This window comes from Streptomyces goshikiensis (assembly GCF_014650555.1).
Lineage (GTDB): Bacteria > Actinomycetota > Actinomycetes > Streptomycetales > Streptomycetaceae > Streptomyces > Streptomyces goshikiensis.
Genome location: NZ_BMVE01000015.1, coordinates 1 through 113791, shown reverse-complemented (window position 1 = coordinate 113791; position 113791 = coordinate 1). Strand labels below are relative to the sequence as shown.

108 protein-coding genes, 2 tRNA genes and 3 pseudogenes (1 of these 113 cut by a window edge) are annotated in these 113791 nt (G+C 70.6%); 66 read left to right on the top strand and 47 right to left on the bottom strand.

The window, feature by feature from the left end; all coding sequences use genetic code 11:
* Both IE248_RS31745 and IE248_RS31740 read right to left on the bottom strand, forming a co-directional pair.
* Positions 1-361, bottom strand: partial view of an SDR family NAD(P)-dependent oxidoreductase gene (locus IE248_RS31745; RefSeq protein WP_008735025.1) — the beginning only. The gene continues 635 nt to the left of window position 1, outside the view; 361 of the gene's 996 nt are visible here — the first part of the coding sequence; its start codon is at positions 359-361; its stop codon lies beyond the left edge, outside the window.
* Positions 358-1548 (bottom strand): UDP-N-acetylglucosamine--N-acetylmuramyl-(pentapeptide) pyrophosphoryl-undecaprenol N-acetylglucosamine transferase, encoded by a 1191-nt coding sequence (locus IE248_RS31740; protein ID WP_190032463.1) that lies wholly within the window; start codon positions 1546-1548, stop codon positions 358-360. Before IE248_RS31740 ends, IE248_RS31745 begins: the two co-directional genes overlap by 4 nt.
* A 73-nt stretch (positions 1549-1621) precedes the next feature.
* Between IE248_RS31740 and IE248_RS31735 the strand changes: the two genes are divergently transcribed.
* Together IE248_RS31735 and IE248_RS31730 are read left to right on the top strand one after the other, a co-directional pair.
* Positions 1622-2344, top strand: a complete 723-nt coding sequence (locus tag IE248_RS31735; RefSeq protein WP_190032462.1) for a response regulator transcription factor — start codon at positions 1622-1624, stop codon at positions 2342-2344.
* Between the two features lie 65 nt (positions 2345-2409).
* Complete coding sequence (locus IE248_RS31730) at positions 2410-3726, top strand: sensor histidine kinase (RefSeq protein ID WP_229895679.1); 1317 nt, start codon at positions 2410-2412, stop codon at positions 3724-3726.
* Between the two features lie 36 nt (positions 3727-3762).
* Here IE248_RS31730 and IE248_RS31725 read toward each other — a convergent pair whose 3' ends face one another.
* Entirely contained in the window at positions 3763-5334 is a 1572-nt protein-coding gene (locus IE248_RS31725; RefSeq protein ID WP_190032460.1) for an alpha/beta hydrolase, read from the bottom strand.
* Positions 5335-5607: 273 nt separating this feature from the next.
* Between IE248_RS31725 and IE248_RS31720 the strand changes: the two genes are divergently transcribed.
* Entirely contained in the window at positions 5608-6063 is a 456-nt protein-coding gene (locus IE248_RS31720) for a DUF3592 domain-containing protein (RefSeq protein ID WP_037789720.1), read from the top strand.
* A gap of 476 nt (positions 6064-6539) precedes the next feature.
* The gene (locus tag IE248_RS31715) at positions 6540-7529 is read left to right on the top strand and encodes an aldo/keto reductase (RefSeq protein WP_190032459.1); all 990 of its coding nucleotides are present in this window, start codon (positions 6540-6542) and stop codon (positions 7527-7529) included.
* Positions 7530-7706: 177 nt separating this feature from the next.
* Here the strand turns inward: IE248_RS31715 and IE248_RS31710 are convergent, their stop codons facing one another.
* From IE248_RS31710 to IE248_RS31700, 3 genes are read right to left on the bottom strand one after another with little or no spacing between them, the layout of a single operon-like run.
* On the bottom strand, positions 7707-8000 hold the full coding sequence (locus IE248_RS31710; protein WP_008735038.1) for a DUF1330 domain-containing protein: 294 nt from the start codon (positions 7998-8000) through the stop codon (positions 7707-7709).
* 33 nt (positions 8001-8033) lie between these two features.
* Positions 8034-9467 carry an MFS transporter gene (locus IE248_RS31705; protein ID WP_190032458.1) on the bottom strand — a complete coding sequence of 478 codons (1434 nt, stop codon included), beginning with the start codon at positions 9465-9467 and terminating at the stop codon, positions 8034-8036.
* Positions 9464-9922: a MarR family winged helix-turn-helix transcriptional regulator gene (locus IE248_RS31700; RefSeq protein WP_229895670.1), complete on the bottom strand. Its 459-nt coding sequence runs from the start codon at positions 9920-9922 to the stop codon at positions 9464-9466. The genes IE248_RS31705 and IE248_RS31700 overlap by 4 nt, the downstream gene beginning before the upstream one ends.
* Before the next feature lie 158 nt (positions 9923-10080).
* Between IE248_RS31700 and IE248_RS31695 the strand changes: the two genes are divergently transcribed.
* The 5 genes from IE248_RS31695 (at position 10081) to IE248_RS31675 (ending at position 14075) form a co-directional block, all read left to right on the top strand.
* Positions 10081-10599 carry a MarR family winged helix-turn-helix transcriptional regulator gene (locus tag IE248_RS31695; protein WP_073795690.1) on the top strand — a complete coding sequence of 173 codons (519 nt, stop codon included), beginning with the start codon at positions 10081-10083 and terminating at the stop codon, positions 10597-10599.
* A 146-nt stretch (positions 10600-10745) separates the two neighbouring features.
* Complete coding sequence (locus tag IE248_RS31690) at positions 10746-11210, top strand: hypothetical protein (protein WP_190032457.1); 465 nt, start codon at positions 10746-10748, stop codon at positions 11208-11210.
* Positions 11211-11311: 101 nt separating this feature from the next.
* Positions 11312-12178 carry an NmrA family NAD(P)-binding protein gene (locus tag IE248_RS31685; protein WP_190032456.1) on the top strand — a complete coding sequence of 289 codons (867 nt, stop codon included), beginning with the start codon at positions 11312-11314 and terminating at the stop codon, positions 12176-12178.
* Positions 12179-12278: 100 nt separating this feature from the next.
* Positions 12279-13046, top strand: a complete 768-nt coding sequence (locus tag IE248_RS31680) for a dienelactone hydrolase family protein (protein ID WP_190032455.1) — start codon at positions 12279-12281, stop codon at positions 13044-13046.
* Positions 13047-13403: 357 nt separating this feature from the next.
* Positions 13404-14075, top strand: coding sequence for a DUF4232 domain-containing protein (locus tag IE248_RS31675; RefSeq protein WP_190032454.1), 672 nt, complete (start codon positions 13404-13406; stop codon positions 14073-14075).
* On the opposite strand, the gene IE248_RS31670 is transcribed toward IE248_RS31675, so the two are convergent.
* The 3 genes from IE248_RS31670 to IE248_RS31660 all read right to left on the bottom strand — a co-directional run bounded on the left by IE248_RS31670 (position 14068) and on the right by IE248_RS31660 (position 16418).
* Positions 14068-14409 (bottom strand): hypothetical protein, encoded by a 342-nt coding sequence (locus IE248_RS31670; RefSeq protein ID WP_190032453.1) that lies wholly within the window; start codon positions 14407-14409, stop codon positions 14068-14070. The genes IE248_RS31675 and IE248_RS31670 overlap by 8 nt on opposite strands.
* A 25-nt stretch (positions 14410-14434) precedes the next feature.
* A complete protein-coding gene (locus tag IE248_RS31665; RefSeq protein WP_190032452.1) occupies positions 14435-15400 on the bottom strand; it encodes an SMP-30/gluconolactonase/LRE family protein in 966 nt (321 codons plus the stop codon).
* Positions 15401-15533: 133 nt separating this feature from the next.
* Positions 15534-16418 (bottom strand): helix-turn-helix domain-containing protein, encoded by an 885-nt coding sequence (locus IE248_RS31660; protein ID WP_190032451.1) that lies wholly within the window; start codon positions 16416-16418, stop codon positions 15534-15536.
* A gap of 135 nt (positions 16419-16553) precedes the next feature.
* Between IE248_RS31660 and IE248_RS31655 the strand changes: the two genes are divergently transcribed.
* Positions 16554-17096: an SRPBCC family protein gene (locus IE248_RS31655; RefSeq protein ID WP_190032450.1), complete on the top strand. Its 543-nt coding sequence runs from the start codon at positions 16554-16556 to the stop codon at positions 17094-17096.
* A 593-nt stretch (positions 17097-17689) separates the two neighbouring features.
* Here the strand turns inward: IE248_RS31655 and IE248_RS31650 are convergent.
* Complete coding sequence (locus tag IE248_RS31650; RefSeq protein ID WP_229895669.1) at positions 17690-17959, bottom strand: YozE family protein; 270 nt, start codon at positions 17957-17959, stop codon at positions 17690-17692.
* A gap of 207 nt (positions 17960-18166) precedes the next feature.
* On the opposite strand from IE248_RS31650, the gene IE248_RS31645 reads away from it, so the two are divergent.
* Positions 18167-18385 carry a three-helix bundle dimerization domain-containing protein gene (locus tag IE248_RS31645; RefSeq protein ID WP_190032449.1) on the top strand — a complete coding sequence of 73 codons (219 nt, stop codon included), beginning with the start codon at positions 18167-18169 and terminating at the stop codon, positions 18383-18385.
* Here the strand turns inward: IE248_RS31645 and IE248_RS31640 are convergent.
* Positions 18378-18623: a hypothetical protein gene (locus IE248_RS31640; protein WP_190032448.1), complete on the bottom strand. Its 246-nt coding sequence runs from the start codon at positions 18621-18623 to the stop codon at positions 18378-18380. The genes IE248_RS31645 and IE248_RS31640 overlap by 8 nt on opposite strands.
* Positions 18624-19006: 383 nt before the next feature.
* Here IE248_RS31640 and IE248_RS31635 point away from each other — a divergent pair, with 383 nt between their 5' ends.
* From IE248_RS31635 to zapE, 5 genes are all read left to right on the top strand, one after another.
* Complete coding sequence (locus tag IE248_RS31635) at positions 19007-19240, top strand: hypothetical protein (protein ID WP_190032447.1); 234 nt, start codon at positions 19007-19009, stop codon at positions 19238-19240.
* A gap of 301 nt (positions 19241-19541) precedes the next feature.
* Positions 19542-20081, top strand: a complete 540-nt coding sequence (locus IE248_RS31630; protein WP_190032446.1) for a hypothetical protein — start codon at positions 19542-19544, stop codon at positions 20079-20081.
* On the top strand, positions 20078-20623 hold the full coding sequence (locus IE248_RS31625) for a DUF3995 domain-containing protein (RefSeq protein WP_190032445.1): 546 nt from the start codon (positions 20078-20080) through the stop codon (positions 20621-20623). The genes IE248_RS31630 and IE248_RS31625 overlap by 4 nt, the downstream gene beginning before the upstream one ends.
* A gap of 274 nt (positions 20624-20897) precedes the next feature.
* Positions 20898-21371, top strand: coding sequence for a nuclear transport factor 2 family protein (locus IE248_RS31620; RefSeq protein ID WP_229895668.1), 474 nt, complete (start codon positions 20898-20900; stop codon positions 21369-21371).
* 189 nt (positions 21372-21560) lie between these two features.
* Positions 21561-22622: a cell division protein ZapE gene (gene zapE, locus IE248_RS31615; RefSeq protein WP_229895667.1), complete on the top strand. Its 1062-nt coding sequence runs from the start codon at positions 21561-21563 to the stop codon at positions 22620-22622.
* A 115-nt stretch (positions 22623-22737) separates the two neighbouring features.
* Here zapE and IE248_RS31610 read toward each other — a convergent pair whose 3' ends face one another.
* The 3 genes from IE248_RS31610 to IE248_RS38305 form a co-directional block, all read right to left on the bottom strand.
* Positions 22738-23025, bottom strand: coding sequence for a hypothetical protein (locus tag IE248_RS31610; protein WP_190032443.1), 288 nt, complete (start codon positions 23023-23025; stop codon positions 22738-22740).
* Positions 23026-23067: 42 nt separating this feature from the next.
* The gene (locus tag IE248_RS31605; RefSeq protein WP_190032442.1) at positions 23068-23226 is read right to left on the bottom strand and encodes a DUF7196 family protein; all 159 of its coding nucleotides are present in this window, start codon (positions 23224-23226) and stop codon (positions 23068-23070) included.
* Positions 23227-23455: 229 nt separating this feature from the next.
* Complete coding sequence (locus IE248_RS38305) at positions 23456-25174, bottom strand: Ig-like domain repeat protein (protein WP_190032441.1); 1719 nt, start codon at positions 25172-25174, stop codon at positions 23456-23458.
* A gap of 644 nt (positions 25175-25818) precedes the next feature.
* Here IE248_RS38305 and guaD point away from each other — a divergent pair.
* Together guaD and IE248_RS31590 are read left to right on the top strand one after the other, a co-directional pair.
* Complete coding sequence (gene guaD, locus IE248_RS31595; RefSeq protein WP_229895663.1) at positions 25819-27132, top strand: guanine deaminase; 1314 nt, start codon at positions 25819-25821, stop codon at positions 27130-27132.
* 14 nt (positions 27133-27146) lie between these two features.
* A complete protein-coding gene (locus IE248_RS31590; RefSeq protein WP_190032439.1) occupies positions 27147-28469 on the top strand; it encodes an MFS transporter in 1323 nt (440 codons plus the stop codon).
* 166 nt (positions 28470-28635) lie between these two features.
* Here IE248_RS31590 and IE248_RS31585 read toward each other — a convergent pair whose 3' ends face one another.
* Entirely contained in the window at positions 28636-31176 is a 2541-nt protein-coding gene (locus tag IE248_RS31585; RefSeq protein ID WP_190032438.1) for a tetratricopeptide repeat protein, read from the bottom strand.
* A 133-nt stretch (positions 31177-31309) separates the two neighbouring features.
* A complete protein-coding gene (locus IE248_RS31580) occupies positions 31310-31501 on the bottom strand; it encodes a hypothetical protein (RefSeq protein WP_073795665.1) in 192 nt (63 codons plus the stop codon).
* A gap of 948 nt (positions 31502-32449) precedes the next feature.
* Here IE248_RS31580 and IE248_RS31575 point away from each other — a divergent pair.
* A complete protein-coding gene (locus tag IE248_RS31575; protein WP_008735111.1) occupies positions 32450-32665 on the top strand; it encodes a hypothetical protein in 216 nt (71 codons plus the stop codon).
* 274 nt (positions 32666-32939) lie between these two features.
* Positions 32940-33203 (top strand): hypothetical protein, encoded by a 264-nt coding sequence (locus IE248_RS31570; RefSeq protein WP_190032437.1) that lies wholly within the window; start codon positions 32940-32942, stop codon positions 33201-33203.
* Positions 33204-33483: 280 nt separating this feature from the next.
* Here the strand turns inward: IE248_RS31570 and IE248_RS31565 are convergent, their stop codons facing one another.
* On the bottom strand, positions 33484-34356 hold the full coding sequence (locus IE248_RS31565) for an SDR family oxidoreductase (RefSeq protein ID WP_190032436.1): 873 nt from the start codon (positions 34354-34356) through the stop codon (positions 33484-33486).
* Positions 34357-34755: 399 nt separating this feature from the next.
* On the opposite strand from IE248_RS31565, the gene IE248_RS31560 reads away from it, so the two are divergent.
* The 6 genes from IE248_RS31560 to IE248_RS31535 all read left to right on the top strand — a co-directional run bounded on the left by IE248_RS31560 (position 34756) and on the right by IE248_RS31535 (position 48245).
* Positions 34756-35307 carry an EF-hand domain-containing protein gene (locus tag IE248_RS31560; RefSeq protein WP_008735124.1) on the top strand — a complete coding sequence of 184 codons (552 nt, stop codon included), beginning with the start codon at positions 34756-34758 and terminating at the stop codon, positions 35305-35307.
* Between the two features lie 132 nt (positions 35308-35439).
* On the top strand, positions 35440-36264 hold the full coding sequence (locus IE248_RS31555; protein WP_190032435.1) for an SAM-dependent methyltransferase: 825 nt from the start codon (positions 35440-35442) through the stop codon (positions 36262-36264).
* A 32-nt stretch (positions 36265-36296) separates the two neighbouring features.
* The gene (locus IE248_RS31550; protein WP_073795657.1) at positions 36297-37559 is read left to right on the top strand and encodes a cytochrome P450 family protein; all 1263 of its coding nucleotides are present in this window, start codon (positions 36297-36299) and stop codon (positions 37557-37559) included.
* A gap of 14 nt (positions 37560-37573) precedes the next feature.
* Complete coding sequence (locus IE248_RS31545; protein WP_190032434.1) at positions 37574-44758, top strand: non-ribosomal peptide synthetase; 7185 nt, start codon at positions 37574-37576, stop codon at positions 44756-44758.
* A 22-nt stretch (positions 44759-44780) separates the two neighbouring features.
* Positions 44781-47303: an FAD-dependent monooxygenase gene (locus IE248_RS31540; protein WP_190032433.1), complete on the top strand. Its 2523-nt coding sequence runs from the start codon at positions 44781-44783 to the stop codon at positions 47301-47303.
* A 108-nt stretch (positions 47304-47411) separates the two neighbouring features.
* Complete coding sequence (locus IE248_RS31535; RefSeq protein ID WP_073795652.1) at positions 47412-48245, top strand: methyltransferase; 834 nt, start codon at positions 47412-47414, stop codon at positions 48243-48245.
* A gap of 45 nt (positions 48246-48290) precedes the next feature.
* Here IE248_RS31535 and IE248_RS31530 read toward each other — a convergent pair whose 3' ends face one another.
* Together IE248_RS31530 and IE248_RS31525 are read right to left on the bottom strand one after the other, a co-directional pair.
* Positions 48291-48524: an acyl carrier protein gene (locus IE248_RS31530; protein ID WP_037789690.1), complete on the bottom strand. Its 234-nt coding sequence runs from the start codon at positions 48522-48524 to the stop codon at positions 48291-48293.
* The gene (locus tag IE248_RS31525; RefSeq protein WP_229895678.1) at positions 48497-49501 is read right to left on the bottom strand and encodes a beta-ketoacyl-ACP synthase 3; all 1005 of its coding nucleotides are present in this window, start codon (positions 49499-49501) and stop codon (positions 48497-48499) included. The genes IE248_RS31530 and IE248_RS31525 overlap by 28 nt, the downstream gene beginning before the upstream one ends.
* Positions 49502-49741: 240 nt before the next feature.
* On the opposite strand from IE248_RS31525, the gene IE248_RS31520 reads away from it, so the two are divergent.
* Positions 49742-49815, top strand: a tRNA-Met gene (locus IE248_RS31520).
* A 109-nt stretch (positions 49816-49924) separates the two neighbouring features.
* Here the strand turns inward: IE248_RS31520 and IE248_RS31515 are convergent.
* From IE248_RS31515 to IE248_RS31500, 4 genes are all read right to left on the bottom strand, one after another.
* Positions 49925-50578, bottom strand: a complete 654-nt coding sequence (locus IE248_RS31515; RefSeq protein ID WP_190032432.1) for a CE1759 family FMN reductase — start codon at positions 50576-50578, stop codon at positions 49925-49927.
* Positions 50575-51675 carry an LLM class flavin-dependent oxidoreductase gene (locus tag IE248_RS31510; RefSeq protein WP_008735155.1) on the bottom strand — a complete coding sequence of 367 codons (1101 nt, stop codon included), beginning with the start codon at positions 51673-51675 and terminating at the stop codon, positions 50575-50577. The genes IE248_RS31515 and IE248_RS31510 overlap by 4 nt, the downstream gene beginning before the upstream one ends.
* A 434-nt stretch (positions 51676-52109) precedes the next feature.
* Positions 52110-52553, bottom strand: a complete 444-nt coding sequence (locus IE248_RS31505; protein ID WP_073795648.1) for a hypothetical protein — start codon at positions 52551-52553, stop codon at positions 52110-52112.
* Between the two features lie 101 nt (positions 52554-52654).
* Complete coding sequence (locus IE248_RS31500; protein WP_229895662.1) at positions 52655-53620, bottom strand: helix-turn-helix domain-containing protein; 966 nt, start codon at positions 53618-53620, stop codon at positions 52655-52657.
* A 150-nt stretch (positions 53621-53770) separates the two neighbouring features.
* On the opposite strand from IE248_RS31500, the gene IE248_RS31495 reads away from it, so the two are divergent.
* From IE248_RS31495 to IE248_RS31490, 3 genes and pseudogenes are all read left to right on the top strand, one after another.
* A complete protein-coding gene (locus IE248_RS31495) occupies positions 53771-54571 on the top strand; it encodes an alpha/beta fold hydrolase (protein WP_373301676.1) in 801 nt (266 codons plus the stop codon).
* Between the two features lie 149 nt (positions 54572-54720).
* Positions 54721-54872: pseudogene (locus IE248_RS37815) on the top strand (IS5/IS1182 family transposase); the annotation flags it as partial.
* Between the two features lie 124 nt (positions 54873-54996).
* Positions 54997-55947, top strand: a complete 951-nt coding sequence (locus IE248_RS31490; protein ID WP_190032431.1) for an SGNH/GDSL hydrolase family protein — start codon at positions 54997-54999, stop codon at positions 55945-55947.
* Here the strand turns inward: IE248_RS31490 and IE248_RS37810 are convergent.
* Entirely contained in the window at positions 55940-56452 is a 513-nt protein-coding gene (locus tag IE248_RS37810; RefSeq protein ID WP_229895661.1) for a transposase family protein, read from the bottom strand. The genes IE248_RS31490 and IE248_RS37810 overlap by 8 nt on opposite strands.
* 156 nt (positions 56453-56608) lie before the next feature.
* On the opposite strand from IE248_RS37810, the gene IE248_RS31480 reads away from it, so the two are divergent.
* Positions 56609-57262, top strand: coding sequence for a DUF7691 family protein (locus IE248_RS31480; protein ID WP_190032430.1), 654 nt, complete (start codon positions 56609-56611; stop codon positions 57260-57262).
* Between the two features lie 224 nt (positions 57263-57486).
* Here the strand turns inward: IE248_RS31480 and IE248_RS31475 are convergent, their stop codons facing one another.
* Both IE248_RS31475 and IE248_RS31470 read right to left on the bottom strand, forming a co-directional pair.
* Complete coding sequence (locus IE248_RS31475) at positions 57487-57705, bottom strand: hypothetical protein (protein ID WP_158677310.1); 219 nt, start codon at positions 57703-57705, stop codon at positions 57487-57489.
* Between the two features lie 197 nt (positions 57706-57902).
* Entirely contained in the window at positions 57903-58433 is a 531-nt protein-coding gene (locus IE248_RS31470) for a GNAT family N-acetyltransferase (protein WP_073795639.1), read from the bottom strand.
* 1270 nt (positions 58434-59703) lie between these two features.
* Between IE248_RS31470 and IE248_RS31465 the strand changes: the two genes are divergently transcribed.
* The 4 genes from IE248_RS31465 (at position 59704) to IE248_RS31450 (ending at position 68801) form a co-directional block, all read left to right on the top strand.
* Positions 59704-61713: a DUF6603 domain-containing protein gene (locus tag IE248_RS31465; protein WP_190032429.1), complete on the top strand. Its 2010-nt coding sequence runs from the start codon at positions 59704-59706 to the stop codon at positions 61711-61713.
* Between the two features lie 129 nt (positions 61714-61842).
* Positions 61843-64089, top strand: a complete 2247-nt coding sequence (locus IE248_RS31460; RefSeq protein ID WP_190032428.1) for a hypothetical protein — start codon at positions 61843-61845, stop codon at positions 64087-64089.
* Between the two features lie 56 nt (positions 64090-64145).
* Entirely contained in the window at positions 64146-67601 is a 3456-nt protein-coding gene (locus IE248_RS37805) for a hypothetical protein (protein WP_229895660.1), read from the top strand.
* 69 nt (positions 67602-67670) lie between these two features.
* Complete coding sequence (locus IE248_RS31450; protein ID WP_190032427.1) at positions 67671-68801, top strand: hypothetical protein; 1131 nt, start codon at positions 67671-67673, stop codon at positions 68799-68801.
* A gap of 168 nt (positions 68802-68969) precedes the next feature.
* Here IE248_RS31450 and IE248_RS31445 read toward each other — a convergent pair whose 3' ends face one another.
* Positions 68970-69920 carry an alpha/beta fold hydrolase gene (locus IE248_RS31445; RefSeq protein ID WP_073795635.1) on the bottom strand — a complete coding sequence of 317 codons (951 nt, stop codon included), beginning with the start codon at positions 69918-69920 and terminating at the stop codon, positions 68970-68972.
* 125 nt (positions 69921-70045) lie between these two features.
* On the opposite strand from IE248_RS31445, the gene IE248_RS31440 reads away from it, so the two are divergent.
* Complete coding sequence (locus tag IE248_RS31440; protein ID WP_190032426.1) at positions 70046-70669, top strand: TetR/AcrR family transcriptional regulator; 624 nt, start codon at positions 70046-70048, stop codon at positions 70667-70669.
* A 51-nt stretch (positions 70670-70720) separates the two neighbouring features.
* On the opposite strand, the gene IE248_RS31435 is transcribed toward IE248_RS31440, so the two are convergent.
* Positions 70721-71608: a helix-turn-helix transcriptional regulator gene (locus IE248_RS31435; protein ID WP_190032425.1), complete on the bottom strand. Its 888-nt coding sequence runs from the start codon at positions 71606-71608 to the stop codon at positions 70721-70723.
* 167 nt (positions 71609-71775) lie between these two features.
* On the opposite strand from IE248_RS31435, the gene IE248_RS31430 reads away from it, so the two are divergent.
* On the top strand, positions 71776-72000 hold the full coding sequence (locus tag IE248_RS31430; protein ID WP_190032424.1) for a tautomerase family protein: 225 nt from the start codon (positions 71776-71778) through the stop codon (positions 71998-72000).
* A gap of 132 nt (positions 72001-72132) precedes the next feature.
* On the opposite strand, the gene IE248_RS31425 is transcribed toward IE248_RS31430, so the two are convergent.
* A complete protein-coding gene (locus IE248_RS31425) occupies positions 72133-72363 on the bottom strand; it encodes a chaplin (RefSeq protein WP_073795629.1) in 231 nt (76 codons plus the stop codon).
* Between the two features lie 807 nt (positions 72364-73170).
* Between IE248_RS31425 and IE248_RS31420 the strand changes: the two genes are divergently transcribed.
* Together IE248_RS31420 and IE248_RS31415 are read left to right on the top strand one after the other, a co-directional pair.
* Complete coding sequence (locus IE248_RS31420) at positions 73171-73740, top strand: hypothetical protein (RefSeq protein ID WP_190032423.1); 570 nt, start codon at positions 73171-73173, stop codon at positions 73738-73740.
* 56 nt (positions 73741-73796) lie between these two features.
* Positions 73797-74000, top strand: coding sequence for a hypothetical protein (locus IE248_RS31415; RefSeq protein ID WP_008735183.1), 204 nt, complete (start codon positions 73797-73799; stop codon positions 73998-74000).
* A gap of 29 nt (positions 74001-74029) precedes the next feature.
* Here the strand turns inward: IE248_RS31415 and IE248_RS31410 are convergent, their stop codons facing one another.
* Complete coding sequence (locus IE248_RS31410) at positions 74030-74560, bottom strand: MarR family winged helix-turn-helix transcriptional regulator (protein ID WP_190032422.1); 531 nt, start codon at positions 74558-74560, stop codon at positions 74030-74032.
* Between the two features lie 198 nt (positions 74561-74758).
* Between IE248_RS31410 and IE248_RS31405 the strand changes: the two genes are divergently transcribed.
* Complete coding sequence (locus IE248_RS31405; RefSeq protein ID WP_229895677.1) at positions 74759-76183, top strand: MFS transporter; 1425 nt, start codon at positions 74759-74761, stop codon at positions 76181-76183.
* A gap of 53 nt (positions 76184-76236) precedes the next feature.
* On the opposite strand, the gene IE248_RS31400 is transcribed toward IE248_RS31405, so the two are convergent.
* Positions 76237-77232, bottom strand: a complete 996-nt coding sequence (locus IE248_RS31400) for an ArsR/SmtB family transcription factor (protein WP_229895676.1) — start codon at positions 77230-77232, stop codon at positions 76237-76239.
* Between the two features lie 70 nt (positions 77233-77302).
* Between IE248_RS31400 and IE248_RS31395 the strand changes: the two genes are divergently transcribed.
* Complete coding sequence (locus IE248_RS31395; protein ID WP_190032421.1) at positions 77303-78211, top strand: aldo/keto reductase; 909 nt, start codon at positions 77303-77305, stop codon at positions 78209-78211.
* 80 nt (positions 78212-78291) lie between these two features.
* Here IE248_RS31395 and IE248_RS31390 read toward each other — a convergent pair whose 3' ends face one another.
* From IE248_RS31390 to IE248_RS31380, 3 genes are all read right to left on the bottom strand, one after another.
* On the bottom strand, positions 78292-79299 hold the full coding sequence (locus IE248_RS31390) for a terpene synthase family protein (RefSeq protein ID WP_190032420.1): 1008 nt from the start codon (positions 79297-79299) through the stop codon (positions 78292-78294).
* A 176-nt stretch (positions 79300-79475) separates the two neighbouring features.
* Entirely contained in the window at positions 79476-79913 is a 438-nt protein-coding gene (locus IE248_RS31385; RefSeq protein ID WP_190032419.1) for a phage tail protein, read from the bottom strand.
* A gap of 371 nt (positions 79914-80284) precedes the next feature.
* Complete coding sequence (locus tag IE248_RS31380) at positions 80285-80734, bottom strand: YidB family protein (protein WP_190032524.1); 450 nt, start codon at positions 80732-80734, stop codon at positions 80285-80287.
* A 449-nt stretch (positions 80735-81183) separates the two neighbouring features.
* Here IE248_RS31380 and IE248_RS31375 point away from each other — a divergent pair, with 449 nt between their 5' ends.
* Positions 81184-81537: a VOC family protein gene (locus IE248_RS31375; RefSeq protein ID WP_229895659.1), complete on the top strand. Its 354-nt coding sequence runs from the start codon at positions 81184-81186 to the stop codon at positions 81535-81537.
* Between the two features lie 205 nt (positions 81538-81742).
* Here the strand turns inward: IE248_RS31375 and IE248_RS31370 are convergent, their stop codons facing one another.
* A complete protein-coding gene (locus IE248_RS31370) occupies positions 81743-82816 on the bottom strand; it encodes an alkene reductase (protein WP_073795612.1) in 1074 nt (357 codons plus the stop codon).
* Positions 82817-82933: 117 nt separating this feature from the next.
* Here IE248_RS31370 and IE248_RS31365 point away from each other — a divergent pair.
* A pseudogene (locus IE248_RS31365) lies at positions 82934-83299 on the top strand (MerR family transcriptional regulator); the annotation flags it as partial.
* A gap of 274 nt (positions 83300-83573) precedes the next feature.
* Complete coding sequence (locus IE248_RS31360; protein ID WP_190032417.1) at positions 83574-84116, top strand: GNAT family N-acetyltransferase; 543 nt, start codon at positions 83574-83576, stop codon at positions 84114-84116.
* A gap of 52 nt (positions 84117-84168) precedes the next feature.
* Here IE248_RS31360 and IE248_RS31355 read toward each other — a convergent pair whose 3' ends face one another.
* Positions 84169-84729 (bottom strand): ArsR/SmtB family transcription factor, encoded by a 561-nt coding sequence (locus IE248_RS31355; protein ID WP_190032416.1) that lies wholly within the window; start codon positions 84727-84729, stop codon positions 84169-84171.
* A 57-nt stretch (positions 84730-84786) separates the two neighbouring features.
* Here IE248_RS31355 and IE248_RS31350 point away from each other — a divergent pair, with 57 nt between their 5' ends.
* The 6 genes and pseudogenes from IE248_RS31350 to IE248_RS31325 all read left to right on the top strand — a co-directional run bounded on the left by IE248_RS31350 (position 84787) and on the right by IE248_RS31325 (position 90596).
* Positions 84787-85692 (top strand): S41 family peptidase, encoded by a 906-nt coding sequence (locus IE248_RS31350; RefSeq protein WP_190032415.1) that lies wholly within the window; start codon positions 84787-84789, stop codon positions 85690-85692.
* A 677-nt stretch (positions 85693-86369) separates the two neighbouring features.
* Positions 86370-87157 (top strand): annotated as a pseudogene (locus IE248_RS31345) (MerR family transcriptional regulator).
* Positions 87158-87166: 9 nt separating this feature from the next.
* Positions 87167-88378, top strand: coding sequence for a glycosyltransferase (locus IE248_RS31340; protein ID WP_190032414.1), 1212 nt, complete (start codon positions 87167-87169; stop codon positions 88376-88378).
* 113 nt (positions 88379-88491) lie between these two features.
* Entirely contained in the window at positions 88492-89454 is a 963-nt protein-coding gene (locus IE248_RS31335; RefSeq protein ID WP_190032413.1) for an SDR family oxidoreductase, read from the top strand.
* Positions 89451-90443, top strand: coding sequence for a 3-oxoacyl-ACP synthase III family protein (locus IE248_RS31330; RefSeq protein WP_190032412.1), 993 nt, complete (start codon positions 89451-89453; stop codon positions 90441-90443). Before IE248_RS31335 ends, IE248_RS31330 begins: the two co-directional genes overlap by 4 nt.
* 79 nt (positions 90444-90522) lie before the next feature.
* Positions 90523-90596, top strand: a tRNA-Met gene (locus IE248_RS31325).
* 120 nt (positions 90597-90716) lie between these two features.
* Here IE248_RS31325 and IE248_RS31320 read toward each other — a convergent pair.
* On the bottom strand, positions 90717-91073 hold the full coding sequence (locus tag IE248_RS31320) for an amphi-Trp domain-containing protein (RefSeq protein WP_073795595.1): 357 nt from the start codon (positions 91071-91073) through the stop codon (positions 90717-90719).
* Positions 91074-91505: 432 nt separating this feature from the next.
* Here IE248_RS31320 and IE248_RS31315 point away from each other — a divergent pair, with 432 nt between their 5' ends.
* From IE248_RS31315 to IE248_RS31250, 14 genes are all read left to right on the top strand, one after another.
* A complete protein-coding gene (locus IE248_RS31315) occupies positions 91506-92567 on the top strand; it encodes a zinc-dependent alcohol dehydrogenase (protein WP_190032411.1) in 1062 nt (353 codons plus the stop codon).
* Positions 92564-93508, top strand: a complete 945-nt coding sequence (locus IE248_RS31310) for an ROK family protein (protein WP_073795592.1) — start codon at positions 92564-92566, stop codon at positions 93506-93508. The genes IE248_RS31315 and IE248_RS31310 overlap by 4 nt, the downstream gene beginning before the upstream one ends.
* A gap of 31 nt (positions 93509-93539) precedes the next feature.
* Positions 93540-94541 carry a phosphotransferase family protein gene (locus IE248_RS31305; protein ID WP_190032410.1) on the top strand — a complete coding sequence of 334 codons (1002 nt, stop codon included), beginning with the start codon at positions 93540-93542 and terminating at the stop codon, positions 94539-94541.
* A gap of 235 nt (positions 94542-94776) precedes the next feature.
* Positions 94777-95304 carry a dioxygenase family protein gene (locus IE248_RS31300; RefSeq protein ID WP_073795589.1) on the top strand — a complete coding sequence of 176 codons (528 nt, stop codon included), beginning with the start codon at positions 94777-94779 and terminating at the stop codon, positions 95302-95304.
* Positions 95305-95407: 103 nt separating this feature from the next.
* Positions 95408-96730, top strand: a complete 1323-nt coding sequence (locus IE248_RS31295) for an aspartate aminotransferase family protein (RefSeq protein ID WP_229895658.1) — start codon at positions 95408-95410, stop codon at positions 96728-96730.
* A complete protein-coding gene (locus tag IE248_RS31290; protein ID WP_190032409.1) occupies positions 96727-97683 on the top strand; it encodes an inositol monophosphatase family protein in 957 nt (318 codons plus the stop codon). The genes IE248_RS31295 and IE248_RS31290 overlap by 4 nt, the downstream gene beginning before the upstream one ends.
* A 5-nt stretch (positions 97684-97688) precedes the next feature.
* Positions 97689-98600, top strand: coding sequence for a diiron oxygenase (locus IE248_RS31285; RefSeq protein ID WP_190032408.1), 912 nt, complete (start codon positions 97689-97691; stop codon positions 98598-98600).
* Complete coding sequence (locus tag IE248_RS31280; protein ID WP_190032407.1) at positions 98587-99462, top strand: class-II aminoacyl-tRNA synthetase family protein; 876 nt, start codon at positions 98587-98589, stop codon at positions 99460-99462. The genes IE248_RS31285 and IE248_RS31280 overlap by 14 nt, the downstream gene beginning before the upstream one ends.
* Complete coding sequence (locus IE248_RS31275) at positions 99459-100433, top strand: NAD(P)H-dependent flavin oxidoreductase (RefSeq protein ID WP_190032406.1); 975 nt, start codon at positions 99459-99461, stop codon at positions 100431-100433. The genes IE248_RS31280 and IE248_RS31275 overlap by 4 nt, the downstream gene beginning before the upstream one ends.
* A 2-nt stretch (positions 100434-100435) precedes the next feature.
* Complete coding sequence (locus IE248_RS31270; RefSeq protein WP_190032405.1) at positions 100436-100669, top strand: acyl carrier protein; 234 nt, start codon at positions 100436-100438, stop codon at positions 100667-100669.
* Positions 100670-100676: 7 nt separating this feature from the next.
* On the top strand, positions 100677-101342 hold the full coding sequence (locus IE248_RS31265) for an MOSC domain-containing protein (RefSeq protein WP_190032404.1): 666 nt from the start codon (positions 100677-100679) through the stop codon (positions 101340-101342).
* A 120-nt stretch (positions 101343-101462) separates the two neighbouring features.
* Entirely contained in the window at positions 101463-102836 is a 1374-nt protein-coding gene (locus IE248_RS31260) for a sialidase/neuraminidase family protein (RefSeq protein ID WP_190032403.1), read from the top strand.
* A gap of 609 nt (positions 102837-103445) precedes the next feature.
* Positions 103446-104405, top strand: a complete 960-nt coding sequence (gene hemC / locus IE248_RS31255) for a hydroxymethylbilane synthase (protein ID WP_190032402.1) — start codon at positions 103446-103448, stop codon at positions 104403-104405.
* Positions 104402-104842 carry a P-loop nucleotide/nucleoside kinase family protein gene (locus IE248_RS31250; RefSeq protein WP_190032401.1) on the top strand — a complete coding sequence of 147 codons (441 nt, stop codon included), beginning with the start codon at positions 104402-104404 and terminating at the stop codon, positions 104840-104842. Before hemC ends, IE248_RS31250 begins: the two co-directional genes overlap by 4 nt.
* A gap of 220 nt (positions 104843-105062) precedes the next feature.
* Here IE248_RS31250 and IE248_RS31245 read toward each other — a convergent pair whose 3' ends face one another.
* The 10 genes from IE248_RS31245 to IE248_RS31200 all read right to left on the bottom strand — a co-directional run bounded on the left by IE248_RS31245 (position 105063) and on the right by IE248_RS31200 (position 112476).
* A complete protein-coding gene (locus IE248_RS31245) occupies positions 105063-106346 on the bottom strand; it encodes a hypothetical protein (protein WP_190032400.1) in 1284 nt (427 codons plus the stop codon).
* 206 nt (positions 106347-106552) lie between these two features.
* Complete coding sequence (locus IE248_RS31240; protein ID WP_190032399.1) at positions 106553-107809, bottom strand: hypothetical protein; 1257 nt, start codon at positions 107807-107809, stop codon at positions 106553-106555.
* A 146-nt stretch (positions 107810-107955) separates the two neighbouring features.
* Positions 107956-108300, bottom strand: a complete 345-nt coding sequence (locus tag IE248_RS31235) for a transposase (protein ID WP_190032398.1) — start codon at positions 108298-108300, stop codon at positions 107956-107958.
* A gap of 324 nt (positions 108301-108624) precedes the next feature.
* Positions 108625-109260, bottom strand: coding sequence for a transposase (locus IE248_RS38630; protein WP_190032397.1), 636 nt, complete (start codon positions 109258-109260; stop codon positions 108625-108627).
* 99 nt (positions 109261-109359) lie between these two features.
* A complete protein-coding gene (locus tag IE248_RS31225; RefSeq protein WP_190032396.1) occupies positions 109360-109575 on the bottom strand; it encodes a hypothetical protein in 216 nt (71 codons plus the stop codon).
* 402 nt (positions 109576-109977) lie between these two features.
* Positions 109978-110586 (bottom strand): alkaline shock response membrane anchor protein AmaP, encoded by a 609-nt coding sequence (locus tag IE248_RS31220; protein ID WP_190032395.1) that lies wholly within the window; start codon positions 110584-110586, stop codon positions 109978-109980.
* A gap of 30 nt (positions 110587-110616) precedes the next feature.
* A complete protein-coding gene (locus IE248_RS31215; RefSeq protein ID WP_229895657.1) occupies positions 110617-111276 on the bottom strand; it encodes a DUF6286 domain-containing protein in 660 nt (219 codons plus the stop codon).
* A gap of 52 nt (positions 111277-111328) precedes the next feature.
* Entirely contained in the window at positions 111329-111742 is a 414-nt protein-coding gene (locus tag IE248_RS31210) for an Asp23/Gls24 family envelope stress response protein (protein ID WP_229895656.1), read from the bottom strand.
* Positions 111739-111906, bottom strand: a complete 168-nt coding sequence (locus tag IE248_RS31205) for a hypothetical protein (RefSeq protein ID WP_190032394.1) — start codon at positions 111904-111906, stop codon at positions 111739-111741. Before IE248_RS31205 ends, IE248_RS31210 begins: the two co-directional genes overlap by 4 nt.
* A gap of 81 nt (positions 111907-111987) precedes the next feature.
* On the bottom strand, positions 111988-112476 hold the full coding sequence (locus IE248_RS31200) for an Asp23/Gls24 family envelope stress response protein (RefSeq protein ID WP_190032510.1): 489 nt from the start codon (positions 112474-112476) through the stop codon (positions 111988-111990).
* 168 nt (positions 112477-112644) lie between these two features.
* Here IE248_RS31200 and IE248_RS31195 point away from each other — a divergent pair, with 168 nt between their 5' ends.
* Both IE248_RS31195 and IE248_RS31190 read left to right on the top strand, forming a co-directional pair.
* On the top strand, positions 112645-113220 hold the full coding sequence (locus tag IE248_RS31195) for an RNA polymerase sigma factor (RefSeq protein WP_190032393.1): 576 nt from the start codon (positions 112645-112647) through the stop codon (positions 113218-113220).
* A partial coding sequence (locus IE248_RS31190; protein WP_190032392.1) for a hypothetical protein occupies positions 113211-113791 on the top strand: 581 nt, incomplete at its 3' end. The genes IE248_RS31195 and IE248_RS31190, both read left to right, overlap by 10 nt.

The window sequence follows — 113791 nt, the reverse complement described above, 5'->3', positions numbered from 1 at the left end:
CGCCGTGCCGCCGGCAGGCCTCCGCCACGTTCTGCGTGCCCGTGACGTTCGTCTGCACGTACGCGCCGGGCGAGGCGTAGCTGTAAGGAATCCCGATGAGAGCCGCCAGGTGGAAGACGGTGTCGCAGCCGGCCACCGCGTCGCTGACCCGGCCCGCGTCACGGACGTCGCCCGTCCACATCTCCACCGGGCCGTCCGGGTCGGCCAGGTAGCGCGCCAGGTGGCCCTTCTCGGCGTACGGCTTGTAGTGGACGAAGGCACGCACCCGCGCGCCCCGTGACACCAGCAGGTCCACCAGCGTCGAGCCGATGAAGCCCTCCGCGCCGGTGACGAGGACGGTGCGGTCGGTCCAGCTGTTCATATGCGCTCCAGGTGAGGGGTGGGGACGAAACCGGCGACGCGGAGTACTTCGGCGGCCAGCAGTTCGGCGGCTCGCGCGTGCGGGCCGGGGTCGGCGGCGCCGGCCATCGCCGACAGCCGGGCCGGGTCGGCCAGCAGCGGCCCGATGAGGTGGGCGAGGCGCTCGGCGGTGGTCTCCGCGTCGGGCAGCAGTACTCCGGCGCCCGCGTCGGACAGGACCCGCGCGTTGTGCGTCTGGTGGTCGCCGGGGGCGTACGGGTAGGGCACCAGTACCGCCGGGACGCCGGTCGCCGCCAGTTCGGCGATGGTCGCGGAGCCCGCGCGGCACACCACCAGGTCGGCGGCCGCGTAGACGAGGTCCATGCGGTCCAGGTACGGCACGGCCCGCGCGATGCGCTGGCCGCCGGACGTGGCGAGTTCGGTCACCGTGTCCGGCAGTTCGGCCGGTCCGGTCTTGATCAGGAGCTGTACGTCGTCCCGGTACTGCCACAGGCCGGCCAGCGCGGCGGCCGCCCGGGTGAGGCGGACGGCGCCCAGGCTGCCGCCGTTGAACACGATCAGCCGGCGCCCCGGGGGAACCCCGAGCGCGTACCGGGCCTCGGCGCGCAGCGCCACCCGGTCCGCTCCGGGCAGCTCCGCGAGGCCGGACAGGGCGGCGGAGATCGGCATCCCGGTGGTCAGCGCCCGCTCACCGCCGGAGAGGTGGGCGCGGCTGCGGTCGAAGGCGACGGCGACGTGCGGGGTGAGCCGGGCCGCGAACTGGTTGGCACGGCCGGGCACGGCATTGGACTCGTGGATCACGGCCGGCAGGCCCGCGAGCCGGGCGCCGAGGACGGCGGGGGCGCTCGGGTATCCGCCCATGCCCACGACGGCGTGGGCACCCTGCGCCCGGATCACCGAGCGCGCCTGGTGCGCCGAGCGCAGCAGCGCCGCGGGCAGCAGGTACCGCTTCGCACCCAGGGAGGGATCGAAGGGGATCATGTCAACGGTGTGCAGGCGGTAGCCTGCGCCGGGGATCAGCTCGGTCTCCAGGCCCCGCTCGGTCCCGATGAACGAGACCACGGCTCCGGGCACGGCGGCACGCAGCGCCTCGGCGAGGGCGAGGCCGGGGTAGATGTGCCCGCCGGTGCCGCCCGCACCGATCACGACGGACAGTGTCGTAGGTGTGTGTGGTGTGGTGGTGGTCATGTGCGCACACTCCCGGTGCGCCCTAAGAACGTTCTAAGAGGTTTTCTCAGATGCCTTTGGCAGTCTTTGCCCCATGAGTTCCCAGGACACCACGGGCAGTACAGGCAGTGCGGGCGGGCAGCGCATCCTCGTCGTCGACGACGAGCCGGAGGTGCGGGCAGCCGTCGAGGACGGACTCGCGGTCGAGGGGTACGAGGTGCGGGGCGCGGCGGACGGACTCGCGGGCCTCTCCCAGGTGGCGGCCTGGGAGCCGGACGCGGTCGTCCTCGACGTCATGATGCCCGTCCTCGACGGCCTCGGCGTCTGCCGGCAGCTGCGCGCGATGGGCGACCGTACGCCCATCCTCGTCCTGACCGCGCTCGACTCCGTCAGCGAGCGCGTCGACGGCCTGGAGGCGGGCGCCGACGACTACCTCGTCAAGCCGTTCGCCCTGGACGAGCTGGTCGCGCGGGTACGCGCGCTGCTGCGGCGGGCGTCGCCCGCACCCGGCGGCGCCGCCGCGCTCGGCGTCGCCGACCTCGTGCTCGACCCGGCGACCCGGACCGGGCGCCGCGGGAGCCGCCCGCTGGAGTTCAGCCGTACCGAAGCGGCCCTGCTCGAACTCCTCGTGCGTCACGCCGGCCAGGTACTCCCCCGCGAGCTGATCCTCGAACTGGTGTGGGGACAGGACTTCGGGCCGGACTCCAACTCCCTCGCCGTCTACATCGGCTACCTGCGCCGGAAGCTGGAGGCCGGCGGCGAGCCCCGGCTGGTGCACACCGTGCACGGAGTCGGCTACCGGCTGGACGCGGCGTGAGCGGCGGCCGCCGGCGGCTCGGCCGGGTCTGGCGCCGGCGCGGCCCCCTGCGGGTCCGGCTGGCGATGTCGGTCACGGCCGCCGTGGCCCTGGTGGCGCTCGGGGTGTGCGCGGCGGCGTTCCTGGTGGTCAGGGCCGCGCTCTACGAGCAGCTCGACCTCACCCTCACGCAGTCCGCGCGGCTCGCCGCCCAGCGCGAACCGGGGGCCGGGCCGGGTGTCCTGGCAGGGGAATGCCGGTTCCTGGCCGCACCCGCGTGTGCGGAGGTCGTGTCCGCCGACCCCGCCAAGAAACCCACGGAGCCGGGGCGGCTGCCCGTGGCCCCGGCCGCGCGGGAGGTCGCCGAGGGGAAGCGGGCCCCCTACTACACCAACATCACGGTGGCCGGGTATCCCGCCCGGATGCTCACCACCGACTACGCCAAGGGGCGCGCGCTGCAGGTGGCCCTGCGGGCCGACACGGTCGAAGACGGCATCGAGGAGGCCGCCCGCTGGCTGGTGCTGACGGCGGTGGTCGGCGTACTGCTGGCCGCCCTTCTCGGCCACTGGGTTTCACGGACCGGCCTGGCCCCGGTCGCCCGCCTCACCGCGACGGCCGAGCGGATCGCCGCCACTCGTGACGCACGGCACCGCATCGAACTGCCGCCACCGGGGCGGGAGGACGAGATCACCCGGCTGGCCACGAGCTTCAACACCATGCTGGGCGAGCTGGAGCAGTCGGTGGCCGCACAACGCCAACTGGTCGCGGACGCCTCCCATGAACTGCGCACCCCCCTGACCGCACTGCGGACCAACGCCGAACTGCTGGCCCGGGCCGACCGGCTCACGCCCGAACAGCGCGAGCGCGCCTCGGCCGCGCTGGGCCGGCAGCTGCGGGAGGTGACGGGGCTCGTCAACGATCTGATCGAGCTGGCACGCGACGAGGAGCCGCAGCCGCTGGTGGAAGAGGTCTCGCTGGGCGCGCTGGTGGAGCACTGCGTGCAGAGCGCTCGGGCGCATTGGCCGGCCGTGCCCTTCCACCTACGGGCACCGGCCGAGCCCGTCGTGGTGCCCGGGGTGCCCGCGCGCCTCAGCCGCCTGCTGGGGAACCTGCTCGACAACGCGGCCAAGTTCAGCAGGGACGGACTGCCCGTCGAGGTCGACCTGGTAGCGGGCGGCCAGGGCCGGGGACCGGAGCTGTCGGTCCGTGACCACGGGCCGGGAATCGCGCCGGAGGACCTGCCGCACGTCTTCGACCGGTTCTACCGGGCCGGGGCGGCCCGCGCCCTGCCGGGATCCGGGCTCGGCCTGGCCATGGCCCGGCAGATCGCGCGGGCGCACTCCGCGGAGCTCACGGCGGAGGCCGCCCCGGGCGGGGGCGCACTGTTCCGGCTGACGTTCTGACTACGCCCCGGCCCAGGCGCCGGCCTCCGCGGGCCGCTACCCCGCCTGCTTGACGCAAGTCCGGTCCCTCACCGGCAGCTTGCCGGTGGCCAGGTACCGGTTGACCTGGTCGTCCACGCACGCGTTGCCGTAGCGCCCGAAAAGGGCGTGCCGGTTGGCGCCCTCAAGGGTGACCAGCCTGGAGCTCGGCAGCTGCTCGTGCAGCTCGACGCTTCCCTTGTACGTCGTACGCGGGTCACCGGTGGCGGCGACGATCAGTGCAGGGGCATCGCGCCGCACCCGGGTGGGCTCTTCGCGCGGCGAGTCCCAGAAGGCGCACGGGTTGATGTTGTTGGTCAGAGCACCGAACAGCGGGTGCGCGGTGCGGTTGCGCTCGATGTCCCGCCAGTAGAGCTCGGGATCGCGCGCGGCGGCCACGTCCCCGCAGATGACGGCGGACTGCGCGCCGGTGGGCTCGCCCTCACCGCGCAGCACGTACCGCAGCTCCGGGACCAGCATCGGCGGCACCGTCGTCGGCCGGCCCTCCGCGGCTTTGGCCAGTACGGAAAGCAGCTCGCCGAACGACGCCCGCGCCGGGGCGGTGTCGTCCGCGATGCCCGAGAAGAGGAGGAGCGGCACCTGGCTGTCGTCTATCCGGAAGGCATCGGCGCCGGCGCCGATGGTCAGCGGAGCGCGCGCGGCCGCCGCGACGATGCGGTCGACGGCGGCGAGCACTCCGGCGCGGCTGCGGCCGAGGCCGTAGGTGTCGTGGTGCTCCGCGGCCCAGGCGGCCCAGTCGGACAGCGCCTTCTCGTTCTCGCGCTCGGTGCCCTTCAGCAGCCGGGGGCGGTAGTCGCTCGGGTTGATCGCCCCGTCCAGCACCATCCGGTCGTGGCGGCCGGGGAACATCTGCGTGTAGACCGTGCCCAGGTAGGTGCCGTACGAGTAGCCCAGGAAGGAGATCTTCCGCTCGCCGAGCGAGGCGCGGATGACGTCCATGTCGCGGGCCGTGTTGCGGGTGGTGATGTGCGGGAGCACCGCGGCATCGGTGGCCCGGCACTTGTCGGCCAGGCTCTTCTGCAGGGCGACCTGGCGGTCGAAGCCCGCCCGGCCGGCGCCGGCGGACAGCCAGGTCATGCCGACGGGCAAGCCGCAGTCCAGCGCGGTGCTGCGCCCGATGAAACGCGGGTCGAAGCCGACGATGTCGTAGCGCGAGCCGACCTCCTTCATCGACGCGCGGGCCTGCGGCGGGGACTGGAGCGCGGGACCTCCCGGACCGCCGTTGTTGAGGAGGATCGCGCCGATGCGGTGGCGGGTGTCGGTGGCTTTGAGCCGGGAGATCGCCACGGTGATCGTGCGCCCCCGGGGGTCGGCGTAGTCCAGGGGCACGGTCACCTCCGCGCACTGCACGCCCGCCTGGTCCAGATCGCGGCCCGTGGTGTCGTCGGGGCCCTTGATGCAGCTGCCCCAGCCGAGGTGCTGGCGGTAGTACCGGTCCAGTCCGGCCCCGGCGCTGTCCTGGGCGGGGGCCTCGGCGGCCGTGGCCAGGACGGGGGAAGACGTGAGGCAGGCGGCGAGGGCGAGGCCCACGGCCAAGGCGCGGCGTGCGGCGGGGCTGACCGTGGTCACGGGGTCTCCTTGAGCATCGTCCGCTTCGTGTGATCGCATGCCCCGAGGCTAGGAACCCGCCCTGGTACGGCACATCGCCCAAGGGCACGAGGACCCCGGTCCCGTCCGCCCCCGGGCCCGGGACCTGCGGCCCGGTCCGGCCTCCTCCTCCGGGAGGAGACCGTCGGCGGGGCTGCGTTGAGGCCCGCCCCGGCCATGCCCCTGCCGTATGGGGAGATCGCCGCACTGGCATGCTGTCAGGAGTTCTTCGGCTCCAGAATCGAGACGACCCCTGTGTCTGCTTCCCAGATCCTCCTGCTCCTCGCATCGGTGTTCACCACCGCGGGGTCGGTCATCGGCGTCGTCGCCTCCCTCAAGATCCGACGCGTCCGGTTCCTGCTGAGGGAGGGCAGTACCGCGCGGGGTGTGGTGACCCGTCTTGAGGAGACCCGGATCGCGCCGGCCTCGGATTCCGGCAGCACCAGCCGGAGCGTCGGAACCACCGTGTACTACCCGGTCATCGCTTGGAGCACGGGCGACGGCCGCGCAATGGAAACCAGGACGAGCATCGCTCGGCCCAAGGACAGGACCCTTCCCGTCGGTACCCGCGTCGAGGTCCGGTACGACCAGGCAGACCCGTCACGCTGGACCCTCCCGGCCGAAGGCACCGCCTTCTGGTGGCTGTTCAGCGCAATGGGCGCGTTGTTCGTGGCGATAGGGCTGGGGTTCGCCCTGGGGGTCCTGTTGTAAGGGGCCTTGACGTGCGAAACGGAAAGGTGCGGGTCGGCCCGGCGGTCACTCTGGCTGGTCGGCACCGCGGGTGGTGTCGCTCAGGTGCTCACGTCGGCTGTGGTGGCGAGCGAGTACCCGCCGGTTCCTGACGTGTGCGATGCCGTACTCGACGCGGGTGCGGACGCGGATCTTCCACGACTGCGGGGCGATCAGTCCACCGGTGGGGCCAGGACGCCGGGGTGGGTGCGGTGACGTCGGTGCCGGGACCGCACCCGACCAGCGACCCACTACGAGAGCCGTGATACCCGGCGACTCGACCCGACGCAATCGGGTCTGCGGGCCAGCCGCTACAGCTACGTCGAGGGTTCCCCGCTCAACGGCACCGTCCGAGGCGGAGTGGGCCCTTCTCCAGGGCAGCAGGAGCCAGTTGACATGGAGTGCGCTCCAACACCTAGCGTCCTGGACAGATGATCTCGGCACAAGGAGGCAACGGCATGACCACCAACGTCCCCACCCGGCACCTCGGCAGCCTGGCGGTTTCCGCTCAGGGCCTGGGGTGCATGGGCATGAGCCACGGCTACGGCGCCAGCGACGACGCGCAGTCGATCGCGACCCTGCACCACGCCCTCGACCGCGGGGTGACCCTCCTCGACACCGCCGACTTCTACGGCGCCGGGCACAACGAGGAGCTGATCGGGCGGGCTGTCGCCGGGCGCCGCGACGAGGTGGTGCTGGCCACCAAGTTCGGCTTCGCCAACCGCCTCGGCGAGCCCACCCTGGTCCGCGGCGACGCCGCCTACGTACGGCAGGCCTGCGAGGCGTCGTTGCGCCGGCTCGGCGTCGACCACATCGACCTCTACTACCAGCACCGCGTCGATCCGCAGGTCCCCATCGAGGAGACCGTCGGCGCCATGGCCGAACTGGTACAGGCCGGGAAGGTCCGCCACCTCGGGCTCTCCGAGGCCGGCGCGAGCACCATCCGGCGGGCACACGCGGTGCACCCGATCACAGCGCTGCAGAGCGAGTGGTCGCTGTGGACCCGCGATCTGGAGGCCGAGATCGCCCCGGTCTGCCGCGAGCTCGGCATCGGCCTGGTCCCGTTCTCCCCGCTCGGACGCGGCTTCCTCACCGGCCGGTACAGCTCGGTCGACGGGCTGGCCGAGACCGACGTACGGCGCAGCCAGCCGCGCTTCGCCGACGGCAACCTCGAACGGAACCTGGCGATCGTCGCGCGGATCGACGAGCTGGCCGCGGCCAAGGGCGTCACCACCGGCCAGCTCGCCCTGGCCTGGGTGCAGCACCGGGGCGACGACGTGGTGCCGATCCCCGGCACCCGGCGCCGGCAGTACCTGGAGGAGAACCTCGCGGCCCTGGCCGTCGAGCTGTCCCCCGGGGACTTGGCCGCCATCGAGGCCGCCGCGCCGTCCGAGCAGATCGCGGGCACCCGCTACGACGCGACCAGCCTCACGTTCGTCAACAACTGAACCGCCCGCTGTGCAGGTGAAGGGCCGGCGTACGTACAAGGGGGCGGGCCCGGAGAGACCTCCGGGCCCGCCCCCTTGTGTGAGCCGTGAGGGAACCAGCTGGTGACGCCCTTCACGGAAGCGGGCCGGTGTGCCCCGGAATCCTGCTGCTTCGGTGAAGATCCGGCTGAGCCTCGGTCAGTCGGTGCCTTCGATGATGCGGAAGTCGCGCTCGACGCCGTCGGAGAGGGCGGCCAGCGCCTCCTGGTAGGCCGCGCTCTCGTGCGCCGCGACGGCCTGTTCGAAGCTGTCGAACTCGATCAGGATGGTGCGCTCGGCGATTCCGGCTTCATGCGCCACGATCCGACCGTCACGGGCGAGGACCCGGCCGCCCCCGGCCTTGACGGCCGCAGGGGCCAGCTTGTTGTAGGCAGCCAGCTTCTCAGGGTCTGAAATGGTGCGGTAGGCGCTGACCCAGTAGCCCTTGGGCATGGAACCTCCAGTGTGGGGATGAGTGCATCTGACTTACGGGTTGGTCTCGGACGAGCGTCGGCGGGCGAGAGCGAGGCTTGTCAGCGTCGTGATCGCCATGGCGCCGATGCCGACCAGCGCCGCGGTGGTGTAGGCGCTGTCGTCGGGGAAGAGGTGGCCGGGGCCGGTACCCGCGGTGAGGATCAGGCCGCCGATGGCGCTGCCCAGGGAGTACCCGACGCTGCGGACGACGTAGTTGAAGCTCATGGCGCTCGACGTCTCGCTCTTGGGGGTGACGGCCAGGATGACGCCGGGCATGGCGGCCGAGAAGCCTCCGACGCCGAAGCCGAGTACGCCCATCGCCGCGAACAGTTCGGCCAGGTCCGACCGGGCCGCCGCGAACAGGGCGAACCCGCCGCCGACCACGACGGCGCTGCCGGCCAGGAGCAGGGGGTCGGCGATCCGCGTCCGGATCCGCGGTGTGAGCTTGCCGGCGACGAACCCCAGCACCGAGAACGGGATGAGGACCAGCCCGGCGACGAAGGTCGTCAGCCCGAAGCCGTAGCCGGCGCCGTGCGGCGTCTGCGCGTAGCGGGTGATGAGCGTGAGCAGGAGGTACATGCCGATCCCGCCGACGAACATGGCGAGGTTCGCCCCGGCGACCGCCGGGTGCCGCACCGCCCGCACATCGACCAGGGGCGTCGTGCTGCGCAGCTCGATGACGGCCCAGACGCAGAGCAGCACCAGCGCGACGACGGCGAGGCCCGCCGCCACGGCGAGGTGCCGGCTCCACAGGTTCCGTTCGCCGGCGAGGAACAGCACCAGGAGCAGCGCGGCGGCCAGGACGACCGCGCCTGCCACGTCCACGTGGGTGGAGCGGCCTTCGGGGGCTTCGGGCATGAAGCGCCACGCGGTCAGGAGGGCGGCGGCGGTGACGACGAGGCCGAGGCCGTAGGCGGCCCGTACCCCGCCGAGCTCGGCCAGCAGTGCGGCCAGCGGGTAGCCGACGCCGGCCCCTATGATCGAGACCACCGAGATCAGGGCGATCACGGCCGCGCCGCGCTCCTCGGGGAGGTGGTCCCGGGCCACGCCCATCATCAGCGCCGTCAGCCCGAGCCCGACGCCTTGGGCCGCCCTGCCGGCCAGCAGCCACGCGAACGGCAGCGGGAGCACGGTGAGGGCGCTGCCGGCGACGACGACCGCGAGGGTGGCGAGGATCGTGGCCCGCCGGTGCGGGCCTGCTCCGAGCCGGCCCAGGAGCGGCGTGGCGACGGCGCCGCTGAGCAGTGCGATGGTCAGCGTCCACTGCGCGCTGCCGAGCGAGACGTGGAACGAGGTCGCCGCGCTGGTGATGAGCGGCGTCCCGAGGCTGGCGACCGCCGCCACGACCAGCGCGATGAACGTCAGGGCGGGGACCAGCAGCCTCGCCTCGGAGCGCGCCGCCGGGAACGCGTCCACCGCGACCCCGCCGACCGGCCGCCCGGTCACCGCTTCGGCTCCTCGCGGTCCTGGCTTTCGAGCTCGGCCAGATGCTTCAGCGCGGGAAGGGCCGACACCAGCGCGTCGACCTCGTCGCCGGTGAGCTCGCCGATCAACCGCTCGAACGCGTGGACGCCCGCCTGGCGCCGCGTCCGGACATAGGAGGCGCCGGCCTCGGTCAGGCACACCAGCGTGACCCGCTTGTCGGACGCGTCGCCCTGCCGCTCGACCAGGCCGGACTCCTCCAACACCCGGACCAGGGCGGTCATCGCGGGCTGGGTGACGCCCTCGACCGCGGCCAGATCGGTGATGCGCCGCGGGCCGGTCCGGTCCAGGGTGGCCAGGGTGGCGGCGGACGTCAGGCTCATGTCCCGGGGCAGGCGTCTCGCGGCCCTGGTGGCCAGGCCGTAGAGGGCTGCCCCGATGGCAGCGGACGCGCCAGTGGCGGTGTCTTGACGACTCATGCCAGAACCATAGCATTTTTATATTCACAGTCTATGTAAATGGTTCGACCGGCGCGGGCGGCGCACCCCTTGAGCAGGCCGGCCCGCCGGATCCGGGTCGGCGCCACGGCCGAGGAGGCGCCTTGACAGCCAAAGTGATTAGCCGCCATATTATGTGCATGACGAGGGATGACACCGACGGCGAGGCACCCACGCTGGACCAGGCCAGACGGCAGGTCGAGCACTACGGCCTGGAGGTCGACCCGCAGGCGGTGCTGGTCGCGGTGCGGCTGATCTCGGCGGGCGCGAGGGTCGGCCGGGCGGCCGAGGCGCACTTCGCCAAGTTCGGCTTGTCGACGGGGCGCTACCGCCTGCTCGCCGACCTCGAAGACCACGGCGGGGAGAAATCCCCCTCACGCCTCGCGCTCGACCTCGGCGTCTCCAGGGCCACGGTCACCGGCCTGCTGGACGGCCTTGAGCGAGCGGGCCTGATCGCCCGCCGCCCGTCCACGGAGGACGGCCGGGGCACCGTGGCCATCCTGACCGCGCGCGGTGCGCAGCTCCTGCGCGACATGGCGTCCGAGCATTTCGGGCGGCTGGAGGCGATGGTGAGCGGGCTCTCCGTCGAGGAGCGCGCGGTGTTCCTGGATCTGCTCGCCCGCGTGGTGCGCGGCAGCGCGGCTCTGACCGCCGACTGACCCGGCTCTCAGCCTGCTTGGCCCCGCCCTCCGGGCAGGGCCCTTTTTACGAGGTAATAGTTAGCTGCCTAATCACATTGGCGGAGTAAGCCTGCCGCCCCCACCGCAACCTTCGCTTCCCTCACACGAACGAGAAAGAGGCCAACATGCCCGCAACGAAGGACAGAACCAGCCGAAACCGGGCATCCTCCCGGCCGTTCATCCTCTGGCGCGAGGTACTGACCGCCTACGCCGCCCCCGCGCTGATGGCCGGTACCGCCGGAGTCGTCACCGGGCAGCGGGACTTGGCCGTGGCCGCCTGCACCTCCATCGCCGGCACCTCCGCCGTGGTGGCGTTCCTGGTCGGCACCTGGCTGCGGCACGGCGGCCGGCCCCGACGGTGGACCACCACCACGCCTCGCGTCGTCCTGACCGCGGCACTCGTCATCGCCACCGTCGGCGCGGCAGCCCTGCTGGGATGGCTCACCTCCCAATGGCTGCCCGCCCACACCCCGATCCCCGCCACCCCGTGGCTGGAGCGCCTGCGCATCGACCTGCCCGTCTCCGCGGCCCTCGCCACCACCATCGTCACCCTGCGCTGGCGCAGCACCGCCGCAGCATCCCCGGCATAGCCCACCCGGCACCGGGCCTACCCACCCCACGAGCCCAAGCCCGACCGAGCCCATCTCCGGTAGCACCCGCCGCCGGGAAGTCACCAAGGAATGAGCACACGATGATCGTTGTCATGGGAGCGACCGGAGCAACCGGGAACGCCCTGCTCCGCAGCCTCCTCGCACTCGGTACACCCGTCCGCGCACTGACCCGCACCCCGCACAGGCCGATCCCCGGCACAACCGGCGCACACCAACCGCCCGTCGAGGTCCAGTACGCCGACGCCGCCGACCCCCACTCGCTGCGCACCGCCTTCAAGGGCGCCGGCCAGCTCTTCCTCGCCATGGCCAACAGCCCCGCACAGGTCGAACTCGAAACCCGCGTCATCGACATCGCCGCCCACACGGGCATCGGACACATCGTCAAGATCTCCGCACCCGCCGCCGAACCCGACTCCCCGGTCGCCATCTCCCGCGGACACCACGCCGTCGAGGAACACCTGCGCGCCAGCGGCCTCACCCACACCGTCTTGCGCCCCTACGCGTTCATGCAGAACCTCCTGCGTCTGGCCCCCACCGTCGCCCAGGGCGTCATCGTCGGCACGATGGGCGACGCGCCCTGCAACTACATCGACTGCCGCGACATCGGCGACGTCGCCGCCGCTGCCCTCACCAGGCCCGACATCGCCGGCGGCACCTACGCCCTGACCGGGCCCGAAGCCGTCGCCTACCCCGAACTCGCTTCACGTCTGTCCACCCTGACCGGCAACCAGATCCGCTACGTCAACCTCACCCCGGACGAGCTGCGCGCCAACCTCATCCACCACGCCCGTATGCCCACCTGGCTCGCCCAGCACGTGACGGAGATCCAGCAACTCGCCATCGCCCGACCCGAAACTCCCACCACGACCGTCACCGACATCCTCGGCCGCCGGCCCCGCACCCTCGACGCCTTCCTGCACGAACAGCACGCCCACTTCCGCCGATGAGACGCCGCTCACGTAGGTGATCCGACAGCGCTGCCGCGCTGTTCTGCCAGCGGCAGAACAGCGGCCGTACCGGGCTCGACGATCACTACAGTCAAGTCTCATGACGACGATTACGACGCGTACGGTCGAGTACCCGGCCGACGGTTTGACGATGATCGGGCACCTCGCGCTCCCGGCCGGCGTCGACCGTCGGCCCGCGGTGCTCCTCGGACCCGAGGGCATGGGGCTCAGCGACGTCGAGCGCCAACGGGCCGATGCTCTCGCCGAACTGGGATACGTGGCGCTGGCCTTCGACCTTCACGGCGGGCGCTATCTGGGCGACCCCGAGGAGATGCTGGCCCGTTGCCTGCCGCTGCTCGCCGATCCGGACCGGATGCGGGGCATCGGCCATGCGGCGCTCGACGTGTTGCGCACCGAACCGCGGACCGACCCCGACCGGATCGCCGCCGTCGGCTACGGCACCGGGGGCGCCGTCGGGCTGGAACTCGGGCGCGGCGGCGTCAGCCTGCGCGCGATCGGGACGGTCAACGCAACTACCACGGGCCGACCGGGCGAGTCGGCGCGCATTGGCTGCCCGGTGTGGGCCGGGGTCGGGTCGGAAGACCCCATCATGCCGCCCGCGCAACGGAACGCGTTCACCGCTGAGATGCAGGCCGCGGGCGTCGACTGGCGCCTCACGGTCTACGGCGGCGCCTTGCACGCCTTCCACCACCCGCCGGTCGACCACCCCGTGGTCCCCGGCGTCGGCTACCACCCACGGCACGCGCAGCGGGCCTGGCGCGACGTCGTCGACCTGCTCGCCGAGTGCCTGCCCGTGACGGAGGACCTGGGGCATGACCCAGGCGAGCATGCCGACCCCGGGCACTGACAGCCCCCTCCCCTCAAGTCCGCACAGCAGAAGCCCATTCGGGCGGTTACTCGATCGCGGAGACGTAAATGGAAAGCGGGGCGACCGAGCGGCTCCACTGGCAGTCCGGCACCGCCCAGCTCCTGCCCCGCCTCAGGCTGACGGACCCCAGCCCCGGCTGCCCCGCACTTCGTGGACGGCCTGCTCTGCCGTCGCCGGCCGCCGATGTTTCGTGATCATGTCACCAGTCTGTGACAGCAGTGTCGTGGAGCGAGAACACTGGGGTCCTCTCGGTCTCGGCTCCCTCATAGTGATCAAGCAAGCGCCGAGGAACCGAACCAGTTCGGCCTCACCCACTGACCACCAAGGGGATCCTTCATGTCCGGCAACCGTCGCAAGGCCTTTCTCGTCTCGGCAGCCCTCATCGGTGGCGCCATGCTGATGACGGCGTGCCAGGACTCGGACGCGACCACGGACACCGGCGCCGCCCCGGGCTCTTCCGCCTCAGCTCCGGCCGGCAAGGCGGGCGCCCCGTCCGGCTCACCGGCCCCGGCGAGCAAGCAGGGCAACGCCAAGGGCGCCGACGCGACGGGCAAGGGAACCGCGGCCGGCTCCGGCGCCGCCACCGGCAACAGCGGGCAGAAGCCGGTCGGGCAGGTCTGCGGCGCCGGCGACATCGCGTGGAGCACCAAGTCCGAGAGCCAGGCCGGCGGATACATCCTGATCACCGCGAAGGCGAAGCCCGGAATCACCTGCTACCTGCCCGCCGCGCTGCCGACCGTCGCGTTCGGCTCCGACGGCACCGAGGCGGGCCCCGCGGAGCAGTCCGTCGGCAAGCAGATCAAGCTGAGCGGGAGCACCGCCGCCTACGCCGGGGTGAACCCGAAGACCACCAAGGAGAACGGCGGCAAGGAGCTGGACAGCATCATCGTCGCCGTCGGCAACAACGACCCCGACCCGGTTTCCCTGCCGGTCGGCACCATCACGGTCGACCGCCCGGTCGTCACCAACTGGCACACCTCCCCGAAGGACGCCGTCCCCGTCAGGTGAGCCCGTGATCCGCGCCGCCACCGGCGGTGTGCGCGGCTGGGTCAGGGGAGGGTGGGGCCGGTGGTGCAGTTGAGGGCGGTGATGTTGCCGGTGACGGTCCCGTTGTTGCCCAGGCCGGCGACTCCGCCAGGGCGTCCGGGGCCGCCGTTGCCTCCCCGAAGATGGTGTCGTTCCCGGCCCCGGCCTCGATGGAAACGCCGCGGGCGACGCCTTCGTAGCAGCGGATCGTGTCGTCACCGCTGGTGCCGCTGATCGTCGACCCCGACACCGCGACGGAGTTGACGATGCAGCTGATCTCGGCGGCCGACGCCTGGCCGGGTAACGCGATGACCATGCCGCATGCGGCAGCCAGGGCAGACTCAGCCGCCCAGGTGGGCGAGGATCAGGTTGGGGTCCTTGGCGGTGAGGTAGGCCGCGCTCATGACGTGGACGGTGTCGCCGCGTAGCGCGATGGAGGTCGGGCCCTGGAGGCCGTCGGCCGCGGTCAGGACGGTGGTGTGGAGGCCGTCGGGCTGGATCAGGGCGACCTGGTTGACGGTGTTGAGGGCGGCGATGATCTGGTCGCCGTGGCCGGTGAATGCGAAGTCGTCGATCCCGGGTAGGCCGGTGGCGGTGACTCGGGCGGTGCCGGCGCGCCCGTCGGCGAGGATCGGGATGCGCAGGACGGTGCCCTTGTCGAGGTTGGTTGCCCAAAGCGCTCCGTTGTGGATTTTCAGGCCGTTGGCCCCGAGGAACCCGGTGGGTGCCAGCGCCGGGTCGGTGGACCAGGTGGTGGCGGTGCCACCGGAGGCGGGCACGCGCCAGACGGTGCCGAGGACGGAATCGGTGATGTACAGGGTGTGGGTGCGGGCTTCCAGGGCCAGGCCGTTGGGCAGGCCGGTGGCGGGCAGTGCGGCGATGCGCTGCGGGCGGCCGCCCGGGCGCAGGCGCCATACGCCGGTCAGGTCCGCGGTGCCGGTGGCGTAGAGGAAGTACAGGGTGCCGTCGTGGGCACGGACGATGCCGGTGGTCAGGGGGAAGCCCAGGGCCGGGGTGTGGACGCCGCCGTCGGCGGGTTCGGGGAGGGTGGCCAGGATCCGTACGCTGCCACCGCGGGAGACCGCGGCGATCTGGCGGGCCTTGGCGAGGGTGACGTACGCGGTGCCGTCGGGAGCCAGGGTGACGTTCTCCGGTGTCTGGCCCTTGGCCAGGTCGAAGTGCACTGCGGTACGCGCGCACTTGAGCGGGGCGGAGACGGCTGACGCCGGGGCCGCGGTGGCCATCGCGACTGCGGCGGAGGCCAGGACGGCGGCTGACACAGCGGCCTTGGAGAACTTGGTGAACACGGGGATCCTTTACTGCTTTCGGGCATGCGGCAGCGACACGCCGACGCATGAGGGTGGAGGGTGGAGGGACGCCCGGCCGGGTACCTGCACACGCGGGTACGGGCCGACCGGAGGAAGGGGTGGTGTGGGGAAGTCAGCCGGTGCTGAGCCGACTGTCCGGACGGGCAGGGGCGGTACGGGCGACGGCCTGGGCGAGGAGATCCAGGGCGGCTCGCGAGGGTGAGCCAGCCGCAGTGGTGGCGACCACGATGCCGGGGCCCGGCCCCTGGCTCAGGGTCTGCTGCATGACGGTCAGTGAGCCGACCAGCGGGTGCCTCATCTCGTAGTCGGCGACCGCGCAGGCCTTGACCCGGTGGTCGGCCCACATGGACGCGAAGTCCTCGCTCTTCGCGCTCAGCTCACCCAGCAGCGTGTGCAGTGCACTGTCCTGCGGGTACTGGCCCGCCACCAGGCGCAGATTCCCCACCACCGCCTTGGCCTTGCCCGGCCAGTCCGCGTACAGGTCGCGGGTGTGGGCGTCGAGGAACACCAGCCTGGCCATGTTGGGGCGCTCCGCCGGTACCTCCGGGGCACCGGGGTCGAGGTGTCCGGCGAACAGCGCGTGGCCCATTCGGTTCCACGCCAGGACGTCACTACGCCGGCCGATCACGATCGCGGGGATGTCCCCGAGCGCGTCCAACAGTTGGGCGGTGGGCTCTGTCACCAGCTCTGGCGCGGGGCGCCGCCGGCTGCGGGGCTTGGCCGATCGGGCCAGGTCGTGCAGGTGCCGGCGCTCGGACTCGTCCAGCCGAAGGGCCTGGGCGATCGCCTCCAGTACCTCCGGCGAGGCGCCCAGCGAGTGCCCCTGCTCCAGGCGGGCGTAGTAGGAGGCGCTCACTCCCGCCAGCATCGCCAGCTCCTCACGGCGAAGGCCTGGCACGCGCCGGCGCTCCCCGTAGGTGGGTACCCCGGCCTCGTCGGGCCGCAGCTGGGAGCGCCGCGACCGCAGGAAGTCCCCGAGTTGTGATGTCCCGTTCATGGCTCCGAGTATGGGGAGAGCCGCGGCGCACAGCCTCACCCTGCCGGGGATAGGCATCCGCGGGTCTGGCTCTCTGACCCGCGCGGCGATGAGGTGGGCCTCACCCCCCATCCCGCACTGGTCCAGGAGGACGCTTTGAGTACCGCAACCCGCGAACACGACCCCTTCGAGACCCTGGACGCGGCGGATTTCGCCTTCACCAGGCGCGCCTGGGTCGACGCCGCCTCCACTCGGGTATACGACCTGGTCAGCGACGTGTCCGCGATCCGCCGGTGGAGCCCGAACGCCACTGACGTCGCCTTCGACCAGGGCGATGGACCCCGAGTCGGCGCCTGGTTCAGCGGCCGCAACCACAGGGACGGCAAGCAGTGGACCACGCGCTCCCAGATCACGCAGGCCGACCCCGGCACCGCGTTCACCTTCGTCGTCGGCGGTGCCGAGGACGGCATCGTGCGATGGAGCTGGACTTTCCAGCCTCAGGGACGAGGCACCCTCGTCCGGCAGCGCTGGCAGCTCCTGCGCCTGGACCCGGTGCTGGGCACCAGCCGAGGCGACCTCGGCGCACTGCGCGACTACATGGCGGACAGCGCCGAAACCACCCTGGTAGCCCTCGCCCGATGGATCGCGGAAGAACGCCACCCGGACACCACCCGCAGCCCGTGCCGGATCTCCAGCTGATCGGCTGGTGGGGCTGGCCGACGTTCCACGTCGGAAGACGAGCATCCCTGTCCCCGGAACCCAAGGCGCTCAACGCGCTCGCGCCGGCGCCGCCGATACCGGGACCGGCCCCGATCGATCCGCTGCGCTGACCCTGCGGGCGAGTCCACCTCGCCCGGGGCGGTAGTCCTCGACGAAATGCTTTAGAGTTCAACCGCCACCCCGTGCGGCCTGTTTTCGAACGGCCGAGCCGTCCCCGGGCCCCACACACCACGGCCGCCGACGCACCGCCCCGTCCGGCGGCCCTCCATCGGGGGCTGGCGCGACCACCCCCCGTGCGCGCCAGCCCCCGCACCACTCCAACGAGACCCTGACCGCAAGCCCGTCAGCACGGTTCCTAGGTCCGGACGGACCAAGCCAGGGCGCGCGCGTTCGGCCGATAACGGCGACAGCTTCGACCTCGACCAGATGTTCGAGTACGTCATGCGTCGCGACGCCCAGCAGCGAGGTCTCCCGCCACCGCTTCGACACCAGAAGCGTGACGCACTCGCACGAGAAGCCCCGGGCCGCCCTCACTCAGGCGAGCCGACGAGGGCCGTCATCGGCCAAGGCCTTCAGCGGGAGGCGTAGCGGATCCAGGCGTCCGTGAGGTCCTGCAGTGCCGTTCGAGTGGCGCCGCCGCGCTCCAGGTGATCCGTGAAGGTCTGCAACCGGTCCGGGCCTTCGGGCCAACCCGGATCAGCGGCAGCCTTCCTGGCAAGCTCACCGGTCGAGCCCTGATCCGTCGCATGTTGGAGTAGCCACGCCGTGAACCCGTCCATCGGGCCATCCCTGTCTCCGAAGTCACCGGCCTCGGCGCAGGCTACCCGGTCTCCCAGATCCACGGGGCCCGCGATCACCTTCCACCCGGCCTTCGGTCGCGGCGATGGTCGCTTCAGGCTGTCGGGCCCCACGGTTCACCGGTCCGGTGCGGGTGGTTCCAGCCGTGGGCCCTGCTGATGGCCGCGTAGAGCGGCGGAAGATCGACTTCCGGGGGTACAGCCACTCCGGGAGACTGAGGAGTGTCGGTCCCCGAGGGAAGACTGAGGTGCGTGGTGGCGGAGTCGGAGGATGTCCTGACCATCAGCCATGTCACGGAGCGGCTGATGAAGGCCCACCCCGAGCTGGACGCCGGACTGGTGGAACGCTCAGTACGGACGGCCTATGACGAGCTCAGGTACGCGCGAGTGCGTACCTACCTGCCGGTCCTGATGGAACGCAGGGCCAAGGACCTGCTGCCCTCCGACGGGCAGACCGATCGCCCTACCTGACGGTCGGCGGCGTGAACGACTTCCCCAGAGCGCCGGTGTGCTGCGCCGGCCTGAGGCGCGGCACGGAGGGGCTCCGGCGGGCGGTGCACGCGATCTTCGCCGCCATCTCGGTGGCGGCCTTCTGCTCCTGGCAGGCGGCGCGCGGCGTGTCGTCGTCGCCCCAGTCGCGGCGGCGGTCGGTCTGCTCTAAGCGCTTGTCGGCGAACTTCCCGCCACAGCCGTGGACGACCTGGCCCACAGGCTCCGGCGCTGCACGTCCTTCTTCGAGCGCCTCGCGCTGGGCGTGGAAGCGGAGGCGATCAGGCCGGTCCCGGACCACAGGGCCGGCCCCCCCCACACACGGCAGAGGGGGGTTATCCCTCGGCCATGGCGTACGGGCTCGGAAGACAGCAGGATGGCCGTGTGACGACTGATCCGACCGAGTCCCGCTGGCGGCGCCTGCGCCGGAGTCTGAGTGCCCCCGCCGTGCCCGCTACCGACAGGACGGGTGCCTTCCCCGCTTGGCCCCCGCAGGCCGTCTTTCATCGTACGGGCACAAGCGTCTTCCCCTATGCGGCCCTGGTCGATGGGCGCTGGTGGATTCTTCGGCTCAACGACTTCCCCGAACATCCCCTCTACACCTTGTTCGTCGACTCCCGAAGCGTCACCGACCTGAGGGACGATCCGGCCGACTGGCGACGCATGTCGGAGGCCTGGGCGACAGCCCCCGTTCTCGACGCGGCCGCACGCGCCGAGGTCCTCCGGCTCATGACAGGCCTCGGCCCCTACGGTGCCGAGTACGGCACTCCGTGCACCGACAACGACTACTGCACCTGCACGGTCCTCACCGACGCCTACGCGGCCAGGGAAGAGTGAAGGCCCTGGGCCAGGAACGAACGCGTTCCGCCCACTACCGAGATGCATGACGGCTCCACGTCACGATCCGTCGGCGTGCCCGCGGGGCAACCGCGGTGGGGACTGGTCAAGACCGGATTGTTCTTGCCGAGTCTGGGGGGCTCCAGGTCACGTGGCGGTCGTCAGCCCCGCCAGGGCTTCTGCCCGGGCCTCCCCCGCGCGGGGGAGGCGGATCACTCTCCAGTGCGAAGACCTGACGTGCGTGGAGGCGTGATCGTGGGCGCATGACGAGCTGTCCTGATCTGAGCCAGGTGCCGGGCGCATGAATCCGATAGCAGCGGTACACGCCGCCACCCGGCGATGGCGGCCGGCGCGCCGCCCAGAGGCGGTGCCCCTGAAGTGGGCCTGGCCCGCGTACCTGTCCGCCGTCGACCAACTGATCTACGCGGCGGGGAAGGGCTACTACGCGACCCAAGGGCGCCTGGGCGTTCCCGGCGGCCCAGCGGTCACCGCCTCGCAGTACAGCGACACTCCCAACGTCGCGCTCGCGCAGTGGGTGCTGGCCTCATTGGGCGTGTTCTCCGTCGCCATGGCGCTCGCCGCCGTACGTCCATGGGGCGGCCTGATACCGCGCCCGCTACTGCTCCTCGGGTTGTGGGGAACGGCCGCCCTGGCAGCCGTCAGCCAGATCCACGTGGCGCGGGAAGCCCTTCTCGACTCCGGGACCCCTGGCTGGTCGGGACGGGCCGCGGTGCAGGGCCTCGTGGGCCTGTGCCTGTGGCTGGCCATGGCCTGGCTCTTCACTCGCCGACGAGGACAGAACGCCACAGCCGCGGTGAAGACGGCGCGAGGCGCGGAATGAAAGAGGTGACGGACGGCCGGCGCCCCACGCGCCGCGCCCGGCCAGTACGCCGATGGGCCGCCTACGCGACGTGTGCCTGGACCCTCGCCGGCTACGGAACGCTGAAACTCTACTGGGCGCTGGGTGGCACGGCGCTCACCTCCAGCGCTCCTCTGCCCCGGTCGGGCCGTGAGGAGCTTGTCGCGCAGACCCCCGGCACGATGGCCGGGCACTGGATATCGGTCGGCCTGGTCCTCTTGGGCGCCTTGGCGGCGCTCGCCACGGTCCGGCCCTGGGGGCAAGTGCTGCCGCGCCGGCTTCTGACCGTGCCGATGTGGATCACCGGCGCCCTCATGGTGTTGCGAGCCTGCGGCGCGCTGGGCTTCGGCTTCGTCGGCGACGCCATGGTGCTGACGGGCGTCCTTCACGTGGACCCGCCCGACGCCGAGATCGCGCGCCATCTCTCCCGCGTGGACCTGCTGCTCTGGTCACCCTACTTCCTGGTCTGGGGCCTGCTGTGGGGCGCGACCGCCTGGGCCACACCGAGGCGACCGGCCCGCTAGCGCGGGCAGGACCCTGCGATCGGCCGCCCTGGCCAACCGCGGGCTCGGATCCCACCACACGCCTCGCAGCCTCAGCGTTGGCACAGACCGCGGCGGCCGGCAGCGGGCGTGCCTGTGGCCACGTCAGACATCGGCGCTGGTAAGTGGGTTGGGGCAGGTGACAGCAGGGTCTCTCGGCACTCAGCGGTGATCTGTCGCAGCAGCTGGTGGAGTTGGCCCGGGCCCGGCGACGATCACTGTTGTCAGACCCCCTTGTTACTGTCGCGGACACCTCGTGAACCTCGCGAACCTCGCGCACCCGAAGGGACGGATGATCTTGATGAGCGACAACGATGTGCGGCAGTTCGGCATCCACATGTACGACCAGTGGACTGCGATGTGGAACGGTGACCTGGACCTCGCCGAGAAGATCATGGCGCCGGAATTCGTCCTGCGTTATGCCCAGGCAGGCACCGAGGCCTTCGACGATGTCCGCACTCCACAGCAACTCGCCGACATCATCGCGGCCTGGCACCAAGGGCGCCGCGGGCTTCGCTTCGTGACCGAAGGCTCGGCCGTCGTGGACCTCGCGCTTGTCGATGGCACACCGACCGGCCTCGTTGCCCGCCCCTATCTCGCTACCGTCCCGGACGAGGACGGCCGGCCCGTCGCCAGGAGCGGGACGGACACCCTGAGGATCACCGGCGGCTTGATCAGCGAGGTGTGGTCCGTGTCCTCCGGCGCCGCTGGCCGAACCTTCTACCGCTAGCGCACTCGTGCATGGTTGGCGGTGCGGCGGTGGATCTTGATCCCCGATGATGTTCTCGTGGTGGGGCATGGGACTCGTGCGGCGTCAGTGGTGGTTGGATGCGCAAACTCGACCGCGCCCCCCGAAACCGCCTGCCCCCCTCGGCCGGTGCCTCGACCGAAACCAGCACACGAACGGATGAGCAGACCGATGCCCCAGCACGAGCAAGCCATGCGCCGCCATTTCCACCAGGCCGCGGCGCGGTGCGGGTTCTCGGTCGCCCCGGCGCAGGAGGCCGCCGTCGAGCGCTTGGCCCACCTTGCGGCCGAACTCGCCCGCCCGGCCTGGACGTTCCCCAGGCCACCCCGCGACCTGTACGTCTGGGGCCCGGTGGGTCGGGGGAAGAGCTGGCTGGTGGACACCTTCTACGAAGGACTGCCGGCCGGGCGTAAACGCCGTCTGCACTTTCACGACTTCTTCCGGCGGCTGCACGACGGAGTGTCCCGACCGAGCGCCCGCCACGACGGGCAGAGCGCTGTCGACAGCGCTCTCGACGAGCTGATCGGGGACAGCCGGGTCCTGGTGTTCGACGAGTTCCATGCACACGACGCGGGCGATGCGATGCTGATCGCCCGCCTCTTCAAGACGCTCCTCGACCGCCGGATCACCCTGGTCACCACCTCCAACTACCCGCCCGCCGGACTGATGCCGGATCCGCTCTACCACCACTTGTTCGAGCCCACCATCAAGCTCATACAGGATCGGATGGACGTCCTGGACGTCTCGGGGCCGGTGGACTTCCGCCGGCTGGCGGCGCCTCAGCCGGAGCCCGGTGGCCGCCGGTTCGCGACGGGCCTGTGCCTGCCCCCAGGGGACGCCGCCCTGGAGGCACTGGGCTTCGCCGTCCCGGCGCCCGCGGAGGCCACTCCTGTCCTGACCCATCTGCGGGAGCTCCCGGCCCGCGCGGTCCGCGGCGAACTCGTGTGGTTCAGCTTCGACGCGCTGTGCGAGACCGCGACGGCGGTGCCCGACTACCTGGCCCTCACCGAACGGTTCGACACCCTGGTCCTGGACGGCGTCCCCCCGCTGGCCGAAGCCTCCGCAGACGGACGGCAGCGGTTCGCGAACCTCGTGGACGTTGCCTGCGACCGCGACGCCCGGCTGATCCTCATCGGCTCCGACCCGCTGACCTCCCTCCCCGACGGCCAAGCCCTGACACGCGACCTGGACCGCACGACGAGCCGGCTCGCGATGCTCCGGCGCACGAAGTGAGCCCGGCCACCAGGGCGCCCGGGCCCGGGTTTGCGAGTCGACGCCCCCGGCCCAGAATCGTGGCGCGGGCGGTCAAGCACGTAGGGGCCCCTCCCCGCCTCTCACCGTTCCGGAATCAATCGAGCCACCGGGAAGCCAGCCCGGCGAGGTAGGAGAGGGACAACGCCGTCGCGGTGATCTGGAATCCGGTTGTCCCTCCGACCCAGTGGGCGAACAGGGCGGTGGCGGAAGCCACCCAAATGCTCGAACACCAGCTGCAGCCGACCAGGCTGGCGGGTTTGGAATCGTCACCGAAGCGTCCGGCCACCCAGGAACGGAATCCCGCCGCCAGCGTGTCCTTCGTGAGGAATCTGGTGATGCGGCACGTCGTGCCGAGGCAAAGGAGAAACTCCACAAGGCTCATGAGATCCACCCCGTCACCGTGAATGCACCCGGCTGGTCGTCGTTACTGATTGATGACGAGGATGGTGCCGAGGCCGCCCACGCGCTGGTTGGCCGCGTCGGCCTCCTGCCAGGTGTGGTACTGGCGCACGGAGCCGTCGGGCAGGTTCAGCTGGTAGATGATGACGGTCGGGCGGGTAGCGCCACCGCAATTGCAGGCCATGTTCTGCTCCTTCTGTGACTTCCTGCGGTGAGGGGCGGCGGCCCGGTCGGCATACCGCCGTACCGCCGTACCGCACGGCTTATCCTTGTGCTCCGGCAGTCGTCCCCCGTACTTGCACTACGGGGGACGACTGTTCTTTCGACTGGCTCCTCAACTCCCCTGTCGAACGCACTGGTTCAGGTGAGCTGCGGTACGTCTCCGGCCGCGGTGCGCGAGCCGGTGCCGGGCCTCAGGGGAGGCAGATGGACAGGGTGCTGGACGAGGAGACGCCGCCGCTGGTCGCGGTGTAGCCGGCGAACAGCACCTGCGTGATGGTGAGGGTGGCCGTGCAACTGGCGTTGCCGCTCGCGTTCGCGACGGCGGTGCACACCACCGGGCCGGCGGGGCCGTCCAGGTGGAAGGTGACCGTAGCGCCGGGAGTCGCGCCACTCGCGCTGAAGGTGGCGGTGGCGAAGGCCCAGGGCAGCGGGGGGACGTTGAGCCGGTAGCAGGCGGGGTGTGCCGTGAGCCCGGTCGGCGCGCCCACGGTCACGGTCCCGGTCCCGGAGGTGCCGGCGCAGGAGCAGGTGCCGGTAGCGGTGAGCACAGTGGCGGTGACGGTGGTGCTGCCGACGGGCAGCGTGCTGCTGGTGACGGTCGCCTGCCCCGCCGCATTCGTGATGCCGATGCCGAGCGGACCACTGGCGGTGCTGAACAGGACGGTCGCGCCCAGGACCGGGGCGCCGCCGCAGGTGACGGTGGCGGTGACGGTCACCGGCTGGCCCGCGGCCGGGGTGGCGGGCGTGGACGTCACGGTGACGGCGCAGCTCGGAGCGGCGGTGACGGTGACGGTTGCGGTGGCGGCGACGCCGATGCAGGTGCAGGTGGTGGTGGCGGCGATCACGGTGGCCGTGACGACGTTGACCCCGGCCGGCAGCAGGCTGGTGGTGAGGGTGGCCTGGCCCGCCGCTGTGGTGACCCCGATGCCGAGCGGACCGCTGGTGGTGGCGAAGAGCACGGTCGCGCCCGGGACGGGGACTCCACCGCAGGTGACGGTGGCGGTGAGGGTCACCGGCTGGCCCGCGGTCGGGTTGGCCGGTGCGGAGGTGAGGGTGACGGCGCAGCTCTGTGCGGCGGTGACGGTCACGGTTGCGGTGACCGCTACGCCGATACAGGTGCAGGTGGTGGTGGCCGCGATCACGGTGGCCGTGACGACGCTGGCGCCGACCGGCAGCAGGCTGGTGGTGACGGTGGCCTGACCCGCCGCAGTAGTGACGCCGACACCCAGGGAGCCGCTGGTAGTGGCGAAGACCACGGTCGCGCCCGGGACGGGGACTCCACCGCAGGTGACGGTGGCGGTGAGGGTCACCGGCTGGCCCGCGGTCGGGTTGGCCGGTACGGAGGTCAGCGTGACCACGCAGTTCTGCGGCGCGGTGACGTCCACGGTTGCCGTCGCACTGATGCCGATGCAGATGCAGGTGGTGGTGGCGGCGATCACGGTGGCCGTGACCACGTTGGCGCCGACCGGCAGCAGGCTGGTGGTGACGGTGGCCTCGCCCGCCGCGGTGGTGATGCCAACGCCCAGGGAGCCGCTGGCCGTGGCGAAGACCACGGTCGCCCCGGAGACGGGTACACCGTCACAGGTGACGGTGGCGGTGAAGGTCACCGGCTGGCCCGCGGTCGGGTTGGCCGGCGCGGACGACAGGGTGACCACACAGTCCGATGCGACCGTGATCGTCAGGGTCGCCGTGGCGGCGCCACTCGTGGCACCGGCAGCAACTACCGTGCCCGGCTCGGTTGCTGTGAAAGTGACGCTCGCATTGCCGAGGGCGTCGGCAATTGCCGTCTGCGGGGTCACCGTGTCGTAGGTGAAGGTGATCAATTCTGCCGGTGCGGCACCGGTGACGGCAGCTGTGAAGGCCTGGCCCACCGCGACGGTTGCCGGGGTGAGAGTGAGAGCGAGTGCCATGTTGGACAGCCCCTTTCGAAGGCTCCGTAAAGGAGGCGGGGAGCTGCTGCACACGGGAGGGCAGGGAGCCATCCATGCGCACACCTGTCGGGGGTGCCCTGAAGAACACGGCGAGCCGCATCACGCCGGCAGCCGCCCATGGTCCCCGACAGGGGATGGGCACCCCACCGTTCGTCAGCACCGATTGAAGGGAACGGCGGGACGCCCCGCTACGGCTGACGACCGGGTTAACCCGGATGGCGCAGCGTGCGTCGGCGGCGCGTACAGCCCCCGGCCCCCATGCGACGCCCCCGGCGTACAGGTATCGGGCCCGTGCACGGTTGGCTGTGAAGCGTCGAAAGGTGCAGGTCGGCCCGGGGCCGCCTTTACCGACGCTCCGGGCCTGGCGCACCCGACAGCCTCCCCCGCCAGACGTATATGGCGCGTGAATACGACCAGAGGGCCCTGCCGAGTCAGGCTCCGGGGTGGACCGGCTTCTCGCTGTGACTCCACGAAGGTGCCGTGGATGCCGGTGACTGGGCGGCCCTCGGGAGAGGCCCGGGTCGCCTGTTCGGCGTATCCGTGAGTGCCGTTGGGCCGGGCGGAGCGTCCACTGGGGAGGATGGGGACCGCTTTCCGAGCCGGAGGTGGCGATGTCTGCCGCTGTGACAGCTGTGCGTGGCCCGTTCATCTCGTTCGTGGACGATCCGTTCCTCACCGATCGGGAGGATGCCTTCGTCTACGAGAGCGACGGCCTGCTGATCTGCGAGGACGGTGTCATCATCGCGGCCGGCGACTACGGCGCACTGCGTGAGCGACTTCCCCAGGGCGTCGAGCCTGTTCACTACCCGGATCACGTGATCAGTGCGGGGTTCGTCGATACGCACATCCACTACGTGCAGACGGGGATCATCGCGGCCTTCGGCTCGCAGCTGATCGACTGGCTGAATCACTACACCTTCGTCGAGGAGCAGCGGTTCTCTGATCCCGGGTACGCGCGGCAGATGGCGTCGTCGTTCTGCGACGAGTTGCTGCGCAACGGCACGACGACGGCCTTGACGTTCTGTGCGGTGTATCCGGAGTCGGTGGACGCGTTGTTCGAGGCTGCCTCGGCGCGGAACATGCGGATGGCTGCGGGCAAGGTGCTGATGGACCGCAACGCCCCCGATGCCCTGCTGGACACGGCCCAGTCGGGCTACGAGGACTCCAAGGTGCTGTTGGAGCGTTGGCACGGCAGGGGGCGCAATCTCTACGCCATCACTCCGCGTTTCGCGCCGACGAGCACGCCGGGGCAGCTGGAGGCCGCCGGCGCGCTCCGTCGTGAGCACCCGGAGGCGTTGATGCACACCCACGTCTCGGAGAACACCGGGGAGATCTCCTGGGTGCGTTCACTGTTCCCCGAGCGGCGCGGCTACCTCGACGTCTACGACCACTACGGTCTCCTCGGCCCGGGAACCGTCCTCGCGCACGGGGTGCACCTGACCGGCTACGAGCGCGGCCGCTGCGCCGAGACCGGTGCCGCGGTGTCACACTGCCCGACATCGAACCTGTTCCTGGGCAGCGGGCTGTTCCACGTCCACGACGCCAAGGACCCCAAGCGGCCCATGCACGTCGGGCTGGGCACAGACATCGGCGCCGGCACCAGCTTCTCCCTGCTCGCCACGATGAACGAGGCGTACAAGGTGGCCGAGCTCAGCAACTACCCGCTGGACTCGATCAAGGCCTTCTACCTCGCCACCCTCGGCAGCGCACAGGCCATGGGCATCGCGGACAAGATCGGCTCCCTCCAACCCGGTCGGGAGGCGGACTTCGTCGTCCTCGACCCGAAGGCGACCCCGCTGCTCGCCCAGCGCACCGCACGCGTGAACGACATCGAGGAACTCCTCTTCGTCCTGGCCGTCATGGGAGACGACCGCACCGTGCGCGCCACCTACGTGGCCGGCTCGCTCGCCCACGACCGCGACGCCACCACCGGCTGACAGGAGACCTCGTCATGGCACGCACCGCTCCTGCCGCCCCCGGCGGCGATACCGAGTACCGCAAACACCCCGGCGCGCGGATCCTGCACGGCCCGCACCGTACGATCGGCGGCGTCGAAGCCTGGATCATCTGGAGCCTGGCCACCGTATTCGTCGTCTGGCTGTTCTCCATCCAGACCGGATACGCCGTCGTCTCCCCGGAGATCCAGAAGACCGCCGCCCTCACCGTGGCCCAGATCAGCCTCGCGGGCTCCATCTACACCTGGGCCTTCGCCCTGTGCCAGTTCTTCTCCGGCGCCCTCCTGGACCGCTTCGGCTCACGCCCGCTCCTCACGATCGCGGTCGCTTTCGTCACCGCCGGCGCATTCCTCTACGCCCAGACCACCAGCATGGCCACCCTCATCGCCGCACAGGTCGTACTAGCCATCGGCTCAGCGTTCGGCTTCGTAGGTGCCGGCTATCTGGGCGGCCAGTGGTTTCCCGCCGCCCGCTACGGCCTGATGTTCGGCCTGGTCCAGTGCCTTGCCTCCCTGGGCTCGGCCTTCGGCCAGCCCATCATCTCCTGGCAGCTCACCCAGGTCAGCTGGCAGCAACTCCTCAACGGATTCGGCGCCGCCGGCGTCCTGCTGATCGTGCTGTTCGCCCTGCTGGTCCGCAATCCGTCTCCGGGCCCCGAAACCCTCGCGCAGACCACCGCGGCCAAGGCCGCGCGGCCACCTCTCGTCCCAAGCATCTTCCGCGACCTCGGCGCCTGCTTCCGCAACCGCAATGTCGTCCTCTCCGCGGCCCTCGCCGGAGTCTCCTTCGGCTCGATGCTCGCCATGGGCGTTCTCTGGGGGCCCCGGATCATGGAGGCCCGCGGCGCCGAAACCTCACTCGCCGCCATCCTGACCGCCATGTCCTGGCTCGGCCTCGCCGTCGGCGCACCCCTGTTCAACGTGCTCTCCGACCACTGGAACAACCGCCGGATCCCCGCCGTGGTCGGCGTCCTCCTCCAGGCGGTCGCGGTCGCCCTGCTGATCTACCTGCCCAGCGAGACCAACAGCGTCTCCGTCGTCACCATGTTCTGCGTCGGCCTCTTCGCCGGCGCCCACATGCTCGGCTTCACCGTCGCCGGAGAATCCGTCCCCGGCAGACTCGTCGGCAGCTCCGCCGCCATCGTCAACGGCATCTGCTTCATCATCGGCGGGCTCCTCCAGGCCGTCCCCGGCAAACTCCTCCCCCAGAACCCGGCCCTCGCCGACTACGGCCACGCCCTCCTCATCATGCCGATCCTCCTCGTCCTCGGCGCCCTGGCAGGCCTCTTCATCAAGGACACCGGCACCAGAACAGCCTGAGTGAGCGCGGCCGGGCGGATCGCTGCGAGAACGGCGTGAGGTGCTCTCCCACTGGCCCCGGGCGGTCGCGAGGTCCCCGCTTCGTGGAGGCCGCGCCCCCGTACGCCGCGGAGGTGGGTCGCCGGGCAGCCGAGCATTCGAGAATGCGGCCGGTACGGCGCGGCCGTCAGTCGTCCGTCGGTGTGGGCGCTGCGGAGTTCTGGGCCGAGGCCCGGGACAGGGCCGCGCGGGTCGCTGCGACGGACGGGTGGTCAGCTCCGAGGGCTTCGATCTGCTCGGGCAGGAGCGCGTACAGCTCGGCCGTCGCACGGCCGTACTCCCCCGCGTCGGTCAGCCAGCGCGCCACGTCCAGCCGGGTGGCCAGGGTGTGCGGGTGTTCCGGGCCCAGTACCCGCAGCCGGTCGGTGAGTACACCCTCCAGCAGGGCCGCCGCCCGACGCGGGTTCCCGCGCCGGGCGGTCCACTCCGCGATGCCGGCCCGGGTGGCGAGCGTGTCCGGGCTGTCGGGGTCGTCCTCCAGTTGGACGGCCAGCAGGTCGTTCAGCGCCTCCAAGGCTCCGGCGATGTCCCCGAGCTCGCCGCGGTGCCGCATCGCCACCGAGCGGGCGCGGAGTACGTCCCGGTGGCCCGGGTGCCGCCGCTCCAGAGCCTCCTGCCAAGCCTCCTCGTGCAAGGCGAAGGCGCCCTCGTGATCACCGGACGCGGCAAGGAAGTTGGCCAGGTGGTTGCGATTGCTGACGGTGTCGCGGTGGGCCGCACCCATCACCCGGATCCGCAGCTCGTACAGCGATCGCAGCTCCGCCGCCGCGCCCGCCGGGTCCCCGGCCGCGCCCCGCCACACGGCGGCGCTCTGCCTGGTCTGGAGCAAGTCCGGGTGTTCGGGCGCGAGGAGCCGTGCCTGGTCCTCGGCAAGGGCCTTGAAGGCCGCGGCCGCGCCCGCCTGGTCACCCGACTTGGCCTGCCACCAGGCGAGGTGACCGCGGGCGCCCAGGCTGATCGCGTCATCGGGATCGAACCGCTCGGCGACGGTCCGCTCCAGCCACCGGAAGTGCCGTAACGCGGCCGTCGCCTGGCCCGAGTCGCCGAGGCTGTGGCCCATGCGGAAGAGCACCTCGTGCGGCGCGGGGGCGAGCAGGTCCGGTCCGGCTTGGCGCAGCAGGGCGAAGGCGTTGGAGCGTAGTTCCCGGTCGAGGCGAGCCGGGGGGTCCGCGATGCCCCAGCCTTCCAGGAGCGCCTGCGCGGCGGCCGCTACCGCGTCCTCCCGCTCGGGGGCGCTGAGCAGGTCCCGCGTGGCGCGCTGCGTCATCACGTGGACCCGGACCGACGCCCCGCCCGTAAGCGCGCCGGGCCCGCTTCCGTCGGCCGGGGTCGAGCTCCGGTCGATGTGGAGGAGGCTGTAGCGGCGCAGGTTGTGCACCGCGTCGTGGACGGTGTCCTGGGCCGCAGCCTTGGGTCCGGCCCCGGGTCCGGCAGCGGCTGCGGTGCCGCCGGCCACCAGGGCCAGCACGGCGGGGGTGGAGAACAGTTCGCCCGGTACGCCGGTGCCGTCGAGCAGGCTGAGGACGTGCATGACCGGACGGGCCGCGCCTTGGGGACGCAAGGCGTCCGAGGCCTCCACGGACAGGGACCAGGCGACGGACAGCGGCCTGCGGTACTCGATCAGACCCTCGCCCTCCTCGGGGACGAGGTCCGCAAGCTTGGCGTCGCGCCGGACGAACCGGTCCCTGTATTCCCTGCAGGACCGGCCGGTGTTCCCCATGTACGCCGCCACCTGCGCGAGAGCCAGCGGCAGGTGTCCGAGGTCGTCGGCGAGGGCGTTCAGTTCCGCGTCCGTGCCGGCCGACGGGTCGATGACACCCCGGAGATAGGCCAGTGACTCCTGCGGGCTGAACGGGATGACCTCCACGACCGTGCAGCGGCGGTCGAGTGCGTCGATCCGGCGCCGGGTGGTGATCAGGGTGCTGCCGTGTTCGGTGGTGGGTGGCCAGAGGCCGTGCAGGTCGCCGGGAGAGGACAGATCGTCCAGGACCACGCACCAACGGCGGCGGGCCTTGGCCAACCAGGACGGGAGCTGGGTCGCGGCTTCCTCCGCCCGCAGGTGGGGCCGGGCGCCGACCAGCTCCGCCGCGGCCTCCACGAAGCCGGACACGACGGTGTCGCGCGTGGAGGCGTTGACCCAGATCAGCAGGTCGAGATCGCGCTGCGCCAGCCGCGAGCGGGCGTACGCTGCGGCCGCCTGCGTCTTGCCGACGCCCCCGTTGCCCGTCAGCAGGAACCGGCCCGGTCCGTCGGGCAGGTGGAGCCTCGGCCGCTCCAGGAACGCCGCGGCCGGCTCGGGCAGGGCGCCGAACTGCCTTGGCCATGACCGCCCTTGGTTCCGGACGAGGGCGTCGGAGGCCGAGCGCTGTCCGATCCGCCCTTCGGCGAGGAGGTCGTCGAGGCGCTGGTATCGCCGCTGCCAGGGCGTGAGTTCCGGCTTGCCGGGGCTGCCGGAGTACCGGTGAGCCGCGACCACGACGGCCTCGATGGTGGCCCAGCTGGGAGTGCTACGGCCTCCCAGCACGTCGCTCAGCGTCGATTTGGGCTGGTGCATCCCGACGGCGCGGGTTTCACGTTCCAGCGCGCGCAGGGACAGTGAGCCGTGTTCGGCGACGTACGCGCCGAGCAGCCCGGCGAACCAGGCGCGGGCGGCTCGCGCGGTTTCCACAGGGTCTCCCGGCTCCCTGTCGGAAGACGGGCGTTCGTCTCATCGGTCACCGCACGATGGTAGGAAACGGGGGTGCGGGCCGCAGGATTTCAGCCGATCCGGCCCTGAGGCGGGCCGGTTCAGGCCGTCGGGTTCAGATCTGGCGCGCTCCCGGCCCGGACGTCGGCGGGCGGCCGGACCGCCGACGGGCCAGGGCCCTGCGAGCCGCTCGTACCGCGCGGTGGACCATGACGGTCGCGCTTCCGGCGGACACCACCGCCTGGAGGTACGGAACGGCGTCGATGACGTGCTCAAGAGTTCGGACTACCAGGTCGTTGATGTGCATGGGGCTCCTCCCCGGGCCGCTGCCGCTCCGGGTGACGCCCCGGAACGTGCTCCCAGGCTGCGGCCGGCAGGGGTGTCCGGCGCTGAACCCGGACACGCCCGGACAAGCGGCATGCCCCCGAGGACTCGATCGGCTAGCACCGGAGGGACGCCTGGCATCGGGCTTTCCGGCCCGCACGTGGTGGAGGGTTAGATGCGATGACATTGGGGGCGAGCTCCGAAAGGGTTCGCATAGAAATAGAAAGCCGCGACAAGCACGGAATCACCTCCGGGTTGACCGTGAGGCCAAGAGGCAAACGATCCTGCTGCCGGCGGCGTCACCGCCACTCGCCTGGTACCTGTGCGCTCTGCCGATCCCGCGGTCTTGGGAGCGCAACGCCCATCTGGCCGCCGAGCACGCCCCGGGCCAGACATGGGAGAGGGACTCGCTCGAATCCGGTCTAGGGGTGCGGCTCCAGAACGCGCGACCGATCATCGGGTGGAGTGAGAATTCCATCCCGGCCGATGCCGAAATGCGTCAGGCCAGACTGTACCGAACGTGCCGGAGCTGGCAGTTTGGATGGTGGCTGCGACAGCACAGGAAAACTCCAGACGCGCCGCCGACTCGGCACAAACGGGGGATATCAAGGACAGTCACCCCTGGACAGCTCAGCTTCGAGTAGCCGGAGACGATTGATTCAAGCCACCGACTTGATCTAACCCTTGCACGTCAACCTGGCGGCCCGTAAATTTCTACGGCCGCCAGGTTCTTGCTTGGCTGCATAAAGCGCCAGAGCAAAACCGAGGAGCAGGGATGAGCCGGCACCTAATGTGCCGCTGACTCGCAGACGCGGGCCAGCGGGCATTGGATCACTTGGTCGCACCTCGTCAGTGAGGGGCACCGCCCAGGGAGACCTATGCCCTCGGCCGGACACCAAGTGGCCCGCTCGCGCTTCGAGGAGATCCCACCTTGTTCGACCGCCTTGTCGACGTTCTCACCCAGGCCAAGACGCTCCGGCTCGTCATCGACTTCTTCACCGTCGTCGTGCGCATCATCCCCGCCCTGCTCGTCGTGATCGCGCTCGTCCCCTCCTTCGCCTCCTTCGCGTTCCTCTCCCCCGGCCCCCGGCGCTCCCTCCTGGAGATCGTGGACCGCCTCAGGAAGTGGACCCTGGCCCAGAACTAGCGCACCGCCCCGGGCCGGGCACACTCCCGGCCCGGGGCACGTTTCCCCGGCCCCAGCACAGGCATCACCCCCGCTACAGGATCATGGAGGGGGGCGCGGGGCCCAGGGAGACGTTCGTGGGCGGCCGACCCACCCGGGCGCAGCGTGCAGCGATCACGCAACGCCGAAGCGACGCGATCGATTTGAAGTTCGCCGGTATCGACTGGCTGACGATCAGCCGTAGCTCGCCGCCGATCCGTCGGTCAACTCCGGCGGTATCGCCTACCCGCAGGGGTTGGGCATCGAGGCGTACCGCAAGGGGCTGGCGCCGCGCACCGACGGCCGCCTGATCGAACTGGCCTGCAAGGACGTGTCCAAGGCCCTTTCCGAGCGCGGCACCGCCCTGGATGAGAGCACGGACGAGCTCCGCAAACTCATGAGGAACGCCTGGAGCGGCTGTTCTTCGGCGTATACCGGGCCGCGATCCGGACCGGCGATCTTCAGGCGGTCGAGCGGGCCGTTCGCATCATCGAGCGCAGCAGTCACCTTCTCGGGCTGAACCGGCCTGTGCGCACGGAGGTCTCCGGTCCGGACGGCGGCGCCGTCCAGCTGGCGCCCGCAGGAAGGCGGAGTCTGGGACTGAGCGTGGATCACCGACAACCGGATCAGCGCCGCGCAGCTGCGCGGCATCGATCTCATCTGACTCGAATGTGGCGGCCGGCGAGCAGATTCGCCGGCTTCCCCGGCGCAGGGCGACGGACTTCCGGCCGCCCAGCAAGCCGTGCCCCGGGGTTGGCCGAGCCGCCGCATCCTTCATCCGGTCCCCGTGAGGAGGCTGGTCAGCTCCTGAGATGCGTCAAGGCCGATGATCCGCCGAAGATCCGGTCCAACGCCCGGTCGGGCATCAGCCTGGACAGCACTCGGCTGCCTGCTGCGTCTCGGCCGACGGTGTAGCGGGTTTTGGGCCGCTGGGCGACCAGTGCGCGGAAGACCACCCGGGCGACGCCGTCGGGGGTCGTACTGCTGGCCCCGGCCGAGGTCTCGTTGTCCTTCATGAACTGCTGGAACGGGTGGCGGTAGAGCTCCTGCACCGGCCCCGGGACGCTGTCGAGTACCCGGTTGCCCTCCTCTGCCATCTTGCCCCAGAGCGGGGTCAGGACGGCACCCGGCTGGATCACCACGACGGGGATCGCCTGCGGGGCGAGTTCGCGGCGCAGCGTGTCGCTGATCGCCTCCTTGGCGAACTGAGAGGCGGCGTAGGCACCGAGGAAGGGGAGGGCGACGTTCCCGAGGCCGGAGGAAATGTTGACGATCCGCCCGGCGCCGGCGCGCAGCAGCGGCAGGAACCCCTGGGTCACCTGCAATTGACCGATCACGTTGATGTCGAGCTGTCGGTGCATCAGCTCCATGGGTACGCACTCCAGTGGAGCCGTGACCGCGATGCCCGCGTTGTTGACCAGAGCCCACAGCCCTGCCGCACCGGTCAGCTCGGTGACCTCGTGCACGGCCGCTTGGACCGACTTCTCGTCCGTCACGTCCATGATCACCGGGGTGAGCCGTCCGGTGGCGGCTCGTTGCAGCCGTTCTCCGTCCTCGGGCCGGCGGACTCCGGCGATGACGTGGAAGCCGACCCGGGACATGTGCAGCGCGCAGGCTTCCCCCAGTCCGGAGGAGGTTCCGGTGATGAGCACGGACCGGCCTGCGGGTGACATCGGACCCGACGATTTCGACACTTGTTCACTCCAGTTCAGGACGTGGAGGCAGACAGGACCGCGCCGGCCATCCGTCGGCGAATCACCGTGTCTGCCGCGCCGCGATAACCCCCATGACAACCGAACGGTTTCGGCGCACTCCGACTGTAGTCGGCAAGGGCCGTCCCTCAGCCGAAGGAGTCGCCGGAAAGGCTCGGAATTTCGGTGCGTACGTACTGCCGAGCGGGCCGGGGATGCCGGGCCGCCACAGAAAATTCGCTCCACCGGCGAATGCGTTGCGCAGGAGAATGCGTCCGAACGGATGAAATGGAAGAAGAGGAACCTTTCGTCAAGTGACCCCGCTTCACGGGTCAAGAGATGGTGATCACGACCTTCCCCCTTCATCCTCAAGGAGGACACGTGACCGCTGCGGCGCCGGACGTCATCACCATCAAGCTGGAACGCACGTTCGAGACCATGGACGCCAACCAGGACGGGTACCTGGATTGGACGGACTATCAGCAGCTCGCCGACCGCTACATCAAGGCGTACAAGCTCGCCAAGGACGACCGCCGGGCCAGGGCACTCCAGACCTTCTGCCAGATCTACTGGCTGGAGCTCCTCCGTCACGCGGGCGTCGACGGGGACCGGCTCACGAAGGACCAGTTCATCACGGCCAACCGCCTCGCGGTGATCGACACCAGCCGCCTCAACGTGACTGAGGGTGGCGGCCACGCGATCTTCGACGTCATCGACGTCGACGGCGACAACGAGATCAGCAAGGACGAGTTCGCTCGGTTCCTGAGGGACGTGTGGAAGAGCGACGCGCCCGACGCGATGGACATGTTCACCAAGCTGGACACCGACGGAGACGGCTCGATCTCGCGCCACGAGTTCATCCGTGCGGTGCGCGAGCACTTCCTCTCGAACGACCCGGAGGCACCGGGCAGCCTGTTCTTCGGGCGCGTGTGAGCGGATCCGCTTGATCTGGTGCTGCAATCGCGCTCTCGGAAAGTGCGGTTGCAGTACCACCTTGACATTCAACCGCTCTGCCTTACTCATTTCACATACTTACCCCTAATTCATTCTGTGAAGGGCCATTTCATGCTGACGCAAAACCCTCCCACCTCCGGCGAAGTGGGAACCTTCTACAACCGCCACACGGATGTGTACGACCACGCGCTCGGCGGAAACATCCACGTCGGCTACTGGGACGACGAAGCGGACGACAGCCCCATGCACGTGGCGACCGACCGGCTGACGGACCTCGTCGCCGCACGCCTCGCCCCCGAGGACGGCCAGCACCTGCTCGACGTTGGCTGTGGACACGGGAGTACGGCGATGCGCATCGTCGCGCACCACGCCGTGCGGATCACCGGTGTCAGTGTCAGCGACTACCAGGTCGAACTGGCCAACAGCCGGCCGCTGCCGCCGGACCTTCGCGGACAGGCTACGTTCCAGCTGGCCGATGCCATGGAACTGTCCTTCCCGGACGCGTCGTTCGACGGTGCGTACGCCATCGAGTCATTGATGCACATGAAGGACAAGGTGGCGGCCATCGGCCACGTCGCACGGGTCCTGCGTCCTGGTGGGCGGCTGGTCATCGCCGAGCACAGCCTCGAAGGCGAGCTGACCGCCCCGGACACCGCGCGCATGGCCGACGCGTACGCGTTCTTCAAGTTCTCGCTGAGCACCGACGGATACCGGACGCTGCTGCGGGAGGCCGGCCTGGAGGTGGTGGACTACACCGACACCACCGAGAACGTCCGGCGCTGCTACGACAGCATGATCGACGGCTGGCGGAAGGCGGCACGCGAGCTCGACGGCCAGGAGGCGCGCGAAATGGAAACCGCGGCCGACCTCGGCGAGTGGTTCTTCGGTGCGGTCCCCCAGCTGCGGTACGGACTCCTGACCGCCGTTCGCCCTTGAGTCCCGACCGGCGCCTCCGAGGTCGTACGCCCATGTCCTCCGTTTCCTCCCCGAACCGCTGCCCCTACCGCCTGGACGGCGGCGCCGCGGACATCCACGGCGAGGCCGCGGCGCTGCGTGCGCTGGGGCCCGCCACCCGGGTCGAGCTGCCCGGTGGTGTACCGGCATGGTCGGTCACCGACCCGGGGCTCGTCCGGCGGCTGTTGATCCACCCCCGCGTCTCCAAGGACGCCCACCGGCACTGGCCCGCCTTCCTGAGCGGTGACCTTCCCGCCGACTGGCCGCTGCGGATCTGGGTCGACATCCGCACCGTCCAGACCGCCTACGGGCCCGACCACAGCCGACTGCGCCATCCCCTGGTCCCCGCGTTCACCGCCCGCCGCGTGCGGGCGCTCGCACCGTGGATCGAGAAGACCACCGCCGTGCTGCTGGACGATCTCGCGGATGCGGCCGCCGCCGCTCCCGGCGGAGTGGTGGACCTGCGCGAGCACTTCGCCTCACGGCTGCCCTGGCTGACGGTCACCACACTGGTCGGCCTGCCGGAGGTGATGCACGACAGGTTCCAGACCGTCAACGACACGGTCTTCACCACGGATCTGACCGTCGAGCAGGCCGACGCCACGGCAGCCGAGGCCGCGCGGCTCCTCGCGGACCTACTCGTGATCAAGACCGAACGTCCCGGCGACGACATCGCCAGTGCCTTGGTCGACGCCCACCGCCAGGGCCGTCTCAGTGAGCGGGAGGTGGCCGACAACATCTGGATGGTGCTCGGCGCCGGCTACGGGACCACGGCGAACCTGCTGGACCACGCCGTGGTCAACCTGCTCACGCGCCCGGCCCAGCTGGACCTGGCCTTGTCGGGCCGTGTCGGCTGGGACCAGGTCGTGGAGGAAACCCTGCGCCACCAGGCTCCGGTGGCCAACTTCATGATGCGCTTCCCCACCGAGGACCTGTACGACGAAGCGACCGGGCTGACGTTCTCGCGGGGCGAGGCCCTCGTCATCAACTACGCCGCGGTCGGCCGCGACCCCGGGGTCCACGGCGAGGACGCCGACCTCTTCGACATCACCCGCGCCACCGCCCGTGAACACCTGGCGTTCAGCCACGGCCCGACCTACTGCCTGGGCGCCGAACTCGCCCGTCTCGAAGGCCGCATCGGGTTGTCCGCGCTCTTCTCCCGGTTCCCCGCCCTCGAACTGGCCGTCGGACCCGACTGTCTGTCTCCGCTGCCTTCCCTCATCTTCAACGGGCACCGAGAGATCCCTGTACGGCTCGAAGGAAACCTCAACAGTTGAACATGAACCACCACATGCCGTATCCCCTGACGGCATATCAGCGTGACGTATGGTCCGTCGGCTCCCAGGCTCCGGAGTCACCACAGTTCAACTGCGTTCTCCACGAGCGTCTGGACGGGGGCGTCGACCACGAGCGGCTCGCCGTCTGCGCGGAGCGCGTGCTGCACCGCCATGACGCGTTCCGGCTGCGGCTCGCCGAGCGCGCCGGCGTCCCCTTCCAACGGGTGGCCGAGGACCGTGTTCCCGTCCCGGTGATCGACCTCTCCCACGAGCCCGTGCCGGACGCCGCCTGTGCGGAGTGGATGCGCGGGTCCTTGGCGGGCGCCCTGTCGCTCGGCAGCGGCCCCCTCGTGGAAGCCGTACTCCTCGTGGAGAGCCCCGATGTCACGCATCTGCACATCAAGGCGCACCACATCGTCGCCGACGGCTGGACCCTCGACCGGCTGAGCCACGAGATCCTCCGGGAGTACGCCCGGGCGCCGCACGGCGATCCGCAGGCGAGCGCCCGGACAGCGCCTTCCTACCTGACGTTCGTCGAGGAGGACGCCGCCTACCGCAGCGGGACGGACGGCGACCGCGACCGTGCGTTCTACCGCGAGTACCTCGGTGGCGTGGCACCCGCGCTCTTCACCCGTGGGAAGGACGGCGGTCCGGGCGGCCGCGGCCGTCACTCGTTCGTCATCGACGGCGCCCTCATCGGCCGGGTCCGCGCCGCGGGCTACTGGCCGTTCACGTACGTCGCGGCCATGTTCGGTGCGTACCTGACACGCCTGCACAGGAGCGAGGAGGTGGTCCTCGGCGTCCCCTTCCTCAACCGTCCGACGGGGCGGCACAGGGACGTGCTCGGTCAGTTCGCCAACACCCTGCCGCTACGGGTCGCGGCTCCCGGCACGCTGACCGTTCGCGAACTGCTCACCGCGGTCCAGGGCACGACGCGCGCACTCCGGCGTCATGAGCGACTCGCTCTCGGAGACATCCTGCGGGAAGCGCCCGCGGCGACGCAGGGACCACGGCAACTCTTCGACGTGACGCTCTCCTACCTGAACTGGTCCCGGCCGCAGGTCCCGGGAGTGGTGCGGCGGGGCACCCTGATGGCTCCCTCGCACGACCAGGACGCGCTGGGCGTCCTGGTCACCGCCTTCGACGACACGGCCGATGTCCGTGTCGACCTGGACTACGCGCGTGACGTCTTCGACGAGGACCTTCCCATCGCCTCCGTGGCGGGACACCTCACGACGCTCCTGGAGCACGGTCTGGACCTGTTGGACCGGCCCGTGTCCGACGTCCCCATGCTCTCCCCCGCCGAGTACCAGGACCTCACCGCCGGGCGTGCCCTCGGCCGGCAGGTGCCCTACGCGGATCGGGCCACCCTCCACGCGCTGTTCGAGGCGCAGGCCGCCCTGCGGCCGGACCGGACCGCCGTCATCGCGGCGGCCGGGGACACGCTGACCTACGCCGAACTCGACGAGCGGGCCAACCGGGTCGCGCGTGCCCTGCGCGCGGAGGGAGTCGGCCCGGACGACCGGGTCGCGGTGATGATGGAGCGGGGGCCGCGGCTGCTGGTCGCGCTGCTCGGCGTCCTGAAGTCCGGCGGCGCCTACGTACCGGTGGACCCCGGCTACCCGGCCGAGCGGGTGCGGTTCCTGCTGCGCGACAGCCGTGCCAAGGTGGTGATCGTCGATGACGACGCTCCCGCCGGCCTTCCCGGGGATACGGCGGTGCGGCGCGTCGGCGGCCTGCTGACCGGCAGCGGTGCCCCGGTCGAGCCGCTCGCCACCTCCCGTGACGTCGCGTACGTCATCTACACCTCCGGCTCGACCGGACAGCCCAAGGGCGTCATGGTCGAGCACCACAGCGTGGTGAACCGCCTCGCGTGGATGCAGCGCAGCTACCCGCTCGGAGAACGGGACGTCCTCCTGCAGAAGACGCCGGTCTCCTTCGACGTCTCCGTATGGGAGTTGTTCTGGTGGGCCGTCGAGGGCGCGGCCGTGGCCCTGCTGCCGCCCGGCGCCCAGAGGGACCCGCGCGAGGTCCTGCGGGCGATCGGCGAGCACCGGGTCACCGCCGTGCATTTCGTACCCTCCATGCTCGGCCCGTTCCTCGACCTGTTGGAGGAGGATCCGGCGCCGGCCCGCGAGGCCATCCGGACCCTGCGGCACGTCTTCTGCAGCGGTGAGGCCCTGCCCGTCGCCCGCGTGGAGCAGTTCAACCGCCTGGTCGAGCGGTGCCTCCGTGGGAGCGGCGCGGAGCCGCCCGTACGGCTCGTGAACCTGTACGGCCCGACCGAGGCCACGGTCGACGTCTCGTCCTACGAGTGCCCGGACGACCCCGCCCACACCATCACGCGGGTGCCCATCGGCCGGCCGATCGACAACATCAGGCTGTACGTACTGGGCGCCGGCGACCTGCCGCAGCCCGTCGGTGTCGCCGGGGAGCTGTGCATCGGCGGAGTAGGCCTCGCCCGCGGGTATCTCGACCGCCCGGAGCTGACCGCCGAGAAGTTCGCCGCCGACCCGTTCGTGCCGGGCGGCCGGCTCTACCGCAGCGGGGACCTGGCGCGGTGGCTCGCCGACGGCACCCTGGAGTACCTCGGACGGATCGACGGCCAGGTCAAGATCCGGGGCAACCGCGTCGAACCCGCCGAGGTGGCCACCGCCCTGCGTGCCGTCCCCGGCGTACGGGACGCCATCGTGGTGGGCCGTACCACCCCCGACCGTGGAGCCGTCCTGGCCGGCTACTACGTCGCCGAGGCCCCGATCGACACGGCGCTGTTGCGCGAACGGCTCGGTCGGACGCTGCCGGCGTTCATGGTTCCGGCCTCCTTCACCCGGATCGACGGCGTTCCACTGACCGCCAACGGCAAGGCCGACCACGACGCGCTGCCACCACCGCACGACGCCCCGGAGGCCATCGCGGGCGGGCAGCCGCGCAACCGGACCGAGACCGTACTGGCCGAGGTCTGGGCCCGTGTCCTGGGCCATGACGTCGTAGGGATCCACGACGACTACGCCGCGCTCGGCGGCGACTCGATCACGATGCTCAAGGTGCGTGCCGAAGCGGAGGCCCGGGGCCTGCGCTTCTCGCTCACCGACCTCCTGCGCAACCCCACGGTGGCCGGCCTCGCCACCCGCACCGAGGAGTGCGACGCGTCCGGGACCGGGGCCGGGGCCGCCCTCGCCCCGTTCGCCCTGGTGGCCGATGTCGACCGGGCCCGCCTGCGGGATGCCGAGGACGCCTACCCGCTGACCCGGATCCAGCTCGGCTTGCTGTACCACAGCCGCAGGCACGAAACGTCGGCCAGGTACCGGGACGTCTTCCGGTACACCCTGGAGATGCCCTGGGACGAGGAGCGGTTCCGTCGTGCCTTCAACCGGCTGACAGCGCGGCATCCGGCGCTGCGCACGGCCTTCGAGCTGGCGGGCGCGGACCCGTTGCAGGTCGTTCACCCCAGGGTGCAAGGCGGCCTGGAGGTCGTCGACCTGCGTCCGCTCGACAGCGCGGCGGCCGAGGCCGAGGTACGCGCGCACGTAGAGGAACGGCGTCTCCACCCCTACGTGTTCGAGCGGCCGCCGCTGTATCTGTTCCGCGCCCATGTGCGGCCCGCCACCGTCGATCTGATCCTCAGCTTCCATCACGCGCTCCTCGACGGCGGCAGCGTCGCCACCCTCCTCCAGGAGCTGCTCCAGGACTACGCCCACGGCCTCGGCCTGGACATCGGCCCCGTCGAGGACACGGCGCCTCCGTCACCGGCGGCCCACGTACGGCTGGAGCGGAGCGCCCTGCGTTCCCCGGAGGCCAAGCGCTATTGGCGGGAGAAGCTGGCCGGCTGCGGCCCTCTGCCCATCGAGGCGTTCTCGCCCCACCTGCCCGGTACCCGCCACCAGCCGGCCTCGCGCCGGGTCGACCTGCCCGGACACCTCGTCGAGCGGGTCCGGCGCCTGGCGTCCGAACACTCCCTTCCCGTGAAGTCCGTACTCTTCGCGGCGCACGCCCTGACGCTGGCCATGCTCGCCGGCACCCGTGAGGTGACCACCGGCCTGATCACCCACGTCCGGCCCGAACTGGCCGGAGCCGAGCGCAGCGCCGGACTGTTCCTGAACACCGTGCCGGTACGCCTGGACACCGCACAGGACAGCTGGCTGGAGGTGGCGCGCGAAGGCTTCCGCCAGGAGCAGGACGGCCACCCCCACCGCCGCTACCCGCTGAGCGCCATTCAGGAGGACCGCGGTGGGGCCGTCCTGGACACGGCCTTCAACTACGTGCACTTCCACCAGCTCTCCCACGTCCTCGGGCTCCCCGGTCTGCGCCTCAAGGAGTTCCGCAGCTGGGAGGAGAACGATTTCCGGCTCATGGTGAACGCCGTCACCGAACCGGACGGCTCCGGCATGTGGCTGCGGATCGACTGCGACGGTGCGTCGTTCCCGGCGGAGCAGGGCGACCTCTTCGCGGCCGGCTACCTGAGCATCCTGCGCCGCATGGTGGAACAGCCACACGAGGCGGCCGACTTCGCGTTCCTCGCCCCCCGTCCCGTCCCGGCCGTGCCCGCGCAGTGCCCTACGGTCGTGGCGCGCTTCGTCGAGCAGGCCGCGCGCACCCCGGACGCGATCGCCGTGGTGATGGGCGAGGAGCGGTGGAGCTACGCCCGGCTCGCCGAGGCCGTTGAGAACGTGGCGGGGCGGCTGGGCGCGCTCGGCGCCCCGGCGAACGCCCGGATCGGGATCGCGATGAACCGGTCCCCGCTGACCATGGCGGTGCTGCTGGGTGTCATGCGGGCCGGTTGCGCGGTCGTCCCGATGGACGTCAGCTACCCCCCTTCCCGGCTGGCCACGATGGTCGAGCAGGCCCGGCCCTTCCGCGTGGTGGCCGAAGCCGCGTACGCCCACCTCGCCGGTGACCCCGCGCTGCTGCTGCCCGCCGAGTCGGTGGCCGCGCCGGGGCCGGTGTGCCGGGCGAGGGGCGGGACGGACGGGGAGAGCACCGCGTACGTCCTCTTCACCTCGGGCTCCACCGGGACCCCCAAGGGCGTCGCCATGCCGCACCGCACCCTGGCCGCCCTGGTGGCCTGGCAGGCCGGGGCGCCCAGCGCGGCGCCGGGCGGGGTCACGCTCCAGTACGCACCGTTGAGCTTCGACATCTCCTTCCAGGAGATCTTCTCCACGCTGTCCTTCGGCGGCACCCTGTGCCTGGTCGGCGACGCGGAGCGGCGCGACATGGCCGCGCTGCTGCGCCTGCTCGACCACGAGCGCGTGGAGCAGGCCTTCCTCCCCCCGGTGGCCCTTCACCAGCTGGCCGAAGCCTCAGGCACGCTGGGCATCACCCCGCGGGCCCTGAGGGTGGTGATCACCTGCGGTGAGCAGTTGCGCGTCACTCCCGAGATCCGCGCGCTGTGCGCCAGAGTCCCGGGAGCGGTGCTGGAGAACCAGTACGGTCCGACGGAGACCCACGTGGTCACCGCGTACACCATGACCGGTGACCCCGCTGCCTTCCCCGCGCTGCCGCCGATCGGCCGCGCGATCGACGGGGCCGAGGTGCACGTCCTGGACAAGCGGATGCGTCCGGTGCCGGCCGGGGCGCGGGGCGATGTCTACCTGGGCGGTGGCTGCCTGGCCGACGGCTACGAGGGGCGCCCGGACCTGACCAAGGAGCGTTTCGTCCCCCATCCCTTCGCGGACGGGGACCACAGGCTCTACTACACCGGCGACGTCGGCATGGTGCTTCCCGGTGGAGACGTGGTCTTCCTCGGACGCGACGACGCGCAGGTCAAGGTACGGGGCTTTCGCGTGGAGCCGGCCGAGGTGGAGCTGGCCGTCACCGGCCTGGCCGAGCGTTACCCGGGCCTGCGCGACGCCGCGGTCGTGGCGCGTCGGCGCACGGACGGCGAGGTGTTCCTCGCCGCGTTCCTCCTCGGCGAGGGCACGGACGAGGACCTGGCCGGGGTCCGTGAGCGGTTGCGCGCCACCTTGCCCGACTACATGGTCCCCTCACACCTGCAATGGGTCGCCCAGTGGCCTCTGACCCCCAGTGGCAAACGCGACGACGCCGCACTGCGCGGCGCCCCGCTGGCCTCCCCCGGCCGCGCCCCGGCCGCCGCGCCGCGCGACGCCTACGAGCGGACGCTGACCGAGATGCTGGCGGACGTCCTGGGCCTGGACTCGGTGGGAGCGCACGACAGCCTCTTCGACCTCGGCGGCACCTCTTTGACCGTGATGCGGCTGGTGGTCCGGATCGAACAGCGCTACCGGGTGCACATCCCCCTGTCGGAGTTCATCGCGACGCCCACCCCCGCCGGACTCGCGGCCCGGCTGCGCGAGGGCGGGGCGCGAGCCGCGTTCGACCCCTTGGTCCCGATCCGCCCGCAGGGCACTCGCCCGCCGCTGTTCATGGTCCACCCGATGGGCGGCAACGTGCTCTGCTACGTCGGGTTCGCCCGGCATCTCCCGGACGACCAGCCCCTGTACGCGCTCCAGGCCGCCGGAGCGGAGCCCGGCACCACGGCGCTGCGCACGGTGGAGGACCTGGCGGACAGCTACCTCACCGCGCTGCGGACGGCTCAGCCACACGGCCCTTATACGATCGGCGGATGGTCCTTCGGCGGCTTCGTCGCCTTCGAGATCGCCCGTCGGCTGCGGGCGGCGGGCGAGCAGGCGGCCCTGCTGGTGCTGGACACCACCGCCCTGGACCAGGGGCCGCGCGTCGTGCACGACGACGACGGGCTGCTGGACTGGTTCTTCCACGAGTTGCTCTGGCTGCGGGACGGCGGCGCGTCACCCGCGCGGGGTCTGCCTGACGGACTCGGCTCGCCGGAGGAGAAGTTCGCGTTCATGGCCCGCGTCGCGAGCGAGCGGGGCGTCCTGCCGGCCGGCAGCTCGGGGGCCGTCATCCGCCGTCTCTTCGGCGTCTACCGGGCGAACTGGCAGGCGACGCTGGCCTACCGGCCCCCGCGCGAGGATCAGGACCTCACGCTGATCCGCGCCGCGGAGCCGCTGCCCGTCGCGCTGTCCGCCATGCACCGTGCCGCCCGAACCCGTCATCAGGACGCTTGCAACGGATGGAGCGCCATGACCAGCGGGCAGATCCGGATCATCCGTGTCGCCGGAGACCACCTGACGATCATGGAAGATCCGCATGTGGCCCACCTGGCGGCTACCGTCGCGGAGCTGATCGGCGCCGGCTTCACCCGAACCGGCCGGGAGGGCTGACGTCATGTCATCGGGACGGCGAATGAAAGCCCTGGTCATCGGTGCCGGCATCGGCGGCCTGACGTGCGCGGTCGCACTGCGGCGCGTCGGCGTCGACGTCGAGGTGTATGAGCGCGCCACCGAGCTGCGCGACGTCGGCTCCGGTCTGTCGGTCATGAGCAACGCGGTCACCGCCCTGGCCGGTTTCGGCATCGACCTGGGACTGGACAAGCGCGGTCAGGCCGTGGAGTCGTTCAGGATCATGGACCGGCGAGGCCGGCGGATCAGAGACCTCCCCTTCCAGGACACCCGCGGCCAGGTGGGCGCGCCGAGCTACTGCCTCAGCCGCGCGGACCTCCAGGAGGCTCTGCTGGCGGAGATCGGGGACTGCCCGGTCCACCTGGGGTCGACCGCCATCGGCTTCGAGACCGCCGGCATGGGGGTCACCGCCCGCTTCGAGGACGGCCGTTCGGCGAGCGGCGACATCCTGATCGGCGCCGACGGCTTCAACTCGTCCGTACGGCGTCACCTCGTCGGCCCCGAGCAGGCCAAGGACAGCGGCTACCTCTTCCGGCTCGGCATCGTCCCCTTCCGCCACCGGCACCTCACCACGGGCGCGGTGCGCCACTACTGGGGCAGCGGACAACGTTTCGGCCTCATCGACATCGGAAAGGGCCGCTGCTACTGGTGGGCGGCCATGAGCACACCCGAGGACGCGCCCGCGCCGAGCCGCGTCAAGGAACTCCTGCGACGGGCATACGGGGACTGGGCCGACGAGGTGCGGGCCGTGATCGACGCCACCCCGCAGGCGGACATCCTCACCGTGCCGTCGCGGGACCGGGCCTTCCTGGAGCGGTGGGGCGACGGCCCCGTCACCCTGCTCGGCGACGCCGCCCACCCCATGCTGACCACCCTCGCCCAGGGAGCCGGCATGGCCATGGAGGACGCCGTCGTACTGGCACGGACGCTGGCCGAGCCGATGACGGGTGACGACCCGGTGCGGGCTCTGCGGGCCTACGAGGAGCGGCGCCGCGACCGCACCAGGGCGATGGTGGCCGGTTCCCGCAGGATGAGCGAACTGACGCAGGGGGCCACCCCCCGAAGTCGCCTGGTCCGTAACGCCTACTTCCGCTTCGTACCCCGGCGCGTCCTCGTCCGGCAGACCGCCCAGGCCCTCACCTACCCCGAAGATTCGGCCACCGGATCCGGCTGCGTCCAGCGCGAGCTGAGCCCCTTGGAGCGCCTGTACTGGATCGCGGACCGGACCTCACCCCTCAACGTCATCGCCCGCGCCCGTGTCCACGGACACCTGCCCCCGTCGCTGCACCGCCGCGCACTGGACCTCCTCCAGCTCCGGCACCCCTTGCTGCGCGTCGCGATCACCGACGACGGCACCGGGGCACACCCCGCGTTCGTCCCGCTCGACGCGCGTCAGATCCCGCTGAGGCACGTCCACGTACCGCCGGACGATCCCACGGTCGACACGCGGTGGGAGCGCGAGGTGAACGACCGGGAGCTCGTGGAAAGCGTGGACTGGCGCGCCGGTCCGCTGCTGCGCGCTGTGGTGATCACCTCGGAAGGAACAGACGGCGAGAACGCCGGGGACTTCCATGACCTGCTGCTGACGGCCTCGCACATCATCGCCGACGGCAAGACGTGCCTGTCCCTGGTCCGGGAGTGGATCAACCTCACCGCGCAGCTGGACCGCGGCACACAGCCTCGGGTCACCCCGCTACGGGCACTGCCCGCGACGGACGACCTGCTCCCCCGCCGCCACCGTGGCGCCGCGGGTGTCGCCGGGTTCAAGGCCCTGATGCGACGGGAGGAGCAGGCGGCCCGACGGCACCCCGCGCAGCGGGTCCTCCCCAGCCACCAGGTGCCGTTCGAGCAGCGGCGCACCCGGATGGTGCACAGGTCCCTGCCCGCCGAGCAGTTGGATCTGCTGGTGACCGCGGCCAAACGGCACGGCACCACGGTCCACGGCGTGCTGGCCGCCGCGATGGTGACGGCGGTCGCCCGGGACGCGGGGACGTCGACGACGGCACACTTCTCGATCGGCTCGCCGGTCGACTTCCGCGATGACCTCGAACCGGCTGTGGCACCCGACGAGGCCGGCACCTACGTGGCCACGGTTCCCTCCCGCGTCCGTTACGAGCCCGGCCGACCGCTGTGGCTGATGGCCCGGGCCATCAGCCAGGACCTGGTGCGGCGCCGGGGGCGCCAGGAGCACCTGTCCACGATCAGCCTGCCGCGCTGGGCAGGACCGAAGTCACTGGCGGACAGCGAGTCGTTCATGCGGTTCATGGACGAGGAGGGGCCGATCAACCTGTGCCTGTCCAACGTCGGCCGCTACGAGTTCCCCGACCAGGCGGGCCCGTGGCGGGTGGGCGAGGCCCAGTTCCTCACGGGCGTCTCGGTGATGGGCTCCATCGTGGCGACCGCGACGACCAGCCACGCCCAACTCGCCTGGAACTTCAGCTATGTCGAGGGCCTCGTCCCGGCGCCGCGCGCACGGCGCATCGCTGACGACTCCGTCCGCACCGTGCTGTCCGTCCTCACCGAGTGACGGACCGATCGAGCCCAGTACGTTCCGGATCTCATGGATCCCCGTGGCTCCCGCTCCGCCGACCCCCGGCTGCCTGCTGCTTGCCTTCCATCGAAAGGTTCCGCCCCGATGACCCATGCTCCGGTCCCGACGCAGACGCGGCGTCGTGTTCTGCCCGCAGGCGAGAACGGCTCGCTGTGGGAGGCTCGGCCCTCGTGCGGGATCTTCGAGTTCCGCGGGATGCGTCTGCGGCTCACGGTGGAGGACCCCGCGGAGGTCCTGTTCCCGACCGACTGCGGGCTGAGCCTAATCGCCGCTCTCAACGCTGACCTGGTTCCTGACCTGGCGGGTGTCAACGCCTTGGACATCGGTGCCGGTTCCGGTCTCTACAGCGTCGCCCTGCTCGCGGCCGGCGCCGAGCGGGTGACCGCTCTGGACATCAACCCCGCCTCGGCCACCCAGACCGCGGTGAACGTGATGGCCAATGGTCTCGATTCCACGCGGCTGACCTGTGTCACTTCGCCGCTGGAGGAGTACACACCGGACGAGCGGTTCGATCTGGTGATCACCAATCCACCACACCTGCCCTACGACCCGAGTTACGCAAGGAAGGACGGGCTGGAAACGGCTCTTGTCGCCCGGAGGGGCGGGCGCGCGGTGTACGACTCCGTCGTCGAGCGCGTGGACACGCTCCTCGCGCCGGGCGGCACGCTGCTCATGGCGCACTCCTCACTCGCCGACATTCCCCGGACCGTAACGGAGCTCACCAGGGGCGGCTTCGAGGCCGAGACGCTTGAGGTCTTCGAGATGGACATCCCGCTCCTGGCGTACGCGGAGCACAAGGAGACCATGCTGACCCTGCTGAGAGAACGGCGAGCAGAGGGCCGGGCGGAGTTCGACGGGGCGCGCTTCACGGTGCACGCCCTGATGTTCCGGCGCCCCGGGAACGCCACCGGCAGCTGACATCCTGCCGGTGGTCGTGCGTACCGCCCCAAGGGGCTTCGATCTTCAGACCGGCACGTCTTGCTTGTCCTGCATCAACTGCGCGATCTCGGCCAGGGTGCTCGCTCCCGCGAGTTCGTCAAAGCTGATCTGCAATCCGGGGTCGCCCTCCAGCACGAGGGCCAGTTCGACCGCGAACAGTGAGTCCAGGCCGAGGACCGTCGGTGTGGCCTCGGGGGAGATCAGCCCGGGCCGCACCTGGAACTTGTCGGTCAGGATGCTGACCAGGATGTCGTACATGGCGCTTCTCCAAGTGAGTCGGTGTGTGCGGGCGAGGTCGGGCGGGCGAGGTCGGGCCACACGAGGGTGGTGGCACCCCAGGCCAAGCCGCCGCCGAAGGCCGCCAGCAGGACCCGGTGTCCGGGCTTCAGGCTCCCCGCGCGGTCGGCGTGATCAAGGAGGATCGGGATCGAGGCGGCCGAGGTGTTGCCGACCTGCTCGATGTTGGACAGTGCGCTCTCCGCCGTGATGCCCAACCGCTCCGCGAGCATGGAGGTGATCCGTCCGTTCGCTTGGTGGGGAACGACCCGGTCCACGTCCTGCGGCTTCCAGTTCGCGGCATCCAGGGCGGCTCGGGAGGCAGAAGTCATGTGCTGCACCGCTCGCCAGAAGACTTCTTGCCCCTCCAGACGCAGATACGAGTCCGCCGGGATGTCTCCGCGCAACGAGCGTTCCTCGGATCCGCCGCCGCGTACGGTGATCAGGTCGCGGCCACCGCCATCGCTGCCCAGCACGCAAGGCCCCAGGGCGCCGGGTTCCTCGCGGTGACCCGAACGCAGGACGACGGCTCCGGCTCCATCGCCGAAGAGCATGCTCGTGGGGTCGTCCGGGGCGACGCTCAGCGACAGCACATCCGTGCCGATCACCAGGACACTGTCCGACGTACCCGCGGCGATCAGGCCCTGCGCGACCCCCAGTCCGTAGACGAACCCGGCGCACACGGCCTGGACGTCCAGGGCGGTCACCCCGGTCATGCCCAGCCGTGAGGCGACGCTCGGGGCGGTGCCGGGGCACGGCCTGTCCGGCGACGAGGTGGCGACGACCACCGCCGCGACATCGCCGACCGCGGAACGGGCCAGAGCCTCTCGGCCGGCCGCGACCGCCAGGTCACCGCTGCTGGTACCCGGCTCAACGACGTGCCGGAACCGGATGCCCGAGCGCTGAAACATCCACTCGGACGACCGGCCCAGTCGCTCCACGAGCTCCTCATTGGCCACCCGGCGCGGCGGCAGGCACGATCCGACACCTGCCAGGACGGACGCCGGCGCCCTTTGATCCCTCACTCTTCCACCCTCGACTTCGGAGACGGACGGGGAGCCCGGCCGGGCAACCGAAGCAGAACGCCCTACCTGCCCGCGAGGAGACACTACTCCAAGTAGCCATGCGCATACGCACTGTCTCCCGGGGCGAAACTGGTCGAGCACGGCCGGACGGTGCCGTAGGGTGGTGTTCACCGACGCGGGGTGGAGCAGCTCGGTAGCTCGCTGGGCTCATAACCCAGAGGTCGCAGGTTCAAATCCTGTCCCCGCTACTACACCGGAAGGGCCCGGATCCTTTATGGATCCGGGCCCTTCTGCCGTGCTGAAGCAGCCCTTCGCGCGAAGGTCGGGGCGGCGCACCGGCGGCCGGACCGGCTGCGACTACTCGACCCTCAGCGCCGCCAGCCGCTGCTCGAACGGCACCACCGCGAACCCGCCCACCGGTTCCACCGACGTGATCGCGCCCGTCAGCGAGCGGGGTGCGACCGCGGCGGCGGTGTCGACGTCGGGCGCGGCTTCCCCACCGGCGGGCGCCATGGCGCGCGCCAGCTCCGCGCCCGCACGGGCGATCCGCTGCTCCAGCCCCTCCTCACCCCAGTCCTCCGAGGCCGCGTACACGGCGGTCGGCAGGACGACAGCGCGCAGGTAGGTGAACAACGGCCGCAGAGCGTGCTCGGTGACCAGGGAGTGCCGGGCCGTGCCGCCGGTCGCACCGAGGAGCACCGGCTTCGCGGTGAGGGCATCCTTGTCGATGAGGTCGAAGAAGGACTTGAACAGGCCGCTGTACGAAGCCGCGAACACCGGCGTGACGGCGATCAGGCCGTCCGCGGCGGCCACCGCGTCGAGCGCGGCGGCAAGACGGGCGGGCGGGAACCCGGTGACGAAGTGCCGGCCGATCTCCGTCGCCAGCTCCCTCAGCTCGATCACTTCGAGGTCGGCGTCCACGTGCCCCAGCGTCGCCGCCGCGAGCCGGTCGGCGAGCAGCCGCGTCGAGGAGGGCGAGCTGAGCCCCGCCGATACGACGATGAGCTTCATCCCTGCGTCTCCTCCTTCGGGGCCTCCTGGGCCGCCGCCACGCGGGCGGAGTGCGTCGGCGCGTCCGGCACACCGGCCGGGCGCAGGTTCGCGAACTCCTTGCGCAGCACCGGCACGACCTCCTCGCCGAGCAGGTCGAGCTGCTCCAGGACGGTCTTCAGGGGCAGGCCCGCGTGGTCCACCAGGAAGAGTTGCCGCTGGTAGTCGCCGGCGTAGTCCCGGAAGGACAGCGTCCGCTCGATGACCTGCTGCGGCGAGCCGACGGTCAGCGGGGTCTGGGTGGTGAACTCCTCCAGGGACGGCCCGTGGCCGTACACCGGCGCGTTGTCGAAGTACGGGCGGAACTCGCGCACCGCGTCCTGCGAGTTCCTGTTCATGAACACCTGGCCTCCGAGCCCGACGATGGCCTGCTCGGGTGTGCCGTGCCCGTAGTGGGCGTAGCGCTGCCGGTACAGGTTCACCATCTGCTCGGTGTGGGAAGTCGGCCAGAAGATGTTGTTGTGGAAGAAACCGTCTCCGTAGTAGGCGGCCTGCTCGGCGATCTCCGGCGAGCGGATGGAGCCGTGCCAGACGAAGGGCGCGACACCGTCCAGCGGACGCGGGGTCGAGGTGAAGGACTGCAGCGGCGTGCGGAACTTACCCTTCCAGGTGACGACTTCCTCGTCCCACAGGCGGCGCAGCAGCGCGTAGTTCTCGATGGCGAGGTCGATGCCGTCGCGAATGTCCTTGCCGAACCAGGGATAGACCGGACCGGTGTTGCCGCGGCCCATCATCACGTCCACACGGCCGTCCGCGACGTGCTGGAGCATCGCGAAGTCCTCGGCGATCTTCACCGGGTCGTTGGTGGTGATCAGCGTCGTCGACGTGGAGAGGATCAGGTTCTCGGTGCGCGCGGCGATGTAGCCGAGCATCGTCGTCGGCGAGGAGGGGACGAACGGCGGGTTGTGGTGCTCGCCGGTGGCGAAGACGTCGAGGCCGACCTCCTCGGCCTTCTGCGCGATGGCGAGCATCGCCTTGATGCGCTCGTGCTCGCTGGGCGCGCGTCCGGTCGTCGGATCGGTTGTGACATCGCCGACGGTGAAGATCCCGAACTGCATGGCTCCCCTTCCCTCCAAGATTGTTTACGATTCAACCATACCCCAGAACGAGGGGTGCGCCCGAGGTATTCCCGGCGCAGCACGAGGGCACGAGGCGCGTAGGGAGCGGCGGAACACAGGGCCACGCAGCGGCTTGGTGGGGCGGACGGGGCGGACGGGACAGCAATCGAAGGGGGGCCGCTGCCCCCCTACGGGACCGCGGTCACGCACACGCCTGGCGAAAGACATGGGGACACCCCCCAACGAGGGCAGCAATGGGGGGCATCGTGCCTGCGCCGACGAGCCGGTGGCAGAGTGGCGTGCCCCGGGGGCCGGATCGTCCAAAACCGCGGTCGGCCCGGACGGGCCGCGCCGCTGCGGCCCCCGGGCATCACCTGCCGTCTTGTCCCGGCGGCCTTTCGAAACTGTTGCTCAAGCGCGAGGAGAAGCAGCGCTCACTTCTTGCAGGGGAACGTCACCTGCTGACTGCGGACGCTCTTCTTCTGGTCCGGCAGGTGGAGCGTGACGTACCCGGTCACCGCCTTGGCGTTCTTGGGCGCCGGCATGTCCACGACCTGAAGGGCGACCTTGGTGGAGGTGCCCGCGCCGAAGGCGAAGGATCCCGGGGAGACCCGGGCGCGGCTGGCGTTCACGGTCCAGTGGTAACGGACCGTGCCCGGCCCGGTCGCCGTGATCTTTCCGTCGAAGGCCATGGCCACGGGAGTGCCGTTGCACACGACGGTCTCCCCCGGCTTCAGCAGGGTGACCACTTCGACTTTGGTGACCTTCACCGCCTGCACCGCCTGCTTGGCCCCGCTCGTCCCGGCGCTTCCGGCCGGCGCCGCGTGGGCGGGGGCGAGGGCCACCGAGGAGGCGAGGAGCGGGGCTGCGAGAAGCATGAGGTATCGACGCCGCATGGTGCTGCCTTCCGGATGAGGAAAGCCCCCGATCTCGGTTCCAGGATATCGGCAGCCCGCCCGCGCGGCCCGGCAGCCGACGGTCAGCCCTGCGAAGGGATCGGAGCTCCCGGCACGGACCATGTGTTGCAGACGGGTGGGCGTGGGCAGGGCGTGTCCTCCCCCTGGCCACGAGCGGCTCGGGCGTCGGCGGTACGCCACGTGCTCGGCGACTGTCCGGTGCCGCGTTGGAAGAAGGTGGTGAAGTTCGCGGCGTCCCGGAAGCCGAGGCGCTGTGCGCACCTGCCGACCGGCAGGTCGGTGTGGGCGAGAAGCCGTTTGGCCTCCAACAGGGTTCGCTGGTCCAGGAATTCCTTGGCGCCGACACCGGCGGCGGCGCGGGTGGCCCGGGTCAGCGTGCGCCGGTCGTAGCCCGTCAACCGAGTGTAATCGGCGACCTGGTGCCACTCGGTGAAGTGCTCCTCGACCGCGGCCCGGTAGCGAAGGAAGACATCGTGGCAACGCCCGCCGCCGCCGGCGGTGGGGGTGGCGGCCTCGGCCGGCCGTACGCGCAGGACCAGCGCTGCCAGGAGGTGCGAGAGCAGCGCGGGAGAGGCCAGCCGCGGCATCCGCACCGCCAGGTCGTGCTCGCCTCGCAGATGATCGGCTGCCAGCAGGGCGAGCGGTCGCAGCGGCTGGTCCAGGTGCCAGGTGGCGGGCGCGGAGAGGTCCCAGGCCGGGGTGGGGCCCAGGTCGGGCAGGAAGCCGGGCCGGAAGAGGATCAGGGGCCCGTCGACGCCGTTGACGTCGCTCCAGCGGTGCACCATGCCCGGCCGGATCCACACCACGCTCCCCGCTCGCAGCTGGTACGTCTCGAAGTCCGCCACGTGGCCGCCCCTGCCGGAGGCGACCAGGGCGAGCACGTGGAAATCCGGCCGCTGCGGCCGGGTACGGGCACCCGCGCCGTCCATCTCGCGGAGCCGCGCGAAGCTGAGGACCTCCACCCCGTACGCCGCACCGAGGGCGGGCAGGTAGTGCAGTTGCCGCACCGTGCGGTGTCCGTTTTCCACAAGAGATGTGTCTCTTTCTACCGGGGAACGCGTGCGGGACGACAGTAGCTTCGACAGCGCCACCTGCAGATCAGAGCGGATGGTGCTTGCACACTCGCGGCGGATGCGGCAACTCCTCCGCCGCGCACCACGTCGAGGAAGAGCACGGGAATGATGGAAAGCACAAGAGCCGTACGAGTGGCGGGCGGCACTGTCGAGGTGCGCTCGAAGGGGTGCACCGGGCCGGCGCTGGTGTTCGTCCACTACTGGGGTGGCTCTGCCGCCACCTGGGACGGGGTCGTCGGACGACTTCCGGCCGAACAGGCCACGCTCCGCTACGACCAGCGCGGCTGGGGCACATCACGGGCACTGCCCGGCCCCTACACCCTGGACCAGCTCGCCGACGACCTCTCGTGCGTGGTCGAGGCCTTGCGGCTCGGGCCGTTCGTGCTGGTCGGCCATTCGATGGGAGGGAAGGTCAGCCAGCTCGTCGCAGCGCGCCGGCCCACGGAACTGGCGGGCCTGGTCCTGGTCGCGCCCGCGCCGCCGCGGCCGCCCGCCGCGGTGACCCCCGAGTTCCGGGAGGGGCTCTCCCACGCCTACGACTCGCCGGAGTCCGCCGAACAGGCGCTTGACCATGTGCTGACCGCCGTCCCGTTGCCGGACGCGCTGCGCGCCGCCGCCGTACGCGACAACCTCGCCGTGCACCCAGAGGCCCTCCGGGAGTGGCCATTGCGTGGGATTGCAGCGGACATCACGGACACCGTCCGGGCGATCGACGTCCCCGTGACGGTCCTGGCCGGGGAGAACGACGCGGTGGAACCACCCCACGTGCTCCGAGAACACCTGCTGCCACACATCCCGCACGCCCAGCTGCACACAGTCCCCGGCATCGGCCACCTCCTGCCCTTGGAAGCACCCGACGCCCTCGCGGCGGAACTGCGCAGCCTCTCCACCCGCCCCGGCAGCTGACTGCCCGCTGCCGAAGCCTGGAGGCCATCGCGTGGAAGCACCGCGCAGGCTCGCCTTGACGTGACCTGCCGGGCGAGCTGGGACCGTTCCGAGACCGTGTCGGTGGACCCCACCGTTTGCCCAGGCGGAACCCGACCACCATGCGCTCGGACGCTCCCGCGGCAGCCGTCCGCGTGCCGCGAAAGGGACCCGGAAGAACAAGAAACCCCGTCCCGATCCGGTCCTGGCCGACCGAGCATGTTCGTCTCGCGCGATCCGAAGTCCCCTTCGCCAGCGCGCAATTCACGCCGTCACGCCCCAGCGGGAACTTTGTGATCATCGTGAGACAGTGCCCCGAATGGCTACTTTCAGCGACAAGTTGATCGCAATCCGTGATGCTGCGTATACGGTCGAGATGGAATCGTCACCCCCACCCTGGAGATGTCGTGGCACGCTTCCGTACCCGTCTCGCCCTGCTCGGCTCGGCCGCAGCCCTCACCGCCGTCCAACTCGCCGGCGCCCAGCCCGCCGCTGCCGCAGAGAACCAGTGGGTCGCCCTGGGTGACTCATACACCGCAGGGGTCATCCACGCCGCGGGCAACACCTTCGAAGTCCCGCGCGACGGATGTGAGCGCACCGACCGGTCCTACCCGCAGGTCATCGACCGCGATCTCGGCGGCCTGTTCGAGCTGACCAACGTCAGCTGCGGCGCCGCCACCATCGAGAACGTCACCGACACACCCCAGCACCCGATCGGCCGTCACCTGCCGCCCATCTCCGAGGACCCGGACTACCCCTTCCCGCCGGTTCCCGCTCAGTCCGAGGCGGTCGGCGCGGACACCGACGTCATCACCGTCGGCGTGGGCGGCAACTCCCTCGGCTTCGCCGACTTCCTCACCAAGTGCGCGCAGTTGGGCGGAGAGAGCAGCGGCAAGGGCACCCCGTGCAAGGACGCGCTGGCCGCCGACGTCCCGAACCGACTGAAGACCGTGCGCCATCAATACGACCGGATGCTCGCCGTGCTCCACAAGCGCGCCCCAAAGGCGAAGATCCTGGCCGTCGGCTACCCCACGGTCATCCCCAAGGACGCCTCCAAGTGCAGTTTCGGCGACCTGACACAGTTCGGCACGATCACCTCCGGGGACCTGGCCTGGCTGCGCACCGACGTCCTGGAACCCCTCAACAAGGCCATCGACGACTCCACCGGCACACAGGACGCCGCCAGCTTCATCGACCTCTACACCTCCTCCCGGGATCACAGCGTCTGCGACGAGCGCAAGTGGGTCGAAGGCTTCGTCACTCTCCCTGACCAGCTGTCCATCGTGCACCCCAACGCCCTCGGCCACCGCAACGCCGCCGACCACATCGAAGAGGCGATGCTGAACACTCTCAGCTGACCCCGGAGCCGGCACCCGGCCGACGAACCCGAACCGGCCCCGGCACCAGCCGGAGGCCGGTCGTACGTACCAGGCCCATCTGTCGGGCGTGTGTAATGTCGGCACAGCTTGCCGGCTGGGCTGGACCGCAGAACAGAAGCCGGCAATTGGCGTCAGTGAGGACCATGGCCTCAACGGCGTTCTGCTTCTTCTTGCCGGAGATGAACTCCTCCCGGTCGTTTCGGCCGACGGCTGGCCTGCGAACCCGGACCTCGGTGCCGTCGATGATCCCGGTCTGCCCGCTGGCGCCGGTTCGGGTGATCGTGGAGCGATCGACTTCGAACAGGCAGGCCAGCACGTCATGAGTGGCACCGTGGCGAAGGTGAACCAGCGTGGCCAAGAGCCGGTCGATGAAGACCAGCCAGCGTCGCACCGCCAACCATGCACGAACTCGTTGGACCGTGCCTTTCGGATCAGACCGGGCCTGCGACGTCTGGCACCGCGCCGCGATCTCGTCGGTCGCCAACGCTCCGCGTCGCCGCCCTTCTCGGCCTTGCGATGCAAGGCACCAGACACCACTCCCTGACCAGACTTGATCCGAAAGACACTGCCTGAGCGGCTCCGGGACCTGCGAACCGGTCCCGGACACCCGGCTGTCAGTGCCCTTTGGCAGCATGAACCCATGAGCAAGGTAGTGAACTACAGCATGGCGAACCGCGGCGAGATCGCGCGCTTCCTGCCAGCCCTGGACCTGAGCGCCGACGAATCACGACGCCTGGACAACATGCGCGTCAGGGCGAAGGCACGTCAGGATAGCCTCGACCATCAGGACGTGGACTGGGGGCTGTCGGTCCCGGACGCGCTGGAGGAGCTGATCTCCGGCCGGGCCGACTCCCCCGCCGATTACGCCGGTTGCGCCTACTACGCGGCGCTCCAGATCATCATCGACCACAACGCGAGCGACAGCTCGACCCTGGCGAGCTACCGGAGCCCCGTCACCTACTTCTCCGCCCTGGACGACGCCCTCAGCTCGGCGGGCGTCCCGGCCGACCTGCTGCCCTACCAGTACGTCTTCAGTGGCCCGCCCTCGGAGATCGGGTTCCGCATACCCAGTCCCCTGGAGGGCTCACCGGAGATCGGCTGCTGGCCCCTCGCGAAGGCCGGCCCCGCGGTGGCGGCCTACCGCGCAGTGCTGGACCGCGTGGATGCCGATCTCCGGTACGACCTCGGGGAGCTCATCGAGGCGCTCGACGGCTGGGCCTCGGAATGGAACGAGGGCGAGGGCGCCTGGTGGTGGGCCGAGGACGGCTCGATCTTCTTCTCGATCACCGGCTGACCCACTGAGGAAGCGGCCGCCCCCTCCGGGTCAGGCCCAGCCTCGTTCGGTGTAGGGGCGGCCGGCACCGTGCATCCGAGAACGGCACGGCGCAACAGCTGCAGGCCAGCCGGCGAGCCGCGCGTTCAGCGGCCTACCGCGCTTCGCGGGCCCGGTCGGCGAGCGACGCGGCGCCGGGCCTTGCCGGCAACGCCCGTGCCCGTAGGTTCTGGCCTGCGGAAACGTCACTTGTAGGGCGGCATGTTGTAGGTCGGACTTCCGGGACTCCAGTCCATGTGAGATACCAGGACGGTCAGGAGGAGCACCACCACGACCACGACGAGCACCCCCACCCAGAAACTGTCCGCAGGTCCCGGACGGTGCGGCTCCGGCGAGCTGTCCGGCCGGTCACCGCCACCCTCACCAGCACGGTCCTCGGCGTCACTGTCCCCATCGGGCGCCACGGCCCCTCCTTCGATCAGGGCCATGGCACCGCACCGCACGGCAGGCGTCAAGACAGCCAGCAACCGCTGGTTTCCTCAATCCTGTTGATGGTGCAAGCGGCGGGAGATCATGGAGCGTGCGATGCCGTACAGCTCGGTTGGCGCGGCGTGCGGGAACCCATCGCGCAAACGCTGCCGGCGAAGCACAGGCCCGAGCATCAGGGCCTCATCAGTCCGCCCACCCACCAGTCGTGCGGCCGGCCATCGTTGGCGATGCCGCGATTGCGCAGCGTCCCTTCGACGGTGAAGCCGAGTTTCTCGGCGACGGCCCGCGAGCCGGTGTTCCCGGCCATGGCCCACCACTCGATGCGGTGGACGTCGAGGCTGGCCCAGCCCCAGTCGCACAGGGCCCGAGCGGCCTCGACCGAGTACCCCCGCCCGCGCTGCTCCTTGACCGCCCAGTAACCGAGCTCCCAGACGCCGCGGCTGATGAGGGTCAGGCAGTACGAGCCGACCAGGGCGCCGGTGTCCTTGCGGAACGCGCCGAGGGTGTAGTCCTTGTCCTCGGCCCACTGAGCGGGCAGCTTCTCCCCGACGAGCGTCTCCGCGTCCGCACGCCGGTACGGCACCGGCACCGGGGTGTAGAACTGGATGTCCTCGTCCTGGCAGGCCTCGTACACGGCATCCACGTCGGTAGGAGTGAAGGCCCGCAACACCAGACGGTCGGTCTCAAGACGCACTGGATCCATCCCGGCAGTATGGCCGTTGTCAACAAGCGGCGACCAGCGAATATCCCGACCGAGCACCGCCCTTCACAACACCCCGGGCTGGTCAACCGCCGCCCCGACGCCGCAGATCAGCCACCCCCGGGGCAGAGCTACACCCACATCAATCGCAGACAGAGCCGTTGGCTCGCGAGGCCCGGCTCATCGGCGCGGGCTGCCAGCCGAAGGCAGCCGTGTCGGACAACGATCTGGTTCGGTTCTCGCACACCACCTGCTCCGGGAGGACCAGGCACTCATGTCGCCGGGCTCCAGAGTGGCCGTGGCTGCCGTGACGCAGGCATGGGCCGTTGATGAGATGACGATCAGCTGGACAGACCGTCGAGAAATCGCCACCCGCGCCAACGTCGCCGCACTCGACCGGACGCCCAACCAACTCGACCCACAGGCTGGCTTGTTACCGGTCTCGCGTCGCCGCGAGGGGCGCAACCGTATCCAGGGCTCGCTGATTGCCGTCTCAGGGACCTTGCGGCCCGGTGGAAACGCTTCTGCACGCGGGCGGCGCAGCCGTGAAACGTCCGTACGCGTACGTAGTTCGCGAACCCTCTTTCGGCCAAGTTCGTCGCGCAGAGTGATTGTCCGTACTCTATCCGTGGCCTGTCTGGCTAGGCTCCCCGCAGCGGACACACCAGTCCCTCGCCGGTAGCTGGGGGTGCTTCCGCCTTCCCCTTTTTCTCACGAATCGAGGGCGGGATCGCTGTGACAGCACGCGTGGAGGACGTTCGTAAGCTTCTCGAGCGGGCGGCGGACGGGACGGTTGAGATCCCGGTGTCCGTGTTCGCCGACCCCGACGCCGCAGCGCTCGTCTTTCCGGGCAGCATCGTGCGTATCGACGGCGCGGTGTGTGATGAGCGGGCCCTGTCGGTCGGCGGGCAGGCCACCGTCACCGCGTCCTCGGCGCCGGTGGACGTCGCGTTCACCGCGGAAGACGGTGAGTGGCTGACCGGAACGGTGGTCGGTCGATCTCGGCGAGGGCCGCAGTCTCGTCCTGGTCGACGGCGCTCCGGAGGGTACGTCACTGCCTGCCGGGGCCTGGGCGCTGACGGACGGCCGGGCCCTGCGGCTGACCAGGCGCACGCCCGCGCCGCCCACCGATCCCGAGCGCCTGGACGGTCTGGGACGGGCCCTGCCCGACCTGAAACACCGCGACGGAGCCGCCCTCGACCGCACCCCCCGGGCGCTGGTCACCGAGCACGGCATCCTCACCCCGCGCCCCGGCCCGCGCCGCCGCAAGGGCATGCGGGTCCTGGAGGCTCCGTCGGTACGCGGCTGGTCGCCGATCGGCACGCCGGGTGGCGACAACGGGCTGAGCGTCGACTACTACAGTCCGCCGCTTCGGATCGCCGGCGCGCTGACCGCGCTGCCGGCCTCCCCGCCGTACAAGACGGTGGTCGGCGGTGTGCTGCTGGTGGACACCGGCGCGTTCAACGGTTCGGCGATGGGCGCCTACGTCGTCCCGGACGGTTCCGGCGCCGACCCGTCGTTGTTCGCCTACGGCTCCCTCGGCAGCCAGACCGGCTTCGGGCCGCCTTTGTTCCAGGTGCGCGGAATCTCGGCCGGGTTCGGCTGGAACAGCCGCGTACGGGTGCCCGCAGCCGACGCGCTGGGCAGCTTCCCGTTCCTGATGGCCCTGGACAATCCGGGCGCGATCGGCGCCGACGACGAGGAAGTCGACCCGCTGAAAGTCCTCTCGGCGCTGATCGGCGGCGGAAATCCGTGGGTGCGTCCGCAGGAGGGTGATCTGTGGTTCGCGGCGGGCTTGGCCTTCGACTGCTTCGAGACGTTCAGCGGCCGCGCCATGGCGCTGGTGCAGACCGGCTCCGACCTGACCATCAGTCTGCTGGGCGCGGCCGGGATGCAGCTGCCCACCAAGAGCGACAAGAAGATCGCCCGGGTGGAGATCGGCATCGAAGCGACCCTGCGGCCGACGGCTGGGGAGCTGAGCATCGGTGCGGCGTTCACCGAGAAGACGTTCCTCATCGACCCGAACTGCAAGTTGCGCGGTGGGGTCGGCATGAAGTTCTGGTTCGGCAATCACCCGCAGGCCGGCGACTTCGCATTCATGCTCGGCGCGATCCCCGCAGGCCGGGAGCTGCCCGCCCGCTACCCCCGCCAGCAGCCTGCCGGCCTGACCTGGGGCGTCGGGTCGACCGTCAACATCACCGGTAACGCCTACGCCGCGTTCACCCCCAAGTCCCTCATGGCGGGCGGCTCCCTGGACGTCGTCTTCCAGTCCGGCATGCTGCGCGCCTGGCTCACCGCCCGGGTGGACGCCCTGCTGGAGTGGAACCCCTTCTACTTCGACGTCGGTATGGGTATTCGGGTCGGGGTCTCGGCGACCATCAAGGTCTGGTTCATCAAGATCAGGATCTCGATCGAGGTCGGCGTCAGCGTCCGGATTTGGGGCCCCGCGGTCGGCGGCGAGGCCACCGTCCACCTGTGGTTCATCTCCTTCACCATCGGTTTCGGCGCCGACCGCCGCAGCCAGGCCCCGGCTCTGGACTGGGGCGGCTTCCAGGGCATGCTGCCCCCGCCGGAGAACATGGTCCGCACCACGGCGGTCGCCGGTTACACCGGTGAGGGCGCGCCGGCCATCCGCGGCGATGTCAAGCCGTGGCTGGTCAGCAACGGCGGCTTCACCTTCACCGCCGACACCCGGGCCCCGGTCAGCAAGGTCTACTTGAACCAGGGCACCGACACCGTCGAGGCCGCCACCGACACCGTCGTGGACATCCTGCCCATGCACGTGCGGGGCAAGGGCAGCGAGCTGCGCATCTGGCTCACCTACAACGGCCTGTCCGGCGCGCTGGGGCTCTGGGGCCGATCCGTCCAGCGCGGCAACGTGCCCAACGGCCTGTGGGGGCAGCAGCCTGACGCGCCGAACGACGGGATCATCCCCGACCGGATCCTCGGAATGCGCCTGACGTCGCCGCCGGTGGACCACGGCACCGACACCGGATTCATCAACGAGGAGGCCATCTCCTTCGACCCGATCAACCCCGACGGCAACCAGCCGCTCTCCGGCGAGCCCGCCACGGGCCCTGTACCGGCCCGTCCCGGCGGGGTCATCGCCGCGATCCGGGACGGCATCGACACCACCGCCACTCGGAACAACCGCGCCGCCCTGGCCCAGGCCCTCACCGGCCTCGGCGCGAACCTCGGCACCCTCGACACCGACCTGAGCGCCTACGCCCGGGCAGCGGGCACCGCCTTCACCGCCGAACCGATGCTGATCGCGGCCGGCTGACCCCCGCGCACGCCACCGCAGGCCGCCGCCCAGGCCGTGCCCGGGCCGGCCCGTGGAGCCGTGCGCCCCGAGTCCGCCGCCCCGCCCTCACCCGCCCGCCGCCGCCGTGTCCTGTCGAAAGGCCACCCCGTGACCACCACACCCGACTCCGCATCCCGCCCGCGCACCAGCGAGCCGGGCACCGAACACCGCACCCGGTTCTTCGACCACCGCATCCCGTCTCTGTACGCCGGCCGGTACCGGATCGACAACCGGCAGACCCTCAGGGACGTCGGCGGTCAGGACCGCGTCATCGACGCCACCCCGCAGCCCTTCGACGTCGTGCAGCCGCGCTTCAGCTTCGACCTGACCGGCATCAGCGCGCGGTTCCCCGTGCCGGACGCCGTCGGCACCTACAGCCAGACCCTGCCTCACATCAACCTCGATGCTCCCGGCCTGCCTTGGAACCGTCCCCTGGGTCCCGGCCAGCCGGCCGCCGTCCCGTGGATGGCCCTGCTGGTGTTCCGCGAGGACGAGCTGCCCGAGGACCCGGACGCGGTGGGCCTGGTCAAGGCCGGAACGGTGCGCCGGCTCCTGGACGGCGGCCTCGGCACCGGCAAGCCCCCCGCTCTGGCGCAGGAGAGCCTGCGCCCCGAGGAGTACGACGAGCAGTGCGCCACCGTCCTCGTCCCCAACGCCCTGTTCGACGCGGTGAAGCCGCTGCCCGTGGAGATGGGCTATCTCGCACACCTACGCGAGGGCGGGCGCCCCGACGCGACCCGCGCCGGTGATGCCCCTGAACCCGACGAGGGCGAACTCAACGCCGTCGTCGTCGCCAACCGCTTCCCCGCCGCCGCGGGCGGTCGCCACGTCGCCCACCTGGTCTCCCTGGAAGGCTTCGACCCATACCTGACCACCCCCGCGCCCACCGGAGGCGTGCGCCTGGTCTCCCTCGCCTCCTGGTCCTTCACCACCGAACCCGACTCCGGTGTCGGATTCGGTGACCTCGCCCAGCACCTGGCCACTGCAGACGGCATCACGCCGCGCCCCGCAGACGGGCTGCGCCTGCGTGTGCCAACCGCCGGACCTGCCAGCCCGGGCGGCCCGGAGAAGGAAGCCCTGGACCGGCTGGCGGGCGGCGCCGTGGCCCTGCCGCAGCGCCTGGCGAGCGGCGAGCGCACCTTCGCCTTCTACCGCGGCCCGCTCACCGCCCAGCCCGCCCAGGAGCTTCCCGCGCCCGCCTCCACCCGCCTGGACTCCCCGGGTGAGGCACTGGTCTACGTGCAGCAGTACGGCGTCTTCGACACCGCCTACGCCGCCGCCTTCACCGCCGGGCGCACCCTCGCCCTCGCGGATGCCGAGTTCCGCAGCGCCCTGCTGGAGTTCCGCTCCGCCGCCCGCGCCGCGGCCCGCCGCCTGGCCTCCCACCCCGAGCTCGCCGCCCGAGCCACGACGGCTCTGACCGGCCGCCAGCTCACCGCACCCCTCGCCTTCGAGGCCTTCGACCGCCTCCTGGTCGACGGCGACGCCCGCTCCGGCGGTGCCCGCCTCGTCCAGGCTCTCGACCAGGCCGGCCCGCAGCTGCGCGACGGCCGCCGCCGTACCGCGGCCCGCAGCCGCCGCACCATCGGCGACGCGCGCACCGTACTCGCTCAGCCCGGTGTCGCGGACCTGCTCGCCCAGGCCGCCCCCGACCCGTTCGCGAAGGTCACCGCCTGGCTGGACGCGCTGCGCCGCCTGGAGCTGCTGAGCCTGTCCCACCTGGTCCCCGACCCGAGCGCGCTGCCGGCCGAAAGCATCCGCTTCGCCTACATCGACGCCGAGTGGGCGCGGGCGGCCGTGGACGGTGCGCTGAGCGTCGGCGTCGGCCACACCCTGGACGCCGACCTCAACAAGCTCGCCATCGGTGGCGGGCAGGTCCCCAAGTGCGCGGTCCTGATCAACTCCGGCCTGGTGCCGAACTGGCCGAACGCCATCTTCACCGGCTACCAAGGTTCCGACGCGGTGGAACCGGTACGCGACGCGGTGTTCGGCACCGAGATTCGCCTGCTGCTCTACCCCGAGGTGATCGACCGCTTCGAGCTGGCGGAGCCCCCGCGCGGCCTGTGCTTCGGTCTCAGCGACATCGGCACCATCGAGCTGCGCCAGATCACCGGGGACCGGATCGGCCACCCCATGGGAGAGTTCCCGCCACCGCCCCCCGCAGACGACAGCCGCTTCCGCCGCTTCCTGCGTCCCGGCGATCGCGACGTCCTCAACGTCGACGGTACCGGTGACGCCCTGGTGCCCGCCCTGTCCACCGCCCACGGGCTCACCGGAGGCCGGCGGATCTCCTCCGCCCAGTTCGCCCTGCAGATGATTGACGCCCCGCAGGCGCAGACATTCTCCCGGCCCTGAGCCCTCCCCCGTTTCCGCGCCGTACCGCCAAGCGCTGACCGAAAGGACCCCGGGCCATGTCCGTGGACACCACCCTCATCGTGCCGGTCGAGGTCGCGGCCCTCGCCGTCAACCGGGCCACCCGCGACACCGCGACCCCGCACGTGTTCCACCGATGGATCACCAATTTCAAGAACATCGACGAAGGCGTCCCCCCGGAACCCGCCCCGTTCTCCAGCCCCGAGGAGTGGACCGGCCGTGAGGACCGCCTCGGGGTCTACCTCCAGTGGGAACTGCCCGCCGCCCTCACCCGCGGCCGCCACGACGAGGAGGAAGGCATCGGCGACTTCCCCCTGGTGCCCAACCGGTGGCTCGTCGTCCGACACACCGACAGCACCCGCCGTCTGAAGGCCTGGATCGTCGAGAGCGACTACCTCGACCCCATGAACGGCAGCGTCTCCTTCCAGGATCCGGACAGCGAAGAGCCTGCCGCGACTCTGATCGGCAAGTCCCACGAGCTCACCGGCCCCTGGCAGGAACCGGCCGGCGCGCACGCGCCATTCCTCACCGCGATCGGCCCCGGCCTCCCGACCTTTTCGGTCTACCAGCCCTACAACAGCAACGTCTTCTCCCTCCACGACACGCTCCTCGACGAACCGGGCAGCGAGCTGCCCGCGCGGGAGCGGCTGAGCTACTTCGTCGCGGGCTGGTACGCGGACCCCGCCAGCGACATCCTCGCCGGTACCGACGATCTCGCCGCGCTGCTGGAGCGTCTGCAGTGGAGGCCGCCGGTCGGTTCCGGCAGCGGCATCCGATCCTCCGTCTACTCCGGCACGGTCCTGGGGCTGGACTGGGACCTGACCGGCCCCGTCCCCGACTCACCCTGCCCGGCTCCCGCCGACGTCACCCCGATCGTCTCCAACAGCATCGCCGAAGCCGTCGCCGAACTCGGTGCCCAGGCCGGGGGCGAAGGCGCGCTGTCGGGGGACGAGGCCGACCTGTTCCGGGCTTTCCTGCTCGGCGGCATCGACGCCCTGGAAGAGCGTGACCGGCCCGAGGCCGACATCCTCACCGACCGCCGCGCCCACGACAGCGCCTTCGGGCCCGTCCACGGCGGATACCGCTGGTTCATCGGTGAACGCGGCGAGGAAACCGGCCGCACCACCTCCCACGCGGCCCGCGCCGCGGAGGCCGACACCGTCGCCGACCTCAACCGCCGCCAGGCCACCCACGACGCCACCGAAGCAGAACTCGACGCCGCCCGCGAGCACCTCTACCACCTGTGGTGGCTCAGCCACCTGCGCAAGAAGTCCGAGGACTTCACCGACCGGATCGACGACGAACTCGACCCAGGCAACGCGGACGACGCAGCCGGACGGGTCGTCGCCCTCGCCCGCGACCTGACCGAGCAGCGCGCCACACTGCCCTGGGGCAAAAGCGAAGCGGACCTGGCGGCCAGCATCGACGCCCTGTACCCGGCCTACGGCGCCAGGGCCGCCCGCCGCCTGATCCGGGTTCCGGCCGACGACTTCGAGTACAGCGCCGACCCGGTCCTCACTCTCCAGGGCGCCAACCTCCACGCCCCCCTCACCCGCGACACCGCTCTGCCCTGCCGCACACCCGAACGAATCGTCACCCGCGCTTCCGGCACCACCACCACCGACGTCGCCGACACCGCCGCCCAGATCGACCTCACCGGGCAGCAGCCGCCCTGCTTCCCGGCCCTGCTCAGCGAGTTCCTCATCCTCGACCGCGCCCTGCGCAGCGGCGCGATCCGTGACGTCACCGGCACCCTGCCCGAATACGGCACCACACCGTGGGCCATGCCCTGGCAGCCGCTGTTCCTGCTGTGGAAGGCCGAGTACTTCCCCCTGCCGATGCACGACGGCGACACGGCCCACTGGGAGTTCGTCGACGGCTCCCGCTACCAGTGGAAGGGCACTGGGGAACCCGGCACCCCGTTGGTCGTCTCCGGCCGCCAGATGCTCGCACCCTCCGCCGGCCACATCATCGACGGCACCCTCCAGAGCTATGCCCGCGTGCGCGACCGGCTGCCGGCCGACGCCCTGCGGCAAGTGCGCTCCCGGGCCCGCGAGGCGAACTACCTCTCCCAGACCCTCGACGGCTTCGGCGCCGCCATCGCCCAACGCCAGCCCCTGGCCGGCCTCCAGCCCACCGGCGACCTAGGCGCCCTCATCGGCAACGGCGACTACCCCCCGCCGGACCCCGGCGGTTTCCCAGGGGACTGGGACGACAACTGGCCCGAATCCACCTTCCAGGACTTGCGCGCCGGCCAGCTCGCCTTCCTCGACCTGGCCGTCGTCGACCGCTTCGGACGCTCCGTCAACCTCATCACCAACCCCACCCACTTCGCGCCCGAGATGCCGGACACCATGCGCCCGGCGCACCCCGTCAGCGGTTATGACCCTGACCGGCTGGTCGAACTGGCACCTCGCCTGCTCCAGCCCGCGCGCCTGCGCTTCAACTTCCTCGCCGCCACCACCGACGAGGACACCGACCTCACCCCCGGGGCCAACCCCATCTGCGCGTGGCTGCTGCACAACCGCCTCGACCAGTCCCTCGTCGTCCACGCCCCCGACGGCGCCGCACTCGGCGAACTGCGCGTCACCCTGAACGCCTCCGGGCAGCGCGAAGTTTCCTGGGACGCCCTCCCGGGCTCCGAGGTGACCCGCTTCGAGCAGCTGCAAACAGTGGCTCCCCATCCCTACCGGCTGCTCAACGGTGTAAAGACCCGCGGCCCCCAGACCTTCGATGCCTTCCGCGCCACGCTCGATCGCACCCTGGAGACCATCGACCCGGACGGCCCGGCCGACCCCGGCCTCGGCTTCCTCCTCGGCCGGCCCCTCGCCCTGGTCCGCACCCGCCTCACCATGAACCTACGCGGCCTCCTGCGCACCGACGTCAGCTGGCAGAACCTGTTCAAGCCCTCGCCCTCCCAGCTGCCCGGCTACCCGTGGGCGATCCGCCTCGGCGAGGCACAGCAGAGTGACGACGGCCTGGTCGGGTACGTTCTCGGCGACGACTACGAGCACTTCGAGACGGTCGTCGATCCGGCTGCCGGCGGCGGGGAGTACCTGCGGCCGATCGGCGACCGGCCCAGCCTGGAGCTGGACTTCGGTGACAACAACACCACGGTCGCCACCGTGCTGCTGGACCCGCGCGCCGCCGTGCACGCCACGACCGACATCCTCGCCACCAAGAAGGTCTTCGTCCCGCAGGAATTCACCGATCCGGCGATCGCGCGGATGGCGGTCAACTTCCGCACCGGTCCGCTCCTGGCCGCCACCACCGCCCTGCGCGGACCGCAGGGCGAGAGCGAAGAGACCGCCCTCATGCCGACCCCGGCCGGCGTCATCGGCACCTGGACCTGGTCCGAGAACCGCGGCGGCACCTGGGAGAAGCTGCCGATCCTCAGCCAGGACCAGTACGACCTCCCCCTCGGCGAACCCGAGATCCGCTCCGGCTTCCTCACCGTCGAAGACGCGGCCGCCCACAGCCGCGCCGACCGCTGAGAACCCTGGCCACTCCGCCGTCCCCGCCCCACACCGGGGCGGGGACGGCCTTCAAACCGAAGGAGCCCCGTGACCGTTGTCATGCAGACCCAGGACACTGACACCTCCGCAGCCAATGACCCGCTGCTGTCGTACCAGATCACCACCACCCCGAGCCCGCTCAAGGCATCGCCGGAGAACCCGCAGGCCCCCGAGGAGATCGGGGAAGTGGTCATCTCCGTTGCCCGGCAGAGCGGTACGCAGGCCGACGTCGAGTGGATCAGGGTGAAAGTCCCGGCCGGAACGATGGCACCCGACCTCGCCACCGACCTGACCAAGATCAGCCCCCGGATCAGTCTCACCGACTGGACCGTGCGTCTGGACGCGGCCACCAAGGAGTTCGTCTGCGCACCCACCGGCAGCCACGCGCCGATCGGCCCCGATACCGGATTCACCATCCAGCTGTCCGACATCCCCATCAGCCGCAAGGTCGGCACCGCCCCGATCACCGTCACCGAAAGCTCCCGCACGGGCAGCTCCGCGTTCCAGGACCGGCTCACCGTCTTCAACCTCGGCAAGTTCCCAGCCGACTTCTACCTGCGCAACTTCCTGTGCGAGCCGTCCATCATCAACAACGGCGGTGACGTCAAGCTCACCTGGGAACGCTCCGCCAACGCCACCTACGAACTCCTCTACGGCGGCATCAACCGCGACGTCACCAACCGCACCAGCCTCGACATCGAAGGCATCAAATCCGACACCACCTTCTACCTCCGCGCCACCACGGGCGACCCCACCAACCCCGTCGTCCGCATCCTCAGCACCCAGGTAACCGTCCTGCGACCCGACCTGGAAGTCGGCAGCCTCACCGTCCACGGGGACACGGTCCTCAACGGACTCCTCGCCGCCCACGGCCCCGTCGACCTATCCCAGGGCAAAGCGCTGAAGCTGTTCAGTGAACTGCACCTCGAATACACCAGCAGCATCAAGCCCGGCACTCCCTGGACCTATGACTTCCCCTGCGACGGAATTGCCCGCATGGAGCACACAGGTACCAGCCACCGCATTCTCCGAACCAATGACTCCGGCCAATGGGTCCCTGTCATCGACACGAACGAGGAGGTCCCGCACCCGGTCCGGAAGGGCTGGCGCGTGGAGATTACGACCAGCTTCAGCGGCCATGCGTATGTGTATTTCTTCCCCTTCGGGGCCCGCTCCTGATCGTGCGCCAACGGAGCAGGCTCCATACCCGCCGTGCTCCCCGGGGGCGGCGAGTCACCGCCCCTGGCAGGCCCGCGTAGCCCACCGCCATCCGACCGTCCAGGCCTTCCGGCTCTCAGTGCGACGCCGCAGGATCCACGATGCACTGAACTTTCGGCGGCCTCACTACTACGCGCCCTTGGCGCCCCGGGTCGGCGCCGGGTCGAGGGAGTCGACGTCCTCCATGAAGGACAGCATCCGGGCGTTGACCACGTCCGGGTGGTCGATCTGCGGGCCGTGCCCGGTCGCGGTGATGATCTCGGCGCGGGCCCCGGATATCAGGCGCGGTACGCGCTCCAGCTGCCGCTTCGGGTGTACGAGCAGGCTGTGCTTGCCCATGATGACGTAGAGCGGGGTCCGGATGGACCGCAGCGCGTCCTCGGCGAGCGGCAGGGGTGCGGGGCGGCGGATTCGGTATGCGCGGGCGCCGAGTTGGATCCACTTGCGCATCTCGGGGACGGCGATGACCGGCTGGTCCAGCCACTTGGCGAGCCGGGGGCGCAGGGCCTTGGGGGCGAAGGTGGCGAAGAGGCTGATGAAGACCCAGGCGAAGAAGCGCAGGCCGACCTTCTCCAGGCCGCCGGGGTCGAGCGCGGTGACGGAGGCGAGTCGTTCGGGCCGGCGGTGGGCCTGGTTGAGGACGAGCCAGCCGCCGTAGGAGGAGCCGACGACGTGGACCTTGTCGAGGCCGAGCGCGTCGAGGGCTTCGTCCATCCACTGCGCGGCGCGCTCGGGCTGCCACATGGGCTCGCGGTGGACGCTGCGGCCCGCGTCACCGGGGGTGTCGAGCGCGTAGACGGGGCGGTCGAGGCTGAGCCCGGGGGTGTTGGGGTACCACATGGCCGAGCTGTAGCCGGCGCCGTGGATCAGGACGATGGGGGTACGGGATTCGGCTGCGGGGTCGGTGGGGCCGTACCGGTAGACGTGGGTGGTGCCGAAGCTCGTCTCGACATCCGTCTCGGAGCGTGCGGGTGCTCCCATCGCGTAGAGCACATCGCCCGCGGCGAAGTAGCGGTCGCGGAGTTTGTCGTTGACGTAGCGGCCGACGTCGCGGCGCACTCGGGTCGTGTTCTCGGGCACGGGGCACCTCCAGGAAGATCCGTTCTTCGTGATACGACCGTACCATGTTGTTGGTACAGCGGTACCATGAAGGCGTCCGGAACGGCCGGACACGAACTCACCACCGACAGGCGGAGGCACGGCACATGCCGAAGCGCGTGGACCACGAGGAACGGCGCACCCAGATCGCCGAGGCACTCATCCAGGTCGCCGGGCGGCGCGGACTGCACGCCGTCGGCATGCGCGACGTCGCAGCCGAGGCGGGTGTATCCCTGCGGCTCGTCCAGTACTACTTCCAGACCAAGGAGAGACTGCTCTTCCACGGCGTCCAGCACCTGACCGGCCGCTTCACCGCGCGCGTGGGCGCCCGCCTCGCCGCCGCCGGACCGAACCCGGGTCCACGAGCGACCATCGAGGCGCTGCTCCTGGCCTCCCTCCCCACCGACGAGGAGAGCCGGACCTTCCACCTCCTCTACAGCTCCTACTCCATCCTCTCCGTCACCGACGAGGCACTCGCCGCCCAGCCCTTCATCGACAACCCCGACGCCGCCGAGAACGCCCTGACCGAACTGCTCAAGCAGGCACAGGCGACCGGCCTGGCCGATGCCCACATCGACGCGGACACGGAGGCGATCAGCCTGCTCGCCATGACCGCGACCATGGGCACCAGCATCCTCGTCGGCCAGCGGACGCCGGAGTCGGCCATCGCGGTACTCCACCACCACCTCGACCGAATCTTCAACGGCGGCCAGACCCCGCTACCCACGTGATTCCGACGGCGCCGCCGGACACCGGCTCTGGCGCCGGGGCTCTCTCCGCTCTCAGCCCGCGTGTACGCCGCCCTGGGTGTGAGAGGCGCCCTCGGTCGCGGACATGTCCTGCGTGCCGATGACGCCGAGCAGCTCAAGCTGAGCGGCGCCCTCGGTGCCGGGCGGGGCCGTGAACCACAGCAGGCGCTGGCGGCCGTCCTCGCTGAACAGGCTGTGACAGTCCAACTCGATGACGCCCAGCGTGGGGTGGACGATGCGTTTGTGATCGGTGCGGCGCAGGCCGACGTCGTAGGTGTCCCACAGGGCGCCGAACTCCGCGCTGCGCCGTCGCAGGGCGGCAGTCATCGCGGCGACCTCGTTGTCGCGGCCGCGGCGGGCGGCAACTGCCTGTAGGTCGGCGACGAAGACCCGTGAGTGGTGCGGGTGGTCCTCGGGCGGATAGAGCGCGCGGGCGGCGGGATCGGTGAACCAGCGGTACGCGAAGCCGGCGGCGGGCCCCCGCGGCTCCGGAGCACGGCCGAGCAGTGCCGCGGCCAGCTCGTTCTGGAGGAGGGTCTCGTGCAGGTCGGTGATGACCTGGGCCGGAGTCGTGGCCAGCCGGTCCAGCAGCCCGAGCAGGGCGGGCTGGACCTGCCGCGCGCCTACGCCGTGCGCCGATGCGGGCAGCGGCCGGTCGGCGAGATGGAAGAGGTGGTCACGCTGATCGCCACCCAGCCGCAGCGCCCGGGCGAGGGCGGCCAGAGTCTGGGACGACGGCTGAGCGCCCCGGCCGCGCTCCAGCTCGGTGTAGTAGTCGGCTGACAGGCCCGCCAGTTGCGCGACCTCCTCACGCCGCAGCCCCGGCACCCGCCGCCGGGGCCCGGCGGGCAGGCCCACGTCGGCAGGCCGGATCCGATCACGCCGGGATCTGAGGAACGCCGCAAGTTCGGGAAGGTTCACCCGCTCATCGTCGCCTCTCCGGCGGGGTCCGAGCCAGGGGCTGATGACCCCTGGGTGGGCTCAGCCCTGGCCCGAGCAGGCAACTCGGACGGATGGTTGCCCCATCGGGGTCGACCTCCTGCTCGTCGTGAGCAGCTCCGGCACCCCGCGTACGAAGAGAGATCACCATGCCATTCGCGAACTTCAAGGTCCCCGCCGGCACCCTCACCGCAGAACAGAAGGAGCAGATCATCACGCGTACCACCGACCTCTACGCCGAAATCTTCGGCGACCGCGCCCGGGCCACCACCCTCGTACTGGTGGAGGAGGTCGCCGACGCCGGATGGGGCATCGGCGGTGGAGTCCTGACGCTCGCCAAGGTCGGGCAGGTCGGGCAGGTCGCGCAGAACTGAGGGCGGCCTGTCGTCCCGCGGCGGCGGGGTGGAAACGCGCGTGAGCGCGGCCGACCGGGGAGGAATCCGGGGCCACGCTCACGTGTCACACGGGGAAACCGGCAAGGCCCCCGGTGCGCTGCTGGGGCCTGATCAGGCGTTGACGCAGGTGTTGCCGAAAGCCGGGTTGAGCAGCCCGACGATGCTGATGGCGTTGCCGCAGACGTTGACGGGAACGTGGACCGGGACCTGGACGAGGTTCCCGGAGGCGACACCCGGCGATCCGATGGCCGCACCCTGGGCGCCGGCATCGGCGGAGGCGATGCCCGCCGCGCCGAGCAGGATGGCGCCGGTGGCGGTGATAACGGCCGTGGTCTTCTTCACAGGGTCTCCTTCAGGATGTGCTTCAAACGGTGTACGAGATCAAGCGGCGGCGGCCGTAGGCCGGACAGCCAGGCCCATGCCGGGCGCTTGTCCTCTCCAACTGGTCAATGGGGTAAACGGACACGGTGATCGACCCGTTCGGGTGCCCCGCGACCACGAGCGGGGCCCGGTTGGCTGCCCAGCCGGGCCCCGCACGACAGCCGACGCCAAGGTCTGCGGTTGAGAGATCGTGCCCCGAAGCACTGTGTTTGCTGGGTACACGGACCAGGTCGTCTGAGTACGTGCACCCATGCGCACGGGGGCCCGGGCCGGTGCAATGGGCCCATGAACGCGACTTCCCCCCCGAAGCCTCCAGCCGCATGGCTCCTCGCCCCGCCGGCCCCCTTGGCTGCCACGGCGTGGCCGGCCCTGCCGTACGTCGTTCCGGCGGCACTGGTGGCAGCGCCGTGAGACGGCCTGCCGCCTCGTCGCGGAGACCGGCGGCCCCGCACAGGCGAGAATGGAAAGGAACAGGGGCAACGGACATGGAATACCTGATAGCCGCGGGAATCGGTCTCGCCTGGGGGCTCTTCCAGCTCTGGCGCGGCGGCGCGTTCGGCGGCAGGTCATCGCAGCCCCAGGGACGCTCCCGGTCATGGAAGAACGACGGCGTCAGTTTCTCCTGCGGGGACGGTGCGTCCGGCAGCGGAGACTCCTCCTGTGGTGGCGGCTCCTCTTGCGGTGGCGGCGGAGGCGACTGATCCCTCGACTCCCATCGCGGGCGGGGACACCCGCGCCCGCTCCATGACCGACCGAACCGGAAGTCAGATGAAGCCCCTCGACAGCAGTACCTGGGACGTCGCGTTGGTGCGCCTCCTCGACGACGTCTACACCTTCGCGATGACCGGGCCACGTCTGCACGACGACTGGGCACAAGACGTCCTGGCCGTCATGCACCGGGTGGTCGCCGACCCCCGGGGCTGGCGGGTGATGCAGTGGCAGATCGGCAAGGAGTGGCGCGAGAACGGCCACCCTTCCTACCCGTTCCTGCCTCTTACGGCCGAGGAGGTGCGTGAGTGGACCCACCCCGTCACGGTCGGCGCCGCCGGTGAGCTGCTCGCCTCGCTGGCCCAGGAGTGGTTCTTCGAGCCCTCCCCTGTCCGGTCTCGGGCGAACCGGGACGAGGTGCTGGCCGACGCGCGGACGGTGCTCGGCCGGTTCGGTCCCGACGCCGTCTTCCGGACCTCCTCCGACCTGGCCCGGACCTCCGACTCGCCGGACTTCCTGGCCGGTGAACTCGCCGGCGGCCGCGCCTTCACCGGCTACATGATGGACCTCGGCCTGATCGCGGTGAGCGCGGACGAGGTCGGGGTCTTCTGGTCGTTCAACGCGCTCTGAGCAGCGCCGCGTCCGGCCATGGTGACGTACGGGCGTGGGCGAGCGTTGATTCCTGCATGGACGAGACTCTCGATCTGCTCGACACCTTGCTCGATGGAGTGAGCGAGCCACGCCTGAAACTGATCAGCGCCGACGAAGGGCGGGCGTTGATGGTGCTCCTCGGGCTCCTCGACGACGCCGGGCTGCCCGAGGACATCCGCCGGGCCGCCGGCGAGATGCGATCCCGGCTCGGCTCCCGTCTCGGTGTCCGCCTCGCCTGAACGACGGGGCGAAAGCAACAGCACGCAGGTCAGCGGGTCCGGCCATCAGGGGTGTTGAGGGAGCGCGGAACTTCCGAGTCCTGTTCCCTGAGGTGGGTGTCCAGGGTGGTGTTCAGGTCGGCCATGAACGCTTCGAACTGGTCCAGGAGCTGGGGCGGGTAGTTCGACATCGCCGCGTCGAGGCGGTGGGCGACCGGGTCGAAGAACTCCTCCGCTCGTTCCTGGATGTGTCCTCCGCCGCGCAGGGTGACGATGCGCCGGTCGGTGTGCTCGCGGGCGCGGGTGATGTGTCCGGCGGCTTCGAGGCGGTTCAGCAGTGCGGTGGTCGCTCCCGTGGACAGGGAGATCCGCTCGCTGAGCCGTGCCGGTGACAGGGGGGTTCCGCGCTCCTCGGCGGCGGTGATCTGGAGCACCGCGATGGCGTCGGTGGAGTGCAGGCCGAGCCAGGCGGCGAAGCGGCGGCCGAGCTCTGTGTAGTGGGCGCCGTAGACCCTCAGCGCTTCCGTCAGCCGCTCGCGCTGTTCCGCGACATCGTCGCGCTTGGCCTCTGCCTCTTCCACGGGACCTCCACCCTTGTCGTCCGCAGCGCGGTCACATCGGCATTCCAGGTTGACAACCTACCCCCACCATTTTACCTTCACGATGGAATTACTTCACCATGGAGGTATCTACTCGTGTCCGCCCCCTCCCCCATCCCCGAACCCACCCCCGACACCACCGCCGAGCCGATCCGATGGAGGTGGCTGATCCTGGCGGTCATGATCACGGCCGAGATCATGGACCTCCTGGACGCCTCGATCGTCAACGTCGCCGGCCCGGACCTGGAGAAATCCCTCGGCGCCGGCCCCGTAGGACTGCAATGGGTCATCGGCGGTTACGCCCTCACCCTGGGCGCCGGTCTGGTCCTCGGAGGCCGGCTCGGCGACCGGTACGGCCGACGCCGGATGTTCCTGATCGGCCTGGCCGCCTTCACCGCGAGCTCACTGCTGTGCGCGATCGCGCCGAACATCGAGTCGCTGATCGCCTTCCGTCTGCTGCAGGGCACCGCCGGGGCGATGCTGCTGCCCCAGGGCCTGGGCCTGCTGCGGGAGAACTTCTCCGGCCCCGAGCTCACCAGAGTCTTCGCGATCTTCGGGCCCGTCCTGGGCCTCGGCGGCATCATCGGCCCGGTTTTGGGCGGCTTCCTCATCGAGGGCGACTTCTTCGGCCTGGGCTGGCGGTCGGTGTTCCTGATCAACCTGCCGATCGGCATCGCGGCCCTGATCGTCGCCGCGAAGTTCGTACCCGACAGGGCGGGCAGCCGCACGGTACGGGTCGACATCACCGGCGCGACCCTGATCGTGGCCTCGTGCGCCCTGCTCGTGCTGCCCCTGAACCAGGGCCAAGAGGACGGCTGGCCGCTGTGGACGTGGCTCAGCATGGCCGCCTCCGCGATCGGCTTCGCCCTGTTCGCCCTTCAGCAGCGACGAACGGCCGCCGCGGGCCGCGAACCGCTGGTGGCCCCCGCCCTGCTCCGCAAGCCCGCCTTCACCGTCGGGCTCGGCGGCATCGCCCTGTTCTTCGGCGGGCTGATCGGCACCCAGCTCGTCCTGACCCTCTACCTCCAGATCGGCCGCCAGTTCACCGCCGGGGAGGCGGGGCTCGGCAACCTGCCCCTCGCGGTGGGCACCGCCATCGGCGGCGCCGTCAGCGGCGCCTTCCTCGCGAACAGGATCGGCCGCGGCGTGCTCCAGATCGGACCGCTGGGCCAGCTCGCCGGTGCGGCCGTGCTGTGGTTCGAACTCGACGGCCTCGACTCCGCCACCTTCTCGATCTGGGACATCGTTCCCGGCATGACGCTCGCGGGCATCGGCGCCGGCATGGTGATCGCCGCCCTGTTCAGCTTCATTCTCGCCGCCGTCGACGACCACGAGATCGGCTCCGCGTCCGGAGTCCTGACCGCGGTCCAGGCCGTCGGCGGCTCCGTTGGCGTCGCGGTCTTCGGCTCGGTCTTCTTCGACCAGGCCAAGGCCGGTGACTTCACCACCGGCTTCCACCACGCGCTGATCGTTCAGGCAGGCCTGCTCATGGCATTCCTCGCCATCACCTTCCTCCTGCCCAAGAAGTCCCGCCCCGACGACGAGCAGCACGGCATCACCCCCGAGGCCTCCCTCGACTCCGACGCAGAACACCTCACCGTCTGACACCGCGCCGGGAGGTGGGTCGGCTCCGTAGCTCCTTCGGGGGTGACGTGAGGTCAGGCGGAGGCGGCTTGAAGGAGGGTCTCGGCCGCGGCGGTGCGGGCGTAGAGGACGGAGCGGCCGGCGCGGTGCGCGCTGACCAGGCCCGCGTTGCGCAGCGCGGTCAGGTACTGGGATACCCCTGCGGGAGAGAGCCCGGTGCGGTGGGCCAGCTGTGTGGTGGAGGCCGGCATGTCCAACTCGGTCAGCAGTAGAGTCCGTGAGCGCCCCAGTACGGCGCAGAGGGAGTCGGCCCGGGTTGCGGGGCGCGGCTCCCACAGCGTGCCGGTACCGCGCGCCGGATAGGCGAGTTGGGGTGGGTCCGCCGGCGTCGTTCGGGTGCGCAGTCCCGGTCCGGTGAAGGCCGAGGGGATCAGCAGCAGTCCTGTTCCTGCCGTCGTACGGGTCAGCGGCTGCTTTCGGCGGGCCATCCGTAGCGCGCTGCCGTCCCAGCTCAAGGACGTGTGCAGGTCGTTGAGGAGGTGGCCGGCGCCGTGCTCGGCGGCCATGCGGGCCCGGTAGAGGACGTCTGCGTCCAGGACTGCCCGGATGCGTGCCCAGTAGGGGGCGAGTGCCAGCTCCCAGTACGTTTCGAGCTCGTCTGTGACCTTGGCCAGGAGCCCCTGTGGGTCGTTGTGCAGTGCCCGCAGCCGGGGGCCCAGGTCACCTTGGTGTCGGGCGAGGTGGTCGAGGTCCCGGCGTACCCGGTCGGCGGGCGAGGCCCGGATCGCGTCCCGCTCCGCCGCCGGGGTGGGGGCGGGTCCGGCGGGGGGCGGGTTGAGGAAGTCGGGAACGTAGCCGCCGGTGGGCGGGATCAGCTCGCGGAGCCAGCCCTGGTCCAGCCCGGCGGCCAGCATGCGCGGGCGTACCTGGTCGGCCCATGGCCGGTGGACCGGATGCGTGGTGCCGGACCTGAGCAGCCGAAAACTGGGTGCGACCTCCCACATCGGTGAGACGGCGAACCGCACCTGCGCCAGATCGCTCGTCGAGAACGCCAGCTCTGCCAGGACAATCACTCCTCAATGGATTCAGGCATGTCTGAATCATTGGCGGGCCAGCCTACCGTGCGGAGATCATCCCGCCATGACCTCACAGACGATCACCGCGGCGGCATCGGGCACCTGGAAGCTCGGCGACCGCACGGTCAACCGCATCGGATTCGGCGCGATGCGCCTGCCCCAGCACGGCGAGGCCTTCGCGGCCGATGCCGTCCCGCGCGACCGCGACCAGGCGATCGGCGTGCTGCGCCGCGCGGTCGAGCTCGGCGTGAACCACATCGACACCGCCGAGTTCTACTTCTCACCGTTGCGCTCCGCCAATGAGCTGATCAACCAGGCGCTGGCCCCCTACCCGGACGACCTCGTCATCACCACCAAGGTCGGGCCGGGCCGCGCCCCCTCCGGCCAGTGGCTGCCGCATGCCACCCCCGGGCAACTGCGCGGCCAGGTCGAGGAGAACCTGCGCCGGCTCGGCCGCGACCACCTCGACGTGGTGAACCTGCGCATAGTCGGCACCGGCTCCATCGCCGAACGCTTCGGCGCGCTCGCCGAACTGCGCGAGGCCGGACTCATCCGTCACCTGGGCCTGTCCAACGTCCGCCCCCACCACCTCGTCGAGGCCGAGAGCATCGCACCGGTGGTCTGTGTCCAGAACATGTACGGTCTCGGCGCATCGCGCGAGCAGAGGGACTTCCTGCGCATCTGCGGTGAACAACACATCGCGTTCGTGCCGTTCTACTCGATCGCCGGCACCGGGCGCACCGCCGGCGCGACCACCGGCCACAGCCCGGAGGTGCACGCCGTCGCCCGCGCCCACGGTGTGAGCGCGGCCCAGATCCGGCTGGCGTGGACACTCCACCAGGGCCCCCACGTACTGGCCATCCCCGGCACCGGCGACCTCGACCACCTCGCCCAGAACGTGGCCGTCGGCTCCCTACGCCTGTCGGAGGAAGAACTCGCCGTCCTGGACCCCCTCCACCACAAGACGGCATGAACAGGACCCCCGTCGCGCCGTGGTCCACTTCTTACGTCTCGACTGCCTCCGGGCGCGCCCTACAAGCGCCTGCGTGGTCGTCACAGCGGCAGGATCTCGTCGAAGTAGCCGGGCCCGGTGCTGGGCAGCAGGACCGGGGCGGTGGTGTAGCGGCGGGTCTGGGTCTGCCAGGCGTGGTAGCCGCTCATCCAGGCCCCCATGATCTCCACATACGTGTCCACCGCGGCTCGTTCCGGGCCGGCGAGGCCGAGCTGGAGGCACAGCGCGGGTACCTGGGGGGCGAGTTCCCGGAAGCGGTCGACGCGCTGGTCGACTTCCCCGCGTGCGGCGGTGAGGGCTTGGTCTCGGGTGCACGTCCGGGTGTGCTGGAGGACCAGGACCAGGTTGTCCATGTCGCCGCGGGCTTCTTCCTTCTCCAGCGAGTAGACGTCGTTGCACATGAAGGTGACGTCGATGGCGGCCTGGCGCATGATGCGCAGCTGCGGGCTGTGGAAGGCGGCCTCGGGTACGTGGATGCCCGCTGCGCGTTCGCCGAGGGACAGGGGCAGATCGGTTCCGGCGATGCCCCTGCGGACCTGGAGGTAGGTTTCCATGTCGGCGGGGGTGCCGCGCAGGCGGCCGATCGCCTCGTGGGCCTGGGTGGCGAGGTAGTACTCCCACTCGTGGGCGGTACGGGCCACCCAGCCGGGAGGGGCGCCGGCGAGGCTGCGGGCCCAGAGATCGGCGAACGCCACCGAGCACGCGTCGGCGTCCTGGGGCGGGGCGGCACCGTGGACGATGTCGATCAGCTGCTGACAGACAGCCGCGGCCCTGGCGGGATCCCGCCCGAGGGGGCCGTCGAACTGGTCGTCGAAGACGAAGAAGAACGCCATGGCGTCCGTGCACAGATCCAGCGACGGCCCTTGGGCGTAGGGAAAGCCGTAGGCGGCCAGGCGGGGCATGTCCCATGAGGCGTACCACTGAAGCGATCTGCCATCCCCGACCAGGCCCGTACGTTGCACCCATTCCAGATTCCGGCGCCGCGCGCCCTCCAAGTCGGGGCTGAGGGCGAGGGGGAAGGGCAGGTCGAACTCGAAGTCCTGCGGCATGTGTCCTCCGGGGAAGTGCGGGGCACAGCCGGATGGGCTCGCCGGCTTCTTCCGATACCGAGCGCACGGTCAGGCGCTGACCGGAGTTACTGACCGGCGGGAACGGCCCCAGCCGTTCCCACTCGGTATCATTCAGATCGCCCCACCCCATGTCCACATCAACGGCCCAGAAGGCTTTAGATCGGGTTGGCGCTCACATAGGTGAGTTCGAGCGTTTCTTCCACCGCCGAGGAGTCGCCCGCCGACAGGTCCGGGGCGCTCCAGCTCGAAGGTCGGGCGCCCTCGAACTGAAAGCGCCTCACGACCTCGTTCCGCTCGTTCACGTAGGCCAGGACGATGGTCTGGGAACTGGATTCCGCCTTGGCCGGATCCCTGGATTCCGAGATCCACTGAGTGAACCTCTCGCTCTTGTCCAGGCCCCGCGTGAGGGTCAGCGTCCCGAAGAACTCCGGTGCGCCCAGGACAAGGTCGGGGACCGGCTTTCCGTCCGGCGAGTTCTGCAGCAGCTGGATGTACTCCTGTTTGAACGAGATCCCGGAGACGCTCTTGAGCGTCTCCACCCGACGCTCCCCCAGCTCGATCTGCCACTGGTGCTTGACGACATTGTCTTCCATGAACACTCCGTCTCCGTGGGCCCACGAAGGGCAATCCAACAGCCCGGTGATCATGCCCATCCATGCTTGATCGATACCTGCACGCTTCCGCATCCGCGCGCTTGACCGCCCGGACAGGTCCTGGCAGCCCTTCCTCCCTCGTCCTCTCCGGCGCCCCCGGGCCCGTGCCGTCCGCGCAGAGCGCGGGCACGTGCGGGACTGCCGAGCCCTGCCCCCCACGTTGTCAGTGGCAAGCCGGAGACCTGCGCGAGCCGGCTTTTTCCGTAGCTGGTCCGCGCCACATGCAAGGCCGGCCGGGGGCCGGTGACGTTGGGGCGGCCCGGTGGTACTGCCGCCCCCAGAGCGCGGTCCCGCCGGGTTGCCGGAGTCGCTCAGAGGTACCTGACGGTGAGGGTCACCGAGCCGTCGATCGCCACCTCATCATTCAGAGTCAGGCTGCTGGCCGGCGCGATCCCGGGATGGATTTGCAGGTCCGAGGTGAGGTCTTGGACAGGGACCGGGGCCCAGCGGACCTGGAAACCGGGGAACCCGCCTCCGGTGTCCGAAGCGCTCTGGCCGTCGGGCACCGCGCTGTCGACGAGTTCGGGGAGTCGGGAGGCGAGATCGGCGGCCAGGTCCTCGGGCTCCCATCCCAGGCTCTCGGCGGCCTGGGCGAGCCGGTCCTCACCGACAGCCGCGACGATCTGGCCGGCGGTGATCGCCTCGTTGGGGCCGTCGCCGATCCACGACCGCACCTGCGGCTCCAGGCCGGCAGCGGCCAGGCTCTGCGACGAGATCGTCAAGGACGTCGGCTGCTGGTTCGCACCGTCTTCGTTGGTCACAGAGTCATCCATTCGGAAAATCCCTCTCGCTGATCCACGCGATACGAGGTTCCTGCCTTTGGAGCGGGTACCTCTCAAGGCTCACGTACGGCAGCTGCTGCTGCCTCCAAGGCAGATCATCCATCCGCACGTGCACGGTTCGGCGGTTTTCGGCTCCACGACACCTCGATCCGCCGTGTGGCAGGACCGGGGTGCCGTCCGAACTGGCGCGTCAGCCAGGGCCCCGCACTCGCCGTCAACCAGGCAACGGGCGCCCTGAGCACCCTGATGCGGGGCACCAGCGGGCCCTTATGGGCGGCCGACTACGCCAACGGCTCCCGGCAAGGAGCCCTCACCATCCCCGGAGCCGCCCGGCGGAACGCACCGGCCCCGCCACGTCACCATTCTCGGCGCACCAAGCGACTGGCAGGTCTGCAGGAATTCCCTTCGCAGGCGCGTATGCAGGTGTGATGATGCTGATCATGGCTATCGATTCAGTGGTCGCGCGACAGCGTGTCGAGGATCTCGATGCGGCTGTGCCCTTCTACGAGAAGTTGACCGGAAGCACCGCAACGCGGTTCGCCTTTGCCGGGGTCAACCTGGCAAGCGTCGGGCCTTTCCTTCTGTTCGCCGGGCCTGATGAGGCGGTGCAGCGCGTCGCGGGCGTGGCGGCGACTCTCGCCGTCTCCAACCTGGACACCGCAGTCGAGGAGGCGGAAGCGGGAGGAGCCGAAATCGTGATGCCCATTCAGCCCACCCCGAACGGCCGCCGTGCAGTCCTGCGGCACCCGCACGGCGGCGTCTTCGAGTACGTCGGCCCCTGACACCTGCCTTGGTGTTCAGCTCGTCGCCTCATCCCGCGCCGCGTGCCGGCCCGGGTGTGGTTCTCGGACCCGAGCAGCGAGCCGAGCACCTGCTTGAACAGGCGGCGAGAGGTGTGCTCCACGTCGAAGCGGCGAACGAACGCTGGCGTCGATGCCGGACCACCACAGCCACGGCCCTCCGCTGAGGCAGCGACCCAGCCGGAGATCAAGCCGCGTACTGGTGGGCCGGATAGGTCAGGAATCCCGTATCGCCGCCCTGGAAGTACGTCGCCTCGTCGACCGGGGTGAGGGGAAGTCCGCCCCGTAGCCGCTCGACGAGGTCGGGGTTGGCGAGGAAGGCCCGGCCGAAGCTGATGAGGTCGGCACCCAGGCCGAGCCAGTGGTCGGCGTCGTCCCTACCTGTCTGCTTCGCGCCCATCGGAAAGACCGGGTTCATCACGAGGGTGCCCGGCCACGCGCGGCGCAGGGCGACGAGCGTGGCCTCCTCCGCGGTGGCTTCGAGGTGCACGTATGCCAATCCGAGCGGTGCCAGTTCGGTCAGCAACGCGGTGTAGAGGTCGCGGACCTCGCTCTCCTCCACTCCCCAGAACGTCCCGCCCGGTGAGAGCCGGATGCCGGTCCTCTCCCCACCGACGGCCTCGACGGTGGCGGCGACGGCCTCGACGACGAACCTGATGCGGTTGGCGATCGGGCCCCCGTAGCGGTCGGTGCGCAGATTGGCGTTGGACGACAGGAACTGGGAGATCAGGTATCCGTTGGCACCGTGCAGTTCCACTCCGTCGAAGTCCGCCTCCACGGCGCGCTGGGCGGCCCGGGCGTAGGACCGCGCGTGTTCGGGTACTTCGGTGGTGCTCAAGGCGCGCGGCATCGGGGCGGGCTGCGGCCCGGTGGGGGTGAAGACGTCGCCGACGGCGGGGACCGCCGAGGGCCCGACCGGCTGTAGGCCGGTGGTGTCGGGGTGCGAGACCCGGCCGCCGTGCATGAGCTGGGCGAAGATCCGTCCTCCGTTGGCGTGGACGGCGGCGGTCACGGGGCGCCACGCCTCGACCTGCTCGTCGGTGAACAGTCCGGGTGTGCCCGGGTTGGACTGCCCGATCAGGCTCGGCTGCACCCCTTCGCTCACGATCAGGCCGGCCGTGGCCCTCTGGGCGTAGTACGTCGCCATGGAAGGGGTCGCCAGGCCGCCGGCCGCGGCCCGGGCTCGGGTCATCGGGGCCATGACCATCCGGTTGGGCAGGGTGAGACCGCCAAGTTGGTAACTGGTGAACAGACTCGTCATGTCCGGGCTCCTTCGTAACTGCCGTGCCCGCGTTTCGGGGGCACAGCGGCTACGCTAAAACCTGACATCGACGTCAGAGGCAAGGGTCTACGACGCTCAACTTCGCCAGGAGGTCCTATGCGGATCGGGGAGCTCGCATCGCGCGCCGGAGTCAGCGTCCGGTCCGTGCGCTACTACGAGGAACAAGGACTGCTCACCAGCACCCGCAGCCCCAGCGGACAACGGCACTACACGGACAGTGAGGTCGAACGGGTCGCGTTCATCCAGCGGATGTACACCGCTGGCCTGTCCAGCCGGACCATCGTCGAGCTGATGCCCTGCATCGACTCGCCCAGCGAAGAGACCTCCGATGCCGCGCTGGAGCGGATGGCACTGGAGCGTGAGCGGCTCTCCGCGCACATCGCCGACCTCCTGCGGACCCGAGACACCCTGGACGCGTTGATGGCCACGGCCCGGGCGCACCAGCACCGGATGAGGTCCGCCGGTGCAGACTCTGACTGGCAGCCCCCGGCTTCCTGCCGTCCGCAGCCCCTTTCCGCTGCTGATCGATCCGGTCGGTCCGATGGGCAAGGAGTACGAACCCCGTGGTGACAGGTTCACGGCCTACCGGGTGAGCGCGCGAGCCGCAGGCGTGGGGCCGGCGGCAGTGGCGCGCGCCCTCCCGCCGTCGAGAGGGTGTACGAGATCCATGCGGGCGTGTGTCGAAGATGGCTGGTGAGGATGGCGGTGGGCCTATGTTGTGATCCAGAATCACTGGATGGTCACGCTTGAGACTCCCCGTTTGATCCTGCGTCGCTGGCGCGAGGAAGACGTTGCGCCCATGGCTGCCATCAATGCCGATCCCGAGGTCATGCGGTGGATCCGTCACGGCAGCGTCCGGGACGAACAGCAGACTCGCAGTGGTATCCAGGCATGGGAGAGCGAGTGGGAGTCACAGGGCTTCGGTCTGTTCGCCGTGGAGATCCGGTCCACTGGCGAACTGGCCGGTTTCACCGGGCTTTCGGTGCCCGCCTTCCTGCCGGAGGTACTGCCGGCGGTTGAGGTCGGCTGGCGGCTGGGACGTTCCCACTGGGGGCAGGGCTTGGCCACCGAAGCCGCTGCGGCCGCTGTGCGGTTCGGCTTCGAAGAGCGAGGGCTGGAGCGGATCGTCAGCATCACTCAAGTGGGCAACGACGCCTCCGAACGGATCATGACCAAACTGGGGATGCATCCGGCCCGTGAGACCGTCAATCCCACCGGCGGTCGGCGAGTACGGGTGTTCGAGCTGTCGTCGACCCAGTACGTCACAACCACTCGTTGATGGCATCAGTGGAAGGACTCGGTGAGGATCCGGGCCGACCGGTGGGCCCGCCCTACCAAGTGGGGCTGGCCGGCGGAGCCTGCTGATAGAGCGCCACCAACACGCCATGTACGGGCTGGTCTTCCGGCTCCTCCTCGGCCTCATCGACCCCCTCGACCAGTTGGGCGAGGGCCTCGCCGAGTTCTCTTGCCTTCCCGGGGCTCAGACGCAGGTGGCGCAGTGTCAGGAGGGGCTCGGCGGGCGAGAGGTCCAGCTCCTGGGCGACCGCGGCCAGCATCGCGGCGGTGCCTGCCGCTTGAGGTTCGGCGACGACCATCTGGCGGGCCGTGCGCTGGTAGTACTGCTCGGTGCCACCGCGGACCTGGCGCGTCTCGGCGATGTGGACCAGCCCGGCCTCGCGGAGCACCTTGAGGTGGTGGGCCACGTTGCCCTTCTTCGCGTCGAGTTGCGCGGCGAGCTGGCTGGTGGTGGCAGGCCGGTGGCCCAGGGCGAAGAGCAGCCGCTGGCGCAACGGGTGGGCGAGCGCCGCGAATTGCTCAGGCGCAACGATCTCCAGGACGTCCTCAGGAGGCGGCGAACCTGGAGGCGGCGAGCAGGGAGGCTGATCACGCATAGCTAAAGTGTCCAAACCCTTTGACGCTTTCGCAAGGGCAGTGCTCTACTCCCAGCCATGACGACTCCAACGAAGCTTGCACCAGCCCCTGTTATCGACGAGATGGCCCGGCTGCTGACCGAGCACTACGTTTTCCCCGAGATAGCCGAGCAGTTGGTCGACCTGCTGCAACAACGCCTCATCGAGGGCGCCTACGACGTCGACGACGCCGAGGAGCTCGGCCGCCTGGTCACCGCGGACCTGCAGTCCGTCAACGGCGACCGGCACCTGAGACTCAAGCACCACGCCGACCCGGTCTCCCCCAAGCGGGGGGCGGCCACCCTGGACGCCATGCGCCGGGACTTCGATGCCTCTCTGGGCGGCGCACCCCGGGTGCAGTTGCTCGACGGAGGGGTCGCCGTGGTGGAGCTGGCACCGATGCTGTTCCCGCTGGAGTGGGCCGCCGAGCCGCTGGGCGCCGCGCTCACCCTGGCCTCCCGCGCCGAGGCGCTGATCGTGGACCTGCGGGCCAACCGGGGCGGCGACCCGGACACCGTCGCGTTCGTCTGCAGCTACCTGCTCGACGAGCGCACCCACCTCAACACCATGTACTGGCGCGGCGGCGAGCGCAGCGAGCAGTCCTGGAGCCTGCCGCACGTTCCCGGCGCGCGCTTCGGCGGCAGCAAGCCGCTGTACGTGCTGTCAAGCGAGAGCACCTTCTCTGCCTCTGAGGAACTGGCATACGACCTCCAGCAGCTCGGCCGCGCCGTGGTAGTCGGCGAGCCCACCCGCGGCGGCGCGCACCCGTGCCAGGGCTGGACCCTGCACCCGCACCTGGAAGCCACCGTCCCCGTCGGCCGCGCCATCAACCCCGTCTCCGGCACGAACTGGGAGGGCACCGGTGTGCAGCCGGACGTCCCCTGCGCCGCCGCCGACTCCCTCGACCGCGCACACGCCCTGGCCCTCACCCGACTGGCAGGCTGACCCGGTCCAGCTCATCGACAGCACTGCGCACAGCACCTCCCCACCCGCGCCGGCGACGTGGACTCCTCTGCCACTGGTGGCAGCGTGAGGGTGTCTGGTCTGCCCGCCGCGAGCGGGCGCGGGTGAGCAGGGCCGGGGGGAACTGTGCCGCAGGCCGTCAGGTGTTGGCGGAAGTCCGGGTGAACTTCACGGCGCCGTCGCCGCCGGCCTTTCCGTCCTTGTCATCGGGCACGGGACCGCCGTTCCCTCCGTAGCCGCTCTCCCCTCCGGCGCCGCCTTGTCCGTAGGCGGGGGTGTCGGTCGAGGAGCTCGCTGGTCTGGACGTTCCCGCCGGTGCCGTCGGCGCCGACGGGTGTGTACACCTCCTCGCCGTACGGCACGGGGTCCCCGGGCCCGTCCCGTTGGTCCCGCTGCGTGCGGAGCTGAAGCCACCCGCGCCACCCTCGCCGCCCTTGCCGGGGGTGCGTACGGCCGCCCCGCTGTGACCGCCGTCGCACGAGCATCTGGCCCCTGACGTATCCACCGCCGGCGTCGTCGTCGCGGCCGAGGACGAGGGGCTGCCGGCTCGCGGATCGACCGACCTCCCCGCCGACGAGGGTCCGAAGCGTCGCAGGATCCCGGGTTGACCCTCTCCCTACGTCAGGCTTGAGGCTGTTGCCGAACGAAAGGGCAGGTCCATGGGCTACACCGTGGGTCAGGTCTCGGCCTTCGCCGGGGTGACCGTACGCACACTGCACCACTACGACCGACCGGACTCCTCTCACCGGGTGGCCGCAGCCGGGCCGGGTACCGCCACTACGAAGACGTCGACCTGGCACGGCTCCAGCAGATCCTCTTCTACCGCGAACTGGGCTTTCCCCTGGACGAGATCGCCGAGATCCTCGCCGACCCGCAAGCCAACGCGCTGGAGCACCTGCGGACCCGGCAGCGCCAACTGGCCGACGAGATCACGCGACTGCAGCAACTGGCCGAGGTGGCCGAGCGTGCGATCGAGGTCCAGCAGACCGGGGTGCCGCTGACCCCCGAGGAACGCTTCGAGGTATTCGGGGAGATCGCGTTCGACCTCAGCTACGCCACCGACGCCCAGCTGAAGTGGCGGGACTCGAAAGGGCACCGGGAGGCGATGGCGCGGGCCTCCGCCCACACCAAGGAGGACTGGCGCCGGCTCATGGCCGAGGCCGCCGCCTGGCGAGCGGAGCTGCTCGCGGGCCACGACGACGGCGAACCCGCCGACGGCGAACGGGTCATGGACATCGCGGAGGAGCACCGGCTGCACGTGTCCCGCTGGTTCACGCCCTGCCCGCCGGAGATGCACCGGCGGATCGCCGACGACTTCGCCTCCGACCCGCGCGCCTTCGCCCTCGTCGTGCCGCCGTCGCAGCAGCGCCCGGGGCTTGCCGCCTACCTGGCCGAAGCGGTGCACGCCAACGCGTCCCGCCGCATCCACATCGAGAACCGCATATGAGGAGCACCCATGAGAATCCTGATCGCCACGGCCGGATCACGCGGTGACGTCGCGCCCTACACCGGGCTGGGTGCCGCCTTGCGGGACGCCGGATACGAGGTCGCACTCGCCGCCACCGAGTCGTTCGCGCCCCTGGCCGAAGAAGCGGGGCTGGAGTTCCGGCCGCTGCCCGCGGACCCCCGGGAACACGGTGACGTCCAAGGCAAGAGCGCGCTGCTGCGGGCCGCCGCCGCGTTCGTCACGGGCCTGGGAGAGGGGTTCGCCGATGCCGTGGACGCGGGCACGGACCTGCTTCTGCTGTCGGCCACCACCGCCCCGCTCGGCTGGCACGTCACCGAGGCGACCGGGATTCCGAGCATGGGCGTGTACCTGCAACCCACCGCCCCGACCGGTGACTTCGCCCCGACCGTCATGGGAGCCCGCTCGCTGGGCCGGTTCGGCAACCGCGCCGCCGGGCGCTTCGCCCGTCGCATGACGGACCGGGTCTATGAGCCGGCGGTGGCACGACTACGCGAACGCCTTCAGCTGCCGCCGCTCACCGCCACACGCATGCGCCGGCGGCAGGACCGGGCCGGCTGGCCCGTCCTGCACGGCTTCAGCACAGCGCTGGTGCCTCGCCCGTCCGACTGGAGGGCCCATCTGGCGGTGACCGGCTCCTGGTGGCCGTACTTCGACGCGGGCCGCCGGCTTCCCGCAGAGCTGGAGAACTTCCTGGCGGCCGGACCGCCACCGGTGCTCGTCGGCTTCGGCAGCATGGCCGCCGGCCATGGGGAACGCCTGAGCGAGATCGCCGTGCAGGCCCTGCGGCGAGCCGGGCTGCGAGGGGTGCTCCAGTCGGGCAGCGCCGGGCTCGTCGCGGACGGGGACGACATCCTGACCATCGGCGACGTACCGCACGGCCCGCTCTTCCCGTGGCTGGCCGCCGTCGTCCACCACGCCGGAGCCGGCACCACGGCGGCGGCAGCCCGCGCCGGGATCCCGTCCGTCACGGTACCGATCGCCGCTGACCAGCCCTTCTGGGCCGCGCGGCTCGCCGCGATCGGCGCGGCACCGGCCCCCATCCCATTCCGGTCCCTGACCGCCGACCGCCTCACCCACGCGCTCGTCACCGCCGTACGGGATCCGGCTCACGCGAAGGCGGCCACCGCCGCCGCGCGGCACATGTCAACGGAGGACGCCGCGGGCAGCGTGGTGACGGCCGTACGACGTCTGGCGAAGTGAGCACAGCTGGACGCCGATGACGAGCCCGCCGTGTGGCCCGGCGCCCCGGGACCACATCTTCGACGGGGAGGTGTCGTTGTCCCCCGTAAGGGGCGTGGCCGGGTGGCTACGGCATGAGGGCAGGGCTGAGAAGGGTGTGGGGCGTGGTCGTGCCGTCGGGCGGGCGCAGTGTGCTGGTGACGGGGGCGACGGGCGGGTTCGGCCGGGTGATCGTGTTCCGTCTGGCGAGCGCGGGCTGGGATGTGATCGCCGGAGCACGCGACCAGGGCAAGGCCCGGCAGCTGGAGGCGGACGCTGCTGAGCGTGGCCTGGCTCTGCGCACCGTGCAGTTGGACGTGGCGTGCGCGCAGTCCTGCCACACGGCGCTGGGCACGGTCTCGGAGATGACCGGAGGCGGGCCGTGGGCACTGGTGAACAACGCCGGCATCCCGCGGGCGGGTGCCCTGGCCGATATCGGTGACGAGCAGGCCCGGTATCTGCTGGAGGTGAATCTGCTGGGTCCGGCCAGGCTGTGCCGGATGGTCCTGCCGGGCATGGCCGCCCGCGGCGGGGGCCGGATCGTGAACATCTCGTCGGGTCTGGGCCGTGTTCCGTGGCCGATGGGCGCCTGGTACAGCGCGGGCAAGCACGCCCTCTCCGCGCTCACGCACTGCCTGCGCGTGGAGGCGGCCCACCTCGGTGTCCGCGTCTGCCTGGTCGAGCCCGGCGCGTTCGCCACCCCCATGCTCGGCCGTGCTCTGACCGACCTCGACGCGTTCCGCGGCCCCGGCAGTCCCGGATACGAGGCCACGGCCCGCCTGTTCGCGTCCGTGGACCGTCGGGTGCCCGGCCCTGAGCCGGTGGCACGCACCGTCGAGACGTGCCTGACGGCCCGCCGGCCACGAGCGCGCTACGTCGTCGGGCGCGACGCGCGTCTCCTGGTCCCGCTCCACACCTTGCTGCCGCTGGCGTGGACGGACCGTCTCAAGCACGCCGTCACCGGCCTGCCCCGTACCCCCGCGGCCGTCCCATCACCGGTACCCCCGCCCGGCCGGGGCCCGCGCCGGCCCTCCCGTGATGCGAAGGAGAGGGCGTGAACGCCTACAGCCGCATCACCCACGCCTCGGTCCACCTGCCCACCGGACGCCAGAGCGCCTGCGAGATCGAACAACGCCTGCGCCGGCACAGCCCCTCGCTCGCACTCCCTCCCGGCCTGATACAGCGCGCCTTCGGCCTCCGCGAGCGCGCTCTCGCGAACCCCGCGGACCTGCCGTCCGACCTCGCCGCTCGCGCCGCAACCAGGCTCCTGAACACCGCGCGCCTTCGCCCCACCGACATCGACCTGCTCCTCTTCGCGGCCGTCAGCGCCGATGTCCGTGAACCCGCCAACGCCCACATCGTCGCGGCGAAGACAGGTCTGTCCTGTCCCGCCTTCGACATCGGCAACGCCTGCAACGGGGTCATCAACGCCCTCCAGGTCGCCGACGCCCTGATCCGCACGGGCCAGCACCGCCGTGTCCTGATCACGTGCGGGGAAACCCTCAGCCGCCTCTCCCGCTGGGAGCTGGACCGGAGCCGGCTGCGCACCGGACTCACCTCCCTGACCGGCGCCGATGTGGGCGCAGCCCTCCTGGTGGAGGCCTCGCCCGTCCCGGGCATCACCGGCTCCGTGTTCCTGGCCAACTCCACGAGCTGGCCCGCGGCCACCCTCTACGACCCCCATCACGCCCCTGGCCAGCCCCAAGGCCTCCATGTCGACTCCGACGCGCTCCTGGCCTCCTTCACCGGACTGGACGCCCAGGCAGCCCAGTGGCTCAAGGAACAGGACGTGGACGTCCGCGAACTCGACCTCGTCTGCGTCCATCAGCCGTCCCAGCCCTTCGTGGACGCCTTCCGCGCCCGCATGGACATCGACCCCGCGCAGATCATCCCGACCTTCCCCCACACGGGGAACGCCGCCGCCGCGACCCTGCCCCTCCAACTCGCTCAAGCAGTCCGCGACCGCCGCCTGGCCCCCGGCGACGCCGTCGCCCTGTTCGGCCTCGCGAGTGGAGCCAGCGGCGCGGTGATGCTGCTGCGCTGGTGACACTCCACGTCCCGGCCACCCGGTGGCGGGCGGACTGGTATCGAGCGGAGGTCGTGGTGCCGTAGAGTGGAGTTACCGACGCGGGGTGGAGCAGCTCGGTAGCTCGCTGGGCTCATAACCCAGAGGTCGCAGGTTCAAATCCTGTCCCCGCTACTGCACAGAAGGGCCCGGATCCTGATGGATCCGGGCCCTTCTGCCATATTCCGGCACGTCGGGCAGTCGTTGCCGTACGTCGCCATCGCGGACCGCGCGCTCGCCGGTCCCGCCGTCGGCTCAGGGAGCCTTCTTCGGGGACCGCTTCGCGCTCCTGCGCCGACTGGGTTCTGTGGTCGCGCTGCCCTTCCGTACGGGCCGCTCCTCAGCGGCCGTGGCCGCCGAGGATGACGCCGCCTTCCGGCCCGGCGCCGAGATCGGCCACTTGAGCTCGATCTCCAGCTCGATCTGGCCGTCACCGATCTCGACCTCCAGCTCACAGCGGAGCTCGTCGGGAATCCGCAGGCCGAGCGTCGCCGCACCGAGTTCCAGTTCGGCCTCCTCGCCCTCCCTCAGCGCGGCTGCGAGGGCTGCGAGCTGATCTGCCGCCTCAAGGCGCGACAGCGAGCGCTTCACCTCGAACGTGAGGTCCTTCATCCGTGTCTCCGATCCGGCATAGAGGACATACAGCGCTCATTGTGAGGCCCTGCGCCGGATCGGACATCTTGATCGCCGGGGCCCCCGACACGAGCCCTCACACCACCAGAGCCCAAAAGAGGGACTCCGTAGCCCCGCCCTCGGCCGGTCCCGAGGCGGCTGGCCAGCGAGATCCACCTTGCCCGCGATGCGTGGGGCGGCCTCTGGAGCGGTGTATCTACCCCGTGCGTGAGGGGGACAGCTCGGAGACGAGACGACCGTTCGGGCTCCGAAATGGCTCATAGGTGTCCTATCCGGTCACATTCAGCTGCGTTAGCGTCGCCTTCCGAACACCAATGGGGAGGTCTCGTGCGCGCTCTCGTCTATCTGGGTCCAGGCTCCGCCGAACTGCAGGACAGACCAGCCGCACAGCTTGCGCACGATGACGACGTCGTGGTGGAGATCGTCGGTACGGGAGTCTGCGGAACGGACCGCAAGATCCTGCTCGGGCGGTTCCCGGCCCGCCCGGGTACCGTGCTTGGACACGAGTCGGTGGGTGTCGTGCGGGAGACCGGGCCGCAGGTGCGTTCGGTCGGGGTCGGGGACCGGGTGGTGGTCAATCCGACGTTGTACTGCGGCTGGTGCTCACCGTGCCTTCGAGGAGCCACCAACTTCTGCCGTCACAAGGCGGGGACCGAGGTCGGTGTCGACCGGGACGGCACATACGCGGAGGCCGTGACGCTGCCGGAGCGTTTCGTCGAGCGGGTTCCCGCCGGGCTGCCCTTTCGCAGCGCGGTTCTGATCGAGCCCCTCGCTTGTGTCCTGAACAACGTCGAGGCCGCGTCCGTCACCTTCGGCGACACCGTGGTGGTCCTCGGCGCGGGCCCGATCGGCATGCTGACCGCACTGGTCGCCGGCCGCCAGGCGCGCCGGGTCACCCTCGCCGAACCGGACGGCTACCGGCTGGAGCGGGCCCGAGAACACTTCGCGCACGTGGTGGACGTGGCCGGAGCGGACCCGGTCGAAGCCGTGGCGAAGGCATGGGGCGAGGAGCGTCCGTCCGTCGTCTTCGACACCACGGGCACCGGACTGGACGCGGCGCTCCGCCTGGTCGACGACGGCGGCCGGGTGGTCGTGATGGGCTTCGACGACGCCTACTCCGTGCCGCTGCGCCCGCTCCGGCTCACCAACCGGGGCATCCGTCTGATCGGCGCCGGGGACTACCGGGCCGACACTTTCCCCGTCGCCGTGAACCTGGCCGCCGAACTCGGCGCCCCACAGCGACCCGGCAGGGGGACCGGCACGCTTCTGGACCGGCTGGTGACGCACGAGTTCCCGCTCGAACGCTACTCGGAGGCGTTCACCGCGCTCGGCGGCCTCACCCTGGGCGACGGGGACAGCGGGGACAGCGGGGACAGCGGCACCGAACGGCCACCGCGCTACGACGCGCTCAAGGTCGTCATCCGTTCGCACTCCGGTCCGTTCGGCGACGACGGCTGGCCGGTGGGCGTATGAGCGCACCTCGGCTCGGCTCGATCGAGTCCGGCGGGTCCAAATTCGTCTGTCTGGTCGGCTCGGCCCCGGACCGGATCGAGGCCGAGACCCGGATCCCGACCGGCCGACCGGGCCCTACCCTGGCTCGGGCCATCGACTTCTTCCGGGAGGCGGCCGCCACATCGGGCCCGCTGGACGCGATCGGCATCGCGTCCTTCGGGCCCCTCGAATTGCGGCCGGGCCATGCCAGGTTCGGCCACCTGGCCGCCACCCCCAAACCCGGTTGGTCCGGGGTGGACGTCGCCGGTCCCTTCGCTGACGCGCTCGGAGTACCGGTGAGCATCGACACCGACGTCAACGGCGCAGCCCTCGGCGAGGGCCGTTGGGGTGCCGCGCGGGGCTTGGACACCTACGTCTACCTCACTGTCGGCACCGGGATCGGCGGCGGTGCCGTGATCGGCGGCAAGGTGGTCAGGGGCCTGATCCACACCGAGATGGGCCACCTCACAGTGCCTCGGATCGCGAGCGACACCTTCCCCGGCTCCTGTCCCTTCCACGGCGACTGCTGGGAGGGCCTGGCGGGTGGCGAGGCGATGGGGGCCCGCTGGGGGGCTCCTGCCGAAGAACTGACCGGGGACGTACTGTCCGAGGCGCTGCGGATGGAGGCGGCCTACCTGGCCGCGGGGATACGCAACATCGTCTACACGACCGCCCCCCAGCGGATCGTGATCGGCGGCGGCGTCGCCGCGTTCCCCGGCCTCTTTCCACTGCTCCGCACCGAGCTGACCGCGACCTTGGCCGGCTACCCGGGGCTGCCCGAGCATTCGGCCGAGGATTTCGTGGTCCCGGCCCAGTTGGGCCGGCTCGCCGGACCGGCCGGCGGACTGGTCCTGGCGGCCGGGGCGGCCGCCTCCGCACGGCCGTCGCCCGGAACTGGGCCATCGGGGGGAACGGGCGCATGAGCGCGGCCCCGGGCCGGGCAGGCTGGCCGGTATGACGCACCCTCGTCCAGTAGGTCTCCTGGACCCGGCAACGCACACCTGGCTGACCCGGCACGCCCTGCCCGGGGCCCTGATCCACGAGGTGGACCCGCTGTCCGGCGGGTTCACCAACGACATGTCCCTGCTCACCATCCGCCGCCCCGACGCCGCGGGCGCGGAGCGCTACGTGCTGCGACACCACCGGCCTTGCATCAGCCGGTTCCCGCGCAACACGTGTGCGGTGGAGATCGCCGTCCTCGGCCGGGCGGCGGCCCGTGCCGTCCCCGTGACCGCGGTGGTCGCGGCCGATCCGCAGGGTCGCGCCACCGGCCGCCCCACCCTGCTCTACCGGTTCGTGGAGGGGATCCTGCTCAGCCAGGTACTCGCGGATGGTCCGGCGAGCGGCGAGGCGCGGGCCCTGGGCCGGGCCGTCGGCGCGGTGCTTGCGGGGATCGGCCGGGTCGAACTGCTCCGTCCAGGTGTCTTCGGCGACTCCTCGCTGGTGCCGGCCCCGGACGGCGCAGACACGTTGAGCGACCTGCCCGGTTTCGTCGACCACTGTCTGGTCACGGGGGCATCGGACGGGCCGCTGAGCGGGGCGGACTCGGCCATGCTGCGTGCCCTGGCCCGCCGCGGGCCTGTGGCACTTGCCGCCGTGGCGGGTGAACAAAGCCTGGTGCACGGCGACTTCAACCCGAAGAACGTCCTGATGCGGCGGCTGGCGGGGCAGTGGGCGGTGGCCGCGGTGCTCGACTGGGAGCTCGCCTTCAGCGGCTCCCCGCTCTTCGACGTCGGGAACATGCTGCGCTTCGCCCACGAATATCCGCCCGCCTTCACCGCGGGCTTCGTCGATGGCTTCCGAGGCGGGAACGGCCGGCTACCCGCGGACTGGCTGCGGCTCAGCCGGACACTTGACCTCTTCGCGCTCGCGGACATCCTCACCGCTCCACCCGACTCGGCCTACTTCGCCCGCGCACGCGCCGTACTACGGCGATCCGCCACCGACCGGTGCTGACTCCTTACGACCTCATCCGTCTCCGGTCGTCCCCGCTTTCCCATCCGGCCCGGGCGTCGCGGGCGTCGCCCCATTCCCAGGAGACAACCGCTGTCCGCGTCGGCCGTGGAATTCTGCCAATAGACGTCCAAAAAAGGCCGAGAGGTGTCACACGGCCTTCTTTTCAACATCGAAAATTCCGGTTAACGTGCCTGGACCGACGTGAAAGACCCTTTGACCGAGGGAGAGTTTCGCCGTGGAGATCGGAAGTCCGGAATATGCCGTGAAGACGCTCACGCCGACCGTTCGGTGCAATGGGACACCTCCCACGCCCGCCCTGCGAGAAGGGCCGTACTACAAGCCCGACACACCGCTCAGGACCAGCTTTCGGGGCGATGTGGACGAGGGTGTCCCGATGTTGCTGCACGGCGCCGTGCGCACCCCCGAAGGGAAACCGATCGGCGGCACCTTGCTCGACTTCTGGCAGGTCGGGGACGCCGGGGTCTACGACGACGACGGCTTTCGACTGCGCGGCCATCAGTTCGCGGACGCCGAGGGACGGTGGCGGCTGGAGACGGTCCTGCCCGCCATGTATCCGGGACGGACGCGGCATGTGCACGTGAAGGTGCAGCCGCCCGGCGGAGCCGTGCTGACCACGATGCTGTATTTCCCCGGCGAACGCCGAAACCACCTCGACAAGTATTTCCGGCCAGAATGTCTGATGGATGTACGGGAGACGCCCGAGGGTTGGGACGCAGCGTTCACCTTCGTCCTGGACGTGTGAACTCACACCCCCGCAATGCCGAGGGAAGCGCTTCATTTCACGGCTTGGATATATCGATATTCGCCGTCCGCCGTGTCCGCGGACAGAAGTCGACAGGAGTCACATGGCCGACCTCATGCGCGTCCAGAGCGGTGCCCGGGGTGACACACGAAGCGATGCCCTGAGCTACGCGCAGAAGCACCTGTACTACCCGGTCAGCGCGTACGAGATGGACCACGGCGAGGGCGTTTACCTGTATGACACCGACGGTAACGCGTATCTCGACTGCGCTTCCGGCACTTTCAATCTGAGCCTCGGCTACGGGCACCCCGAGGTGGTCAAGACCATGCGCGAGCAGGTCGAACGGCTGGTGCACACCACGTCGAGCTTCCAGACCGCGCCCGTCAACGAGCTCGTACGGCGGCTGATCGAGGTCACCCCGCCGAACCTGACCAAGGTGCACCTCAAAGTCTCGGGCGGCTCCACCGCCAACGAGGGCGCGGTCAAGATGGCGCAGGTCGCCACCGGCCGCCGTGATGTCGTCACTCTGTTCCGCAGCCACCACGGGCAGACCATGATGACGACCACCATGTCGGGCGAGTCCTTCCGCAAGGCTCCTTTCCCTCACCTGATGCCCGGCGTGCTCCAGGTCCCCGACCCCTACTGCCTGCGCTGCTTCTACCGCCAGGCGGGCCCCGACAGCTGCGGCATGCTCTGCGTCGAGCGCATCAACGACTTCCTCGACCACGCCAGCTCCGGCAGCGTCGCCTGCGTGGTCGTCGAACCGGTCTCGGGCAGCGGCGGCAACATCGTGCCCCCCGACGGCTACCTGCCCGCGTTGCGCGCCCTGTGCGACGAACGGGGCATCGTCCTCATCTTCGACGAGATCCAGACCGGCATAGGCCGGGTCGGCCGGATGTTCGCCGCAGAGCACTACGGGGTCCGGCCCGACATCCTGACCACCGCCAAGGGCCTCGGCGGCTCCGGAGCCCAGATCGCGGCCATCGTCGCCGACGAGCGGATGTCCGGGCTCAGCGCCGACCACCACTCCTTCACCTACGGCGGCAACGTCCTCGCCGCCGCGGCGGCGGCCACCACCCTCGACGTGATCGGCCGCCCCGGCTTCCTGGAGAACGTCCGGGAGGTCGGCGCCCACATCATGGAAAGGCTGCGCGCGCTGGCCGCCCGCCACCCCGCCGTCGTGGACGTGCGCGGCCTCGGCCTGATGATCGGGATCGAGATCGGTGACGACCGGGGACGCCCGCACAGCGAGCGGGCCCAGACCCTGGCCCGGCGCGGCATGGAACACGGACTGATCCTGCGGACGTCCCGCTACGGCCGGGGCAACGTGATCAAGATCCGCCCGCCGCTGATCCTCACCCGCGCAGAGGCCGATCTGCTCTGCGACCGGATCGAAGCCCTCTTCGCCGCCGAGGCCGCCGCATGAACGGCCGCGAGCACAGCGGTCCCTCGGGGGCCACGGCCGTGCGGCGGTATGTGACCGGCCTCGCCACGGCCGTCCGTGAGGCCGTACTGGCAGCCCAGCACAGCTCGGCCAGCCGGCTGGTCCGGGGCCACTCGCCGGGCGGTGACGCCCAGTTCGGCCTCGACGACATCGCGGAGGCGGCCACCTGGAAGTACGTCGCCGACCACGATCTGCCGGTCGCCGTCTACTCCGAGGACCGCGGCCTGCAGTACCACGGCACGGACCCCGCCCACCTGCTGGTCGTCGACCCCATCGACGGCACCCGGCCCGCCGTCGCCGGCCTGGAGTCGGCCACCGTCTCGGTCGCCGTCGCCCGCATGTCGCAGTGCCCACGCATCGCCGACGTCGAACACGCGATTCTGATGGAGCTGCGCACGGGCGCCTACCTCTACGGGGACCGGGTGACGCCCGGCATCACCGCGTACGGCTACGACCATCCCGTCCCGGCGCTGACCCGCACCACCGACCCCGCGCGGATGCTCTGGTCACTGGAATTCAACGGCCACCCGGCCCATCTGATGACCGAGGCGTACGGCCACCTCATCGACCGCTCGGCCAACACCGGCGGGGTCTTCGTCTTCAACAGCGCGACCTGGTCCATCTCCCGGGTGCTCACAGGCCAGCTCGACGCCTACGTCGACATCGGCAACCGGCTGCTGCGCGACGATCCGGCGCTGCTGTCCGAGTTCGAACGCGTCGGCAACGGCCGGGTCCTGCACCTGTTCCCCTACGACATCGCGGCGGCCGTCTTCCTCGCCGAGCGGGCCGGGGCGGTCATCACCGACGCATACGGACAACCGCTCGGCAACACCGTCCTGACCGACCTGAGCATCGCCAACCAGCGTTCCTGCGTGGCCGCTTCCACCCCCGAACTCCACCGCGCCTTGTTGTCGACGATCCGCTGGAAGGAGTGACGTCCATGTGCCCCCCGAACACCCCGCCCGCCCGCGCGGCCACCGCGACGGCGGACGACACCGAGTTCCGGACCTTGCTCGACCGGCTCTCCGACAAGGCCACTGCCGACTACTACAACCCCTTCACCACTTTTGACTGGCCGGCCACGATCCCCACCGATGAGCTGTGGATGTCCCCCGAACTGCTCTCCCTCCACGGCACCGAGCTGATGGACGAACTGAGCACCGCCCAGCTCCAGGCCCTGAGCCGGTGGGAGAGCGTCAACTTCTACAGCCTCAACGTGCACGGCATCCGCGAACTGCTCATCGAGGTCACCCGGCGCGTCCACACGCCCGGCTTCGAACTCCCCTCCGAGTTCTTCCATCACTTCATCGGTGAGGAGAACGACCACATGTGGTTCTTCGCCACCTTCTGCCTCAAGTACGCCGGCAAGATCTACCCCGACAAGTCGGTCAAGCTGCCCGAGGCCCCGCGCGACCCGGACATCGAGAACTTCCTGGTCTTCGCCCGGATCCTGGTCTTCGAGCAGATCGTGGACCACTACAACGTCCAACTGGCCGCCGACCGCCGCCTGCACCCGACCGTCCGGCACATCAACCGGCTGCACCACCAGGACGAATCCCGGCACATAGCCTTCGGCTGCCGCCTCGTGCACCTGCTGTGGGAGCGGCTCCTCGACCGCGGTCTGGACGAGGCGGCCCGGCACGAACTGCGCGGCTACCTCGGCCGCTACCTCACCACCAGCATCGAGTCCCTCTACAACCCGGCCGCCTACCGCGACGCAGGGCTCCCGGACGGCTTCGCGCTGCGCCGGCGGCTGCTCGCCCACCCTGCCCGACAGGCCGCGCACGCCAAGGTCCTGCACAAGACGACCGGCTTCCTCAATCGGATCGGGGTGTTCGATGACCATCGCTGACCCCACGGCCGAGGGCGAGACAGGGACCACCTGGTCGGTCCGGGACGGGCTGGCCACCCTCGACGAACCCGCCGTCCTGCTCAAGGGCGCCCTGGACGCGGTGTTCACCCGCTGGGGCACGGAGGCCGGAGCCCGGCAGCAGAGCTACCCACCGCTGCTACGGGCCGACGAACTGCGGACTCTCGACTACTTCCGCAACTTCCCGCACCTGGGCAACCCGGTCACCCGCATCCGCGCCGACCGACTGGCCGCCCACGCCGCGGCCGGGCCCTCGGCCACCGCCCTGTCCGCGGCGGACCTGGCCGATGCCACCCACCTGCTGCCCTCCGCGGCCTGCTACGGCTGCTTCCTGCACCTCTCCGGCACCAGCGCCGACGCTCCCGTCCTGATCAGCACCGTCGCGCAGTGCTACCGCAACGAGGACCACCACGACGGGCTGCGCCGGCTCTGGGGTTTCACCATGCGGGAGATCGTGTGCGTCGGCTCCGCCGAAGCCGTACGGGCCCACCTCGACCGGCACCAGGATCGGATCGCCTCCTTCGGCGAGGCCCTCGGCCTCACCCTGGACCGACAGCCCGCCACCGACCCGTTCTTCGAGAAGGACGGCTCCCGCTCGGTCATGCAGGTGCTGGCCCCGGTGAAGGACGAGTACCTGCACATCGACGGCACCGCCGTTGCCTCCACCAACAACCACCGCAACTTCTTCGGCGAGCGCCGTGCCATCCACCACGCGGGCCGCCCCGCCTTCACCGGCTGCGTCGCCTTCGGCCTGGAGCGATGGGTGCATGCCCTGGGTGACCTCTTCGAGGGGGACCTGGCGGCCGCGCACCGCGCGGTACGGCGGTGGGGGGAACGCTCGTGACCCGGCTGGCAGTCCGGCTCGGCCTCGCGCTGCCGCTGCTGCAAGCCGGAATGGGCGCCGTCGCCGGGCCCGGGCTGTGCGCCGCGGTGTCCCGGGCCGGAGCGGGCGGCACCCTCGCGCTGTACAAGGAACCGCCCGCACGAGCCGCCCGGCTGGTCCGTGAGGTGGTGGCTGCCACCAGCCGCCCGTTCGGCGTGAACGTGGTCCCCGAGGTCACCGGTCCCGCCGCCTGCCTGGAGCAGCTCCGGGCCGTCCTGCCCGAACTGCCCCGGGGTGCCTTCGTCACCTCCTTCGGGTTGCCCGACGCCGACGCGGTCCAGTCCGTTCGGGCCGCCGGGCACCCGCTGGTGATCCAGGTCGGCACCCTCGCGGACGCGGGCACCGCCCTCGAACGAGGCGCGGACGTCCTGGTCCTCCAGGGCACCGAAGCCGGCGGTCACCTGCTCGGCCGGCTGCCCGTGGGCCTCCTGCTGGCCGACGTCCGGGCCCGCTACCCGCACGCGGTACTGGCCGTCGCGGGCGGGATCGCCACCGGAGGTGACCTCGCGGACGCCGTGGCCCGAGGCGCGGACGGAGCCATGGCCGGAACCCTGTTCGTCCCGGCCGAAGAATCCACCGCGCACCCGGAGTTCAAACGGCGGGTGGTCGAGGCCGTGGCCGACGACACCCTCGTCACCTCCCTGTTCGACATCGGCTGGCCGCACCGCCCGCACCGCGTCCTGCGCAACCCCCTCACCGCCGCCGGCCAACGCGCCCCGGCCCTCTTCATAGCCACCACCCGGGTGGACGGGAGGGAGCACCCGGTACCGCGCTACAGCGCGGCTGCGCCGGGGAACGGAACCACTGGCCGCATTGACGAGATGGCCATGTACTGCGGCAGGTCCTGCACCCGCGTCACCGCCCAGCAGCGGGCCGCCGTCACCGTCGCCCGGATCAGCCAGGAGTACGACAAGGCCCGCGAGGAGCGATGACCATGGACGACGTGACCAAGCCGGTCGTGGACTGGCTGCTCGAACGCAACCCGACCGTCGACGAGATACCGGAGGACCTCGACCTGATCGAGAACCGGCTGATCGACTCACTCGGCTTCATGGAGTTCGTTCTGCTGCTGGAGGACCTGATCGGGCGGGAACTGCAGCTCGACCAGATCGACGTGGACCAGTTCCGCACGCTTCGCTCCCTCACGCACCACTTCCTGAAGGGGTGAACCGTCCATGGCACAGGAAGCGCAACCCGGACCCGGTCGGGTCATCTCCCTGCACCTTGCCGCGCGCACCGGCGACCCCACCTTCCGCGTCGCACAGGCCCACGCGGTGGCAGGCCACGGCCTGGCAGGAGACCGCAACTACTGGGCGGGCGAGGGCCCCCGGCCCCGCCTCCGGGGCACCGGCCGGTCGTCCGGAGTCTGCGACGTCACCCTCATCGAGGCCGAGGCCCTCGAAGCCCTGGCCCGCGAACACGGCATCACTCTCACCCCCGCCGAATGCCGGCGCAACCTCGTCTGCCGCGACATACGGCTGAACCCGCTGGTGGGCCGCGAGTTCCGGATCGGCGCGGTGATCCTGCGCGGTCTCAAACTCAGCGAACCCTGCGCCCGCCTCGAACAGCTGGTCCGCCCCGGCCTGATCCGCGGCCTGCTGCACCGCGGCGGACTGCGGGCCGAGGTGCTCCGCGGCGGGATCATCCAGGCGGGCGACTGGATCCTCCCGCTGCCATTCGAGGATCCCGAGCGCGTCCGCATCCCCGCCGGCGCCGAACCACCGCCGCTCGCCGTGCCGGCGGGTGTGCACGACGGACCCACATCACCTTTGCCGACGACGGCCCTCGACCGGCTCCCCGTCCGCACCGGGACGCCTCGTGAAGGGCGGGGGAACCCGTAAGCCGGCGCACCTGTGGCCGGGAACAGACCAAGCACCCATGCCTGCGGATCCGGACGGCTCACCCGCGCCCCGCGCGCAGGGCGAACCGCCCGGCCGTAGCCCTGCAGACAGGAAGACAGCATGGCGATCGAAGGCGCCGCCCCCGGGCGGACAGGCGGCACGGCACCGGATTTCGGTGCGGACGCACCCTCGGCCAAGGCCGTAGAACGCGCGGAAGCGGCCTCCAAGGAGCTCGCCGCGGCGGGGACGGCTGTCTCCGTCCGCCTGTTGGAGTGGGGCTTCGCCCTCCTTCTCGACCAACGGGCCGCGGACCGCCTCGCGGACCTCGACGGCGCCGGACCGTCCGCCAGCGCCTTCCGCGACCTGGTGGCGAAGGTGCTCGCCGGGGCCCTGCCCGCGGAAGTCGCAGGAGCCGTCGGCGCGGCACTGACCGGTCGGGCCGAGCAGATCCGGTCGGCCGCCCTGGGTGCCGGGTGCGAGCTGCTTTCACCGTGGTCCGCGCCCACTCTCCTCACCCCCATGGCCCTTGACGCACCGCCGCGCGCGACCGGCCTCTGGTTCAGCGTGTTCACACCGGGCGCGAGCTGGGGAGCCGACGCACCGTTCACGGCCCATTACGCCTCCGAAGCCCCTGCCCTGGCCGTCTTCCGCGATGACCTGTACTGCGTCTACCAGGGCCGGGGCGACAACCCCTCCCTGTGGTGGACCGCGCACCACGCGGACGGCAACTGGTCCGACAACCGGTCGCTTGCCGCCCACCACACCCTGGGCAGCCCGGCCCTGGCCGTGTTCCAGGACCGGCTGTACTGCGCGCACCGCGGCGGCTCGGGCGACTGGGGCATCGCGCTGACCTCCTACGACGGCAGTGCCTGGATGCCCGACCGGCCGGTCCCGAATGCCGAGAGCGTCTACGGACCGGCGCTGGTCGCCTTTCGTGACGCGCTCCACCTCGCCTACGCTGACGCCGCTCAGCGGATCATGGTCACCACCAGCCGGGACGGCCGCAGCTGGACAACCCCCGAGCCCGTTCCCGGCTGCGCCACCACGAGGTCCCCGGCGCTCGCCGTGTACGACGGCACCCTCCACCTGCTGCACGGCAACCCCAAGGACGGGGCCATCCACTGGAGCCGGCTGCGCGACGCCGGCTGGACCTCCGAGGGCGCCCTGCCGGGGCACCGTACTCGGAGCAACATCGGCCTGGCGGTCTTCGACGGCAAGCTGATGTGCGTCCACCGCGACCCCGCGCGCCAGCAGCTGTGGTGGTCCGCCTTCGACGGCGCCGGGTGGAGCACGGACACGGAGATGCCGGGGCACAGCAGCAAGTACGGTCCGGCGCTCGCCGTGTACCGGGACCGGGTCGGAACCCACGACCAACTCCTCTGCGTCCACCGGGGCCACGCCCAGCGCTACGTCACCTCGGCAGGGGAGGTAGTGACCGACGAGGACCCCGCGGGACTGCACGAACTCGACGACCCGAGCTCCGTCGCCGACTGAGACCGGCCCAAGCGGCCGGGGCAAGACCGCTCCCTGCGCGGAGCCGCTCGCGGCAGTGGGGAACAGGCAGCAGCTCCCACTGGCCTTTCCGTCTCGCGCCACCTGCCGGCCGGTTCTTGCACAGCGGCCGGACGGCGGGAGCGGGCCAAGCCCCGGCTGACGGTGATGCCCGCAGGCACCCCTGACCCCGCACGAGAGGAGCGACCGCCGCATCGTGATCGGCCGGCCGGCCGTGACGAGGTCGCCGGCCCTACCGTTGGACGGAACGCGGCACAAGGGAGGCGCGACGGGCAGTGGTCATCTGGATCAACGGGGCTTCGGCAGCGGGAAGAACACCCTGGCGGCCGGACGGCACCAAGTGCCGCCCGGTTCGGTGATGGTCGACCCGGAGGAGACCGGCGACCCGCTGCGACGACGCCCGCGGCGAGGCCGTACGCACGTACCGGCGGCGGCGGGCGGCGGACTACGCCGCTGCCGCCGAAACATGGGTGCACGCCGACAGCCACGTCATAGGCACCAGCCCCCTGACAGCGGACGCGGCCCTCCACGCCGCCCTCGCTCATCCCTCCTGCCCGACCACCTCGCAACCGCCCATGGAGTCCGACCCTGATGACCAGCGCAACCGACCTCACCACCGTCCGGCTGGGTACCCGGCCCAGCCCCATGGCTCTCGAACAGACCGGGCGCTTCGCCGACGTCTTCCGGGCCCGGTACCCGCAGGTGGTCCTCGACATCGTCGAGATCGTCTCCGAAGGCGACCGGCACGGTGGCCCGCTCTCGGCGATCGGCGGCAAGGGCGCCTTCACCCGCAACGCGGACCGGTACCTCCTCGACGGCCGCGTCCAGGCCACGATCGCGTGCGCCAAGGACGTGCCCGGCCCCCACGACCGCTCCCCCGGCATCGTCATCGCAGCGGTCCTGCCCCGAGAGGACACCCGCGACGTCCTCGTGCTCCCGACCGGACACCCCGCGACCACGCTCGCCGAACTACCGCCCGGCACCCGGGTCGGGACCAGCGCACCCCGCCGGTCAGCCCTTCTCAAAGCCCTCCACCCCACGCTCGTACAGGTACCGATCCGCGGCAACGCCGACAGCCGGCTGCGCGCACTCGACGAGGGAAGGCTCGGCGCGGACGTCATGATCGCCGCTCTGGCCGGCCTGCGCCGGCTCGGCCACGAGGACCGGGCCTCCGAGATCCTCGACCCCGCCGTGTGGCTGCCCGCGGCCGGCGCGGGGACCGTGATCGTCGAGCACCGATCCGACGACCCCGCCACCGGAGGGCTGCTCGCCGCTCTCACTCATGCCCCCACCCGGATCCTGCTCGACGCCGAGCGGGCCGCGCTCGCCACGCTGCACGGCGGGTGCCTGACCGCGGCCTCCGCTCACGCCACCCTCGATGCGGTGTCGGGAGTCGTCACCGTGCACGCGGCCGTCCTCGACCCGGCCGGCGGCACCCCTCTGCGCGCCAGCGCATCCGGTCCCGCGACGACGCCCTCCGCTGTCGGGCAGGATGCGGGCCGACAACTCCTCGGCGCCGGGGCAGCACGGCTCCTCGGACGACCCGCATGACCGAGCCTCAGGCTGGGTGCGGGCAGACGACCTACTCCAGGCAGGTACTCGAACCCGCCGGTTCGGTACGGCTGTCGGTGGACGAGGTGGTGCACGACAGGTGCGGCCGGTATGGGCTGGACTACCCGAAGAACACATATTTCGAGAAGGAAGCCCCGGTCGTCGCCGAGCTCCAGGGGCGCCTGGTTGAGCTGGTAGCGGAGGGCGTGGACGTGGTGTCGGATCACGGATTGCGGCCGCGCAAAAACCGGCCGGGCCGGCTGTGGCAGCCACCATCGACCGGCCTCAGTCTGGCTTGCGATCCGCCATGCAGCGTCTACGCGGCGGTCAGGCTGAGCAGCTTCGCTGTTGGCCGGCTCGTCGAACACCGATCCGCCGCCTACCCGCCGCCTCAATGCCCGACCGACCGACATACACAACCGAATACGAGAGACTGAGCCGACAGCCCGGATTCATCGCCTTCCAGCTCCTCAAGGCCGCAGCCCGGCCCCTCGCCTGACCGAGCGCCAACCTACCGGCTCACCCCTTGGGAGCTCAGCAAATGCCAGCACGTACTGGTAACCCGGGCTATTCGAAATTGCGGAATGGCCGGCCTTCCACAGCATGCGCGAGCTGCTCGTGCGTACGAGTCCTGGGGCGGACATTGGCCGGCTCGGGTTAGTTGGCCTCCCCCAGGTAGCTGAGGGCTTCGCGGAAGTCATCGAGGGCGGCCCTGAACTCGTGCGCGGCGGTGTGGAAGGTCGATCGGTCGATCAGGATCCTGGCCAGTGTTCGCGTTCCGTCTACCGGGTCGTGCTGAGACAGCCGACGGGCCAGGCCCACTCCGTCGTCGAACAAGGAGCGCACCCGCTCCGCGAACAGGTGGGTGCGATTCTCCCAGTACACGGCAGAGCGGACGGTCAGGACCCGGTGCAGCCGAACAAGTTCGGCCAGATGCTGGTCCGGATCCTCGGCGGCTCGCGGAGCCATGGCGTCCACCTCTTCTCGGAGGGCATGACGGCTGTCGAAGTAGCGCCGCTTGCCAACGGGCGACCAGGGCATGGGCGCCGCCCCCGAAGGCGGACACGGTCCATCGGGCGCAGGCCGATCGCTTTCGGCGCCGGAAAAGGACAGCAGTACCGCCCAGAACGTCGCCTGATAGCCACTCCAGGACTTCCGCTCACCGGTATCGGCCAACTCCGTCAGCAAGGCGAGTGCCTCTTGCCGCACGAGGGCTGCCTGCTCCCCCCGGCCGTAGGTATCGAGTATGAGCGCGTACCCGATGAGCGAATAGAGATGGCAGGCCATCGAGCCGCGATCGTTCGCGGCTTCGTCAGCTTCCATGCTGACGAGTGTCTCGAACGCGGCGAGCGTTTCGCCGGACCGGCCGGCGTCATGGAGAGCGGCGATCCACTCCATGAGTGTCCAGGCGAGACCCCCACTGCCAGGCCCGTTAGGCAGGATCGCCGCGACCAACTCGGTCATGGCATCGGCAGCCTCGGTGTATCGGCCTGCCTCGGAAAGACCGGCAGCCCACTTGTGCAGCCCCTTGACCACGGGGTCTCCGGAGAGTTCGGCCTGAGCACGGCCAATGTCGAGCATCTCGGCGCGCATAGCGAGCCCTTCGGCACGACGACCCAGGCCATACAGCTCGCTTTGGCAACTGTCGAGGGCCCTGTACAGAGCATCTGCACGGGAAGGTTCGGTCGGATCGATGGACCGCGCCACGGCCACCGCCTCCTCGCACAGCGCGAGACTGGCTACATGCTTCTTACCGGTGCTGGTGTCGTAACTCAGACGTTGCAGCGCCCTGGCCAGGAGCGGCAAGTACGAGGCGGGGCTGACCTGGGCGAGCACCCGATAGGCGTCGACTTCCTCGCGCGGCGTGCGGTGTCCCGACGCGAGCAGCACATTCCGCGCCCGCACTATGTCGTCCTGATCGACTTTCCCCGAGTGATTCATAACGGAGATTCTGGGTGCCCCGGAGAGGACCGGACAAGGCTGGTCGCCTGTGCCGTTAGTCCTACGAAAACGCCTTCTGACCTGTCATGATGGGTGTGACACCACTTCCCCGGGGTATACCGGTCACTGGCCTGTCGGTTCTTGCGGAGTTCCCTTCGTGCCACCTCTGCCGCGTATCCCGGGCGAGTGTTGCCTGCTTCCTGGGCTCAGAGCGTGGCGGTGTTGATGTGGATGCCCAGGAGACCGCTGAGGACGACGGCTGGGAGTTCGCCGGCCAGTTCCATGAGTGCGGTGTTGCGTCCGGCTCGAGCTTTGATCCCGATGCGGTTCAACCGGGCCGTGATGGAGACGCCGTCCATAGGGCGTTCGGGGAATGCGCCGGGGAACAGCCAGGGTGTGCTGTCCGTGTGGCCCACCACGGCGTGCCCCTGGCGCGTGCCAACGAGTTCTGGAACGAGGCCGGCCAGGGGTTCCGGTATTTCGAGTGGCTTCCTCCCGAGCCATAGCTGGACCCCATCGTGAGTCTTGGTGACGTGCGAGGTGGTCAGGGCCGCGATGCGAGCGCAGGACTGGCCGTAGAGAAGAACGAGGCAGCCGGCGACCCGGTCCGTGGTGGCGATGGTTGTGTCGTGGAGAAGGCGGCGGCTCAGGTCCCATCGTTGATCGACTTCAGCGAGCATTTCCTGGCCGCGCGAGGTGGTGTGTGTGGGCGCTGTGATGTTGTGGGCGTGTCCGCGGCTGACGACCCAGACGAGGAAGTTCCGGATGGCGTATCTGCCGGATTCCTCGGAGCTCAGCCACTGATCGATGTCGCTCTGTGTGCATGTTTCCAGGCTCGCCCCGCGCTCTCGAAGCCATGCGAGCAAGCGGATGGCGGCCCGGATTTCGTATCTCATGAAGTTGTATCCACCGCTGGTTATTGGGTGGCGCCGGGGGGAGCGCCGCCGAAGACGTCGCAGATAGAACCACGCGGTGAACGCCCTGATGACCTGGCGTTCCTCGGGCTCCTGGACCTCCTCCACGACGCTGTTGACCCATTCCTCAAAGCGGATCAGGAGTTCGTTACGTTCGGCCAGTACGCCTGTCGATACCAGAGCGGCGCGGAGGTAACGGATCGAACGGGGCTGTGGAAGGCGGTCGAGTACTTCGTGGGTGACGGGTCCGCTCTCAGCTGCCGATGCCCGGAGGAGAAGGGGGGTTCCGGGGTTCCGTAACCGAATGAGCAGGGAGTGGGGATTACTGGCGGCCAGGGCGGTCAGGACGGGCACGAGTTCCGGGCGGACTTCGCCGTCCGGTCCGGTGAGGAGAGAGCGCAGCTGCCGCGGCGCGGCGCACTTCGGGCAAAGCCCGAAGTGGTGGAGTCGACTGGTGTCGCCGCACTCGACACATTCGCGGAAGGACAACGGGCTCTTGCGGAAGCAGCGCCCGCAGAGCGGCCGGTCGTCAGGCGTGCGGCTGGACACGTATCGAAGGTTCGCGCAGATGCTGCACGGTTCCCGGCGCCGGCTGCAAGGAGGGCAGAGCGCCCCGCCATCGGCGGTCCGGGCATAGACCTCGTGGGTGGTGCCGCAGTACGAGCAGGGCTCGCGAACGTGTCTGTTGCCGCTGGTCAGGGAGACGACGAGTGGGGTGCCGTGGCGGTCGACGATGAGGTGGGGCTTACTGCCCGGGTGGCGTGGCCGACCGGCGAAGGTCCGGTGTCAGCCCCCTTTGAGGGCCCTGACGTGCGAAGCGTCGATCGCCGCGTCGTCCAGGTCACCCTGCCGCCCGCGGTTCCGCCCGCCATGAAGACCTCGTGCAGACGGGGCCACGCCCCGGCCTCGGTCATCCAGTCCCGCAGCCGCCGGCAGGTCGTCACACCACTGCAGCCGACCTGCTCGGCGGGAACGTCACGCCAGCTCACGCTCTTGCACAGCACGTAAACGATGGCCCGCAACGCCGCACGATCGTCCATCGACTGATGTCCCGGATCGGTACCGCCGAGAAGGACGTTCAGGTAGCAGCGGGGCGACACGTTTCCGCCGCCTCGGGTAGGCAGGGATGGGAGAGGACTGGGTGGGCCTGGCATGTGGTGTCGCGGCGAAGCCCTCTTCGGAACCCGCTCTCCCCGCCCCGGAGCCGGCGACGTGACGGCAAGCCCCGGGGACGAGGGGCGGTGAGCCGCAGCCGCCCTTCCTGGGGCGACCAAGGCTCCGACAGTTGACAACAAACGGTGTCATGTCGGATGTCCGCCGCGCCGAGCCGACGGGGCAATCACCCAGATGCCGACGGCGCACCACTACCGGCTGCCTGCTGCTCGCCTATCTGACGCTCCTGGCAGGCGGTCAGCCCGTCGAAGTCGACGGGCTGTAACGATCACGGCCTGCGGAGCGGGCAGGCCGGCCAGCCAGCCCTGCTCGATAGCGCGGATTCGACGAGGATGGCCTGACCGTCGCCGATTTGCGTGACCAGAACTGGCCTCGACCATCCAGCGCGTAAGGTGTCCGCGAAGAACCTGCGGGCAGGTGAGACTCGAACCCCCAAGCACGTTCGCCGTCGATGGCGTGACGGTTGAGCTCAGCGACGCCACGGCCGGCACGTACGACAGGCCGAGGAAGGCTTCGTGGATGTCTTCGCGTCGTTCCCATCGAGTCCGGAGCCGACGGAAGCCGTGGAACCAGGCGATCGTCCGCTCGACAACCCACCGGTGGATTCCGAGTGCTGATCCGTGCGGGACGCCACGGCGGGCGATCACGGGTTCGACGCCGGTCGCCCAGACCAGCCGGCGGTAGTTGTCGTTTTCGTAGCCGCGGTGGGTCAGGAGCGTGTCGGAGCATCCGCGAGGACGCCCCAACAGGCCGGTGACCGGCAGAATCTTCCGCAGCAGCGGCATCAGCCGGCTGGCATCGTTGCGGTTCCGGCCGGTCAGCGACACGGTGACTGACGCCAACGGGCAGCGGCTGGAGTACGGTCAGAGGACCCGAAGCTGGCCGGCTCTGACCTGGCTCACTGGACTGGTCTCGCAGCCGCGAGATCAATCCGAACTGGCGCGACTCCTCATCGGCCCTGATACCTCCAGGACATCCGCACGCTCCTGCAGCGCCTCAACACAGTCCCAGAGGGCCGGCCCCGGCAGACCGATGTGCTCACGCATCACCTTGAGGGCCTGCACATTGCGACCAGCGGTGATCAGTTCGTCCACCTCCACTCCCGCCTCGACCGACAGCTTGCTCCACAACGCATCGTCCATGCTCGTATTGAACCTGCAGGAAAACCGCGCCTCCCTCAGCCCCCACGGTCCCGTCCAGCAGCACCTCCCTGACATCCCCGTACCCGGGGGTGCAGGGCGTGGACATGCCGCCAGGGTCGGCCGGCCAGTGCGGCCAGTCGCCAGTACTCCAGGCGGTCCCTACGCCTGGCCATGAGGTGAACGTGAACCTGGGCCAGGAACCCCTTGAGCGCGGTATAGCCAGCCGTGTAGTTCTCCTCTTGCCCTCCGCCACCGGTCGGGCTGCTCACGTGGGTCTCGTTTCGATCGTGGGTCTCGTTTCGATAGGGAGCCAGGACCTGGAGAGCCCACGACGCTGGGCCTGCCATGGATGCGACAGGAGGGGGCCGGGCAAGGACGGCTGGTGCCCGTGCCCGTCATGCCCTACTGCGCGCGGTGTGGTTTGTGGCGGGCGACCTGCAGGCGGATCTCGGTGGGCGAGTCGGGTGAGCCGGTGGACCGTCGAGCGGTAGGGAGCGGGCCTTGGCACAGGGCGTTGAGGGTGGCGCCGGGTGTTCCCTGGGGGGTGAGAGTGAGCTTGACGCGGGTGCGGGGGTGGGTGGGCCGGCCGGTGATGTGTACGGCCGCGTGCTCGACGCCCGGCAGGGCGCCGGCGTCGGCGGCGATGGCGTCGCTGAGCGCGCGGCCGCTCAGTTCCACGCCTTCCTGTGGGGGCGTGCCGCCGACGGGCAGGGCTCCGGGGCGGCGTCGGCGCATTTGGTCGAGCAGCCACCACAGGGCGAGCAGGGCGGCAAGGGCGAGGGCGGCGATGACCGCGGGCCACCACCACCAGCCCTGACTGCTCCAGTGGGCGCGGTCGGCGGAGCCGAGCAGGACGTCGTCCGGTCGGGTCAGAGGCCAGTCGGCGGGCGGGTCCAGAGCCTGTCGCCGGTAGATGTCGAGCCCGGCGAAGAGGATCAGCAGACCGCCGCCGAGCAGTACCAGTCCGGCGATGGCGAGCAGACTGCGGTTGAGTACGGTTCGCGGCGTCATGATGTGGGCTCCGGTGCGGGGGGATGTCGCTCAGTCGGTGCGTCGCCGCACCCGTACGACGATGCGGGGAGGGCGGGCGAGGGCGAGCCGGTCGCGTTCCTCGTGGAGGACGGCAGTGAGGTCGTCCTTGACCTGCTGGAGGTCGCGGAATCGGACGTCCGCGCGGGCCTTGACGCGGTGGCGGCGCACCCGGATGCGAGCCGTACTGACTCCCGGGACCTGCATGGCGGCGTCGCGCAGCAGGTCGGCGGCGCCGTCGCGGTCCAGGCAGGCTCGCACTCCGGGAGTGGGGGTGCGCAGGGGCAGCTGGTGGCGGAGGCCGGGGGTGAGGGCCAGGACGATCAGCCAGAGGCCGACGGCGGTGGCCACGGCGGCTCCCGTGAGCATCCACACGTCGTCCACGGGGCGGGTGCCCAGTTCGCCCGTCAGGTGCCGTCGCCAGGCTGCCGCGGGGCGTCCCGCCCGTACGGCGACGACGTCGACCAGCGCCGCGCCCGCCGCCACGAGAATCACCGCGGCGACCAGCGCGGCCGGGAGGCGACGCGCGGACCACGGGCGGTGGGTCCGGTGCCATTGGTCGTGCTCGCCCGCTACCGGGTCCGGTGGAGGGGATGTCTTGGTGAGCGGCGCGGTGGTGCGGAGCGTGGGTGGCGCGCCGCTGGGGGCGGAAGTGTGGGGGTCGGATGTCATCGCGGTCCTCCTTCCTGCGTGGCGCGACCGGTGGAGCCGGCAGTGCGCCGGCTTACTGGACCCGCTCTCGCCCCGGGCCTGCCGCGGTCACCAGTCGTCGCACGGTGAGGGCGACCGCTCCCACTTCCAGGCCGGTCAGCTGAGCCACCCGTTCGGCGACGTCGTGCTGGATCTCCTCGCAGACGTGGGAGATGTCGATGGGGTAGGGAAGGTCCATGTCCAGGTGCAGGCGCACCGATCCGGTACGGATGGCGGCGGAGACGCCGGGCGCGTCCGGTTTGCCGCGGTCGGGCGGCATGGGGGCGCGCCTGGCCTGCGCCGTGCGCGCGGCCTGAGCGGCGATACGGGCGACCACCCTGTCCGGGATGACGGTGGCGCCGCGCTCAGCCGGAGGCGGCAGGCCGGCGGCACGCCCCGGCGGCCCCAGCCCTTCGCCCAGGGGCTGGGAGCCGGGCCGGGTGTTCACCGCTGCCTCCGTGTGTGGAGGTCGAGGTCGCCCTGTACGGCAAGGCCGGCGACCATACCCGCCGCACCCAGAACGAGAACCAGCAGGAATGCCCAGAAGCCGCCGAAGTAGCCGGCGAAGCCCAGAGCCATGCCGGCCGCGAGGCCCGCTGTCGCTGCGTTCATGATGTACTCACCCGTCTCACGGAGTGATCGCCTGTGTGAGGTCTGCTCTGCCCGGGGCATGGGCGTGGTCACGGCGATCGGTCAGCTCACGCGGCTCTCGTCCGGTTCGGCTTCTTCCTCCTCGTCGGGGAGGTGGACGTCGTCGACGGCGATGTTCACCTCGACGACCTGCAGGCCCGTCATCCGTTCCACGGCGCTGATCACGTTGGTGCGGACGTCGCTGGCGACGTCGACGATGGAGATGCCGTAGTCGACGACGATGTCCAGGTCCAGCGCGGCCTGACGCTCGCCGACTTCGGCCTTCACCCCGCGCGTGGCACCTTGGCCCGCACCCGTGCCGGGGACGCGTTCCCGCACGGCGCCGAGGGCGCGGGCCATCCCGGCTCCCATGCTGTGAATACCGGGTACTTCGCGTGCGGCCATGCCCGCGATCTTGGTCACCACGCCGTCCGCGATGGTGGTCTTCCCCCGTGTCTCGGCCGGAGCCCCCGCCCCGGTGCGGCCCTTCAGCGCGCTTTCGCCCGTGTCGGGCCGGATACCCCCGCCGACGCTGGTGGTGTTGTCCGTCATGGTGGTCGCCTCGATGGGTCGGTGGGGCATCTGCGTCGTGCCCCTCAAGAAGTTGGACGCCCGAAGCGGCGTATCTCTCACAGACGTAACGTGTGATGTGTGCTGTATGTACGTGATTGATACGTAATGAGGGTGCACGCTCTTCCCGAGGTGCCCCGCGGGAGCCTCATGACCGAACGTAGCGCCTCACCACAGCCTGGAGGCGGCCTGCCGGACGGGCTCTTGGCCGTACGGGCGGCCGAGGGAGACGAAGACTCTTTCGCCGTGCTCGTCCAACGGCACAGCCAGTCCCTCCTCACCCTGGCCCGTGGCATGCTCGGCAGCCCCCAGGATGCCGAAGAGGCCGTCCAAGACGCCTTCCTCAGCGCCTGGCGGCGGCTGCCGGAGTACCGTCACGCTGCGGAATTCCGCACTTGGATGTACCGGATCACCGTCAACCGCTGCCTGACCATGCGACGGCGCCGAACGCCGCCCGTCCCGCTGAGCACCGTCGCCGAACCCGCGACCGCCGACGCGTGGACCCAGCCCGCCCGGTCCGCCGAGCAGGACGCGGCCACCGCGGCCCTCTCCCACGCCCTCGCCGAGCTGGACGCCGGACAGCGGGTCTGCTGGATCCTGCGCGAACTGCAGGGCATGCCCTACAAGGAGATCGCCCACGTGACACGGACCAGTGAGCAGACCGTGCGCGGCAGACTGTTCAGAGCACGCCGATCCCTGCAGGAGGCGATGGGCCCATGGCGCTAGACGACCCGCACGCCCGGCCCTCCGGACCGCGCCGAGCCGCCGGGACCCCCACCAGCCCGACGGCGGCCGACGTACCCCTGTTCGCGGGTGATGAGGTACTGCCCTGTGGCCGTCTGCTCAGCCGGGTCTGGGAACAGACACAGGACGCCGCGCCGGCCTCGGACCCCCACATGGCGTCCTGTCCCCACTGCAGCGAGGCGGCCGAGGGGCTGGCCACGGTGAACGCGGCCACCCGCGCGCTTCGTACGCAAGACCTCCCCGGCCTGCACGCACTGGCCGACCGCGTCATGGACCTGGTCAGGGCAGAGAGCCGGCTCGGACGGCTGCTGCCCCTCGCCGACCCGGACCGGGACCTGAGGCTCGCCGAGAGCGCCGCCGTGAAGGTACTGCGGCAGGCCGCGGACACGGTTGACGGCACCAGGGTCGCGACCTGCCGGCTCACCCCCGCGGACGACGGCGCCGACGTACGGGTGACCATGACTCTGGACGCAGCGCTCGACCACCCGCTGCCCGACCGAGTGGAGCGGGTACGGCAATCGGTACTCCACGCGGCCGTACAGGACCTGGGTCT

Excerpts from the sequence above, each read along its gene's own strand:
- IE248_RS31740 (WP_190032463.1), bottom strand. The coding sequence starts at position 1,548 with ATGACCACCACCACACCACACACACCTACGACACTGTCCGTCGTGATC.
- IE248_RS31735 (WP_190032462.1), top strand. The coding sequence starts at position 1,622 with ATGAGTTCCCAGGACACCACGGGCAGTACAGGCAGTGCGGGCGGGCAG.
- IE248_RS31730 (WP_229895679.1), top strand. The coding sequence starts at position 2,410 with ATGTCGGTCACGGCCGCCGTGGCCCTGGTGGCGCTCGGGGTGTGCGCG.
- IE248_RS31715 (WP_190032459.1), top strand. The coding sequence starts at position 6,540 with ATGACCACCAACGTCCCCACCCGGCACCTCGGCAGCCTGGCGGTTTCC.
- IE248_RS31710 (WP_008735038.1), bottom strand. The coding sequence starts at position 8,000 with ATGCCCAAGGGCTACTGGGTCAGCGCCTACCGCACCATTTCAGACCCT.
- IE248_RS31700 (WP_229895670.1), bottom strand. The coding sequence starts at position 9,922 with ATGAGTCGTCAAGACACCGCCACTGGCGCGTCCGCTGCCATCGGGGCA.
- IE248_RS31695 (WP_073795690.1), top strand. The coding sequence starts at position 10,081 with ATGACGAGGGATGACACCGACGGCGAGGCACCCACGCTGGACCAGGCC.
- IE248_RS31690 (WP_190032457.1), top strand. The coding sequence starts at position 10,746 with ATGCCCGCAACGAAGGACAGAACCAGCCGAAACCGGGCATCCTCCCGG.
- IE248_RS31685 (WP_190032456.1), top strand. The coding sequence starts at position 11,312 with ATGATCGTTGTCATGGGAGCGACCGGAGCAACCGGGAACGCCCTGCTC.
- IE248_RS31680 (WP_190032455.1), top strand. The coding sequence starts at position 12,279 with ATGACGACGATTACGACGCGTACGGTCGAGTACCCGGCCGACGGTTTG.
- IE248_RS31675 (WP_190032454.1), top strand. The coding sequence starts at position 13,404 with ATGTCCGGCAACCGTCGCAAGGCCTTTCTCGTCTCGGCAGCCCTCATC.
- IE248_RS31670 (WP_190032453.1), bottom strand. The coding sequence starts at position 14,409 with ATGGTCATCGCGTTACCCGGCCAGGCGTCGGCCGCCGAGATCAGCTGC.
- IE248_RS31660 (WP_190032451.1), bottom strand. The coding sequence starts at position 16,418 with ATGAACGGGACATCACAACTCGGGGACTTCCTGCGGTCGCGGCGCTCC.
- IE248_RS31630 (WP_190032446.1), top strand. The coding sequence starts at position 19,542 with ATGAATCCGATAGCAGCGGTACACGCCGCCACCCGGCGATGGCGGCCG.
- IE248_RS31625 (WP_190032445.1), top strand. The coding sequence starts at position 20,078 with ATGAAAGAGGTGACGGACGGCCGGCGCCCCACGCGCCGCGCCCGGCCA.
- zapE (WP_229895667.1), top strand. The coding sequence starts at position 21,561 with ATGCCCCAGCACGAGCAAGCCATGCGCCGCCATTTCCACCAGGCCGCG.
- IE248_RS31610 (WP_190032443.1), bottom strand. The coding sequence starts at position 23,025 with ATGAGCCTTGTGGAGTTTCTCCTTTGCCTCGGCACGACGTGCCGCATC.
- IE248_RS31605 (WP_190032442.1), bottom strand. The coding sequence starts at position 23,226 with ATGGCCTGCAATTGCGGTGGCGCTACCCGCCCGACCGTCATCATCTAC.
- IE248_RS38305 (WP_190032441.1), bottom strand. The coding sequence starts at position 25,174 with ATGGCACTCGCTCTCACTCTCACCCCGGCAACCGTCGCGGTGGGCCAG.
- IE248_RS31590 (WP_190032439.1), top strand. The coding sequence starts at position 27,147 with ATGGCACGCACCGCTCCTGCCGCCCCCGGCGGCGATACCGAGTACCGC.
- IE248_RS31580 (WP_073795665.1), bottom strand. The coding sequence starts at position 31,501 with ATGCACATCAACGACCTGGTAGTCCGAACTCTTGAGCACGTCATCGAC.
- IE248_RS31565 (WP_190032436.1), bottom strand. The coding sequence starts at position 34,356 with ATGTCACCCGCAGGCCGGTCCGTGCTCATCACCGGAACCTCCTCCGGA.
- IE248_RS31555 (WP_190032435.1), top strand. The coding sequence starts at position 35,440 with ATGCTGACGCAAAACCCTCCCACCTCCGGCGAAGTGGGAACCTTCTAC.
- IE248_RS31550 (WP_073795657.1), top strand. The coding sequence starts at position 36,297 with ATGTCCTCCGTTTCCTCCCCGAACCGCTGCCCCTACCGCCTGGACGGC.
- IE248_RS31545 (WP_190032434.1), top strand. The coding sequence starts at position 37,574 with ATGCCGTATCCCCTGACGGCATATCAGCGTGACGTATGGTCCGTCGGC.
- IE248_RS31540 (WP_190032433.1), top strand. The coding sequence starts at position 44,781 with ATGAAAGCCCTGGTCATCGGTGCCGGCATCGGCGGCCTGACGTGCGCG.
- IE248_RS31535 (WP_073795652.1), top strand. The coding sequence starts at position 47,412 with ATGACCCATGCTCCGGTCCCGACGCAGACGCGGCGTCGTGTTCTGCCC.
- IE248_RS31530 (WP_037789690.1), bottom strand. The coding sequence starts at position 48,524 with ATGTACGACATCCTGGTCAGCATCCTGACCGACAAGTTCCAGGTGCGG.
- IE248_RS31515 (WP_190032432.1), bottom strand. The coding sequence starts at position 50,578 with ATGAAGCTCATCGTCGTATCGGCGGGGCTCAGCTCGCCCTCCTCGACG.
- IE248_RS31510 (WP_008735155.1), bottom strand. The coding sequence starts at position 51,675 with ATGCAGTTCGGGATCTTCACCGTCGGCGATGTCACAACCGATCCGACG.
- IE248_RS31505 (WP_073795648.1), bottom strand. The coding sequence starts at position 52,553 with ATGCTTCTCGCAGCCCCGCTCCTCGCCTCCTCGGTGGCCCTCGCCCCC.
- IE248_RS31495 (WP_373301676.1), top strand. The coding sequence starts at position 53,771 with ATGATGGAAAGCACAAGAGCCGTACGAGTGGCGGGCGGCACTGTCGAG.
- IE248_RS31480 (WP_190032430.1), top strand. The coding sequence starts at position 56,609 with ATGAGCAAGGTAGTGAACTACAGCATGGCGAACCGCGGCGAGATCGCG.
- IE248_RS31470 (WP_073795639.1), bottom strand. The coding sequence starts at position 58,433 with ATGGATCCAGTGCGTCTTGAGACCGACCGTCTGGTGTTGCGGGCCTTC.
- IE248_RS31465 (WP_190032429.1), top strand. The coding sequence starts at position 59,704 with ATGCGGGTCCTGGAGGCTCCGTCGGTACGCGGCTGGTCGCCGATCGGC.
- IE248_RS37805 (WP_229895660.1), top strand. The coding sequence starts at position 64,146 with ATGTCCGTGGACACCACCCTCATCGTGCCGGTCGAGGTCGCGGCCCTC.
- IE248_RS31440 (WP_190032426.1), top strand. The coding sequence starts at position 70,046 with ATGCCGAAGCGCGTGGACCACGAGGAACGGCGCACCCAGATCGCCGAG.
- IE248_RS31430 (WP_190032424.1), top strand. The coding sequence starts at position 71,776 with ATGCCATTCGCGAACTTCAAGGTCCCCGCCGGCACCCTCACCGCAGAA.
- IE248_RS31420 (WP_190032423.1), top strand. The coding sequence starts at position 73,171 with ATGAAGCCCCTCGACAGCAGTACCTGGGACGTCGCGTTGGTGCGCCTC.
- IE248_RS31415 (WP_008735183.1), top strand. The coding sequence starts at position 73,797 with ATGGACGAGACTCTCGATCTGCTCGACACCTTGCTCGATGGAGTGAGC.
- IE248_RS31405 (WP_229895677.1), top strand. The coding sequence starts at position 74,759 with ATGATCACGGCCGAGATCATGGACCTCCTGGACGCCTCGATCGTCAAC.
- IE248_RS31395 (WP_190032421.1), top strand. The coding sequence starts at position 77,303 with ATGACCTCACAGACGATCACCGCGGCGGCATCGGGCACCTGGAAGCTC.
- IE248_RS31390 (WP_190032420.1), bottom strand. The coding sequence starts at position 79,299 with ATGCCGCAGGACTTCGAGTTCGACCTGCCCTTCCCCCTCGCCCTCAGC.
- IE248_RS31385 (WP_190032419.1), bottom strand. The coding sequence starts at position 79,913 with ATGGAAGACAATGTCGTCAAGCACCAGTGGCAGATCGAGCTGGGGGAG.
- IE248_RS31375 (WP_229895659.1), top strand. The coding sequence starts at position 81,184 with ATGATGCTGATCATGGCTATCGATTCAGTGGTCGCGCGACAGCGTGTC.
- IE248_RS31370 (WP_073795612.1), bottom strand. The coding sequence starts at position 82,816 with ATGACGAGTCTGTTCACCAGTTACCAACTTGGCGGTCTCACCCTGCCC.
- IE248_RS31360 (WP_190032417.1), top strand. The coding sequence starts at position 83,574 with ATGGTCACGCTTGAGACTCCCCGTTTGATCCTGCGTCGCTGGCGCGAG.
- IE248_RS31355 (WP_190032416.1), bottom strand. The coding sequence starts at position 84,729 with ATGCGTGATCAGCCTCCCTGCTCGCCGCCTCCAGGTTCGCCGCCTCCT.
- IE248_RS31350 (WP_190032415.1), top strand. The coding sequence starts at position 84,787 with ATGACGACTCCAACGAAGCTTGCACCAGCCCCTGTTATCGACGAGATG.
- IE248_RS31340 (WP_190032414.1), top strand. The coding sequence starts at position 87,167 with ATGAGAATCCTGATCGCCACGGCCGGATCACGCGGTGACGTCGCGCCC.
- IE248_RS31335 (WP_190032413.1), top strand. The coding sequence starts at position 88,492 with ATGAGGGCAGGGCTGAGAAGGGTGTGGGGCGTGGTCGTGCCGTCGGGC.
- IE248_RS31320 (WP_073795595.1), bottom strand. The coding sequence starts at position 91,073 with ATGAAGGACCTCACGTTCGAGGTGAAGCGCTCGCTGTCGCGCCTTGAG.
- IE248_RS31310 (WP_073795592.1), top strand. The coding sequence starts at position 92,564 with ATGAGCGCACCTCGGCTCGGCTCGATCGAGTCCGGCGGGTCCAAATTC.
- IE248_RS31305 (WP_190032410.1), top strand. The coding sequence starts at position 93,540 with ATGACGCACCCTCGTCCAGTAGGTCTCCTGGACCCGGCAACGCACACC.
- IE248_RS31295 (WP_229895658.1), top strand. The coding sequence starts at position 95,408 with ATGGCCGACCTCATGCGCGTCCAGAGCGGTGCCCGGGGTGACACACGA.
- IE248_RS31290 (WP_190032409.1), top strand. The coding sequence starts at position 96,727 with ATGAACGGCCGCGAGCACAGCGGTCCCTCGGGGGCCACGGCCGTGCGG.
- IE248_RS31285 (WP_190032408.1), top strand. The coding sequence starts at position 97,689 with ATGTGCCCCCCGAACACCCCGCCCGCCCGCGCGGCCACCGCGACGGCG.
- IE248_RS31280 (WP_190032407.1), top strand. The coding sequence starts at position 98,587 with ATGACCATCGCTGACCCCACGGCCGAGGGCGAGACAGGGACCACCTGG.
- IE248_RS31270 (WP_190032405.1), top strand. The coding sequence starts at position 100,436 with ATGGACGACGTGACCAAGCCGGTCGTGGACTGGCTGCTCGAACGCAAC.
- IE248_RS31265 (WP_190032404.1), top strand. The coding sequence starts at position 100,677 with ATGGCACAGGAAGCGCAACCCGGACCCGGTCGGGTCATCTCCCTGCAC.
- IE248_RS31260 (WP_190032403.1), top strand. The coding sequence starts at position 101,463 with ATGGCGATCGAAGGCGCCGCCCCCGGGCGGACAGGCGGCACGGCACCG.
- hemC (WP_190032402.1), top strand. The coding sequence starts at position 103,446 with ATGACCAGCGCAACCGACCTCACCACCGTCCGGCTGGGTACCCGGCCC.
- IE248_RS31250 (WP_190032401.1), top strand. The coding sequence starts at position 104,402 with ATGACCGAGCCTCAGGCTGGGTGCGGGCAGACGACCTACTCCAGGCAG.
- IE248_RS31245 (WP_190032400.1), bottom strand. The coding sequence starts at position 106,346 with ATGAATCACTCGGGGAAAGTCGATCAGGACGACATAGTGCGGGCGCGG.
- IE248_RS31235 (WP_190032398.1), bottom strand. The coding sequence starts at position 108,300 with ATGGACGATCGTGCGGCGTTGCGGGCCATCGTTTACGTGCTGTGCAAG.
- IE248_RS31225 (WP_190032396.1), bottom strand. The coding sequence starts at position 109,575 with ATGGACGATGCGTTGTGGAGCAAGCTGTCGGTCGAGGCGGGAGTGGAG.
- IE248_RS31220 (WP_190032395.1), bottom strand. The coding sequence starts at position 110,586 with ATGACGCCGCGAACCGTACTCAACCGCAGTCTGCTCGCCATCGCCGGA.
- IE248_RS31215 (WP_229895657.1), bottom strand. The coding sequence starts at position 111,276 with ATGACATCCGACCCCCACACTTCCGCCCCCAGCGGCGCGCCACCCACG.
- IE248_RS31205 (WP_190032394.1), bottom strand. The coding sequence starts at position 111,906 with ATGAACGCAGCGACAGCGGGCCTCGCGGCCGGCATGGCTCTGGGCTTC.
- IE248_RS31200 (WP_190032510.1), bottom strand. The coding sequence starts at position 112,476 with ATGACGGACAACACCACCAGCGTCGGCGGGGGTATCCGGCCCGACACG.
- IE248_RS31195 (WP_190032393.1), top strand. The coding sequence starts at position 112,645 with ATGACCGAACGTAGCGCCTCACCACAGCCTGGAGGCGGCCTGCCGGAC.